92 protein-coding genes, 2 tRNA genes and 3 pseudogenes (2 of these 97 running past the window's edge) are annotated in these 115343 nt (G+C 67.0%); 45 read left to right on the top strand and 52 right to left on the bottom strand.

Annotation, left to right across the window (positions count from 1 at the left end):
- The 6 genes from G8760_RS08355 to G8760_RS08330 form a co-directional block, all read right to left on the bottom strand.
- Positions 1-343, bottom strand: the start of a protein-coding gene (locus G8760_RS08355; RefSeq protein WP_166349617.1) for a LacI family DNA-binding transcriptional regulator. 647 nt of this gene lie to the left of the window's left edge; the window shows 343 of its 990 coding nt (coding positions 1-343); its start codon is at positions 341-343; its stop codon lies beyond the left edge, outside the window.
- Positions 344-424: 81 nt separating this feature from the next.
- Entirely contained in the window at positions 425-1465 is a 1041-nt protein-coding gene (locus G8760_RS08350; protein WP_166349614.1) for a Gfo/Idh/MocA family protein, read from the bottom strand.
- Positions 1462-2679, bottom strand: coding sequence for an N-acetylglucosamine-6-phosphate deacetylase (locus G8760_RS08345; protein ID WP_207782146.1), 1218 nt, complete (start codon positions 2677-2679; stop codon positions 1462-1464). The genes G8760_RS08350 and G8760_RS08345 overlap by 4 nt, the downstream gene beginning before the upstream one ends.
- Positions 2680-2749: 70 nt before the next feature.
- Entirely contained in the window at positions 2750-3805 is a 1056-nt protein-coding gene (locus tag G8760_RS08340; RefSeq protein ID WP_207782145.1) for a dihydrodipicolinate synthase family protein, read from the bottom strand.
- The gene (locus G8760_RS08335; RefSeq protein WP_207782144.1) at positions 3805-4821 is read right to left on the bottom strand and encodes an NAD-dependent epimerase/dehydratase family protein; all 1017 of its coding nucleotides are present in this window, start codon (positions 4819-4821) and stop codon (positions 3805-3807) included. Before G8760_RS08335 ends, G8760_RS08340 begins: the two co-directional genes overlap by 1 nt.
- Positions 4822-4957: 136 nt before the next feature.
- Positions 4958-5734, bottom strand: a complete 777-nt coding sequence (locus tag G8760_RS08330) for a 6-phosphogluconolactonase (RefSeq protein ID WP_166349608.1) — start codon at positions 5732-5734, stop codon at positions 4958-4960.
- Positions 5735-5848: 114 nt separating this feature from the next.
- Here G8760_RS08330 and G8760_RS08325 point away from each other — a divergent pair, with 114 nt between their 5' ends.
- The gene (locus G8760_RS08325) at positions 5849-7078 is read left to right on the top strand and encodes an AGE family epimerase/isomerase (RefSeq protein WP_207782143.1); all 1230 of its coding nucleotides are present in this window, start codon (positions 5849-5851) and stop codon (positions 7076-7078) included.
- A 159-nt stretch (positions 7079-7237) separates the two neighbouring features.
- Here the strand turns inward: G8760_RS08325 and G8760_RS08320 are convergent, their stop codons facing one another.
- The 13 genes from G8760_RS08320 to G8760_RS08260 form a co-directional block, all read right to left on the bottom strand.
- On the bottom strand, positions 7238-9808 hold the full coding sequence (locus tag G8760_RS08320; RefSeq protein ID WP_166349602.1) for a hypothetical protein: 2571 nt from the start codon (positions 9806-9808) through the stop codon (positions 7238-7240).
- Between the two features lie 51 nt (positions 9809-9859).
- Entirely contained in the window at positions 9860-10837 is a 978-nt protein-coding gene (locus G8760_RS08315) for a glucuronyl esterase domain-containing protein (RefSeq protein WP_166349599.1), read from the bottom strand.
- Positions 10838-10936: 99 nt separating this feature from the next.
- The gene (locus tag G8760_RS08310) at positions 10937-11818 is read right to left on the bottom strand and encodes a carbohydrate ABC transporter permease (protein WP_207782142.1); all 882 of its coding nucleotides are present in this window, start codon (positions 11816-11818) and stop codon (positions 10937-10939) included.
- On the bottom strand, positions 11815-12735 hold the full coding sequence (locus G8760_RS08305) for a carbohydrate ABC transporter permease (RefSeq protein WP_207782141.1): 921 nt from the start codon (positions 12733-12735) through the stop codon (positions 11815-11817). The genes G8760_RS08310 and G8760_RS08305 overlap by 4 nt, the downstream gene beginning before the upstream one ends.
- A 298-nt stretch (positions 12736-13033) precedes the next feature.
- Positions 13034-14302, bottom strand: coding sequence for an ABC transporter substrate-binding protein (locus tag G8760_RS08300; protein WP_166349596.1), 1269 nt, complete (start codon positions 14300-14302; stop codon positions 13034-13036).
- A 419-nt stretch (positions 14303-14721) separates the two neighbouring features.
- A complete protein-coding gene (locus G8760_RS08295) occupies positions 14722-14973 on the bottom strand; it encodes a WhiB family transcriptional regulator (protein ID WP_162452723.1) in 252 nt (83 codons plus the stop codon).
- Between the two features lie 493 nt (positions 14974-15466).
- Positions 15467-16390 (bottom strand): diacylglycerol/lipid kinase family protein, encoded by a 924-nt coding sequence (locus G8760_RS08290; protein ID WP_166349593.1) that lies wholly within the window; start codon positions 16388-16390, stop codon positions 15467-15469.
- 62 nt (positions 16391-16452) lie between these two features.
- Positions 16453-17238, bottom strand: coding sequence for an RNA polymerase sigma factor SigF (locus tag G8760_RS08285; protein WP_166349590.1), 786 nt, complete (start codon positions 17236-17238; stop codon positions 16453-16455).
- 6 nt (positions 17239-17244) lie between these two features.
- Complete coding sequence (locus G8760_RS08280) at positions 17245-17631, bottom strand: ATP-binding protein (RefSeq protein WP_166349587.1); 387 nt, start codon at positions 17629-17631, stop codon at positions 17245-17247.
- 150 nt (positions 17632-17781) lie between these two features.
- Positions 17782-18540 carry an amino acid ABC transporter ATP-binding protein gene (locus G8760_RS08275; protein ID WP_166349584.1) on the bottom strand — a complete coding sequence of 253 codons (759 nt, stop codon included), beginning with the start codon at positions 18538-18540 and terminating at the stop codon, positions 17782-17784.
- Complete coding sequence (locus G8760_RS08270) at positions 18537-19283, bottom strand: amino acid ABC transporter permease (protein ID WP_166349581.1); 747 nt, start codon at positions 19281-19283, stop codon at positions 18537-18539. The genes G8760_RS08275 and G8760_RS08270 overlap by 4 nt, the downstream gene beginning before the upstream one ends.
- Positions 19284-19333: 50 nt before the next feature.
- A complete protein-coding gene (locus tag G8760_RS08265) occupies positions 19334-20158 on the bottom strand; it encodes a transporter substrate-binding domain-containing protein (protein WP_166349578.1) in 825 nt (274 codons plus the stop codon).
- A 198-nt stretch (positions 20159-20356) separates the two neighbouring features.
- Positions 20357-21151 (bottom strand): transporter substrate-binding domain-containing protein, encoded by a 795-nt coding sequence (locus G8760_RS08260; protein WP_166349575.1) that lies wholly within the window; start codon positions 21149-21151, stop codon positions 20357-20359.
- Positions 21152-21459: 308 nt separating this feature from the next.
- On the opposite strand from G8760_RS08260, the gene G8760_RS08255 reads away from it, so the two are divergent.
- The gene (locus G8760_RS08255; RefSeq protein WP_166349572.1) at positions 21460-22674 is read left to right on the top strand and encodes an NAD(P)-dependent malic enzyme; all 1215 of its coding nucleotides are present in this window, start codon (positions 21460-21462) and stop codon (positions 22672-22674) included.
- Between the two features lie 146 nt (positions 22675-22820).
- On the top strand, positions 22821-23786 hold the full coding sequence (locus tag G8760_RS08250) for a zinc-binding dehydrogenase (RefSeq protein WP_166349569.1): 966 nt from the start codon (positions 22821-22823) through the stop codon (positions 23784-23786).
- Between the two features lie 916 nt (positions 23787-24702).
- Here the strand turns inward: G8760_RS08250 and G8760_RS08245 are convergent.
- From G8760_RS08245 to G8760_RS08235, 3 genes are all read right to left on the bottom strand, one after another.
- Entirely contained in the window at positions 24703-25317 is a 615-nt protein-coding gene (locus G8760_RS08245; protein WP_166349566.1) for a GDSL-type esterase/lipase family protein, read from the bottom strand.
- A 42-nt stretch (positions 25318-25359) separates the two neighbouring features.
- Positions 25360-25542, bottom strand: a complete 183-nt coding sequence (locus G8760_RS08240) for a DUF6104 family protein (RefSeq protein ID WP_166349563.1) — start codon at positions 25540-25542, stop codon at positions 25360-25362.
- A 148-nt stretch (positions 25543-25690) separates the two neighbouring features.
- Positions 25691-29479 carry a multifunctional oxoglutarate decarboxylase/oxoglutarate dehydrogenase thiamine pyrophosphate-binding subunit/dihydrolipoyllysine-residue succinyltransferase subunit gene (locus G8760_RS08235; protein ID WP_166350038.1) on the bottom strand — a complete coding sequence of 1263 codons (3789 nt, stop codon included), beginning with the start codon at positions 29477-29479 and terminating at the stop codon, positions 25691-25693.
- Positions 29480-29888: 409 nt separating this feature from the next.
- Here G8760_RS08235 and cydD point away from each other — a divergent pair, with 409 nt between their 5' ends.
- The 6 genes from cydD (at position 29889) to G8760_RS08205 (ending at position 38293) form a co-directional block, all read left to right on the top strand.
- A complete protein-coding gene (cydD, locus tag G8760_RS08230) occupies positions 29889-31598 on the top strand; it encodes a thiol reductant ABC exporter subunit CydD (protein ID WP_166350034.1) in 1710 nt (569 codons plus the stop codon).
- A complete protein-coding gene (cydC, locus tag G8760_RS08225; RefSeq protein ID WP_246222477.1) occupies positions 31598-33349 on the top strand; it encodes a thiol reductant ABC exporter subunit CydC in 1752 nt (583 codons plus the stop codon). Before cydD ends, cydC begins: the two co-directional genes overlap by 1 nt.
- 30 nt (positions 33350-33379) lie before the next feature.
- Positions 33380-34333: an ABC transporter ATP-binding protein gene (locus G8760_RS08220; RefSeq protein WP_207782138.1), complete on the top strand. Its 954-nt coding sequence runs from the start codon at positions 33380-33382 to the stop codon at positions 34331-34333.
- Positions 34333-35484 (top strand): ABC transporter permease, encoded by a 1152-nt coding sequence (locus G8760_RS08215; protein ID WP_166349560.1) that lies wholly within the window; start codon positions 34333-34335, stop codon positions 35482-35484. The genes G8760_RS08220 and G8760_RS08215 overlap by 1 nt, the downstream gene beginning before the upstream one ends.
- Complete coding sequence (locus G8760_RS08210) at positions 35481-36644, top strand: ABC transporter permease (protein WP_166349557.1); 1164 nt, start codon at positions 35481-35483, stop codon at positions 36642-36644. Before G8760_RS08215 ends, G8760_RS08210 begins: the two co-directional genes overlap by 4 nt.
- A 284-nt stretch (positions 36645-36928) precedes the next feature.
- The gene (locus G8760_RS08205) at positions 36929-38293 is read left to right on the top strand and encodes a heparan-alpha-glucosaminide N-acetyltransferase domain-containing protein (RefSeq protein WP_166349554.1); all 1365 of its coding nucleotides are present in this window, start codon (positions 36929-36931) and stop codon (positions 38291-38293) included.
- 41 nt (positions 38294-38334) lie between these two features.
- On the opposite strand, the pseudogene G8760_RS30215 reads toward G8760_RS08205, so the two are convergent.
- Both G8760_RS30215 and G8760_RS08200 read right to left on the bottom strand, forming a co-directional pair.
- Positions 38335-38655, bottom strand: a pseudogene (locus tag G8760_RS30215) (GNAT family N-acetyltransferase); the annotation flags it as partial.
- Positions 38656-38966: 311 nt separating this feature from the next.
- Positions 38967-40052 (bottom strand): trans-sulfuration enzyme family protein, encoded by a 1086-nt coding sequence (locus G8760_RS08200; protein WP_166349551.1) that lies wholly within the window; start codon positions 40050-40052, stop codon positions 38967-38969.
- 141 nt (positions 40053-40193) lie between these two features.
- Here G8760_RS08200 and G8760_RS08195 point away from each other — a divergent pair, with 141 nt between their 5' ends.
- Positions 40194-43040, top strand: a complete 2847-nt coding sequence (locus G8760_RS08195; RefSeq protein WP_166349548.1) for an FAD-binding and (Fe-S)-binding domain-containing protein — start codon at positions 40194-40196, stop codon at positions 43038-43040.
- A 100-nt stretch (positions 43041-43140) separates the two neighbouring features.
- On the opposite strand, the gene G8760_RS08190 is transcribed toward G8760_RS08195, so the two are convergent.
- Complete coding sequence (locus tag G8760_RS08190; protein ID WP_166349545.1) at positions 43141-43572, bottom strand: MmcQ/YjbR family DNA-binding protein; 432 nt, start codon at positions 43570-43572, stop codon at positions 43141-43143.
- A 152-nt stretch (positions 43573-43724) separates the two neighbouring features.
- Here G8760_RS08190 and G8760_RS08185 point away from each other — a divergent pair, with 152 nt between their 5' ends.
- Positions 43725-43958, top strand: coding sequence for a type II toxin-antitoxin system Phd/YefM family antitoxin (locus tag G8760_RS08185; RefSeq protein WP_166349542.1), 234 nt, complete (start codon positions 43725-43727; stop codon positions 43956-43958).
- Positions 43958-44344: a type II toxin-antitoxin system VapC family toxin gene (locus G8760_RS08180; RefSeq protein ID WP_166349539.1), complete on the top strand. Its 387-nt coding sequence runs from the start codon at positions 43958-43960 to the stop codon at positions 44342-44344. Before G8760_RS08185 ends, G8760_RS08180 begins: the two co-directional genes overlap by 1 nt.
- 86 nt (positions 44345-44430) lie before the next feature.
- On the opposite strand, the gene G8760_RS08175 is transcribed toward G8760_RS08180, so the two are convergent.
- Entirely contained in the window at positions 44431-45474 is a 1044-nt protein-coding gene (locus tag G8760_RS08175) for an aminoglycoside phosphotransferase family protein (RefSeq protein WP_166349536.1), read from the bottom strand.
- Positions 45475-45820: 346 nt separating this feature from the next.
- Between G8760_RS08175 and G8760_RS08170 the strand changes: the two genes are divergently transcribed.
- Positions 45821-46738 carry a DinB family protein gene (locus G8760_RS08170; protein ID WP_166349533.1) on the top strand — a complete coding sequence of 306 codons (918 nt, stop codon included), beginning with the start codon at positions 45821-45823 and terminating at the stop codon, positions 46736-46738.
- Positions 46739-46748: 10 nt separating this feature from the next.
- Here G8760_RS08170 and G8760_RS08165 read toward each other — a convergent pair whose 3' ends face one another.
- On the bottom strand, positions 46749-47138 hold the full coding sequence (locus G8760_RS08165) for an ArsR/SmtB family transcription factor (protein ID WP_166350030.1): 390 nt from the start codon (positions 47136-47138) through the stop codon (positions 46749-46751).
- Positions 47139-47177: 39 nt separating this feature from the next.
- Between G8760_RS08165 and G8760_RS08160 the strand changes: the two genes are divergently transcribed.
- The 5 genes from G8760_RS08160 to G8760_RS08140 all read left to right on the top strand — a co-directional run bounded on the left by G8760_RS08160 (position 47178) and on the right by G8760_RS08140 (position 52660).
- Positions 47178-48800 (top strand): ABC transporter substrate-binding protein, encoded by a 1623-nt coding sequence (locus G8760_RS08160; RefSeq protein WP_166349530.1) that lies wholly within the window; start codon positions 47178-47180, stop codon positions 48798-48800.
- A gap of 312 nt (positions 48801-49112) precedes the next feature.
- Positions 49113-50066, top strand: coding sequence for an ABC transporter permease subunit (locus G8760_RS08155; RefSeq protein ID WP_166350028.1), 954 nt, complete (start codon positions 49113-49115; stop codon positions 50064-50066).
- Positions 50059-51000: an ABC transporter permease gene (locus G8760_RS08150; RefSeq protein ID WP_166349527.1), complete on the top strand. Its 942-nt coding sequence runs from the start codon at positions 50059-50061 to the stop codon at positions 50998-51000. Before G8760_RS08155 ends, G8760_RS08150 begins: the two co-directional genes overlap by 8 nt.
- On the top strand, positions 50997-52022 hold the full coding sequence (locus G8760_RS08145) for an ABC transporter ATP-binding protein (RefSeq protein WP_166349524.1): 1026 nt from the start codon (positions 50997-50999) through the stop codon (positions 52020-52022). The genes G8760_RS08150 and G8760_RS08145 overlap by 4 nt, the downstream gene beginning before the upstream one ends.
- Positions 52013-52660 carry an ABC transporter ATP-binding protein gene (locus G8760_RS08140; protein WP_166349521.1) on the top strand — a complete coding sequence of 216 codons (648 nt, stop codon included), beginning with the start codon at positions 52013-52015 and terminating at the stop codon, positions 52658-52660. The genes G8760_RS08145 and G8760_RS08140 overlap by 10 nt, the downstream gene beginning before the upstream one ends.
- 33 nt (positions 52661-52693) lie before the next feature.
- On the opposite strand, the gene G8760_RS08135 is transcribed toward G8760_RS08140, so the two are convergent.
- Both G8760_RS08135 and G8760_RS08130 read right to left on the bottom strand, forming a co-directional pair.
- The gene (locus G8760_RS08135; RefSeq protein WP_166349518.1) at positions 52694-52984 is read right to left on the bottom strand and encodes a hypothetical protein; all 291 of its coding nucleotides are present in this window, start codon (positions 52982-52984) and stop codon (positions 52694-52696) included.
- Complete coding sequence (locus G8760_RS08130; protein ID WP_166349515.1) at positions 52981-53880, bottom strand: LysR family transcriptional regulator; 900 nt, start codon at positions 53878-53880, stop codon at positions 52981-52983. Before G8760_RS08130 ends, G8760_RS08135 begins: the two co-directional genes overlap by 4 nt.
- Before the next feature lie 120 nt (positions 53881-54000).
- Here G8760_RS08130 and G8760_RS08125 point away from each other — a divergent pair, with 120 nt between their 5' ends.
- On the top strand, positions 54001-55017 hold the full coding sequence (locus tag G8760_RS08125) for a nitrilase family protein (RefSeq protein ID WP_166349512.1): 1017 nt from the start codon (positions 54001-54003) through the stop codon (positions 55015-55017).
- Here G8760_RS08125 and G8760_RS08120 read toward each other — a convergent pair.
- Entirely contained in the window at positions 54993-55580 is a 588-nt protein-coding gene (locus G8760_RS08120) for a dihydrofolate reductase family protein (RefSeq protein WP_166349509.1), read from the bottom strand. The genes G8760_RS08125 and G8760_RS08120 overlap by 25 nt on opposite strands.
- Positions 55581-55830: 250 nt before the next feature.
- On the opposite strand from G8760_RS08120, the gene G8760_RS08115 reads away from it, so the two are divergent.
- The 4 genes from G8760_RS08115 to G8760_RS08100 all read left to right on the top strand — a co-directional run bounded on the left by G8760_RS08115 (position 55831) and on the right by G8760_RS08100 (position 63067).
- The gene (locus G8760_RS08115) at positions 55831-56781 is read left to right on the top strand and encodes a LysR family transcriptional regulator (RefSeq protein WP_207782136.1); all 951 of its coding nucleotides are present in this window, start codon (positions 55831-55833) and stop codon (positions 56779-56781) included.
- A 221-nt stretch (positions 56782-57002) separates the two neighbouring features.
- Positions 57003-59384, top strand: a complete 2382-nt coding sequence (locus G8760_RS08110; RefSeq protein WP_166349506.1) for an Ig-like domain-containing protein — start codon at positions 57003-57005, stop codon at positions 59382-59384.
- A gap of 302 nt (positions 59385-59686) precedes the next feature.
- A complete protein-coding gene (locus G8760_RS08105; protein WP_166349503.1) occupies positions 59687-61945 on the top strand; it encodes an LPXTG cell wall anchor domain-containing protein in 2259 nt (752 codons plus the stop codon).
- Positions 61946-62176: 231 nt separating this feature from the next.
- Positions 62177-63067 carry a DMT family transporter gene (locus tag G8760_RS08100; protein ID WP_166349500.1) on the top strand — a complete coding sequence of 297 codons (891 nt, stop codon included), beginning with the start codon at positions 62177-62179 and terminating at the stop codon, positions 63065-63067.
- 69 nt (positions 63068-63136) lie between these two features.
- On the opposite strand, the gene G8760_RS08095 is transcribed toward G8760_RS08100, so the two are convergent.
- Positions 63137-64393 (bottom strand): MFS transporter, encoded by a 1257-nt coding sequence (locus tag G8760_RS08095; protein ID WP_207782135.1) that lies wholly within the window; start codon positions 64391-64393, stop codon positions 63137-63139.
- A 123-nt stretch (positions 64394-64516) separates the two neighbouring features.
- Between G8760_RS08095 and G8760_RS08090 the strand changes: the two genes are divergently transcribed.
- Both G8760_RS08090 and G8760_RS08085 read left to right on the top strand, forming a co-directional pair.
- On the top strand, positions 64517-65083 hold the full coding sequence (locus tag G8760_RS08090) for a TetR/AcrR family transcriptional regulator (RefSeq protein ID WP_166349497.1): 567 nt from the start codon (positions 64517-64519) through the stop codon (positions 65081-65083).
- A 134-nt stretch (positions 65084-65217) separates the two neighbouring features.
- Positions 65218-67419 carry an MMPL family transporter gene (locus G8760_RS08085; RefSeq protein ID WP_166349494.1) on the top strand — a complete coding sequence of 734 codons (2202 nt, stop codon included), beginning with the start codon at positions 65218-65220 and terminating at the stop codon, positions 67417-67419.
- A gap of 128 nt (positions 67420-67547) precedes the next feature.
- Here the strand turns inward: G8760_RS08085 and G8760_RS08080 are convergent.
- The 6 genes from G8760_RS08080 to G8760_RS08055 all read right to left on the bottom strand — a co-directional run bounded on the left by G8760_RS08080 (position 67548) and on the right by G8760_RS08055 (position 72151).
- Positions 67548-67620, bottom strand: a tRNA-Arg gene (locus tag G8760_RS08080).
- 126 nt (positions 67621-67746) lie between these two features.
- Complete coding sequence (locus tag G8760_RS08075; protein WP_166349491.1) at positions 67747-68769, bottom strand: ABC transporter permease subunit; 1023 nt, start codon at positions 68767-68769, stop codon at positions 67747-67749.
- The gene (locus G8760_RS08070) at positions 68766-69680 is read right to left on the bottom strand and encodes an ABC transporter ATP-binding protein (protein WP_166349488.1); all 915 of its coding nucleotides are present in this window, start codon (positions 69678-69680) and stop codon (positions 68766-68768) included. Before G8760_RS08070 ends, G8760_RS08075 begins: the two co-directional genes overlap by 4 nt.
- Positions 69681-69793: 113 nt before the next feature.
- Complete coding sequence (locus G8760_RS08065) at positions 69794-70453, bottom strand: response regulator (RefSeq protein ID WP_166349485.1); 660 nt, start codon at positions 70451-70453, stop codon at positions 69794-69796.
- A complete protein-coding gene (locus G8760_RS08060) occupies positions 70450-71592 on the bottom strand; it encodes a sensor histidine kinase (protein WP_207782134.1) in 1143 nt (380 codons plus the stop codon). Before G8760_RS08060 ends, G8760_RS08065 begins: the two co-directional genes overlap by 4 nt.
- Positions 71593-71602: 10 nt before the next feature.
- Positions 71603-72151 (bottom strand): hypothetical protein, encoded by a 549-nt coding sequence (locus G8760_RS08055; RefSeq protein ID WP_207782133.1) that lies wholly within the window; start codon positions 72149-72151, stop codon positions 71603-71605.
- Between the two features lie 188 nt (positions 72152-72339).
- Here G8760_RS08055 and G8760_RS08050 point away from each other — a divergent pair, with 188 nt between their 5' ends.
- Both G8760_RS08050 and G8760_RS08045 read left to right on the top strand, forming a co-directional pair.
- A complete protein-coding gene (locus G8760_RS08050; RefSeq protein WP_166349477.1) occupies positions 72340-72489 on the top strand; it encodes a hypothetical protein in 150 nt (49 codons plus the stop codon).
- 200 nt (positions 72490-72689) lie between these two features.
- Complete coding sequence (locus tag G8760_RS08045; protein ID WP_166349473.1) at positions 72690-73931, top strand: MFS transporter; 1242 nt, start codon at positions 72690-72692, stop codon at positions 73929-73931.
- Positions 73932-74194: 263 nt separating this feature from the next.
- On the opposite strand, the gene G8760_RS08040 is transcribed toward G8760_RS08045, so the two are convergent.
- Together G8760_RS08040 and map are read right to left on the bottom strand one after the other, a co-directional pair.
- Positions 74195-74267 (bottom strand) — tRNA-Arg (locus G8760_RS08040).
- A 74-nt stretch (positions 74268-74341) separates the two neighbouring features.
- The gene (gene map / locus G8760_RS08035; protein WP_166350022.1) at positions 74342-75109 is read right to left on the bottom strand and encodes a type I methionyl aminopeptidase; all 768 of its coding nucleotides are present in this window, start codon (positions 75107-75109) and stop codon (positions 74342-74344) included.
- Positions 75110-75168: 59 nt separating this feature from the next.
- On the opposite strand from map, the gene G8760_RS08030 reads away from it, so the two are divergent.
- The 9 genes from G8760_RS08030 (at position 75169) to G8760_RS07990 (ending at position 88635) form a co-directional block, all read left to right on the top strand.
- Positions 75169-75465 carry a helix-turn-helix domain-containing protein gene (locus G8760_RS08030; protein WP_166349470.1) on the top strand — a complete coding sequence of 99 codons (297 nt, stop codon included), beginning with the start codon at positions 75169-75171 and terminating at the stop codon, positions 75463-75465.
- Entirely contained in the window at positions 75462-77120 is a 1659-nt protein-coding gene (gene argS / locus G8760_RS08025; RefSeq protein WP_166349467.1) for an arginine--tRNA ligase, read from the top strand. Before G8760_RS08030 ends, argS begins: the two co-directional genes overlap by 4 nt.
- Positions 77120-78532 (top strand): diaminopimelate decarboxylase, encoded by a 1413-nt coding sequence (gene lysA / locus G8760_RS08020; protein ID WP_166349464.1) that lies wholly within the window; start codon positions 77120-77122, stop codon positions 78530-78532. Before argS ends, lysA begins: the two co-directional genes overlap by 1 nt.
- A gap of 301 nt (positions 78533-78833) precedes the next feature.
- Positions 78834-79289, top strand: coding sequence for a MarR family winged helix-turn-helix transcriptional regulator (locus G8760_RS08015; protein WP_166349459.1), 456 nt, complete (start codon positions 78834-78836; stop codon positions 79287-79289).
- Between the two features lie 134 nt (positions 79290-79423).
- A complete protein-coding gene (locus G8760_RS08010) occupies positions 79424-80866 on the top strand; it encodes a phosphomannomutase/phosphoglucomutase (RefSeq protein ID WP_166349456.1) in 1443 nt (480 codons plus the stop codon).
- 62 nt (positions 80867-80928) lie between these two features.
- Positions 80929-81126: a Trm112 family protein gene (locus G8760_RS08005; protein WP_166349453.1), complete on the top strand. Its 198-nt coding sequence runs from the start codon at positions 80929-80931 to the stop codon at positions 81124-81126.
- Positions 81127-81169: 43 nt separating this feature from the next.
- The gene (locus tag G8760_RS08000) at positions 81170-82183 is read left to right on the top strand and encodes an SIS domain-containing protein (RefSeq protein ID WP_166349448.1); all 1014 of its coding nucleotides are present in this window, start codon (positions 81170-81172) and stop codon (positions 82181-82183) included.
- A gap of 261 nt (positions 82184-82444) precedes the next feature.
- Positions 82445-85717: a TIM-barrel domain-containing protein gene (locus tag G8760_RS07995; RefSeq protein ID WP_166349445.1), complete on the top strand. Its 3273-nt coding sequence runs from the start codon at positions 82445-82447 to the stop codon at positions 85715-85717.
- A 14-nt stretch (positions 85718-85731) separates the two neighbouring features.
- Positions 85732-88635, top strand: a complete 2904-nt coding sequence (locus G8760_RS07990; RefSeq protein WP_207782132.1) for a TIM-barrel domain-containing protein — start codon at positions 85732-85734, stop codon at positions 88633-88635.
- A gap of 123 nt (positions 88636-88758) precedes the next feature.
- On the opposite strand, the gene manA is transcribed toward G8760_RS07990, so the two are convergent.
- Together manA and G8760_RS07980 are read right to left on the bottom strand one after the other, a co-directional pair.
- On the bottom strand, positions 88759-89931 hold the full coding sequence (gene manA, locus G8760_RS07985; protein ID WP_166349440.1) for a mannose-6-phosphate isomerase, class I: 1173 nt from the start codon (positions 89929-89931) through the stop codon (positions 88759-88761).
- A 112-nt stretch (positions 89932-90043) separates the two neighbouring features.
- Entirely contained in the window at positions 90044-91237 is a 1194-nt protein-coding gene (locus G8760_RS07980; RefSeq protein WP_166349437.1) for an acetate/propionate family kinase, read from the bottom strand.
- A gap of 66 nt (positions 91238-91303) precedes the next feature.
- Between G8760_RS07980 and G8760_RS07975 the strand changes: the two genes are divergently transcribed.
- Positions 91304-92260, top strand: a complete 957-nt coding sequence (locus tag G8760_RS07975; RefSeq protein WP_207782131.1) for an LLM class flavin-dependent oxidoreductase — start codon at positions 91304-91306, stop codon at positions 92258-92260.
- A gap of 44 nt (positions 92261-92304) precedes the next feature.
- On the opposite strand, the gene pta is transcribed toward G8760_RS07975, so the two are convergent.
- Positions 92305-94449 (bottom strand): phosphate acetyltransferase, encoded by a 2145-nt coding sequence (gene pta / locus G8760_RS07970; protein ID WP_166349434.1) that lies wholly within the window; start codon positions 94447-94449, stop codon positions 92305-92307.
- 75 nt (positions 94450-94524) lie between these two features.
- On the opposite strand from pta, the gene G8760_RS07965 reads away from it, so the two are divergent.
- On the top strand, positions 94525-95637 hold the full coding sequence (locus G8760_RS07965; RefSeq protein WP_166349430.1) for an adenosine deaminase: 1113 nt from the start codon (positions 94525-94527) through the stop codon (positions 95635-95637).
- A 46-nt stretch (positions 95638-95683) separates the two neighbouring features.
- Here the strand turns inward: G8760_RS07965 and G8760_RS07960 are convergent, their stop codons facing one another.
- The 5 genes from G8760_RS07960 to G8760_RS07940 all read right to left on the bottom strand — a co-directional run bounded on the left by G8760_RS07960 (position 95684) and on the right by G8760_RS07940 (position 100675).
- A complete protein-coding gene (locus tag G8760_RS07960; RefSeq protein ID WP_166349427.1) occupies positions 95684-95890 on the bottom strand; it encodes a PspC domain-containing protein in 207 nt (68 codons plus the stop codon).
- 85 nt (positions 95891-95975) lie between these two features.
- Positions 95976-97940: a TRAP transporter permease gene (locus G8760_RS07955; protein ID WP_207782130.1), complete on the bottom strand. Its 1965-nt coding sequence runs from the start codon at positions 97938-97940 to the stop codon at positions 95976-95978.
- A 93-nt stretch (positions 97941-98033) separates the two neighbouring features.
- On the bottom strand, positions 98034-98573 hold the full coding sequence (locus G8760_RS07950) for a DUF1850 domain-containing protein (RefSeq protein ID WP_166349419.1): 540 nt from the start codon (positions 98571-98573) through the stop codon (positions 98034-98036).
- Entirely contained in the window at positions 98570-99646 is a 1077-nt protein-coding gene (locus tag G8760_RS07945; RefSeq protein ID WP_166349414.1) for a TAXI family TRAP transporter solute-binding subunit, read from the bottom strand. The genes G8760_RS07950 and G8760_RS07945 overlap by 4 nt, the downstream gene beginning before the upstream one ends.
- A gap of 12 nt (positions 99647-99658) precedes the next feature.
- Positions 99659-100675, bottom strand: a complete 1017-nt coding sequence (locus tag G8760_RS07940; RefSeq protein WP_166349411.1) for a TAXI family TRAP transporter solute-binding subunit — start codon at positions 100673-100675, stop codon at positions 99659-99661.
- 173 nt (positions 100676-100848) lie between these two features.
- On the opposite strand from G8760_RS07940, the gene G8760_RS30210 reads away from it, so the two are divergent.
- On the top strand, positions 100849-101802 hold the full coding sequence (locus tag G8760_RS30210; protein ID WP_246222474.1) for a TAXI family TRAP transporter solute-binding subunit: 954 nt from the start codon (positions 100849-100851) through the stop codon (positions 101800-101802).
- Positions 101803-101815: 13 nt separating this feature from the next.
- Here the strand turns inward: G8760_RS30210 and G8760_RS30205 are convergent.
- A pseudogene (locus G8760_RS30205) lies at positions 101816-102742 on the bottom strand (sensor histidine kinase); the annotation flags it as partial.
- A 526-nt stretch (positions 102743-103268) separates the two neighbouring features.
- Positions 103269-104150: a response regulator transcription factor gene (locus G8760_RS07930; protein WP_246222473.1), complete on the bottom strand. Its 882-nt coding sequence runs from the start codon at positions 104148-104150 to the stop codon at positions 103269-103271.
- Positions 104151-104392: 242 nt separating this feature from the next.
- Between G8760_RS07930 and G8760_RS07925 the strand changes: the two genes are divergently transcribed.
- Both G8760_RS07925 and G8760_RS07920 read left to right on the top strand, forming a co-directional pair.
- The gene (locus G8760_RS07925) at positions 104393-104734 is read left to right on the top strand and encodes a PadR family transcriptional regulator (RefSeq protein WP_166349405.1); all 342 of its coding nucleotides are present in this window, start codon (positions 104393-104395) and stop codon (positions 104732-104734) included.
- Positions 104735-104738: 4 nt separating this feature from the next.
- Positions 104739-106016: a DUF1700 domain-containing protein gene (locus tag G8760_RS07920; protein WP_166349402.1), complete on the top strand. Its 1278-nt coding sequence runs from the start codon at positions 104739-104741 to the stop codon at positions 106014-106016.
- A 72-nt stretch (positions 106017-106088) separates the two neighbouring features.
- Here the strand turns inward: G8760_RS07920 and G8760_RS07915 are convergent, their stop codons facing one another.
- Complete coding sequence (locus tag G8760_RS07915) at positions 106089-106961, bottom strand: aldehyde dehydrogenase family protein (protein WP_166349399.1); 873 nt, start codon at positions 106959-106961, stop codon at positions 106089-106091.
- 49 nt (positions 106962-107010) lie between these two features.
- Entirely contained in the window at positions 107011-108471 is a 1461-nt protein-coding gene (locus G8760_RS07910; RefSeq protein ID WP_166349396.1) for an aldehyde dehydrogenase family protein, read from the bottom strand.
- 208 nt (positions 108472-108679) lie between these two features.
- Between G8760_RS07910 and G8760_RS07905 the strand changes: the two genes are divergently transcribed.
- From G8760_RS07905 to G8760_RS07895, 3 genes are all read left to right on the top strand, one after another.
- Positions 108680-111337, top strand: coding sequence for an ATP-binding protein (locus G8760_RS07905; protein ID WP_166349393.1), 2658 nt, complete (start codon positions 108680-108682; stop codon positions 111335-111337).
- Positions 111338-111415: 78 nt separating this feature from the next.
- A complete protein-coding gene (locus G8760_RS07900; RefSeq protein ID WP_166349390.1) occupies positions 111416-112687 on the top strand; it encodes an MFS transporter in 1272 nt (423 codons plus the stop codon).
- 812 nt (positions 112688-113499) lie between these two features.
- A complete protein-coding gene (locus G8760_RS07895; protein WP_166349387.1) occupies positions 113500-114501 on the top strand; it encodes a helix-turn-helix transcriptional regulator in 1002 nt (333 codons plus the stop codon).
- Positions 114502-114521: 20 nt separating this feature from the next.
- Here G8760_RS07895 and G8760_RS07890 read toward each other — a convergent pair.
- A pseudogene (locus G8760_RS07890) lies at positions 114522-114669 on the bottom strand (ISL3 family transposase); the annotation flags it as partial.
- Positions 114670-114828: 159 nt separating this feature from the next.
- Between G8760_RS07890 and G8760_RS07885 the strand changes: the two are divergent.
- Positions 114829-115343, top strand: partial view of a response regulator transcription factor gene (locus tag G8760_RS07885; RefSeq protein ID WP_246222472.1) — the 5' portion only. 22 nt of this gene lie beyond the right edge of the window; the window shows 515 of its 537 coding nt (coding positions 1-515); the start codon lies at positions 114829-114831; the stop codon falls past the right edge of the window.

The following is a 115343-nucleotide window of genomic DNA, read 5'->3' as shown; positions in this document are numbered from 1 at the left end:
CTTGAAGCTGGTTGATCAGCCGGGCTTCAGCGGCGGCGTTGCCTTCGGCGTCGACCAGCAGGACCGACCATTCGGCGAGGCCGGCGGCCCGCTGGACGGCCCGGACCAGCGGCGGCAGGAACGGGTTGGTGATGTCCGGTACCACCAGGCCGACCATGCCCGTGCGACCGGTGGCGGTGGCGCGGGCCGACCGGTTCGGGCGGTACCCCATCTGGGCGGCGGTGTCGAGGACCCGCTGGCGGACCTCGTCGTTGACGAGATCGGGCCGGGTGAAGGCGCGGGACACCGTCGACGAAGAAACACCGCATGCCTGGGCGACGGAGTAGATGGTGACCCGTTGCACCCTCGACCTCCCAGCCCCTGACCTACCTGCCATGGCATCACGCCTTGTCCGCATACCATACGGGTTCGGGGCCCGCCGTGATCAGTGGAACCCGGCCTGTGTCCGAGCGCGTTCCATCAGTTCGATCTGGCGACGCACACTGGCGGGGGTGACGTACAGGTCCGCACCGTCGCGCAAGGTGGCCGCGAGCCGCTCGTAGTAGCGCAGGGTCCGTTCGGGGCCAGGTGCCGCGAGTTCGATGGTCTCCTCCTGCCAGTCGATCTGCTCGCCGGTGCCGTACTTGCGGCCGGCGGCTATCCCATCGTCGGCCTCCAGCGCTGGCAGCGTGGCTGGGTCGAACCACCGCAGGGTCAGCTGGTTGGCCTGGCTGACCAGCGTTCCCGTGGTGCCGGCGATGAGCCAGTCGGGTTGGGCGATCGCCACCGCTGACGTCGACTCGACCTCGACGGTGGGACCCGTCGAGGGTTTCAGGACGAGGTGGACATGGTCCTCCGCGTCGCCGGCCGACACGGTGCGGCGCAGGTCGGCGAAGAGTTCGATCGGGTGGTCGTCCATCAAGGTGAGGACCTGGTCGAGCAGATGCGAGGCGGTGTTGGGGAGTTCGCCGCCGCCGAGTTTGCGCAGAGTCTGCCAGTCGGCCCGACGGGCGAACCGGTGCAGGGTCCGCCGGATGAGGAACAGCTCGCCGAGCCGGCCGGAGTCGATGGCCTCCCGGATCGCGATCAGTTCCGGATCGAACCGGCGGTTGTGAAAGCAGGTGAGTACTCGGCCAGCCTTGTCGGCGGCGGCGACCATGAGGTCAACCTCGGCGGCGCTCTGGGCGAGAGGTTTCTCGACGACGACGTGTTTGCCGGCCTCGAGGGCGGCGATCGCCAGCGGGACGTGGGTGTGGGATGGGGTGGCGACCACCACCAGCTCGACGTCGGCCGCGCCGATCAGCTCGTCCGGCTTGGTGTAGGTGGTGCAGCCGAACCGTTCCTCGGCTTCGGCTCGCCGCTCCGCGACCGGATCGGCCGCGGCGACCACCGCGAAACGGTCGAGTTCGGCGAGACCGGCGGCATGGATGTTCCAGCCGCTGCGGCCGAGCCCGATGATGCCGACGCGGATGCGATCGGTTGTCATGTGTGGTTCCCTCCGGTGGATGGTGGTGGGACGGGTGCCTGGGTGTTGGTCGCCGCCTCATATACCAGCTCGCCGCGCACGACGGTGGCGAGGACGTGCCGCAGGTCGGCGGAGAGCAGGACGAGGTCGGCGGTGCGGCCGGGTTCGAGGGTGCCGCGCTGGGGGAGCCCGATGAGCCGGGCCGGGTTGCCCGATACCAGTGTGGCGGCGGTGGCGACGTCCAGCCCGGCGGCGCCAACCGCCCAGGCTAGGCAGTCCGCCTGCGACGCAGTTGAGCCGGCCAGCAGGGGCGACCCGGTCAGAGTCAGACGTCCGTCCGGGTGCAGGGTCACGCTGCTCCCGACCGGGGTGGAGTACTCGCCGGCTGGATAGCCGGCGAGGGTAACCGAGTCGCTGACCAGAACCGACGACGCTGCTCCTTTGGCCCGGAGCATGGCGAGGAAGGTGTCGACCGGCAGATGGTGACCGTCGGCGACGAAGCTGGCGGCCAACCGGGTGTCCGCCAGCTGCGCCCAAATGTAGTTGGGGTGCCGTGGCAGTACCGGATGCGCCCCGTTGCCGAGGTGGGTGCTCAGCCGCGCACCGGCAGCGGCCGCCGCGTGTATCTGGTCGGGGCTGGCCGCGGTGTGCCCGATAGCGACCACCACACCCATCGTGGTAGCGGCACGGATGAAGTTGATGGCGCCGGGTGTCTCGGGGGCGAGGGTGACCAGCAGCAGGGCGTCGCCGGCGGCGTCGCGCCAGCGGCCGAGTTCGTCGATGTCGGGCGGGCGGATGTGGGCATGGTCGTGTGCCCCGCGCGGACCGTCGTCGGCGGACAGGTACGGCCCTTCGAGATGGATGCCGGGGACGCTGTGCCGAGTGTGGGGGTCGCCCGCGCGAGCCGCGGCGATGGCCCGGACGGCGGCGAGCATCCGTGCCGCGGGTGCGGTGATGACGGTCGGCAGCATTGTAGTGACACCCTGCTCCCACTGGGCTCTCACGAGTGCGTGGACGGTGTCGGGATCGGCGTCGACGGCATTGACGTCGATCCCGCGGTACCCGTTGACCTGGAGATCGATCAGGCCGGGTAGCAGCCACGGAGGTCCGTCCGGACCGGTGCCGGAAGCAGACCCGGTGCTGGTGCCCGGCGCCGGTGTCACGGCGGTGATCAGCTCACCGGCGAGGCGGACGCGGGCCATCGTGCCATCCGCGAGCCGACCCTCGATCTCCATGGTCGTTCTCCTCTCTGCCGGCCCGCCCCCGCTCGGCCCGGATAGCGGCCGATGGGGAGCGTAGGTCGGGTCAGCGCAGCCAGCGGTCGAGATGGCTGGCGACGAAGTGGTCGTCGCGCAGGTGTGGGTATGCGGCCCAGATCCGGTCGATCTCGGCAAGCTGGCCGGGTCCGAGCACCTCCTTCTCGTCGAGGCACCAGATGCCATCCAGCAGTCCTTGCCTGCGAAGCACCTCATGGATGCCGGGGATGCAACCGTGGAAATTATTCCGGACGTCGAAGATGGCGGCGTTCGCGTCGGTCAGTTCGATGTCTATAGCAGCGACTTCGCGTAGGGCCGCGTCGTCGCCCTCTTTGGCCCGGCGGGTCCGCTCGAGCAGCTGAACCGCGGTGTGTGCCCAGACCGCCCACTGGCCCAGGAGCCCACCGACGAATTCGGTGCCCGTCGGGTATCGCGCCAGTAGGTCCCCAACGATGTGGTCGTCGTTGCCGGTGTAGAAGGTGACGTCGGCGCCGCGGTCGGAGTCGGCCACGCCGAGCACGACGTCCAGGGTGGCGTAGCGATCGAACGGGGCTACCTTGATGCCCACCACGCTGGGGATGTCGGCCAGCTGTCGCCAGAACGGCCGGGGCAGGACTCTGCCTCCGACCGCCGGTTGGAGATAGAAGCCGATGACGGGCAGTACTTCACCGACCGCCCGGGCCCGCTCGAGCAGTTCTTCGTCGCTGAGCTCGGTAGCCCCATACGGCGCGAGCAGGATGAGGTGGTAGCCGAGGGACGCGGCGAGTTCGGCCTCGGCGACCGCTTGGGCTGTCGAGCCGCTGACGCCCGCGACCAGGATCGGTGCGTTCTCGGCGTACTCGGCCGCCGTCGTCGATGCCAGCTCCAACACCGGTTGGAGGAGGCCGCGGTCGGGTTCGTGGATGGCGAACTGGGTGGTGTGGACTGCTACGGCTACACCACCAGCGCCGGACTCCAGGTAGTAACGGGTGAGCGCACGCTGGCGGCGCTCGTCGAGGCGGCGGGAGGCATCTAGGGCCAGGGGATGGGCCGGGATCACCGTCCCGGAGCGGAATGCGTCCATGGAGTCCGGTCCGATCGTCGAGGTGAGTGTGGTGCCGGCCATCAGAACTTGCCATCCCTGACGTCGAATTTGGTGGGTTTGCCTAGTAGTGGGAGATCGTTCGTTAGCCACTCCGCGGTGAGCTCGACGAGCTCTTCGAGCGGCACGTCCGGGTAGCCGAAGAGGCCGTGGCAGCGGCTGGCGTTGGACAATAGAGCGGTGTCGGCTTCGGTGCCGGTGAACTCGGCGTCGGCGCCGAACTCGTGTGCGAACCGCCGGGCCACCTGACGAACCGAGATGGTCTCCGGACCCGTGAGGTTGAGGACGACGGGCGGGACGTCAGCCCGCAGTAGGCTGCGCAGGATGACCTCGTTCGCGTAGCCCTGCCACACGACGTTGACGTACCCGGTGGTCACATCGACCGGCTGGCCGGAGCGGACGGCTAGCCCGATGTCGACGAGCACGCCGTACCGCGGCTCGACCGCGTAGTTCAGCCGGATGAGTGCGGTCGGACTGTTGTTGGCCTGCGCGAAGTGGCTGAGGATACGTTCGCGGCCCAGACAGGACATCGCGTATTCACCCACCGGTCCGACGGGGTGTTCCTCGGTGGGCCCGCCGCTGCCGGTGGGGGTTAATGGGTAGACGTTGCCGGTGGAGAGCGCGACCATGCGGGCGCCGGCGTAGCGCTGAGCGACGCGGCCGGGCAGGAACGTGTTCGTGGCCCAGGTAGCCGCTTCGTTTCCGGCACTGCCGAATTTGGCACCCACGAGGAACACGACGTTGGCGGCGTCCGGTAGGGCGCTGATCGCGGCGTCGTCGGTGAGATCGGCCGGGTGCACCTCGGCGCCGGTGGCCCGCATCGCTTCAGCCGAACCAGGTTGAGAGAAGCGCGAGACGGCGATGACCCGGGCACCGGTACCTGCCTCGGCGATGGCCCGGGTGGCCAGCCGGACCAGTGTCGGCCCCATCTTGCCGGCTGCGCCGAGCACCACGATGTCGCCGTCGAGCTTACGCAGCTCGTCGACGAGGGCTGGTCGTGGTCGGGAGAGGCGTTCCTCGAGCTCTTCGACTGTTCGCACCGTGCACCTTCCGTCTGCCCAGGGGCGGTTGCCTGCTGCTGTGCCGGGTGGACGGGCCATCGAGGATCGATGACCCACTAGACCGGCATGACCGAATACTATTTTAAGACGTCCTGAATTCAAATTAAGGACGTGGCTAAATAGTTTCCGGTCGAGGTAGCTCGGCGGCGGCTTGAGTGTCTACGTGGATGGTGGCGTCGGTATGGGTTCGGATGGCGCTGGCCGGGCAGGCCGGATCGATGGGTCCGGTTAGGGCGGTGGCGACGGCCGGCGCCTTCGCCTTGCCAAGCACGGTCACCACGACGCAGGAGGCGGCGAGGAGGGCCGGCACCGTGAGGGTCACCGCGGTGGTAGGTACGTCGTCGAGCCGCTCGAACAGTCCGTCGTCGACCTGCTGCTGGCGGGAGACCGGATCGAGAGTGATGACCCGGACGTGATCTGGATCGTCGAATCGGGTGTCGCCGGGTTCGTTGAACGCGATGTGCCCGTTGACACCAATACCCATGCAGGTCAGGTCGATCGGGCCGGATTGAAGCAGTGCGGCGTAGCGACGTGCCTCGGCTGTGCCCGCGGCGTCGGGTCGGATCCGTTCCAGGCTGGCGAGTGTGGCCGCGGGTAGGCGGGTTTGGATCCACTGCCCGAATCCGCGCGGGTCGGCCGCTGATAGGCCGATGTACTCGTCCATATGAAAGGCATGCACTCGGGACCAGTCGATATCGGGATCGGCCACCAGCGCGGCGAGCATGCTCTCCTGCGACGGCGCCGAGGCGAAGATCACGCGCGCGTTGCCTCGGTGATCGATGGCCGCCCTGATGGCTTTGGACGCGTCGTATGCGGCGGCCTGGCCGGTATCCGTGGCGTCCTGGCCGATCCGCAGCGATACGCCCTCGACTGACTCGGGATGTGTGGTCATGCACGGACCTCTCTAGATTGCAAGCGGTTGCAATCACACTGTAACCGGTTGCATTGGCCCGGTCAACGATGGGACGATCGCTGTTCGCAACCGGTTGCATCCCTGGGAGGGAACGTGTACGCCACCGCTCGTGCTCAGCTGGAAGGCGTCGTCCTCCCGTTCTGGCTCCAGCACGGCGTCGACCACACCGCGGGCGGCTTCCTGACCTGCTTCGACAACCGCGGCCGTACGTTGGTTTCCACCGACAAGTTCACCTGGTCACAAGGCAGATTCGTCTGGCTTCTCGCCCGGGCGGCGCGGCTGGCCGCGGCCGGCCGGCTCGAGCTGGACGCGGCCGAGTTGACGCGGTACGCCGTTCGCGGTGCCGAGTTCCTCCTCGACCACGCCATCCGGCCGGACGGACGTTGCCATTTCGTCCTCGACCGGAAAGGTTCACCAACGGCCGGGCCGTCGGGCGAGGACCACAGCGTCTACGCCGACTGTTTCGTGGTCATGGGCCTGGCCGAGTTGGCCCGTCGGACCGGAACGCCCGACTGGTTGGATCCGGTCGAGCCCGTACTGTCGACCGCCGCCGAGAGCATCGCCGCAGGCACCGCGGCGACCCCGCCGTACGCTGTGCCAGCGGGTTTCACCGCCTTCGGGCCGCGGATGATCCTCCTCAACACACTCCTGGAATGGGTGCGCGCCAAGCAGGCCCTCGGCGTGGCCGATCCGGGTGAGATGGACCGGCTCCGACAGGCCCGCGACACCATGCTCGACCACCGACAGCCGGACGGCACCTTCCGCGAAATGATCCCCGACACCAACGACGACGGCTCACTCCTCGCTCGACACCGAGTACCCGGCCACGCCCTGGAAGGTGTCTGGGTGGCGCTCGAGACCTGTGAGCTCCTCGACGACCGGGCGCCGGTTCCCGCCTTGCTGGCCAGTGTGGGAGCCCTGGCCGCCGCGGCCTGGGACCCCGACTATGGTGGGCTGGTTCGGTACGCCGATCGATCCGGACCGGTCGAACCACGCGGGTGGGGCGGAGACACGCCGTACGAGACGTTGGTCCGCCGGACGTGGAGCACCAAGTTGTGGTGGGTACACACCGAGGCGGCCTACACCACCGCCCTGGCGGCCCGGCGCTACGGCGATGCCGAAGCCGCCTCGTGGGCGGACCGGATCTGGGCGTACACCTTGTCGACGTTCCCGGCTGGCGCCGACGGGGAGGAGTGGATCCAGATCCGGGACCGGGCCGGTCTACCACTCGACGAGGTAGTAGCCCTGCCGGTCAAAGACCCGTTTCACATCGCCCGGAACCTCATGCAGATCGTCGAGCTGGACGATTCGGTGCCCGGATGAGGTCGCGGCGCGGACGCGAGTGAAACGCCCGGAGCAGAGCGATCAGGTGTTGTTGGTGAGGAGTGGCGCCACCAACGACACCTGATCTCGGCGGACATCGGCTGGTGTGTCGCGCCGGAAATCCCTGAGATCTCCGGCGCGACACACCAGGGTCGAGCCCTACTCCTCGCCGCTCGGCACGTATCGGAACACGTTGGTCGCGTCGGTGAAGTAGATAGTGTCGTCACGGTCGACGGCGGCGCCACGGACCCCACTGGACACGAGGATCTCTAGCTCGAGGCTGTCCGGGTCGAGACGGAACAGCCGGCCACCGGTGTTTCCATAGAGGTAGCCATCGGACTCGCGGTAGAACAGCTCACTCAGCCGACCCCACACGTTGGAGTTGGTGATACCCGTCTCCACGGTGTTCACCACCTCGCGGGTATGCCGGTCGAACTGGAACAGCGTCCCGGTCTCGGTCAGGCCCCAGAGGTCACCGTTCGGAGTGAACGTCAGCTCATGCATGATGGTGGCCCCGGGGACGACAACGTCGCTCCAGACCACCTCGCCGGCCTTGACGTCCCAGATGAACAGCTCTGCCTCGTCCTGGGTGGAGTCGCTGGACAGCCCGCCGTGGATCGAGGTGCCGCCATAGACCAGACCGTTGCGATACGCCAGCGCCACCACACTCTGATCGTGGACGACGTTGCGGTGCACCTCGTATCCAGCGCCGCCACGTTTCGGATCGAACAGCACTAGGGCACCACCCAGCTCACCGTAGTTCGGCACGGTGCCCGCGGCGACCACTGGGCCCGCCGACACCATGGTGAGCGGCCGATCCTGACCGTGCGGTGCACCCCGGCCCACGGTGAACAGGTGGGACGGGTTCTCGCCCCATTCCCAGTCCTGAGCGGGTTGTCCGGCGTAGAACGAGGCGCTCGGATAGACACCCACCACCGTATGGTTCCGATGCGCGATCATGCTGTCGGCCTGCCCCGGCCCGGAGAGCTGCTCGAGCTCACCGGTGGAGCGGTCGACGCGGGCCATGACACCCGAGCTGAGATAGGCACCGACGTAGACGTTGCCATCGGCTCCGTGGCCAATCGAATGGACGGTGGCCGGCGCGCCGTGGATGTCGCCGCTCACCACGTCGCCGTCGCCGGTGGCTAGGTTGTAGCGCCAGAGTGCGCCGTCGCCACGTAGCCCGACCAGGCTGGTGCCGGGGAACTCCGGCAGGCCCAGGTCGACCAGCTCCAGGCTGATGGTTCCCTCGACCTCCGCGGCGAGCGCGCTGGATTCCCAGCCGATCGAGACGGTGGCCCGGGCATCGAGGTCGTAGCCGTACACGGTGTCGCCGGACACGTAGAAGAACTGGCCGTCGTATGACGCCTTCGACCAGGTACCGACGGTGGACCGCAGCGTCTGCGTACAGCACCACTCGCCCGCGGTGAGGTCGTAGACCGCGACGTTCTCCGGGCTGCCCGGTGAGTAGGCCACGAACACTAGGTCACCGTGGCGGATGATGCGGTTGACGAAGTCCGGCTCCACCCCATCCGGCAGGTCGATCTCGGTGATGTCGCCGCTGCCCGGATCGACGCTGTACAGCCGGCCGACCGCGCCGGTGCCGACCCAGAGCTCGCCGTCCACCTGATCGAAACCCCACGCGTAGGCGCCGTCGGTGAACACTGGGCCGTAGTCGTGGACGTCACCGCTGACCGTGTTGTAGGAGTACACCTTGGCGCCCGGGTATGTGGTGCCATAGAGGGTGTCGCCGTCGAGCAGCAGGCTGCGCAGCATCTGCTCCCCGACGAGGCGGCTGGCGAGAGTCTCGAGTTCCTGCTCCACGGGGTCGTAGCGCCACAGGGTGCCGTCGTTGGGAGCTCGGACGCTGAAGTAGACGCTGTGATCGTCGTCGACCACGATCGAGCTGGCCACCGTATAGGGCGGCATGTCGATGGTGTCCAGCAGCTGACCGTCGCGGATATCGACGACGTTGAAGCTGACCGGGTTGCCGTCGGAGAACATGTACGCGACCGGGGTGCCGTCCGGCAATGTGTCGGTGGCGCCGAGTCGGACGTTCGGTGTGTACATAGCCACGCCGAGATCCTCGACCACTGCTGCTTCGCCCCGATCGGTCACCTGGACGTCGTCGGCGTAGTAGGTGGCGACGTTGGCGATGTTCGAGTACAACAACACCGCCGCGCTCGTGGCCTCGGCCGGGGCGTCGGCGTAGAGAGTCACCGGCTGCCAGCTGTCCCGCGGGAGCCGCCCGATCGACACGGTGTGCTGTTCGAGCTGCTGGCCGGACTCGTCATAGAAGTAGAAGTAGAGGGAGGAGGCGCTCGGGCTGGTGTATTCCTCGATGTAGACCTGGGCGCTGACCCGGTAGGTATGCCCGCCGGTGATGTCGAATCGGTCGCTGCGGAGCCCGGCGCTGATCTCCGAGCTGGGGTTGTGCAGCAGCAGGCTGTAGTCGCCTTCGGCGGCCCGCGTATCGACGACGGAGAACGCGTCGGGGTTGGCGGTGCCATGGGTGTGGGTCCAGCCGGGGATGGCGCCGTCGTCGACGGGTTCTTCGAAGCCGCCGTTCACCGGACCGACGACGGTACCCGTGGTCGCCGCGGGGTCGACGGTTGACGAGTTGGCGCCGGCACCGGTGCCGACGAGGACGGCGGTGGCCAGCATGCTGGCGCCGAGGGTATAGCCAAGTCTGGTCCGGATGGATGGTCGTGGAAAAGTGGTGCTACTCATCTCGCTGCCTTTCTGGGTCGCAGGTCGCTGATGACGTAGGCGGCCGTGGCCTCACCTCCCCAGATTCCGCCGCAGCCAGCGGTAGCTAGCGTGCAGGACGTGGTCCGGCGGAGTGTGCCCGCGGTTGTGGTAGAGCGACTCGGGGCCATGAGTGTCGGGCCAATACCAACTGGCCTGTTCGACGACGTTCCGGTTGTGCCAGCCGTCGGCGTCGTTCCCACCGGCGACGAGGATCGGGCGCGGCGCCACCAGTCCGAGGAGCTCGTCGTGATCGTGGTCGCCCGGTGGGTCGCCGGCCAGGTACCACGGATCGGACCAGTTGGAGTTGGCCCAGCCCAGGCCGGCCTCGTGGACCACCCCGGCGGCGATCCGCGGATCCAGTGCGGCGAGGAAGAGTGCGAGTTTCCCACCGAGGGAGTGGCCAAAGACGCCGATCCGGTCCGGATCGATCCACGGCACCGAGGCCAGGGCATCGACGGCGACGAGGAGATCCCCGATGCTGCGCCCGAGTGGTGTTCCGCCGATGGTCCGGCGGTGCCGGCCGGCCGCTGGTTGGTACCTCGCGGCTAGCGGCGTCAGGGGAGCCGATTCGGGTAGGACGTACTCGAACCACCAGGGTACGGCCAGGACCGCGACGCCATGGCCGACCAGGTGGCGGGCATAGGCATGCGCCCGGATCCGCTCGTCCGACCGATCCAGGGTGCGCGCCGACCGCTCGCCGAGCAACGATGCGACGTCGTAGAACGGCAGCACGACCGTGGCCAGCCGGCCGGGGTGGCCTGGGTAGCCGGCCGGGCGGAGCAGAGCGGCCTCCATGGTGGTGCCGTGGGTGGTGATAGCGAGCTGGCCTCGGTCGAACTCGTCACGCCACGCGGCCATGGGGCCGAGCTGCCACGCCGCGTCCGGAGCCCGCTCGGCGCCCAGCCAATTGCTCCACCACTTCCGGCGGGTCTCGGCCCGGGCTGGACCGCCCGAAGCCAGCACGGGGACAGGCCGGCCGGGCCGGTGAGAGGGGCGTCGCGAGGGCATGATCATCGCGCTCCGTTTCTGCAAGCGGTTGCAGTCGACACTGTTGCGCCGCGCCTCCCCGGGGCTACCTGGCCATCCGGGCCAGGTAGCCCTAGGCGGCTATTTCAGCCCGCTCATCACCACACCGCGGACGAAGAAGCGTTGCAGGCAGATGAAGATCAGCAGCGTTGGAACGAAGATGATCACGGCCCCGGCCATGGTGGTGGCGAGAACGGTCTCCTGCTGCTGCATGCTGTTCAAACCCACGGTCAGCACGTACATGTCCGGTGTGCGCTGCGCGACCAACGGCCAGAGGAAGTCGTTCCAATGCCAGAGGAACACGAACGTACCCAGCGTCGCCATGATCGGTTTGGTTTGCGGCAAGATGATCGACCAGTAGATGCGGAACTCGCCGGCACCGTCGATCCGGGCCGCCTCGATCAGCTCGTCCGGGATATCGCGGATGAACTGCCGCATGAGGAACATCGCCTGCACGTTGGCGAGCGTCGGGACCGTCAAACCCCACAGGGTGTTGAGGCCGCCCATCTCCGAGACGATGATGAACTGCGGGATCAGAGTCAGGTGATAGGGCACCATCAGCATCGCCACGAACGACCAGAAGATCACTTCGCGACCGAAGAACGTCTTCTTGGCGAACGCATAACCAGCCATCGACGCGAACACCAGCACCAGGACCACCGATGCGATCGAGTAGACCGCCGAGTTGAAGGCCCACTGGAAGATCCGCGAGTTGCCGAGCACCTCTTGGTAACTGTCGTAGGAGATCACCGCGGGGAACAGGGAACCGGGCAGGTCGATCGGCTGGCCCGGCTGGAGCGAGATGACGATCATCGCGTAGAACGGGAACGCGGTGATCACCGCGGCCAGGATCAGCGGCAGGTGCATAAGTCCGGGGCGCCGGCGACGACCCCTGGCGAGCGGTTTGCTGCCGGTGGGTGTGGTCGGGGGCGACGTTGTCTGCGGCGCAGTCGAGACGGTCACTTCTTCTTCTCCTTGTCGAACAGCCACCGTTGGACGAGGGAGACCGCCAGGGTGATCACCAGCAGCACGACACCCACGGCGCTGGCGTAGCCGAAGTCGAAGTAGCCGAACCCCTGGTCGTAGATCATGTACGTCAACGTGTAACTCGACCGGAACGGACCGCCACCGGTCATGACGTAGATGGTGTCGAACACCTGGAACGACTTGATGATCTCCAGGATGAGGACGAAGAACAGTGCAGGTTTGAGCAGCGGGATGGTGACGTGCCGGAACCGCTTGAACCAGTTGGCACCGTCGAGCTCGGCTGCCTCGTAGTAATCGCGGGGGATAGCCAGCATGCCGGCGAGCAGGATCAGCATGTTGTAGCCGAAATTGCTCCACGCACTGACCATCGACAGCGCGGGCAAAACCAGGATCTCGCTCTGGAGCCAGCCGAGCGGACCAACACCCACCAGCCCGGTGAGCCAGTTGAGCGGCCCTTGCTGGCCGAAGATCCAGACCCAGATGATGCCGGCGATCACCGAACTGGTGACGACTGGCAGGAAGAAGATCGACCGGTAGATGCCCATGCCGCGCAACGTCCGGTCGCACAAGAGGGCCATGAACAGCGACACCGTGATCGACATCGGTATGGCGATGATCGCGTACACCAGCGTCACCCGAAGTGCGCCCCAGAAGATGGGGTCGCTGAAGAGTCGGGTGAAGTTGTCGAAGCCGATGAAGTCCGCGCCGCCGACCGGGCGCCAGTTGGTGAAGCTGAGGCCAACGCCGAAGATCGCGGGGGCGATCTTGAAGGTGAGGAAGAGAATGACGTACGGGAGGATGAAGACGTAGGCGATCACCGCCTTGTCGGACCTCCACCAGCGCCGACGCACCGGCGCGGGTGCTCCGGCACGGTTGCGGGCAGCGATTGCCACGAGCAGGCCTCCTGCCTGTCGTCCCGGCCAGCGGTGTTTCGAGCCCGCTGGCCGGAGCGTCGTCTAGGGTGTGGTGAACAGACGTCCCACGCGGGGCACTAGTGCCCTAGTCTTGTGGGCTTCCGGTCCGCGACACTCAGAGCTTCCGCCAATAGATGCTGGCGGGCTGAGCCAGCAGACGAGCGTCGCCTGGCTTCGTTGTCGTCGTCGATCGATGGCTCCGCATCGACCTCCTCCTCCGCCTTGCCATGCTCGCTCCTCTACTGGCTCAGCTCCACCGATCTATGGGCGGAAGCTCTTATCCGCGGCTGAGCATGCCATCGACTTCTGCGGCAGCGGCGTCCAGCGCATCTTGCGGACTGGTGCGGCCCAGAAGAGCGGCCTGCAGGTGTGGCTTCAGCAGGTCGATGATCTCGCGGGCCTGCGGGTGGACAACACCGGACCAGACGGTGTCGAGGTACTTCTCCTGCTCGATCATCAAGGGGTCGTCGAAGATCCCGGTGATCGACGCCCGGGCGGCGGAGAAGTGAGCATCCCGGTTGAACGACTCCATCTCCTCGGGTGAGGTCAGGAACTTCACCCAGAGTTTGGCGGCATCGATGTTGTCGCTCGTGTTGAAGATCGACAGGCCACCCACCGTGCCGAAGTTGGCCGGCTGCGCGCCGCTGAGCGGTGGGCTGACGACGATGTTCTCCGGGTCGACGAACCGGCTGACGGTGGCGACGAAGCCGTCGACGAGGAACGCTACCTCGCTGCGTCCGGCCGGGGTCTGCTCGAAGTCTTCCTGGGTGGTGAGGCTCTGCTGGGGCAGGTAGTCGTTCTCAGCCATTTCCTTCAGGAAGCTCAGTGCGGCCACACCTTCCGGCCCGTTGAACGCCGCCTGCCCCTCGCTGTTGAGCACCTCGCCGCCGGCCTGGAGCAGGAACGGATAGAAGGAGTGGTTCAGGCTGGTCGTGCCCGAGTACTGGGTGGCGTAGTAGCCGGCGTCCTTCACGATCGGGGCGATCTCAAGAGCCTCGTCCCAGGTGGTCGGGCAGTCCACGCCGGCTTCGTCCAGAACGTTCTGGAAGCAGATCACGGAGCTAACGCTCATCAGGAGCGGGACGCCGTAGAGCTCGTCGTTGTAGCTCATCGCGGCCACTGCTGGCTCGCGGAAGTCGTCCACGTCATCGGCGATGACGTCGCTGACTGATTCGAGGACACCCTGTTCGACGAACTTGGGTATGAAGTCCGGGTTGAAGTACGCGACGTCGGGTGCGAGCCCGCCGGCCAGCGAGGTGTTCAGCTGTTCCTCGCGGCCGTCCCAAGGCTGGACGATAACTTCTACGTCGATATCTGGGTACTGCTCGTTGAAACGAGCCACCACAGGCGTCCAGTACTGGTCGGTATTGGCATCGCCGATCGGGTAGGACCAGAACGTCACCTTGCCCGATGGCTGTTCCTGGTCACCGGAGGAGCTGGTATCGGTGCCTACCTGGTTGGCGTCATCGCCGCCGCCACATGCGGTGACGGCGACGGCGGTGGCGACGATCACTGCCGCCGCGCGGAAAGCCTGCGTGATTCCCATCGTGTCCCTCTCTCGGCCGACACCCACGGTTTGTGTATTTACGGCACGTCATCATCTGGTATCAAATGACGGCCGAAATTATGCAAGCGGTTGCACCAACATAGTGGCGACACAACCGAGCGTCAAGGCTTGCAAGCACTATTTCGAGGGTGCTCACACGGGCCGGCCGGACGCTTCACGGCATGTGTGGTGAATGCTGAGGGAACTCGATCTTTGTCAGTGGTCCAGATGATCGGAGCTGACCGCCGCCGAGTTACGTGCTTGGCGCTTATTGCGCTAGCGAAGCCTCGCGGGTGAGGTGGGGCTCATGGTGACAAGCTCGGGCGTGGAAGGTGCTACGCACAAACTGCGCCGGCCACCCGCGGTGCGGATGGCCGGATGGTGAACGTCTGGGGCCGAGATGTCGGCGAAGGTGGGGATCAGTAGGCGCGGGCGCGGGCGCGGGCGTTGCGACGTTTGAGTGCGCGCCGCTCGTCCTCGGACAGTCCGCCCCAGACGCCGGCATCCTGCCCGCTTTCGAGGGCCCAGCGTAGGCATTCCTCGCGGACGTCGCACCGTCGGCAGACCGCCTTGGCTTCTTCGATCTGGAGCAACGCAGGTCCGGTGTTCCCGATGGGGAAGAACAGCTCGGGATCTTCGTCGCGACAGGCGGCACGGTGGCGCCAGTCCATGGGTCTCACAGCTCCTCGGTATTATGGCGCCATTCAGGGTTTCCGTCCGGCGCACGACATTACGTGAATTCGTTCACGAACTGCCGACAACCTCTTACCGGTGCTGCTGCCCGACAAGGGGATGCCACCAGTCCTTCCGTGGTGGCCGCCGGGGCGCGCAGGTTGCGCCTCCGTTAACCACGTGGCAGTACAAGGGTGACAAGTTCGTGACCCGTGTACAAGGGCTTTGTGCGTTCCATCTCATCAAACTTCGTGTAGCCTCCATCACAATAAGGGTAGAAAACGTCATAAAAAGGACATTTAGCTCCGGTTGGCTCGACTGTGCCGCCAGTGCTGACCGAGGTGCTGCGTCGGGTCGCCGGGTGGCTGGCAGCAAGATCGATAACTCTGTTGCGTCGGTATTCGAGGTAAATGTCCCGTTCACGAGACGTCAGTGGGTCATGCCCTGTTTGGGTGGGCGGGCACCCTGCGGTGACTCGACTCGCGCGGCCGCTCAATAGGCGATGCGGATGGCCTCGGGTACGGAAGTGAGCATGATCCGGTCCCGCTCACCGATGTAGTCGCCGTCGACCTGGACAGGCATAGGCTGCGCCGAGTGCAAGAGCAGTTCAGGTTGATCATGCAGGGTGACGACGCGGCGGCCACGAGGTCCACGTCTGGTGGTCATCCGGGTGAGCGACGTCAGGGTGGATACCAGGCCTAGGCTCGTCAGGCCGAACAGATCGAGCCCGCCGGTGAACGACGCCTTCGGTGTCGGCCGCAGCGGTCGGCTGCCGAGATACGTCCATGGCGAGCAGTTGCTGATCACGGCGACCGCGACGGACGGTATTGGTTCGGCGCCAGTGGCCGACTCGACGCTGATATGGGCATGCCGTCGGTCCGGCTGGGCGAGAAACCGCCGGATCGCGGTGCGCACATACAGCGGATGGGTGGACCGGCGGCCGGCGGCGCGAGCCTCCTCGACGGCACGGACGACGTCGGCGTCCAGCCCCATACCGGCGGCGAAGGTGAAGTATCGCTCGTCGACGCGGCCCAAGCCGATGGGCTGGTGGCGGCCCGACCTGATCGCATCGAGCAGCAGGCCGGTGGCTTCCACGGGGTCTTCGGGAATGCCGAGGTTGCGCGCGAGCACATTGGTACTGCCGCCGGGCACCAGGCCGACGGCCGGCACTTTCGGTCCGGCTCCGCGATGCAATACGCCGTTGATCAGTTCATTGATGGTGCCGTCGCCGCCCACCGCGACGACGAGGTCGAGTTCTTCGTCTCGGGCCTGCCGGCCGAGTTCCGCGGCGTGGTCCCGGTGTGTCGTCTCGGCCACCTGTAGTTCGAGGTCGTGGCGCAGAGCGGAGAGCAGGACGTCACGGGTGCGCTCCGAGGTGGTCGTCGCGTGCGGATTGACGACGACGAGAGCGCGCATAAAGGACACCCTAGTGGGCGCGGCCCGTAGCCGCGTGGACCGGGGCACACGAGCGCGGTTGTTCAGAAACCGGCATCGGCTGCGTCCGCCAGGAGCGACGTCCGCATGTGTGCGAGAGTGCGAGACAACAGACGAGAGACGTGCATCTGGGAGATGCCCACCTCTTGGGCGATCTGCGACTGCGTCATGCCGCGGAAGAAGCGCAGCACGATGATCTGTCGTTCCCGTTCCGGCAGCGTAGCGAGGATGCGCGAGATCGCCTCGCGGTTCTCCACCCCATCCAGCGCTTCGTCGTGATGCCCGATCAGGTCCAGCGGCGCGGCGCCGGTGTCGGGGTTGGCTTCCGGGGCATCCAGCGAGATGGCGTTGTAGGCCGTCGCCGATTCCAACGCCTCCAGCACCGCGTCCTCGCCAACCTGCAAGGTCTTGGCCAGCTCGGCGACCGTCGGCGACCGGCCGAGCTGATGGGTGAGCTCCGTGGTGGCCGTACCAATGGACAGCCGCAGTTCCTGTAGGCGTCGTGGTACCCGCACCGCCCAACCCTTGTCGCGGAACCACCGCTTGATCTCGCCGAGGATGGTAGGTGTGGCGTACGTCGAGAATTCCACCCCCCGAGCGGGGTCATAACGGTCCAACGACTTGATCAGACCGATGGTGGCCACCTGCACCAAATCCTCGTACGGCTCGCCACGCCCCGCGAAACGGCGAGCCAGATGTTCGGCCAACGGCAGATGGATAGTGGCCAGCCGATTGCGGGTGGCGAGCCGCCGCGGATCGTCAGGCTTCAGCGAGGCCAGCTCGCGGAGGAGCTCACGGCTCTCGTTTCGATCGAGGGCGGTCTGCTCCACCTGCGTTCACCCCCGCTTCTTGCGCAGCGTGATAGCCACCCGTCCATCCTTGACCGACGAGTAGACCTCGCCAGCGAGGGCGGACAAGACCGTCCACGCGAAACTCTCCGGAGCTGGCAAGGTGGTGTGGGCGGCCGCGACCGAGACGACCACCTCTAGGGAGTCATCGTGCAGCTCGAAACGGCACTGCAGATTGGCGCCGCTCTGGGCCACCGGCAACAGCATCGCGCAGGCTTCGTCGACGGCGATCCGCAGATCTTCGATGTCGTCGAGCGTGAGGCCGAGCCGGGCGCCCAACCCCGCCGACGTAGTACGCAGCACAGCGAGGTACGCACTGGACGCGGGCACGCTCAGTTCGACGAGATCAGCGTTCGTCGCCTGGGGGTCGCTCACCGGGCCTCCTGATTGGAGAGATCACTCAGCCGTTAGCCTGTCACATTCCCCGGGTCTCGCAAGCCGAGTGGTCGGGACAACACCTTCGAGGACCACGCGAGGTCACCGTCGCGGCAGCGACCTTTGGCCGCTCAGAGCACCTTTGACAGGTCAGAGCACCTTTGACAGGAAAGCCTGGGTCCGAGAATGCTGGGGCGCCGCGAGAACCTCCCGGGGATGACCCGACTCGACGATGACGCCTTGGTCCATGAAGACCAACTCGTCACCGACCTCCCGGGCAAAGCCCATTTCGTGGGTGACCACCATCATGGTCATTCCACTAGCGGCAAGGCTGCGCATGACGTCGAGAACATCACCGACCAGTTCGGGATCGAGCGCGGAGGTGGGTTCGTCGAAGAGCATCATGTCCGGCTCCATCGACAGCGCTCGCGCGATGGCGACACGCTGCTGCTGGCCTCCAGAAAGGTGGGCCGGGTATGCGTCGACTTTCTCGCCCAGCCCGACGCGTTGCAGGTTGGCCAGGGCGACCTGCCGGGCATCCTCCTTCTTCCGGCCCAGCACCCGCTGTTGCGCAATGGTCAAGTTACGCAAAACAGTGAGGTGCTGGAACAGGTTGAATTGTTGGAACACCATGCCGATCCGCGCCCGTACGCGGTCAATGTCGACGTCTGGATCGAGAACGTCGATACCCTCTACTCGAATCTCGCCCGACGTTGGTTCTTCGAGGAGGTTCACACAGCGCAGCAGCGTTGATTTCCCTGAGCCGCTGGGCCCGATGACACACACCACCTGGCCGGGGTTCACGGTGAGGTCCACGCCCTTGAGAACCTCCAGGGCGCCAAAGCTTTTCCTGAGGTCGACGATCTCAATGGCCGGAACGTCGTTGGGTAGCTGGTCCGGTAGTGTCATCGCGATCTCGCTTGCCTCTTCTCCAGCACGGCGACGAGCCGCGTCAATGGGATCGTGATCATGAGGTAGAGCAGGCCCCCCATGACGAGTGGAGTGGCGTTTCCGGCCGTGTTCATGGCGTCTCGCGAATATGTGGTGAGTTCTTTCATCGCCGGTGTGGTGCCCACGATGAACAGCAACGACGTGTCTTTGATCAGTAGGACGAACTCGTTTGTGATGGGTGGGATCACGATCCGGAACGCCTGCGGCAGAATGATCGAGAACATCGTTCGGTTCGGCGACATGCCAAGTGACCGCGCGGCCTCGGCCTGCCCCTTGGGCACCCCTTGGATCCCAGCGCGGACTATTTCGGCGACGTATGCGGCGGCCACCATGATGAGGGCGATCAAACCTGCGCCGACGGCGCCGCCGGGAGGGCGGAAGCTGAAGGCGACCGGAACCGCGTAGGCCATGGCGAAGATGGTCAGCAGCGCTGGCAGGCCGCGGAAGATCTCGACATACGCCGTGGCTACCCAGCGATAGGGCGCAACCGTGGACAGCTTCATCAAGGCCAGCAACACGCCGAAAGCGAGCCCGCCACCGAACGCGATCAGCGTGAACAGCACCGTGTTCCTGGCGGCGATCGTGATGATCTCGGGAAGTTGGTCGCGAGCGATGTCCCATTGAAAGAAGACTCGCTGCAGCCGGCCCCAGTCGGCGGCCAGCACGACCATCACGATCACCGCCACGAAGACGGCGTACATGGTGCCTCGGTTGAGGCGCTTGCGGGTAGTCCTCCGCACGTTTGACCCGATCAGTCGACGCTGAAGTATTCGGCGTAGACCTCGTCGTACGTGCCGTCGTCTCGCAGTTCGGCCAGTTGTTCGTTGATGGCCGCCAGCAGGGCTGGGCGTTCATCCTTGCCCAGCGCGAAACCGTACTGCTCGTCGGTTTCGTAGGTCTCGACGATCACATAGCCGTCGTCGGCCTCTTGATGCTCGTAGTTGACCGGGAAGTCCTGCAGGATCGCATCGATGTTGCCGGCCTGGAGAGCGGCCCATAGTTCCGGGTCGCCGGGGAAAGACTGGATGCTGGCGCCTTCGGGGGCATTACCCTCGGCATAGGACTGTCCGGTGGTCGCCTGCTGGACGCCGACGGCCCGGCCGTCGAGGTCATCAATCGAGTTGATATCACCGTCGGCCGCAGCGAGCAGCGACTGCAGCGAGTCATAGTACGGATCGGAGAAGTCGAGATTCTCCTTGCGTTCATCGGTGATGGTCATCGCCGAGGCGCCGACGTCGCATTGGTTCGCGGCGAACACCGTGCCGCTTTGGAGCGGGTCGAAGCCAACCGCCTGAACCCGCATTTCGAGGCCGATTCCGTCGGCGATGGCTTGCATGAGGTCCATGTCGAAGCCGCTGTATCCGCTGGGTGCGTCGGAGTCTTCAAACTCGAACGGCGGGTAAGGAACTTCGGAACAAACAGTGAGTACACCGTCTTCGACGAGGTTGTAGTCCGCGGTGTCAGCACCGTTCTGTGGGGTGGTGTCGGCGTCGTCACCGTCGTCGCCACAAGCTGACAGGAGTAGGACGCCAGCGGCGGCTACGGCGATCGATCGCGAAATATGGAGCAAGGTCATGGCGATGTTTCTCTCCCGATCGGGGTCAGTGCCATTAATTGTGTGCGGCAAATCCTGCCATCGATTTGATGCGATCGGGTCATGTTCCGGCCACGATCGAGTAAAGAAGCACGATTCGGACGTCGGATGTGTGCGCGGCTGGGCTCAACTACGGTGCCGCTGGGGCCCGACGTGCGTCTGCCGCATCTTGCGGGCCGGTCAGTCGACCCCGAAGTAGCGCTGGTAGATCTCGTCGTATGTGCCGTCCTCCCGCAGCTGTGCGAGCTGCTCGTTGACCGCTTGGATGAGTTCGCGCCGTTCTCCCCGGCCGTAGGCGAAGCCGTACTGTTCGTCGGTCTCGAAGGTCTCGACGATCGTGTAGTTCGAGTCGTCCTGCTCGTGTTCGTAGTTGACCGGGTAGTCCTGCAAGATCGCGTCGATTCGGCCGGATTGCAGCGCCGGCCACATCTCGGCGTCACCCGGGTACGGCTGCAACTCGGCACCACTCGGCAAGTGTTCACCGGCGAACTTCTGCCCGGTGCTACTGGCTTGGATGCCGACGGTGTGGCCGTCGAGGTCGTCGATGGAGGAGATACCCGAGTCCGCCGCGACGAGCAACGACTGTAGGGAGTCGTAGTAAGGGTCGGAGAAGTCGATGTCGGCCCGTCGCTCCTCCGTGATCGTGATGGCTGAGGCGCCGACGTCGCATTGGCGATAGCCGAAGGCCGTTCCATCGATGAGCGGATCGAATCCCACTACTCTGACCTGCATCTCGAGGCCGAGTCCATCGGCGATCGCCTGCATGAGGTCCATGTCGAACCCGCTGTAGCCGCTGGGCGCGTCGGGATCCTCGAACTCGAACGGTGGGTAGGGGACCTCAGAACAGACGGTCAGCATGCCCTCCTCGACGAGCAAGAAGGCTTGGTGTTGACCGTCGTCACTACTACACGAGGCGAGCAGAAGCAGACCGGCGGATACGAGACCGATTGGTCGTGCCCAGCGTGCTAATGTCATCGCGGCTCTCCCGGGTCTGGGTGATAGGCCAGCACTTCGTCGGGGTCGCGGTGAGGGTGTGCGCGACCGCTTGGTCGGTGGGGCGAATCCTGCCAGCATCCACGTGCGCTGTGGTCATCATCTGGCCACGATCGAGTAAAGAACTACACGTAAACCGGTTTCGTCCCCGGTTTGGGCATGGCAGAATGGCCCCGCACGGGTGACCCCCGTCGCCGGTACCTGCTTGCCGCGGCATCACGCGGCGCAGACGTCGCCGGCATTCTCTGCTCATCTGTCCGACCTACCAGCACGCCGTCAGGGGTCACCACATGGTTGCCGAGATCGTCCCGTCCCAACCCGTCGTCCCGGCTCAACCCGATGCCGATTCGCTCACCGACCGCGCCGTGCACCTGCACCGTGGCGGCAAGCTCGAGGTCCGCTCCACCGTGCCCGTGCGTGACGCCAGCGACCTCTCGCTCGCCTACACTCCCGGCGTGGCACGCGTGTGCACCACCATCGCCGACTCGCCGGCACGTGTACACGACCTCACCTGGAAGGGCAACACCGTCGCCGTCGTCACCGATGGTTCGGCGGTGCTAGGTCTCGGCGACATCGGCCCGGAGGCCGCGCTGCCGGTCATGGAAGGCAAAGCGCTGCTGTTCAAGGAGTTCGCCGGGGTCGACGCGGTGCCGGTCTGCCTGGACTGCCGCGACGTCGACGAACTGGTCGAGACGGTGGCCCGGATGGCGCCCACGTTCGGCGGTATCAACCTGGAAGACATCTCCGCACCCCGATGCTTCGAGGTGGAGCGCCGATTGCAGCAGCGTCTGGACATCCCCGTGTTCCACGACGACCAACACGGTACGGCCGTCGTCGTGGCCGCCGCACTGGTCAACGCATTGCGCTTGACGAGTCGGACCATGGGCGACGTTCGAGTCGTCGTCTCCGGTGCTGGCGCGGCCGGGGTGGCCGTGACCAAGATTTTGCAGTCCATGGGGGTGCGCGACATCGTCGTCATGGACCGCGCCGGCGCGATCCACGCTGGCCGGCCCGGGCTCAGCACCGTCAAGGACGAACTGGCCCGCACCACCAACCCCGGGAGCTTGCGCGGTGGCGCCCACGACGTGTTGCCCGGTGCCGACGTACTGATCGGCGTGTCCGGCGGGGTGATCCCGGAAGACGCCGTTGCCCAGATGGCGCCGGACGCGGTGATCTTCGCGTTGGCCAATCCAGATCCCGAGGTGCATCCGACGGTCGCACACCGGCACGCCGCCGTCGTCGCCACCGGACGCAGCGATTTTCCCAACCAGATCAACAACGTGCTGGCCTTCCCCGGTATCTTCCGCGGTGCGTTGGACGTGCGGGCCAGCCAGGTCTCCGAAGGTATGAAGCGTGCCGCCGCCGAGGCGCTGGCCGAGATCGTCGGCGACCAGCTAGCCGTGGACTACGTCGTTCCGGGGCCATTCGACCCCCGGGTGGCGCCGGCCGTCGCGGCCGCGGTGGCGCGCGCGGCTCGTGACGAAGGCGTAGCCCGTCTGCCGTAACCCGGCTCCTCCGTCCCAGGGATGGCGCCGTGATGACGGCCGCCGACCGTGGAGGCCGGCGACCGTGGAGGCCGGCGACCGTGGAGGCCGGCGACCGTGGAGGCCGGCGACCGTGGAGGCCGGCGACCAACCGGTAGGGTCGGAAGATGTTCGCTGCCTACGCCGAAAGCTTCGATGCCGACGAACCCCTGAACGGGCTGGTCCTGGGAGCACGTCCAGAGCCCGACGTGCCTGATGGGTGGACCGTCGTCGACGTCAAGGCCGCCTCACTCAACCACCACGACGTATGGTCGCTGCGCGGGGTAGGGCTGACGGCCGAGCAGCTGCCGATGATCTTGGGTGGTGACGCCGCAGGGGTCGATCAAGACGGCAACGAGGTGGTTGTCCACGCCGTGATCTCCGACCCAGGATGGCTGGGCGACGAGACACTGGACCCGCGCCGGTCCTTGCTGTCCGAACGTCATCCAGGCACCTTCGCTGAGCGGGTGGCCGTGCCCCGGCGCAACCTGCTGCCAAAACCGCCGGAGCTGTCGTTTGCCGAGGCTGCCTGTCTGCCCACCGCGTGGCTCACCGCCTATCGGATGCTCTTCACCCAGGCGCAGCTCAAGCCCGGGCAGACCGTCCTCGTGCAAGGCGCCGGCGGTGGTGTGTCAACCGCGCTGATCAGCCTCGCCGCCGCGGCCGGCGCCCGGGTGTGGGTCACGTCGCGCGACGTCGAGAAAGCCGAACGCACGCGGGAACTGGGGGCCGATGCGGTCTTCGAGTCCGGAGCCCGCCTGCCAGACCGGGTTGACGCGGTGATGGAGACCGTGGGAGAAGCGACGTGGAAACACTCGATCCGCTCGTTGCGCCAAGGCGGCGTAGTTGTGGTGTCGGGAGCCACGTCCGGCTGGTCCGGGCCAACCGAACTCAACCGGGTATTCTTCCTGCAACTGCGGATACTCGGCTCCACCATGGGTACCCGTGAGGAGCTGGGGCAGCTGCTCGCCTTCTGCGCCCGGTCTGGGCTGCGCCCCGCTGTCGACCGGGTAATACCGCTGCGGGAGGCTCGGGACGGCTTTGCCGCGATGGCGCACGGCGACGTCTTCGGCAAGGTCGTCTTCACCCCGTAGTGCACCTGATCTCCGTTTTGTCACCTGATCGTTTTTGTGGCGACGATCAGATGCAGACGTGATGGCAACGCTGCTGGTCAACGTGCCGCAGCGTCGTCCGGAGGTATCTCGGGATGCGAACGGTAAACGATCAGATGCGCCATCTGACCGTAGATGTCGACGCGTGCATCTGATCGGCTTCGCCGTGCGGGCGGAGTCAGGTGGCTGCAGTCGAGGCCAGGGAGGCCTGCTGGCGTGGCGCAACCGAGGCTTCGCAAAGTCGGGCCCATCGGATCCCAGTACGACATCGCGCACTGCGCTACCGCCAGATGGTGCTAGGAGCCGGATTCGGGCTTTAACGCCATCTGGCAGTAGCGGAGTGCGGGGCATGCCGCGGCGGCCTCACGGCAAAGGGAAATATGTTGCCGTCCGGGCAGCAGCAAGGAGGCTTACTGCGGCATCCGCCCTGGGCACAAGGACGCTTACTGTCACCAGGGCAACAACAAGGAGGCCTACTGCACACGGCGGCGCGCCGTAAGGAACCTTGTTGCAGCCAAGTGGCGAGGATGCGCGTCGCCACCACGTACGCCGAGGCCGACGAGCGCGATCAGCGCGGTTGAATGCGGGCCAACCGGATCCCGGAAACAGGCGCCGGGTCTGGGACGGGCTGCCGCACGCACCGGGATGACCGGCCGCCGCCCGTGCTGATGATGATGCACGTCAACAGATGGTGAACAGCCACGGCGCGGTGGGCGCTCCGACGATCAGATGCACGCGTCGACATCTACGGTCAGATGGCGCATCTGATCGTTTACCGTTCGCATCCCGAGATACCTCCGGACGACGCTGCGGCACGTTGACCAGCAGCGTTGCCATCACGTCCGCATCTGATCGTCGCCACAAAAACGATCAGGTGACAAAACGGAGATCAGGTGCACTACGGGGTGGGGCGGGGGTGGACTGGAGTGTCGGGTGGGGTGACGCCGAGCCAGCGATACCACGCATCATGCAAGATTACGTACGCGAGCAGCCCATACCCGGTCTGGTTGGGATGAATGCCGTCGTCGGCGCGGGCCTCGCGCCACGCATCACGGTTGGCCAAGGCGCCGTACGTCGACACATAGGGCAGTTCGCGACGTTGGCACAACTCGGCCAGTGCGGCGTCGAGGGTGGCAAGGCGCGTGAGCATGGCGTCGTCGCCCACCGGCGGCGGCCCGATGACCAGTGTGGACACGTCCATCGACGCTAGGCCGAACTCCAGCGCGGCCGCGGTGCGCTCCGGTTCGACACCCTGGTGGGCGTCGTTGACGCCGGCGGCGATGACGATGCGGCCCTCGTCGCCCTGGGCGAAGCGCGGCGCACACTCCATAGGAAGCCGCAACACGACGTCCTCCATGGTCTGCCGGCGCACACCCAGTGGATACACGGTGAGGTCGACACCGGTGGACGGTGGTGTCCGCGCGGCGACCCTACCCACCCAGCCGAGCGCTTTGGGGTCACCCACGCCGGCCACGAAGGAGTCTCCGAACACGCAGATCCGGATATCCCGCACCGGCTGTCCTCCCATCACCTCCGCTGTCCGGCCGCGGGCCGGTCAGCTGTCGTCGGTCTCGTCGTCGAGGCGAGCCAGATATGTGGCCAGGCGTTCGACGGCGGTCTCGAACTCGGGGTTCTCGTCCACGAAGTCGCGTAGTTGTTCGGCCAACCAGCCGAGACTGATCTGCTCGTCTCCTCGGCGGTGTTCGAGTTCCTCGATTCCTCGGTCGGTGAAGTACACACCCAACTCCCGATCGAATGTGTTGTCCAGGACAGTAGGGCCCCTCGGACGAAGGGCCCCATGTAGCCTATCTGCCGCAATGGTGCCATGGCCCGCGAACTCGGCCGCGGCTGAGGGCCAGGTTCAGCCGCGGCTGGGCGACCCGCACTCAGCCGAAGGCGGCGTCATGCAGTTCGTTCTGCTCCTCGATGTGTCGTGCCGGCGACCCCACGGCCGGCGACGTGCTGGCCGGGCGGGTGACCTGGCGGAAGCTGACGCCCTCGGGGAGCTGAGCCGGCAGGTGGAGCGCAAGGAACGGCCATGGTCCCATGTTCTCCGGTTCGTCCTGCACCCAACGCACGTCACGCAACGACGGGAACGCTGCTAGTTGGGCCCGGATTTGCTCAGTGGCCAGCGGATAGAGCTGCTCGAGCCGGACGATGGCGGTGCGCTCGTCGGAGCGCTTCTCCCGAGCGGCCAACAGCTCCCAGGTGATCTTTCCGCTGCACAGCAGGACCCGCTCGACCTTGGCCGGGTCGATGCCGCCGGGATCACCGAGTATTGGCTGGAACGACGTGCTTCCGGTGAAGTCGTCCGGCTCCGACACGGCCCGCTTGCTCCGTAGCATCGACTTCGGGGTGAAGACGATCATCGGCCGGTGGTGCGGGCTGAGCGCATGCTGGCGGAGCATGTGGAAGTACGACGCCGGCGTCGACGGCTGGGCAACCCGGAACGCTTCTTCGGCCCCCATCAGCAGGAACCGTTCGATCCTGGCCGACGAGTGGTCCGGGCCCTGGCCCTCATAGCCGTGCGGTAACAGCAGGACCAGGCCGGAGCGTTGTCCCCACTTGGTCTCGCCGGAGGTCAAGAACTCGTCGATGATGGTCTGCGCACCGTTGACGAAGTCGCCGAACTGCGCCTCCCAGAGCACCAGCGCCTCGGGCCGGGCGACGGAGTAGCCGTACTCGAAACCCATGGCGGCGAACTCGGACAGCAGGGAGTCGTGGACGTAGAACTTGGCCTGCCCCTCGTCCAGATGCTGGAGCGGCACCCAGTCCGCGCCGGTGTTCCGGTCGACGACGGCGGCGAAGCGTTGCACGAACGTGCCACGGCGGCTGTCTTGGCCGGCCAGTCGTACTGGACGCTGGTCGAGCAGCAACGAGCCGAACGCGGTGATCTCGGCGGTCGCCCAGTCGATTCCGCCGTCGGTGAGCGACGTCGCGCGCCGCTGCAACTGGGGCAGAACCTTGGGGTGGACGGTGAAGCCGTCCGGAACGTTGAGGTAGGCGTCGGCGATCCGCTTCAGGACCTCCGGTGTCACCGCGGTGACGATGGCACCCTCGGGTTCCGGCTTGTCCGGGTAGCTGGGCACACTGGACGCGGCCGCGATCTCGGCCTGGCGGGTTTCGGCGAACACCCGCTCCAGTTGCTGCTGGTAGTCGGCCATCACCTGTTCGGCTTCTTCGATGGTGATGTCGCCGCGACCGATCAGCGCCTCGGTGTAGAGCTTGCGGACTGGCCGCTTGGCCCGGATGAGGTCGTACATCAGCGGCTGCGTGTAGCTGGGGTCGTCGCCTTCGTTGTGTCCGCGTAGCCGGTAGCACAACATGTCGATGACGACGTCTTTGTTGAACGCCTGCCGGAACTCGAACGCCATCCGGGCCACTCGGGCGCACGCCTCGGGGTCGTCGCCGTTGACGTGGAAGATCGGCGCCTGCACCATTCGGGCGACGTCGGTGCAGTACATCGACGAGCGCGATTCCTCCGGCGACGTGGTGTAGCCGACCTGGTTGTTGACGACGACGTGGACGGTGCCACCAGTGCGGTAACCACGTAGCTGCGACAGGTTCAGCGTCTCGGCGACCACACCCTGACCGGCGAACGCGGCGTCGCCGTGCACCAGGATCGGGAGCACCGGGAAGTCTTGCCCGCGGTCGAGGATGTCCTGTTTGGCCCGTGCGATGCCTTCCAGGACCGGGTTGACCGCCTCGAGGTGGCTGGGGTTGGCGCTGAGCGACACCTTGATCTTCGAGCCATCGAGCGCGGTGTATTCGCCCTCCGCGCCGAGGTGGTACTTGACGTCGCCGGAGCCTTGCACCGTGCGCGGGTCGATGTTGCCTTGGAACTCACCGAAGATCTGTGAGTAGCTCTTTCCGGCGATGTTGGCGAGGACGTTGAGCCGTCCTCGGTGCGCCATGCCGACGGTGACCTCGACGAGTTGCTCTTCGGCGGCCGCTGCCACAACTTCGTCGAGCAGCGGGATGAGCGACTCTCCACCCTCGAGGGAGAAGCGTTTCTGGCCGACGTACTTGGTCTGCAGGAACGACTCGAACGCTTCCGCCTGGTTGAGTTTGAGAAGGATCCGCAGCTGGTCTTCGCGCGGGGTGAGGTCGATCGGCTTCTCGACCCGCTCCTGGATCCAGCGTCGCTGCTCCGGCTCCTGAATGTGCATGTATTCGATGCCGACGGTGCGACAGTACGCATTACGCAGCACCCCGAGGATGTCGCGCAGCTTCATGAACCGTTTGCTGCCACCGAACGACCCCGTGGCGAACTCGCGGTCGAGATCCCACAGTGTGAGTCCGTGGGTGGTGACGTCGAGGTCCGGGTGGGTGCGCTGCTTGTATTCCAGCGGGTCGGTGTCGGCCATGAGGTGACCGCGGACCCGGTAGGCGTGGATCAGCTCCAGCACTCGGGCCTGTTTGCTGACTTCGTCGGCGTGGTCGGTGGTGACGTCGGTAGCCCACCGGATGGGCTCGTACGGAATCCGCAGCGATTGGAAGATTTCGTCGTAGAACCCATGCTCGCCGAGCAGGAGCTGATGCACTATGCGGAGGAATTCACCACTCTGCGCACCTTGGATGACCCGGTGGTCATAGGTGCTGGTGAGCGTCATGGTTTTGGAGACGCCGATCCGGGCCAGCGTCTCGATGGCCGCGCCCTGGTACTCGGCTGGGTACTCCATGGCGCCGACGCCGATGATGGTGCCCTGGCCCTTCATCAGACGGGGCACCGAGTGCACCGTGCCGATGGTGCCCGGGTTGGTGAGGCTGATGGTGGTACCAGCGAAGTCTTCGATGGCCAGCTTGCCGTCGCGGGCCCGCCGCACCAGGTCTTCGTAGGCCGACCAGAACTCGGCGAAGTTGAGCGTCTCCGCGTTTTTGATGCTGGGCACCAACAGTTGCCGCGTGCCGTCGGACTTCTTCATGTCGATGGCCAGTCCGAGGTTCACGTGCGCCGGCTTGACCAGTGCCGGCTTGCCGTTGTCGGTCTGGCCGAACGCGTAGTTCATCTCCGGCATCTGCCGCAGCGCCCGCACCAGAGCGAAGCCGATGACGTGGGTGAACGACACCTTGCCGCCCCGGGACCGAGCGAGGTGGTTGTTGATGACGATCCGGTTGTCGACCAGCAGCTTCGCCGGCACCGCGCGGACGCTGGTGGCCGTCGGTACCTCGAGACTGGACTCCATGTTGACCGCGGTGCGCGCCGGGGCGCCGCGCAACTGGACCTTCTCGTCAGCGGCCGGCGAGCCGTCCTGATCGGATGGGGCCGGCTTGGCCGTGGCGGAGGTGCGCGTCGGCGCCTCCGGCTCGCGCCCGCCGGATGCCCCCGCGGGCACCGGCCTGCTGGGCGTGGTCGCCGAGGTGTTAGGGGTGGCCGTAGCCCCGGAATCTTTGCTGGATCCGGAGTTGGAAGTGCCACGAGGAGATGTGGACGTGGAGGAGGAAGCGGACGCGGCCTGGGAAGTCACGGTGGTCCTCGAGCTGGACGTGGTCGTCTTTTGGGGGGTGGAGGAGGTGCTGGAGGAAGTGGGCTGCTGCGCGCTGGCGGCGAAATAGTCAGCCCACTGCGGATCGACGCTGGATGGGTCTTCGAGCCAGCTTGCGTACATTTCCTCGACAAGCCAGTCATTCGGTCCGAAACCCGCTGGCGGGCCGGTGGAGGCCACGGTAGCGATCGCCTTCTTTCGCGTGAGAGTCCGCCGCTGCTCTAGTACAGGTTAGTCGTCCGCCTGACGTGGTCGCATGGCAGCCATTGTGGTCTAGGTCACGCGTCGTCTCAACCCGAGGTCAGCCGGCATGGCGACGGCCTTCTGGTCGCGTCGGTTCGGCCAGTCGGGTGTGTCGCGCACTTCCTGGTCTTCTATGCCGGATCGCGGCCCCGATCTGGCGGTCATCCGGCATACCAGACCAGCAAGACGCTGTCCGGTCTGGTAGGGGGTGACGGATAGCTACCGATCCACGCTTGCCACACTTGCTGACAAGACTTAACGGCTGTACCCATAACTGTCGGGAGTACTTCTGAACCAGCTGGCCCGTCGCCTGATCGGTAGTTTGCCCGCCGGCAGGCTCTTCACCACCGCGTTCATGTTGATGGCGGTGGCCGGTGCCATACTCATCATCCTGCAGGCCGAGCTACTGGCCCGGCTGTTGGCCGACGGAGTCTTGGGGCAGCCCGCAGTCGGTGAGATCGCCGGCGTGGTGGGGTTGCTCGGCGGCGTCTTGGCAGTTCGTGCCGGGCTGTCCTGGCTGCAGCAGGCCACCGCGCATCGGGCGGCTGCCTCGGTTAAGGCTTCGCTTCGCGGGCAGGTGCATGGCCGGATCCAGAAACTGGGGCCGGGGTGGGTGGGCGGGCAACACGCCGGCCGGCTGACCACCACCATCGGTCGTGGCCTCGACGCACTCGACCCTTACTTCACCGGGTACTTTCCGCAGCTCTTCATCGCCGCCGTGGTGCCCGCCGCGGTCGTGATCCGGCTGGCCGCCGCCGACCTCGCCTCCGCATTGATCATCTGCGTCACGCTGCCGCTGATTCCGATTTTCGGTGTGCTCGTCGGATTGCAGACGAAGAAGGCGACCGCGCGGCAATGGCAGGCATTGGAACGCCTCGGCGGCCGGTTCCTCGACCTCGTGGCCGGGCTGCCGACGCTGCGGGTGTTCGGCCGGGCCAAGGCGCAGGCACAGGCGGTTCGGGACAGCGCCGACCAGCATCGGTTGGCCACCATGCGGACGTTGCGGGTGGCCTTCTTGTCCGCGTTGGTTCTGGAGCTGGTGGCTACCCTCTCCGTGGCGCTGGTGGCCGTGCCGGTGGGCCTGCGCCTCCTCGACGGCGGTATCGATCTGCACACCGCACTGCTGATCCTGCTTCTCGCACCGGAGGCGTACCTGCCGCTGCGGACTCTCGGGTCGCAGTTCCACGCCAGCACCGAAGGACTCGAAGTGGCGTCTCGGGCATTCGCCATCCTCGACGAAGCGGGCGCGGAGGTTGCGCCGTTGGATGCCGGCCTCACCCGCGACTCACTCGCACCTCGCTCGCCGATGCCCGGCCGCGCCCTGGCCGGTACCCAACCGCCCAACCTCCGCTTGACGGGTCGCCTAGCGTTCGACGACGTCACCGTCCAGTACGACGGCAGGGTGGAGCCCGCACTCGACCACGTGTCGCTGACCGTCGAGGCGGGCCAGCGGGTAGCGCTCGTCGGACCGAGCGGGGCGGGCAAAAGCACGTTGTTGAACCTGCTGCTCGGACTGGTGCGGCCAACGTCGGGCCGGGTGCTGATCGGCGGCGACGACGGAAAGACCGTCGACCTCGCCGACGTCGACATCGACGGGTGGCGGGAGCGATTGGCGTGGGTCCCCCAGCGGCCGCATCTGTTCGCGCGGTCCGTCGCGGACAACATCCGGCTCGGCCGCCCCGACGCCAGCGACGACGACGTCCGACGAGCGGCGACGCTGGCCTACGCGGACGGGTTCATCAGCCAACTACCACGCGGATACCTCACCGAGCTCGGTGAGCGCGGTGTCGGGCTTTCCGCCGGGCAACGGCAACGTATCGCCCTGGCCCGCGCCTTCCTACGGGACGCCCCGTTGCTGCTTCTCGACGAGCCCACCGCAGGGCTGGACGCCGGCAGCGAGGCCGCCGTCATCGAGGCCACGTCCCAGTTGATGGCCGGCCGGACGGTGCTCGTCGTGGCCCACCGCCCGGCTATGGTGGCCGACGCGGACCGGGTCGTCAGAGTCGACCGAGGACAACTCGTCGACCTGCCGGCCATGGTGGCCGGTCCGGAGGTGGCGCGCTGATGGTGATGCGTCGGCTCTTTGCGCTGATCCGGCCGCACTCGGGTCGGCTGGCGTTGGCGGTCAGCGCCTCCGCGATCGCGGAGCTGGCCACGCTGGCACTGATGGGCACCGCGGCCTGGATGATCGCACGGGCGGCCGAGCAGCCGCCGCTGGCCGCACTCAGCTTGGCCATCGTGGGGGTGCGTGCGTTCGCGGTCTCTCGCGGTCTGTTCCGGTATGGCGAGCGGTTGGCCAGCCATGACGCCGCGCTGCGCGCCCTGGCGACACTACGTGGCCGGGTCTACGACGCGTTGGTTCCGCTGGCGCCGGCCGGGTTGCCGTCGTTCCGCAGCGCCGATCTGCTGAGCAGGATGGTCGCCGACGTCGAGGCGGTTCAGGATGCCGTCGTGCGGGTGTTCGTGCCGGCCACGACGGCAGCCGTGGTGGCCGCTCTGGCGGTGGGCTTCGGCTTCGTCACGCTGCCGATGGCGGGGGTCACCCTCGCGATAGGTCTGCTCGTCGCCGGTGTCGTGGTGCCCATGGTGACCGCTGCCGCCAGCCGTCGTAATGCCCGCCGGCTGGCCCCCGCCCGCGCGGAGTTGGCCGCTCGCACCGTCGACCTGCTCCACGGCAGTGCCGATCTCGCCGTCTTCGGCGCCGCCGAACAGGCACTCATGGAAGCCGAACAGGCGGGCACCGAGCTGGCCCGGGTAGAGCGCCGGGCCTCGCTCACCACCGCGACGGCAACAACGGCCAGCATGCTCGTGCAGGGCGCCACCACCGTGGCCGTCACGCTCCTGGCGTTGTCCGCTGCCGCCGCCGGCACCCTGGCTCCGGTGATGGTGCCGGTGCTCGCTCTGGTGGCGCTGATCTCGTTCGAGCCGATCCTGCCTCTGGTGCCAGTGGCCCGGCACCTCCTGGAGGCTCGTGCGGCGGCCGCCCGCGTGCTCGCCGTGCTGGACGCCGAACCACCGGTAGCCGATCCTGACCATCCCCGGCCGGCGCCAGGACACCACCCTGTGATCGAGGTCGACGAGCTGACCGTCCGTTATGCCGGCGACCGCGAGCCGGCGCTGAACGGTGTCGATCTGCGGCTGGAACCCGGCCGCCGGGTAGCCGTCGTTGGCGCCAGCGGCTCCGGAAAGAGCACTCTGCTGGCCGCCCTGATGCGTTTCGTCGAACCTGAGTCCGGCACGGTGCGGGTGGATGGACACGACATCAGGGAGTACGCCGGTGACGACATCCGGGCCCGGATTGCTGGCGTGACCCAGGACTCTCACCTGTTCCATACAACCGTCCGGGAGAACCTGCGCCTGGCCGACCCCACCGCTGACGACGAGCGGCTGCGGGCGGCGCTGGCCGATGCGCGCCTGTTGAGCTGGGTCGATTCGCTCCCTGACGGTCTGGACACGATGGTCGGCGAAGCCGGCGGACAGTTGTCGGGTGGGCAACGCCAGCGGCTCGGGCTAGCCCGTGCTCTCTTGGCCGACCCGCCGTTGATGGTGCTCGACGAGCCGACCGAAGGCCTCGACCCCGACACCGCCGATGATCTAGTGGCCGATTTGCTCGCCTCCACGCGGGGCCGGGCCACATTGCTGGTCACCCATCGGCTGACTGGACTGGACGAGGTGGACGAGGTGGTCGTGTTGGACGCCGGGCGGGTCGTCCAGCGGGGCCGACATGCCGACCTGGTGGGTGTGTCGGGCCCCTACCAGGATCTCTGGTGGGCAGCGGCGGGGCACCAACCCGTTCCGCTACGGGGTGCCGAGTAGGCGACGGCGCACCGGATAGGGTGGCTCGTCGTGACCGTTATACCCGGCACTCGCCTCGCCGAGGCGAGCGGCCTGCACAAGACATTCGGGGACATCCACGCCGTCAACGACGTCTCCCTCCACATCGACGCTGGTGAGACGTACGGGCTGCTTGGTCCAAATGGCGCCGGCAAAACCACCACCATCTCCATCTTGGCTGGTCTGCTGGAGGCGGACGAAGGTACGGTCATGGTGGCTGGTGAACGGATCCGCCCACGTTCCACCCGTGGCCGAGCCGCGATCGGCCTGGTGCCGCAGGATCTCGCCATCTACCCGGACCTGACCGCGGAGGAGAACCTCAAGTTCTTCGCCGCCCTGTATGGGATGTCCCGGCGGGACAGCGCCCCGCGGATCGCCGAGGTCCTTGACGTCATCGGCCTCACCGACCGACGCAAGGACCGCACCAGCAAATACTCCGGCGGGATGAAACGCCGGTTGAACATCGGCATCGGATTGCTGCATTCACCCCGGCTGCTGATTCTCGACGAGCCCACCGTCGGTGTCGACCCGCAGTCGCGCAACGCCATCCTCGAGTCGGTCGAGACACTGTCCGGTGAGGGTATGGCAGTGCTGTATACGACGCACTACATGGAAGAGGCCGAACGGCTGTGCGACCGGATCGGCATCATCGACTCCGGCCGGGTGATCGCCGAGGGAACCCGGGCCGAGCTGACCGCGAGCATCGGTGAACAGGAGCGGATCCGGATCGAGGTGACCGGTCAGGTCGCCGACGCGGCCAGCCGGCTGCGCGGGCTCGACGGCGTCACTGATGTGGCTGCCGAGGACGACGCCGTCGTCGTACTCGCCGATGACGGGTCGGCTCGGTTGTCGGCGATCATCGAGCGGCTGGCCGGCGCCGGGGCGCAGATCGGCTCGATCGATCTGGCCCGGCCGGATCTCGAGGCGGTCTTCCTGCATTTGACCGGGAAGGCGCTGCGCGAGTGATGTCCGCCGTCGTCACCATCACCGCCAAAGACCTCAAGGAGCGGTTGCGAGACAAGTCGTTCTTTCTGCTCGGCATCCTGACCCCGCTGGTCCTCGCCTTCGTGCTGGATCTCGTCATGGGCGACCTCGGCGAAGGACAGCTGGAGGTCGACATCGCCGTCGTCGACGCGGACGGCTCGGTCGTCTCTAGCCAGCTCCGTGCCGGCATCGCCGGTCTCGACGGCGAAGGTGGCCTCGAGGTAACCGTGCTGGACGCGGACGCCGATCCCGACGCCGTGATCGACGCCGATGGTTATGACGCCGTCATCGTGATCCCGGACGACTTCGGCGACCGTGTCACGGCCGACGGCGGGAGTGCACCTGAGCTGGGTCTCGTGGAGAACCCGGACCGGCCGGTCCAGGCCGGGGTGGCCGAGTCGATCGTGGTCGGTTTCACCACGAATATCGAGCGCGCCCGGCTGCTGGCACGTGCCGCCGACGAGCTCGGACTGGACGTCGCTCCGGTGCCGCCGGCGACGGGGATAGAACTAGACCGAGTGTGGCCGGGCGGCGAAGGGCTCGATACCGGAGCCCGGATGATGGCCGGCATGGCGGTGATGTTCGTCTTCTTCACCGTGCAATTCGGCGTCACCACACTGCTGGACGAGAAGAAGTCGGGGACGCTCACTCGACTGCTGGCCGCACCGATCCGACGTGATTCCATTACCGCGGCCAAAGGAGCGGTGAGTTTCCTGCTCGGGGTGCTGGCCACGATGATCCTCATGGTCACGGGCACCCTCCTGATGGGCGCCGACTGGGGGCCATGGCTCGGTGTGTCGGCGCTCGTGGTGAGCGCCGTGCTGACCGCGGTGGCGTTGATGGCCATCGTTGCGGGTATCGCCAAGACGTCCGAAGGAGCCAGCGCCGCACAGGCGATCATCGCGGTTGGTCTAGCCATGCTGGGTGGATCCTGGTTCCCGGTCAGCGGTGAGGGGCTGATGGGCCTTCTGGCCAAGATGACTCCGCACTACTGGTTCCTCAACGGACTGGAGGACCTGACCGACGCGACGACCTGGACGGTGGTCGGCCGCCCGGTGCTCGCGATGGCCGTTATCGCGGTGGTGGCCGGCGTGCCCGCGGCCGTGTTGTTGCGGAGGAGGTTGCGGCCATGACCAAGGTGTTGTCGATCGCATCGTTCAACCTGCTCCGGATGTTCCGGGAGCGGGCCAACCTCTTCTTCGTGCTGGTGTTTCCGCTGCTGATCGTGTTCGTCATTGGTTCGCAGTTCGCCGACGACGACGATGCCCCAGACGTCGCCGTCGCCGGCACCGGGGCCTTCGTCGACCGGAGTGTCGAACGGCTGGAGGACACCGGTGCGGCTTCGGTTCAGCGGGTCGACAGTTCCGCGGAGCTCCGCGACCTGGTCGAAGACCGCGACGTCGTGCTGGGGGTGGCCGTTCCCGACGACGCCGAAGATGCCCTGCGCGGCGGGGCAGGTGTTGAGCTGACGGTGATGCTGGGGCCCGGCGACGGCTCAACCCAGGTCGAGGGGGTGGTGATGAGAGCGTTCGAGGCCGAGGCGGTGGCCGCGGACGTCACTGGTTACCTGCTCACGCTGACCGACGCGGCCGCTGATGACATCGGCGAAGTGGTCGAGCGCACCGTCGCTGCCGGGGCGCCGGTGGAGATCAACCGGGTTCTGGCCGGGGGCGCGGACCCCGACGACGAACCCCTCGGCATCGATCAGGTCGCGATTGGCATCCTGCTGCTGATGACGTTCCTCAACGCGCTAACCGGAGCGTCGGCGTTGATCCAGAGCCGTCAGTACGGTGTCAGCCGACGGATGGTCGCGACCCCCACCAGTCTGCGGCTCATCGTGGTTGGTGAAGGCGCCGGCCGGTGGGGTGTCGGCATGTTCCAGGCGGTCTACATCATGGCCACTACAGCCGTGTTGTTCGGTGTGTCCTGGGGCAACATTCCCGCCGCCGTCGTGTTGCTCGCCGTGTTCGCCGCGGTGGCCGCTGGGGCGGCGATGCTGGTCGGTGCGGTGATGCACAACGACGAGCAGGCCGCTGGTATCACCGTGATGGTGGGCCTGGGCCTCGGCGCACTCGGCGGGAGTATGTTGCCGCTCGACCTGTTCAGCGGCACCATGCGCACCGTCGCCAACATCACGCCGCATGCCTGGGCGAACGAGGCGTTCGTCGAACTCAGCCGCCGAGGTGGCACGCTGGTCGACATCCTGCCCCAGCTGGGCGTGCTGGCGGCGTTCGCAGTGGTGCTGATGAGCCTGGCGGCGTGGCGGCTGCGGCTTACTCTGACCCGGCCGTGATCGGGCGAGGGCCCGGTCGGCCGGGCTGACGTCGTCAGGTGATCATGTGCGACTTCGCCCCCTGATTGGGGGTGTAGCTCGCACATGATCAAGGCACGCGCGGTCGGCGCCTGGATGCCAAGGTCCTGGTCTGAACCGTTTCTTCACAGTTCACTCATCGGCTGAGTACACCGGTTATGATCTGCTGTTCGCGGATGACACCCCGACTGAAGAACTGACCGGATAACCGGGTGCACACTCATGTGCGACGGGCGCGGGTCGGGGCCGCTTGAAAGGAACCCTCGTTGCAGTCTGCTGTTCAAACCGACCCCGCACGTAGCCCAGCGGTGTCGCCGGCATCCAGATCCACCGCTCGTATCACCGGGCTCGACGTGGCTCGGGGCCTTGCCGTGCTCGGCATGTTCGCCGCGCATCTAGCGTTCACCTCGGAGTCGCTGAACCTGTTCAACCCGTCGAGTTGGCTCGAGGTGGCGCACGGCCGATCGTCGATTCTGTTCGCGGTGCTCGCCGGGGTGTCCATGGCGATCCTGTCCGGCCGGACCCGGGTCTACGAGGGGGCCGAGCTGGTACGTTGCCGAATCCGGATCTTCGTCCGGGCCGCCTGGCTGTTCGCGCTCGGTAGCATCCTGGACACGTTCGGCTCCAGCGTCGCGGTGATCCTCGAGTACTACGCGGTGCTCTTCGTGCTGGCTTTGCCGTTCCTGTCCTGGCGGCCGCGTCGGCTCTTCATCGTGGCTGGCGTGCTGGCCGTCGTGATGCCGGTGCTCCACCTGGTGGCCTCGGCATGGCTGCAATACCAGTCGGGCTCGACGCTCGGTGACATCCTCGTTGCCGGCACCTACCCCGCCCTGATCTGGATCGTCTTTCCCCTGGTGGGAATCGGGGTGGGGCGGCTCGACCTAACAGCCGCCAGAGTGCGGGCGTTGCTGCTGGCCGCGGGGGTCATGTTGGCCGTCGTCGGATACGGGTTGGGTGCGGCGACCACCGAGTCCTTCGACGGTGACGACATGCCCGACGGTGTGGAAGTCACGGATGGCGCGGATGGGGCCGGCGAGTTCGACGACATCGACGGCGGGTTCGACGACGATCGGGTGCCGGGCGATCAGATCGACGTCTCCGGCATGGAGTGTTTCGACTACGGCGATGGCACCTATTACTGCGAGCCCCCGGGCGGCCCATCCGGCGACTGGGATGACGATGGACCGGACTACGACGACGACGGCTTCAGCTGGAGCGACGTCGATCTACGGGCGCTAGGTGGCGCCGCACCACACTCGGGCACCCCGTTCGAGGTAGTGGGCTCGGCCGGCGTGGCCCTGGGGGTGATCGCACTGTGCCTGATGGTCGCCGACCGGGTGCGGTGGCTCGTGTTCCCGCTCGCCGCCACCGGGGCGATGGCGCTGACCGCCTACTGCGGGCACGTCGTCGCCATCGCACTGCTCGAGGAGTCCCTCTGGGACATGTCCGGGAACCAGGTCTACCTGTGGTTCGTCCTGGTGACCCTGGCCGTGGCGTCGCTCTGGAGACTGACTCTCGGCCGTGGACCGCTGGAGCGGCTGCTCACGTGGAGTTCGCGCCGGGTGGCCGGCGACGTGTCGGATAGGGCAGCCGCGGCGACGGACTCACCGACGAATCCCAGTCGTTCGTAGAGGCGGATCGCCGCGTGGTTGGTGTCGTCGACCATCAGCGCCACCCGGCCGTAACGTTCGAGCAGGTCATGGGCGACGAACGAGGCTACCGCCCGGGCATGGCCGCGCCCCCGGAGCTGTGGTTCGCTGACCACAGCGGAGACGAAGCCGACCCCACCGCCGGTGCCCGAGTCCGACCCCACCGCCACCAGCTGGCCGGCGTCATCGCGCACCCCGGCCCAACGGTGGTCCGGGTACTCTCCGGGTAACGCGTAGGAGCCGGGGTACACCCGGGAGATGAGCGCGGTCACTTCTTCATAGGTGTCCTCACGTAACCAGTCGGCCGCCCCGGCTGGAACCGGCTCGAGCGAGGTCGCCTCCATCCAGCCGAACTCCGATACGACCTGCAGCGAGGGGAGCCGGCCGGCGAGTTCGTGGATCAACGGTGACCCTGAGAGCAGGCCGTAGCTGTCCGGTAGCGACGGCAGCAGATGCTCGAGGAGGGTCGTCGCGTCGTCGACCGGGCCGCGGATCACCAGCCGGTCGCGCCGGAACAGGGCGGGCGCGGCGACGGCGACCGCGGCCCCGTACCGGAAGGCGGCGCCATCGGCGGGCAGCCGCTGCGCCGCCCAACACACCATGGCGTCGTGGCCGCTGGCCGCCGCCACGTCGTTCACGGTGGTGAGGCGGCGCATCATGGGGCCGCAGCGGTGTCGAGCGCTTGAGCGAGGTCGGCCCATAGGTCGTCGACGTCTTCGATGCCGACGGATAGCCGGATCAGCGATACGTCGACCGTCTCGCTCTCGCTGGGCCAGCGGCGCCGTCGTTCTAGGGTCGACTCCACCCCGCCGAGGCTGGTCGTGTTCACCCACAGCCGCACCGACCCCACCACCCGGTCAGCGCCTTCAGCCCCGCCGGCCACCTCGATCGAGCAGATGGTCCCGGAGCCGGGGTAGCGGACGGTGGTCACGGCGGGGTGTGCGCCGAGCCGTTCGACGAGGGTAGCCGCGTTGGCCTGGGCTCGGTCCAGCCGGACACCGAGCGTACGTAGGCCGCGCAGGGCCAGGAAGGTGTCCATGGGGCTGGGAATCGCGCCGTGCAGCCGGCGATACCGCTCGAGCCGCCCACGAGTGTCATCGTTGGTGGTCACCGTGGCCCCGAGGACGACATCGGAGTGACCGGAGATCAGTTTGGTCGCGCTGTGGACCACGATGTCGGCGCCGAGTGCGAGCGGTCGCTGGAGAAGCGGGGTGGCGAACGTGTTGTCCACCACGGTGATCGCACCGGCATCGCGGGCGGCGGCGCTGGCCGACGCCACGTCGGCGACCTCCAGCTTCGGGTTGGCCGGTGACTCCAGCCACAGCATGGCGGCTTCTTGGACGGCGTCTTTGATCTCGGTCGGGTCCGTGATGTCGACGTGTCGTAGCTGGATCCGCCCGGCGTCTCGTCGTTCCCGGAGCTGATCCAGAACACCCAGGTAGGCGGTTTCGGGGGCGACGACGACAGCCCCTTCCGGAAGCAGCGACAACACCGCACTGGTGGCGGCCATCCCGGACGAGAACGTCAGCGCCGTGCCACCTTCGAGGTCGCCGAGCACCTGCTCGAACGCCTCCCACGTGGGGTTGCCGTAACGGCCGTAACCACGTTCGCCGCCGGCATGGTAGGTCGATGCGAACATCACCGGTTCGTTGAGCGGGGCGTCGGGTTCGGCTGCCGGCCGCCCGGCGGTGACGAGGCGAGTATGCGGGCTCAGCGGGTGTGCAAGGTCGGAATCTGCCACCCCGCCAGTATCCAGGGGGCCGCTTCACGGGCGAAATCGTCGTCGGAACGCCCAGAGAAAGGTCCTGATAACGGATTCGCCCGTGGAGCCAAGCAGTGGTGGCCGTCGGGTCGGAAAATCACCAGGCGGTACGGTTGCTTCATGACCGCTGCCCTCGCCCCGGACGATGCTGTCGTCGCCGAGCTTCGCCACCTCGCCGGGCCCGAGGCGGTGCGGACGTCCGTCACCGACCTGGCCGCGATGGCGCATGACGCGTCGCACTACCTGCTACACCCACGTGCTGTGCTGGAGGCGAGCGGTGCACGCGACGTCGCCGACGCGATGCGCATCGCCCGGCGGCACGAGTTGCCCGTCACGTTCCGGTCGGCCGGGACGAGCCTGTCGGGGCAGGCGTCGTCGGACGGGTTGCTGGTGGATACCCGTCGCCAGTTCACCGGTCTGGAGATCCTCGACGACGGCGCCCGGGTCAAAGTTCAACCCGGTCTGACGTTACGCCAGGTCAACGCGCGGCTGGCCCGCTACGGCCGGCGGCTCGGGCCGGATCCGGCGAGTGAGTCCGCGTGCACCATCGGCGGGGTCGTCGCGAACAACTCGAGCGGTATGTCATGTGGCACGGTCGACACCGCGTACCGGACCATCGAATCTATGGTGGTGGTGCTGCCCAGCGGGACCATCGTCGACACCGGTGCGGTGGGCGCCGACGCTCGGCTACGGGCGCAGGAGCCAGACCTTTACGCTGGCCTGTTGCGGCTGCGTGATCAGGTGCGCGGCAGCGCGGCGATGCGCGCGGTCATCGAGCACCAGTTCTCCATGAAGAACACCATGGGCTACGGGGTCAACGCCCTGCTCGACCACGACGAGCCGGTCGACATCCTCACCCATCTGATGGTCGGCAGCGAGGGCACCCTCGGTTTTGTCGCCGAGGCCACGCTGCGCACCGTACCGCTGCTGCCGCACGCGGCCACCACCCTGCTGGTGTTCGACTCGTTGCCGCGGGCCACCGACGCGCTGGAAGCACTCATCGCTTCCGGCGCCCGGGCCATCGAGCTGCTGGACGCGGCGTCGTTGCGGGTGGCTCAGGCCGACCCAGCGGTCCCGGACGCGATCGCCGGAGTGAATGTCGCTGGGCACACGGCACTGCTGGTGGAGTACCAGGCGGGGACGGCGGTGGAGCTGACCGAGATGGTCGGCGCCGCGCAGGTGTCGTTGGGCCGGCTCACCCTCGACGCACCAGCTGCCCTCACCACCGACGCCGCTACCCGCAGCCAACTGTGGCGGGTACGTAAAGGCCTCTACGCTGCCGTCGCCGGAGCGCGGCCCGTCGGGTCGACGGCGCTGCTGGAGGACGTCGTTGTTCCCGTTCCCGTCCTGACCGCCACCGTGAGTGAGCTGATCGGGTTGTTCGCCACCCATGGCTACGACGACGCGGTGATCTTCGGCCACGCCAAAGACGGCAACCTACACTTCATGATCAATCCGAACCTTGCCGAACCAGCCGAGCTCGCCCGCTACGAGGAGTTCACCGACGACCTCGTCGACCTGGTGCTCGGCCGCGACGGCTCGCTCAAAGCCGAACACGGCACTGGGCGGATCATGGCGCCGTTCGTCCGCCGCCAGTTCGGTGATCAGATCTACGACGTGATGCGGGAGATCAAGCGGCTGTTCGATCCCGCCGGCCTGCTCAACCCAGGCGTGCTGATCGACGACGATCCACAGGCACACGTCAAGAACCTCAAGGTGGTTCCGGCGGTCCACGAAGCGGTGGACAGCTGCGTCGAGTGTGGTTACTGCGAGCCGGTCTGCCCGTCGCGGAACACCACCACCACACCTCGGCAGCGCATCGTGCTCATGCGCGAGATCGCCGCGGCCACCGGGGAGCGCCGTCGGCAACTGGAAGCGGAGTACAGCTACGCCGCCGTCGATACCTGCGCGGCGGACTCGTTGTGTGTCACCGCATGCCCGGTGAACATCGACACCGGCGCGGTGATGAAGGAGATGCGGGCGGATCGGAATGGTGCGATCGCGCAGCGTGCCGGGCTGACCGCGGCCCGGCACTGGGCCGGTGCGGTGCGCGGGGTGCGGGCCGGCCTGAAGGTTGCGCAGGCGGTACCCGGTCCGGTGCTGTCCGGCGCTAGCCGGGCCGGCCGCACGATGCTGGGTGCAGGGCTGGTCCCTCAGCTGAGCCACGGGCTGCCGCCGGCCGGGCCGCCGCGGCCGGCTCCGCAGGCGCCGCCGGACGCGTCGGTGGTGTTCTTCCCGGCGTGTGTGGGGGCGATGTTCGGCCCAGCCGGTGGCGAGTTGGCCGGCCCGGGAGCGACGACGGCTTTCCTGCGGTTGTGTGAGCGGGCCGGGGTGGCCGTGGCCGTCCCCGACGGGATCGACGGGCTCTGCTGCGGAACGCCCTGGGCATCCAAGGGTTTCACCAGTGGAAACGCAGAGATGGCCCGGCGGGTGTTCCGCGCGGTCTGGGATGCCTCGCGTGGCGGGGAGTTGCCCGTCGCCTGCGACGCGTCCTCGTGTGCTCACGGACTGGACCACCTCGGGGCCGCTCTCGACGCTCCCGACCGCGCGCGGTTCGAGCGGCTGCGGGTGCTCGACGCGGTGACGTTCGTCCGCGAGTCGGTGCTGCCGGAGCTGCGAGTGCACCGGCGGCTGCGGTCCTTGGCGATCCACCCGACCTGTTCCAACGTGCACATGGGCACCGTCGACGACGTACGTGCCGTAGCGGAGGCGGCGGCTGAACGGGTGGTTGTTCCGGCGGCGTGGGGTTGTTGTGGCTTCGCGGGTGATCGTGGCCTGTTCTACCCCGAGCTGACGAGTGGGGCGACGCGGGCCGAAGCGGCCGAACTCGCCGAACACGACGTGTGGGCCTACGCCTCGTCCAACCGCACGTGCGAGATGGGGATGACCCAGGCCACCGGCCGGGAGTACCACCACGTGCTCGAACTACTCGACGCGGCGACCAACGACGACCTTCCTGAACGCTGACTCACCCCGCTGCTCGGCGGGCTGCCGCTCGGGCGCGGTGTTCGGCAACGGCACGTGCCTATGAGGCCGCGCGGAATGGGAGTGGCCGGCCGCGCGGCCTTTAGGTCGACGGCGGATGTGTGCTCAGCCATTCCTTGGCCCGGCGGGTCGAAGCACGTGACAGCCAGGCATCCTGCACGACCTCTCGCAGCTCGGCCACGGTGAGTTCGCCAAGGCGGCCGGCCCGCACCAGTACGGACTTGTGGCCGTTGAAGTGCGGTGTGGTGAAGAACGGTGTGGACTCGTCCTGGATGAGTGCCTGTTTGTCGGCGTCGGACCCTACCCAGAAGACGATCACGTCCTGGTAGCGCTCTCCGGTGACCGGGTCGAACGCATCGGGCCGCGGGTTGCGGAAGAAGACGAACATCTTTCCGCCCACCTGGTAGACGGGATTGTCCTCGCCGGTGGAGTAGTCGATGGTGACGTGTGGCATCTCCAGCGCGAGTTCGTGGACGTCCTCGATCCGGGCCGGTCGCGTCGCGCCTTCCGTCATGGCGCCATGGTAGGTGCCTTGGCTTCAGGCGGATTGGAGAAAATTCCACGGTGGCGGGCGGCTCGGGGCGTAGCGGGACGCCGAAGTTCGCAGCTCGAACAGATTGATGGAATGTTAGACTTAGTCTAACGACTTAGTCCACAGGAGCCGCCATGAGCGTCGTTGTCAACGTGCATCAGGCCAAGACACACTTCTCCAAGCTGCTCGCACAGGCCCACGCCGGGCAGGAGATCATCGTGGCCAAGGCCGGCGTTCCGTATGCTCGGTTGATGCCGTTGGCCGCTGACACTGGTGGTCGGCAGCCGGGTCGGCTATCTGGCCGCCTAGGTGACGAGTTCTTCGAGTCGCTGCCCGACGACGAGTTGGATGCATGGGACTTTGCCTGATGCGAATCTTGCTGGATACGCATGTGCTGCTGTGGTGGTTCACCGACGACGACCGGCTCTCCGGCACTGCACGGCGGGTGATCGCCGACCCGGCCAATGACGTCTTCGTCAGCGCGGCGTCGGCGTGGGAGATCGCCACGAAGCAACGGATTGGCAAACTCGGCGCCATTCCACAGGCAGCGGAGCGATTCACCGAGCTGGTGGCTGCCGACCAATTTGAACATCTGCCGATCAGCCACCTGCACAGCCTCCGGGCCGGCAGCTTCGACGTCGTGCATCGGGATCCGTTCGATCGGATGCTCGCCGCGCAGAGCGAGCATGAGCAGTTGGACCTCGTCACCAAAGATCCGGCCTTCGCCCAGTTCGGGACCGTGACGCTCTGGTGAACGCCCACGGCGGCCCGGCTTCGCAGCATCGATGACCACGCCACGTTAGGTATTCACCTCGAGCCCAGCCCGGTTCGGGCCAACCGCTAGGTCGCGAGGATCTCCCGGACTCGCGACGCCGCGCCGACCTCGCCGGGGAGGGCGGCGATCAGCTGGGGTACCAGCCGGCGGGCCAGATCGACGTCGTCGGGTTCTGCCGTCCGTAGACCGATGGAGCGCTCGACGTTGAAAGCCAACCAGTCCAGGCTCGATGTCAGGGATGGGCCCAGATCCGGTGGCTCGATCACCGTGTCCCCTCCGCCGGCCACCCGGTAGGCCCGAATGACATCGCGGGCGAGTTCGACGTCACGCCAACCAGCCAGTGAGAGCGACACGTCGGCTAGCTCACGCCGTGGGACCATCGGCATCGCCACGTCCCAATCGCACAGCATCGGTCCGTCCGGCGTGAGCAGGAGGTTCTTCTGGTCGATGTCGCCGTGGGAGAAGGTCTCGTCGGCCGGCTGATCACGTGCCTGACGGCTGAGTGCGGCAATCTGTTCCACATGTGGTGTTACCGCTGCGAGGTCCGCTGCCCACGGAGCCCCCATTCGCCGTGCCGCCGCGGCCAGCTCGGCCCAGCCGTCAGCGGTATCGGTGTTGGGCGCCGGGTAGAGCTCGCGGTCAGCGCTACGAATGTCGAGTCGATGCAGCATCGCGAGGGTTCGGCCGGCCCAGATCGCGACGTCCCGATCCACTGGTTGCGGCGACGGCGCCTGACCTTCGACCCAGTGGTGTACCCGCACCGGGACGGGGGCCGATCCGGGTGACGGTGGAACCCAGGCTAGGCAGCCGCCATCCAGCGGGTTCGGGACGGGGGCCGGCATGGCGATCCCGGCGTCGAACGCCCGCTGCTCGAACCGCCACGCGGCGTCGAGCCAGTCCTGCCAGCGGGGGAGTCTCCACGGGTTGCGCATCTGCTTGACCGCGTAGACGCCGCGGCTGGTGGTGAGCCGGTAGACGCGATTCGACCAGGCGCCGGAGACCGGGGTCAGGTCGACGACGCGGCCGGCCAAGCCGAACGCGGCCAGCACCGACACGGCATCCGGGATGCCGCCGGGTCTGTCGAACGAGCCGGCACCTGTCGATGTCATCCCGACGAGTTTAGGAACCCGCGCGAATAGGGGAGCCCGGTGACTCCCTGTTCGCGCGGGTTCTAGGAGGCTGCGCGACCTGGAATCGGCTGGCTCGCCGGGTGGTATCGCAGAGGCGGGTGGCATCGCACAGGCGGGTGGCAGCTGCGCTGGGCTCGTCTTGATCATGAGCGACTTGCACCCCCTGGGCGGGGAAAAACTCGCTCATGATCAATGCGGGTGCACCCCACTACAGCCGAACACAATCACCCGGCATGGCACTGCGAGCTATCGGAGCCAACATCGCAACCCCCACCGGTGCGATAAGAGGACGTGAACTGTCCGCTTTGGTTCTTAGCGTTGTGTCATGACGAACACATGGCGGCCTGAGCTGCTCGAACAGCTCGAGTTCTACTGGAACGTGCACCTGCGGCCCCGGCTGGACGGCTTGACCGACGACGAATACCTCTGGGAGCCAGTACCCGGCAGTTGGAGCTTACGAACCGGCGATAATGGGCGGCCCCAGCTCGAACGCCAATCACCGGAGCCTCCGGTTCCTCCCCTGACAACCATCGCATGGCGTGCCGTACACATCGGCTACGAAGTCTTCGGCACCCGGGCGCGGGCTTTCTTCGGGCCCACCAGTGCTCCCGACGACGCGGACATGTACGACGGGCGGCACTGGCCCGAGCCGCTGCCGGCCACGGCGGACGAGGCGCTGGCCTTTCTCGACGAGGCGTACTCCCTCTGGCACGGCGGTATCGCCGCCTTAAGCGACGCCGACCTGCGCAAACCACTTGGCCCCAAGGGCGCCGACTTCGCGGACTATTCGATGGCGCAGCTTGTGCTGCACGTCAACCGCGAGGTGATGGCGCACGGTGCGGAGATCTGCCTGCTGCGTGACTTGTACCGAGCCTTTCGGGACCATGAGGATCCGCTGATCGGTGTCTGCCTGGTGGGCGACGCCGCAGCCGCCGCCGGGGCTGAGCCGACGCGAGTCGACCAGGTGCGGCGAACCCGGCCGGAGCTCGTCGCGCAGGTCGCAGGGCTCCATCACTGGTCGACGGTGCGGTTCCTGGTGGAACGTGGGTTCGACGTCAACGCGGGGTCGCCGTCGGCGTTGCATTTCGCCGCCGCCGCGGGTCGGCTGGAGGAGGTCCGGTTCCTGATTGATCACGGCGCGGACCCGGAGGCGGTGGATTCGCGTTACGGTCTGCCACCGGCGGGCTGGGCGGACTATTTCAAGCGCGGTGACGTGGCGGACTATCTGCGTTCGGGGTTGTAGGCGCAGGACACTAGTGGTCGCCGGCGTGAGTTGCCCCGAGCTGATGCAGCATGTCATGGATGGTGTCGTCGTCGAGCGAGTACAGCACGGTTCGGCCGACTCGGCGTGAGGTGACCCAACCGTTGCTGCGGAGCAGCCGCAGCGCGTGTGACACCGAGGTGTCGCTCATCCCGACGGCGGCGGCCAGGTCGGTGACAGCGATCTTGGGGGCGCGATGGAGGCAGAACAGAAGTCGCAGCCGGTTGGGGTCGGAGAGCAGTGCGAATCGTCTCGCCCAGGCGTCGATGGTGTGGTCGTCCCGCAGCGCGGCGCTGGCCTCGGCGCGTTTGTAGGGGTCGATGGCGGGGCTGTTGTTCACGTGGCCATCTTGCCATCGGCTCGGCCTGGCGGACCTGCCCATCTTCATGCTTGAACAATCGTTCAGCTATTGTTGCGCTCCGTGAATCGTGTACTCGCTGGTACCGCTGCCGCCTCGTTGTTCTTCCTCGCCGCTTGCGGCGAGTCCACCGACGACGGTGGCACCGACACCTCTGGATACGAGCTCGTGCTGGCCGACTCCTACGAGCCGGACAACCTCAACCCGATCGCGGGGCACGGTGAGGACGGGTCGTCCAAGATCTACGACGGCTTGCTGCGGCTCGCTCAGCACGACGACTTGCCCGTCCTGGAGCCCGCGTTGGCCACCGAGCTTCCCGAGGTGAACGGCGACGCGACGGAATGGACGGTGCGGCTACGCGACGATGTCACGTTCCATAACGGCGCGACGTTCGGCGCCGACGACGTCGTGGCCACCTTCGAGGCAATCCTCGACCCTGCGTACGCGTCGCCGCTGACGTCGTCGTACGACATGGTGGATCGGGTCGAGAAGGTGGATGATCACACCGTCCGGTTCCACCTCGACTACCCGCACGTTCCGTTCGACACCCGGCTGCTGCTGGGGATCGTCCCGGCCACTGCACTCGGGGAGCCGGCGCCCGTGGAGGAGTCGTCGCTGAATACCGAGCCGATGGGCGCCGGGCCCTACCGGTTGGTGGAGTGGCGGCGCGGTGAGCGGATGGTCCTCGAGGCCTACGAGGACTACTGGGGTGGCCAGCCTGAGGTCACCCGGTTGACGATCGTGTCCGCCTCGGACGACAACGTGCGGGCCCAGCGGATGCGGTCCGGTGAGTTCGACGGCGCCTGGCTGCCGCCCAAACTGGCTGCGCCGTTCAGCGCCGCCGCCGACGGTACGACGGTGGTGGCGAACCCCAGTGCGGACTGGCGCGGTGTCACCATGCCGGCCGGCAACCCCGTCACCGGCGATCCGGACATCCGGCAGGCGCTGAATCTGGCGGTCGACCGGGAGGCGATGATCAGCACGGTGCTGGCCGGTCACGGCGTGCCGGCGTACACGCTGATTCCCGAGGTATTCGGTGACTACCACGATCCGGATGCGGTGTTCGGATACGACCCGGAGAGGGCCCAGCGGTTGCTGGACGATGCCGGCTGGGTGCAGGGAGACGACGGGACCCGGGTGAAGGACGGGCAGCGAGCGGAGTTCACCGTTATGTACTTCCCGGAGGACACGTTGCGCCGCGACCTTGGCCAGGCGTTCGTGTCCGATGCACGCTCCATCGGGATCGAGGTCACGTTGGAGGCGGTGGACCGGCCGGAGTTCCGGCCGCGGATTCCGGCCGACGCCGGGGTGCTCGGCGGTGGCGACTTTCCGTTCGATCCGGATCCGCAGGTGTACACCGCTCTGCATTCGAGGTTCGCCGACCACGACGAAGCCAACCCGTTCCTCAACCCGACGGGGTTTCGCGACGATGCCGTCGATGCCGCACTGGATCTCGGCCGGCGCAGTCTGGACGACGACGAGCGGGTCGGCGCCTACCGAGAGATCCAGCGGCGCCTGGTGGAGGATCCGCCGTACGTGATGCTCGTGTTCCTCGACCACACGTACGTCATCCGGGACGCCGACGCCTGGGCCAACATCCAGCCGATCATCGAACCGCACGCTCATGGGGTGTCGTGGGGGCCGTGGTGGAACCTCCGGGACTGGGAACGGCGAGACGGCGAGTGAGCGGAGTTGTCAACCGAGGGACGAGGTTGGCGGCGTAGTGAGTGAGGTGTCGAGCGTGACGTTGGGACTGGGAACGGCGAGCCGTCGGACGAGGGACGAGGGAGACGGCGAGCGTGACGTTGGGAGTGGAACGGCGAGGCGCCGAGTGAGCGGAGTTGGTCCGGTCGGAGCGTGGCACGCCGGAGGGCTCCACAAGTCGGGCATTTCGGGCGCGATTGCGACACTTCAGCGTGCCAGGCACGACACCCCAGCGTGCCAGGCGCCTCAATGATCACGCGGTTGGGACGGGACAGGCGCCGGGCGGTTGGCCGGATGGCGGTGCGCCGGCTCCTCCTCGCGGTGCCGGTCCTGGTCCTCACCTCGGTGGTGGTGTTCGGGCTGGCCGCCGCGTCGCCGTTCGACCCGCTCGTCGGCTACCTAGGTGACCGCTACCTCACCGCGGGGGCGGCCGAACAGCAGCAACTGCGGGACACACTCGGCCTCGACGACCCGTGGTACGAGCAGTACCTGCGCTGGGCCGGATCCCTGCTGAGCGGCGACCTCGGCACGTCGCGTTCGTACGGGCAGCCGGTCGCCGATGTCCTCGCGGAGCGGCTGCCGTGGACCGTTCTGCTGGCCGGAACGGCTTTGGTGCTGGCGGTCGCTACGGCGCTGATGCTCGGTGTGTGGACCGCGTGGCGGCAGGGCGGGGTCGCCGATCGGGTGGTCACCGCGGTGGCACATGCGCTGGAGGGGGTTCCGCCGTTTGTCGTCGCGCTGGCCGCGATCGGTATCTTCGCCTTGGGTCTGTCCTGGCTGCCGGTGGCTGGTTTGACCGACGCGGGTGCGGCGGTCAGCGTTGGGCAGGTGTCGCGGCATTTGATCCTGCCGGCGGGTGTGCTGGCGGTGTCGCAGCTGCCGTGGCTGTTGTTGCACGTGCGGCAGTCGCTGATCGCGGCTTTCGGAGAGGATCATGTGGTCGGCGCCAGGGCGCGTGGGTTGCCGGCTCGGACGGTGGTGTTGCGCCACGCGCTTCCGACGGCACTGTTGCCGTTCGTGACGTTGGTCGGCACCCGTCTGCCGGAACTGGTCACGGGCGCCATTCTGGTGGAGTCGGTGTTCTCCTGGCCTGGAGTGGCCGCGGCCGTGGTCCGGTCGGCGATGCAGGTGGACTTCCCGCTGCTGGCGGCGTTGACCTTACTTGCTGCGGTGGTCGTCTTGCTGGGGTCGCTGCTGGCCGACGTCGTCTATACCGTGTTGGATCCGCGGGTGGCCGCCGATGGCTGAGGTGCGGACGAAGGAACGCACCGGCGATCCGGGCGGTGTGGGGTTCGGCGGGTGGTTCGATGCGGGCCGGGTCTGGACTCGGGCCCGGGGATCGCGCCGGCGAGCCCGGCTGACCGCCCGTCAGCGGCTGTTCGTCGGGATCGCCGTGCTGGCCGGCCTGGTGGTGTATGCCGTCCTAGTGCCGATCATCGCGGGTCTGGACGAGCGGCTGGTCGACCTGGCCGCCGCTGGCTCCGCACCGTCGTTGGAGCATCCGTTCGGTACCGATCAGGCTGGCCGGGACCTGTTCGTGCGGACGGCCGCCGGTCTGCGGGTCTCGTTGCTGATCGCCGGATTGTGTGCGGTGATCTCCACCGTATTAGGCGTGGCCGTGGGGGCCGTTGCGGGTGCGGTCGGCGGCTGGGTGGACCGGATCGTGATGCGGCTCGTCGACACGGTGAACGCGGTTCCGCATCTGCTGTTGGGTATCGTCATCGTCGCGCTTTACCGGGGCAGCGTCGTGGCCATCGTCGCGTCGATCGCGTTGACACACTGGGCGCCGGTGGCCCGGCTGATTCGGTCCGAGGTCCTGTCGTTGCGGCAGCGGGAGTTCGTCGACGCCGCGATTTCCGGGGGTGCGTCCCGACGGTGGGTGATCCGGCGACATTTCTTACCGGCGGTGATCCCGCAGGCGGTGCTGGCGGCGGTCCTGCTGCTCCCACACGCCGTGTGGCACGAGTCGGCGTTGAGTTTCCTCGGACTCGGTCTGCCGCCGCACCGGGCGAGTCTCGGCACGCTGCTTGACGAGGCTCGGGAATCGTTGCTGCTCGGTTCGTGGTGGACGTTGGTGTTTCCGTCCCTGATGCTTGTGGTGGCGACGCTGGCGGTGGCCGCCTGTGGTGCGGCGTGGCGGGACCATGTGCTGCCACGGCGGCGGGCGGAGGAGTGGGCATGAACCCAGGCCCCAACGTCGATCACGGACAGGCTGTCCTCGCCGCGGCGGGGAGGACCGCGTCGGGTCGGGGTCATCGTGACGCGGAGGTGGTGTTGGCCGCCGACGCGGTGTCGGTGCGGCTGCGGCTGTCCGGTGGCCGGACGGTCCGCGCGGTTAATGACGTCTCCTTTCGGTTGCGCCGGGGACGGGTGCTGGCCCTGGTGGGTGAGAGCGGGTCGGGGAAGTCGGTGCTGGCGTCGACGATCCTCGGCTTGCTGCCGGGCAACGCTCAGGTGCGGGGGTCGGTGACACTGGGTGGCGCAGGTGGTGAGCCGATGGAGCTCCTGCGGGCCAGCGAGCGGGTGTTGGCCGGTCGGGTGCGGGGGCGCCGGGTCGGCCTGGTGCCGCAGTCCGCTGCCACCCACCTGACCCCGGTCCGGACCGCCCGGGCGCAGCTCGCCGAGGTGGTGCGGGAGTTGGCGATGGGACGGCGGCGGGACCGTTCCCGGGAGGCACTCCGGGTCGAGGAACTCGCTGCCGAGGTTGGATTGGCGCCGTCGGAGTTGGACCGTTACCCCCACGAGTTGTCCGGCGGGATGGCGCAGCGGGTGGTGACGGCGCTGGCGCTGGCCGGTGATCCGCCCGTGGTCATCGCCGACGAGCCGACGGCGGGGTTGGACCGCGTGTTGGTCGACCGGACCGTGGACCTGCTCCGGGCGCTTGCCACCGGCGGCCGGTCGGTGTTGTTGATCACCCACGACTTGGCGGCGGCCGAGTCCGCCGCGGACGATCTGGCCGTGATGTACGCCGGCCGGCTTCTGGAGGTCGGTCCGGTAGGTGCGGTGTTGGCCGATCCCTGGCATGACTACACGCGGGGTCTGCTGGGTGCGTTGCCGGCGGGCGGGCTGGTGCCTATTCCCGGCCAGCCGCCGGAGCTGACGAACTTGCCGGAGGGTTGTGTGTTTCACCATCGGTGCCCTGGGGTGTGTTCGGGTGACGTGACACTGAGGTGGTCGGGGGAGAGGGCCGTGGCATGTCGCTGATGGCGCGGGACGTAGCGGTCGGGTATCGACGTGGAACCCCGGTGCTCACCGGGGTGAGCCTGGCGGTGGAGCCCGGAGAGGTGGTCGGGTTGGCCGGACCGAGCGGTTGCGGGAAATCCACCCTGGCCCGGGTGCTCGCGCTGTTGCTGCCGCCGTGGTCGGGTGGGGTGGTTATCGACGACGAACCGGTGCGACGGGCCCGGCACCGGGTGCCGAGGGAGCTCCGAGTGGCCGTCGGCGTCGTGTTCCAGTCACCCCGGCGGTCCGTTGATCCGAGGTTCACCCTGGCCGACGTCATCGCTGAGCCGCTGCGGGCCGGTGGACGATCGACCGCGGCCGCCCGCCCCGACGTGGAGCGGCTGGCGACCCGGGTGGACCTGACGGCTGATCTGCTCGATCGTCGGCCACACGAGGTGAGCGACGGACAGCTACAGCGGGCATGTCTGGCTCGCGCGCTGGCGGCGGAGCCCAGGTATCTGGTGTGCGACGAGATGACGTCCATGCTCGACGCTTCGACGTCGGCGGCGCTCGTGGGCGTCGTGAACGAGGAGGTGGCCGAGCGGCGGATGGGTGTGCTGGCGGTGAGCCACGATCCCGACCTGCTGGACGTCTGGGCGCGGCGGGTGATCACCCTGTAGCCGGGAGATCTGGGGCCGCGGACGAAGCCGCCGTCATTCCTGCGCTGGTTGTCGATGGCCGAGCAGGGTTTCCAACTCGTCGATCTCGCGGGTGATGTCCCGTTGGCGATCCGGGGTGAGGACCTGGATCGCGGTGATGAGGATCTGTTCGGCTTGTCGTTGATTGCAGTCGAGGACCTCGCGGATGGTCGCCGCGGGTGAGTGATCGGCGCCCATGAGAGTGTCGATCAAGGTGTGCGCGTGGTGCGGCAGGCGGGCTAGCACCCGCATCAATGCCAGACGCTCCTCCATGCGGGAGCGGACCTCGTCGTCCAGGACGTTCATGATCGTACGTTACCGACCGCCGACGGTTGCCCGGCTCGGACCGAGCCGGGGACGACGACGTTCAGGAAGTTGGACACCACCGGTGGGCAGTGTTCCGGGTTCCAGACCACACCCACATCCCAGCTGGCGCCGGGGTCGTCGATGGGGGTGACGCTCACCGTGGATGGTGCGATGCGGGTGGCGCTGGCCGGCACTAGGGCCGGCCCGACGCCGGCGGCGACGAGGGCGAGCACGGTCTGGAGATCATGGGCGACCTGCACGGTGCCGGGCGTCGCGGCCTGTGCCGCGCAGAAGCGGTCGATGTGGCCGGCCAGGCCCGGCCCCTTGTCGCGGTGCAGGCGAACCAGATCGTGCTCGCGTAGCCATGCGCCGAGCTCACCTGCTGGGGCCGACGGGGCCGCGACGGCGAGTCGATCCTGGCGCAGGGTGTACTGCTGGAGGCCGGCGCCAGCGGGAAGGCGGACGAAACCGACGTCGAGATCGGCGGCGGCGATCCGTTCGATCTGTGCCCGAGACGACATATCGTCGAGAGTGACGCTGACATCGGGCCAGCGGCGTCGGAACTCAGCAACCGACCACGGGGCCAGCTCGATGCTGGACAGGCCGAATCCGACGGACAGCCGCCCAACCGTGCCCTGCGCAAATCGCACAGCGCGACTGGCCAGCAGGTCGGACCGGACAACCAGATCACGTGCGTCCGTGAGTAGCGACTGGCCGAGGTCGGTCAGTGCCGCGCCGTGCCGGCCACGGGTAAACAGGTGTCCGCCGAGCTGCCGCTCCAGGGTCTGGATCTGTTTGGTGAGCGCCGGCTGCGTCAATGACAACTGGTGGGCTGCGGCCCCATAGTGCCGATGATCAGCGACCGCGAGGAAGGCTCGGAGCAAGCGCAGGTCCATTCCTTGACGTTATAAGAACTCCGATAAAGATTCATTGGACACATGGATCCCGTCGGGGTGACGCTAAGAGGCGGCCGCTAAGGCCGGTGCCACATCGGCTGGACGAACGGAGGATCAGGCATGTGTGAGGGCCGGGGACTGGAAACCACGACGACGATCCGGGCCGCGTCGGTTCAGTTCGAGCCCCGCCCGGACGACACGACGTACAACCTCGGCCGGATCGAGGCTTTCGTCCGCGACGCCGCCGCCGGTGGCGTCGACCTGGTGGCGTTCCCGGAGATGTGCCTCATCGGCTACTGGCATCTACGACGGCAGCCGGCCGAGCGGTTGCGGACCCTATCCGAGCCGCTGACCGGCCCGTCGGTGCGTGTGGTCGGTGATCTCGCCACGGAGCACGGGATAGGTGTTGGTGCCGGCTTTCTCGAGGCCGACGACACCGGCCGCCTGTTCAATTCCTACGTGGTGTGTCTGCCGGACGGGACTATGCACCGGCATCGCAAGCTGCATGCCTTCGAGCACGAGGCGATTGGCAGCGGGGATCGTTACACCGTTTTCGACACCCCATGGGGGGTTCGTCTCGGTGTGTTGATCTGCTGGGACAACAACCTGGTCGAGAACGTCCGTGCCACCGCCCTTCATGGCGCATCGATACTCCTCGCGCCGCACCAGACCGGTGGCACGGCGTCCCGAAGCCCGCACGCCACCAAACCCATCCCGTTGGAGACGTGGCAGGCCCGGCATCGTGACCCGCAGCGGATCGAGGCGGAGTTCCGTGGACCGAACGGACGAGAATGGCTCTTGCGGTGGCTACCGGCCCGCGCCCACGACAACGGCCTCTTCCTGGTCTTCAGCAATGGCGTTGGACCAGACGACGACGAAGTGCGCACCGGCAACGCGATGATCCTCGACCCGTACGGGAGGATCCTGGCCGAAACCTGGGCCGCCGACGACGCCATGGTGGTCGCCGACCTCGATCTCGGTCTCCTGCCGCTGGCCACCGGCCGGCGCTGGATCCAGGGGCGGCGCCCCGAACTCTACGACATCCTCACCCGCCGGTTCGGCACCGAACGCGACCCGCGCACCGCCCGTTTCTCAACCGACCCCGTCCCGGTTCATGGGGCCGAGCCGGGTACGTAGCGCAGGATCACCACACCTGACCGGACGAACGTGGTGGTGTCGACCAGGCGAAGGTCCCGGCGGTCCCGAGGAGACGGAAAGAGCCGGCGGCCCTCTCCGAGGAGGACGGGATAGGTCATGAGGCGGTACTCGTCCACCAGGCCGAGGTCGAGGAACGACGCCGCGGTGCGCGCCCCGGCGAACAACGCCAGGTCGTGCCGCGACTCCTGCTTCAGCCGGGTCACCTCCGCGGCGACATCGTCACCGATCCTGGTAGCCGGCCCCCATGTCAGGTCGGGTGCCCCATGTGACACCACGATTTTGGGCACGGTGTTCATCAACCGGGCCATTTCTCGTTGGGTGTCCGTGGCGGCCGAATCCCGCCCGGCCGCCGGCCAGTAGTCGGTCAGCATGTCGTAGGTCCTCCGCCCGAAGATCATGGCGTCGATGCCGCTCAAGACCTTCACCATGTGGGCGTTGAACTCCTCGTCGTCCTGGGCGACGTCGATCCATTCGAGGTTGCTGTCGAGTCCTTCGGTGAACCCATCGAGAGTCACCATCATCGAGAGGAAGAGTTTTCCCATGCCTGAACCTGTCCCTTGTGCCTGCCCGGCGGGTGGACCCGGCGGCCGTGGTGAACGAGGCTCGCCGAGTTGTGTAGATACAGATCCAGCACGGCGGCGAAATTCAACGGGTAGCGGTCGCCCGTGACGAAATCGCCGGGGTCGGCGGCCAGGCGGTGGTGACCCAATCAGTCTGGGTCCGGCCCGGCCAGGCAGTTCAGGCGGTCCGTGACACTAGCGGTCATCTGCTCCACGCCGTACATTCCTTCTTATGGAGCTCGAGCTGCGTCACCTGCGGATCGTTTGCACCATCGCCGAGACCGGAAGCCTGACGAAGGCCGCTGCGGCGCTCGGCCTGGCTCAGCCTGCCGTGACCTCCCAACTGAAGAGGATCGAGCGGCTGTTCGGTGGGCCGATCTTCGTGCGAGACCGGCTGGGGGCGCGCCCGACGGCGCTGGGCGAGATCGTTCTGTCCCGGGCGAGGATGCTGCTTCCCGCGGCGCAAGAACTTCAGAACGACGTCACACGGCTGGCCAATTCGTCGGCGCGGAGCCGGCATTGTCGCATCGGCTCCACGAACACCCCCATCTTCGGGCCGCTGGTGCATCGGCTGGCCACCGAACAGCCCGCGATGTCCGTCACCACTCACGCGACATGGTCGGCCGACGAGCTGGCCAGCATGCTCGGCGATGGCCGGCTCGACTACGCGTTGACCGGTGTCTGCGGTGACGCGTCTCCGCCCGGGGAAGACGTCGTGTGGAAGACCATCGCCACCGACGCCGTCTTCGTGATGGTCGACGACGGCCACCCGCTGGCTGGGCAGCCATCGGTTGAGCTGGCCGACTTGGCCGAGGCGTTGTGGGTGGCCATGCCGGGCGACGGCTGCTTCAGTGAGTGCTTCGCCGCGGCGTGCGCCCGGGCGGGTTTTACCCCGAAGGCGCTGCACGAGATGGACCCACCGTCGTGTGTGTACATGGTGCGCACCGGCCGCGCGGTGGCGTTGTGCCAACCCAGCTTTCGGCCTCCGCCGGGCTTGACGATGGTGCCGATCGCCGGGGTCCCGCTGCGCTGGCGGCAGATGGTGGGCCACCGTTCCTTCGCCGCGGTTGACTCCGCTGACGTGGTGGGGCATGCGCGTAGCGCCTACCTTGCGGCTGTGGACGACAACAAGCGGTACCACGACTGGCTGCAGAGGCACCGGCAGTTCGGGTTGGCGGCCTGACCGGCGCTGCGCCGCGGTTTCGTGGAAGCGGCTCTCTGGCCTGCGCCTTTGCTGCCACGTGGAGGCTGTCCTGATGGTTCTTGATGCATGCGGGCCGGAAGCCGGGTAATCTGTCACGGGTTTGCAAGCGGCCCGATGCGCACTGGTGGTCGATGCGCCGGTAGTGTCACGGTTCGTATGCATATGACGGGGGTCTAATTACGGGGACACGGGAGTTGTTCATGGGTGCTCGAGCGGTCGGGCAGCGTCTCACGCTCGCGACACTGACGTCTTCCTTGGTCTTTGCCGCGGCCACCGGTGTCGGTGCAGCCGCCATCACCGACGAAGAATTCGACGAGGCGCCGGTTCCTGACGTCGTCATGCGAGACTTCGACCCGGCGGAGTTCTCCGCTCCGGCCGCCGAACTACCCGCCGATCTGGTCGCTGCCATCGAGCGCGATCTCGGCATCTCCCCGCAGCGTTACCTAGCTCGAGCCGCCGCCGCCAAAGTCGCCGTGGACGTCGTCGACTCGCTGGGCGAGCTGGTGAGTTCGGCATGGTTGGACGGGGAGACGTTGCACGTCAGCGTGAACAACCGGGGCGACACCGCCGTGGTCGCCGCCACCGGCGCCTCCGTACACGTGGGCGACGCGTTGGCCGATGCCGTGCGGGCTGCCCGGTCACAGGGACAGATCGCCTTCGCTGACCGCCGCGCCGACAACCTCGTCCCCGTCGAGGCCGCCATCTCCGCCGAGCCGGCTCTGTCCTCCGACGCGCCGGACATCGGGCCCTGGGCCGAACGACTCTCCGGTGGTTTCGCGATCGTGACCGAACACGACGACGGCTTCGCGACGTGTTCGGCCGGGTTCAACGGAACCACCGCCGAGGCCGGCCCGGCCGCCATCACCGCTGCGCACTGCGCCGGCGGTGGGCCGACTGGTGTCGACGGTCCGATCAGTGTGGCGGGATCGGACCGGTTGGTGGCCGATGACACCGACGAGGCCGGCACCGACGAGGCCGACACTGACGACAACACCTTGCTCGACGATCTCACCGACGGGCTGCTGAAGCCCGACGAGTCGGCAGAAGAGCCCAACACCGATGGCGACCTCGTCGCCCGAGATATCTCTTTCGGCGGTGGACACGATATGGCCGTCCTCGACGTGCTACGCGACGACGTCGGGCTACGACCCCGGGTGGCGGCCCCCGACGGCGCGGCCGGGCAAGGCCGCAGCCTGCCGGTGTTCGACGCTATCGCGCCGCTGGCCGGCGCCCCGGCGTGTAAGGCCGGGGTCTCCTCCGGATGGACCTGTGGCACCGTCGTCGCGACGGAGGCGACGGTACCGGTCAACGGCGAGGACGTGACCGGCTTCCTGCTCGACGCCTGCGCTGTGCCCGGCGATGGTGGCGGGCCGATCGTCGTGGGTTACTACGCGGTGGGTGTGGTATCCGGATCGACCCGCACGGATGCCGACTGTGCCGGCCCCGCCCAGGACGTACAGGTGAGTGTCGGATATCCGTTGACCAGTGGTGAGCCGAAGGTTGGCGCGCTGCATGGAAGCGGCTGGCGGCTGGCCGTCCACGTCGGCGCCCCTGAGGTGAAGGCTCCGGTCGACGGCGACGTCACCGGCCAGAGGCCGACGTTCCGGGGTCGTATCGACGCAGCGGCTGGGGCCAACGTCACCGTGCGGATTGATGGCGAAACGGTCGAGGCGGCGGTCAAGGCGGACGGCAGCTGGCGGATTCCGGTCGAGGAACCATTAACGCCGGGCCGGCACACCTACACCATTACCGCCGCACACACCCCGGTGGGTGGCGAGCGGGTGGTCACTTCTGCGCCGGTCGAAGGTTCCTTTGAGGTTGCTGAGGTCGCCACCCTTGTCGTCCAGTCGCCGACCAGCGGCGAGACCACCACTGCCGCTCAGCCCCGGTTCTCGGGCACGGGAGACCCAGGCGCACGGATCACTCTTGCGTTCGACGGGTCTTCCACGGCCGCGATCGTCGCCGACGACGGCACCTGGTCGCTATCTCCCAGCCCGGCCGAGCGAGCGGGTCGGTTCGACGCCACGATCACGCAGGAAACCACCGCGAGTACCGACGACGTCGCCGTCGAGCGGATCGGGATCGTCCCCGGCGCGCCTATGGTCGTTGCTTCCGAGGAAGAGCCCGACGGCGGCTACAGCTTCCGCGGAACGGCGGCACCTGGCAGCACGGTGGCTGTGCGGGTCCAGCCGGGCGACTCCACCAACAGCTCGGACAGCGGGGAGGCCGCAGATCCGGGTATGGGTGACTCTGCTGCCGACGCTGGCACACGGGTAGGCGAACACGTGACAGTGGCGGACACGGACGGCCAATGGAAGGTCGAGTCGGTTGATCTGCCGCCGGGTCGGTACGCGGTCAGCGCCGTGCAAGCGGTAGACGACCTCACATCGGAGCGGTCGGCTGCCGTGGCGCTGGAGATCGGGGCTCAGCCGACGGAATCGGCCCGGGCCGACGCGGCGGCAAGCGAGGACGACCTTGCTCAGACCGGCTCGGTGGTGGGTGGGCCGGTGATGGCTGCGGTGGTGCTGCTTATGGCTGGTGGCGTGATCTTCGTCACTGCGCACCGCCGCGCGACCGTGTGACGCACCCTCGAACCGGAGCCCTCAAGAACTAGGGCGAATCAGACATAACGGCAAATATCATCACTTTAATGCACTTTCATCACTCCATTACCATTTCGCAGGCTATGGTGTGTGGGTTCCCCAACAAGGGTCTTCGTTACCAAATGTTTACCGAAAACGGTCCGAGGGGGCAGGTGCTATCCACAGGCCTAGTCCGGTACCGTGACTGCGGTTCCGGTTCATCGGCACGTGCCGGTGGAGCGCCGCCGTGGTGGCGAGGGCATCCGGAAACGATGTTTCATGACTAAGAACTGGAGACATGCGTGAGTAACTCCATGGGCCGCTATCGCGGCGCCCGGAGGTTGGCCAGCGTTGTGGCCGCTTCGGCGCTCGTCGGTACGGGCGCATTCGCCGTCACCGGCGTCGCGTACGCAGACGAATCCACACCAGAAGCAGCATTAGAGACCTTTGAGGCCGCGGACTTCGCTGCGCAGGCGGCGGCTTTGCCGTCCGGCCTCAAAGATGCAATCCAGCGCGACCTAGGCATCTCGGCCGAGCAGTACCTGGCCAACGCCGAGGCCGCCAAGTCCGCGTCCGAGGTCGCCGCCAGCCTCAGTGCTGCCGGCGTGGGCATCGAGGGCGTGGCCATCGACGGCCAGGACGTCACCATCTACGTGTCCGCCGACGCGGACGTCGACGCGGCCGTAGCGGTCGGCGCCAACGTCAAGGTCGGAGAGCCCGAGTCTGGTGACTACTCCGGTTACGACTGGGAGCTGAAGCGCGACCACAAGGGTGGTTACGGCTACTACTTCCCGCTTGACGACGACGACCACTTCGGTGGCTTCCTGCGTTGTTCGGTCGGGTTCAGTGGCTACACCTCCGGTGGCGCCGACCAGTTCTTCACCGCGGGCCACTGTGGTGTCGACGACGACTACGACGAGTTCGACATCCCGGCGTACCACCTGGAGCTCGACGCTCCGATCATGGTCGATGACGACATCTGGGGCGAGATCCCGGGTGAGCACGTCGGTGAGGTCGCCGGCGGTTCGTTCAACTTCGGCCCGGGCTTCGACGGCCACGACGGTGGTCTGATCAACGTGACCGGCAGCGCCTGGGAGGGTGCTCCGCTGGTGGCGGGTTGGGGCGGCAGCACTGGCCACCCTGACGACGAGACCGTCACCGTCTATGACTCCATCGGTGCCGTCGTTGGCGCCGAGGCCTGCAAGTCCGGCGCCACCTCCGGCTGGACCTGCGGCACGATCTCGGAGGCCGAGCGGTCGGTCGAATTCGGTAGCGGCGAGACCGTCACCGGCTTCATCTTCGACGCCTGCATGCTGGGCGGCGACAGCGGTGGCTCCATCGTTGTTGGTAACTACGCCCTGGGTGTCAACTCCGGCTCCACCTTCTCCAGCTGCGACCAGTCCGGCTGGGGTATCGGTTACGCGGTCGAGGGCCCGGACGGCGGCTCCGAGTTCAGCGCCTTCGGGCTTTACGGCGCCGAGTGGGAGCTGAACGTCGACGTCAACGACCCGTCCATCGACGAGGCGCTGACGAGCGAGGCCGGCACCACCATCGAGGGTTCGGTCGACAACGCTGGTGCCAACCACCGGGTTGAGGTCAGCATCGACGAGCTGGGTGACTTCGAGGCGGACCTGACCGCCAACGGCACCTTCGCCATCTCGTTGGACGACGAGCTCGAGGTCGGCGCGGAATACGCCTACGAGGCGCAGGCCTTCTACGGCAACTTCTCGCAGTCCGGTGTCGCCAGCGGCTCCTTCACGGTGACCGAGGGCGAGCCTGAGCCCGACGTCGAGCCGCTTGTTGTGGACTCGCCGAACGACGGCCAGACCACCAGCAACCCGCGTCCGCCGTTCGAGGGCACCGGTGAGCCCGGCGCCGATGTCTCGCTGACGGTGGGCGACAACGAGTTCGGTGACACCACTGTCGCCGACGACGGCACCTGGGAGCTCTCGCCCGAGTCCAACCTGCCGCGCGGTCAGCGTTTCGACGCCACCGTGACGCAGGTAGCCGGCGACGACGTGCAGAGCGTGGTTGTGTCCGACCTCGGCATCACCTTGCCGTCGGTCAGCATCACGGTCCCGGCTGAGGGCGACGAGGTTGCTGGTGACGTCGTCTTCGAGGGCACCTCGTTCCCCGGCGCTCTGATCGGGCTGCAGATCGAGGGCACCCTGAGCCAGGCCGACGAGGAGGCCACCCTCAGCGCCGCGTCCGACGAAGCCGTTCCGGCTGACGAGGACGAGGACATGGTCACCTGGGAAGGTGAGTTCGAGATCGACGAGGACGGCAACTGGTCCTTCACCCCCGACGAGGCGCTGGCGGACGGCGAGTACACGTTCACCGCCTTCGCCACCGTCGAGGATGGCGACCCGGAGCTGACCGACTCGGAGGCCTCGGTCGACTTCACGGTCGTCACCCGGGACGACGATGACGACGACGATGACACCGAGCTGCCCGACACCGGTTCGAGCACGCTGCCGATCATCCTGGTCGGCGTCGGCCTGCTGGCTGCCGGTGGCGCCGCGATCGCGCTCCGCGCTCGTCGTAACACCGCCGCCGTCTGAAGACCAGTGCCTTAGGCGCTGATCCACAGCGGTTACACCGTTCGGCCCGCCCCGAGTTCACTGGGGCGGGCCGAACTGCGTCCATCCGAATTCCGGGACGCTGAACAAATCTCCCGATCATCACGGGTGAACACTTATGTCAGGCGTCATTGCCACTTTTGCTGCCGTCGTGCATGCTTGATCCCGGCCGCCCGACGGGTGGCGCCAGCGCCTGAAAGCGAGGAGTCTGTTATGTCGCGTCGCGGGTGGCTGCTGTTCATCTCGATGAGCTTGATCTGGGGTGTTCCCTATCTGTTCATCGCGGTCGCCGTCGAAGAGTTGTCGCCCGCCTCGTTGGTCTTCGCCCGAACCGCGGTAGCCGCTGTCCTGCTGCTGCCGGTGGCGTTAGCCCGGGGTCTGCTGCGGCCGGTCCTGAAGCACTGGCGGCCGCTGCTTGCCTTCACCATCATCGAGATCTGCATCCCATGGTTCTTATTGGGGCATGCCCAGCAAGAGCTGTCGAGTTCGTTGACGGGCCTTCTCATCGCCGCCGTGCCATTGGTCGGGGCCATTCTTGTCACTGTCACCGGCCATGAACGGGTAGATCGCCGCAGAGTGGCGGGGCTGCTCGTGGGGTTCGCAGGGGTTGCGGCCCTCGTCGGTTTCGACATCGGTGCGTCGAACCTGTGGTCGGTGGCGGCGGTGGGTGGTGTGGTCATCAGCTACGCCGTAGGACCGCTGATCCTGGCCCGGTACCTGGCGGGACTCCCGGGGCTCGGGGTGATGGCGGCGTCGCTGACCATCGCGGCACTTCTCTACACCCCGGTAGGGCTGGCCCAGTGGCCGTCCGAGCCGTTGAGCACGTCTGTGTGGCTCTCCGCGGGGGGTCTGGCGGTCATCTGCACGGCCACGGCCTTCCTAGTCTTCTACCGGCTGATCGCGGAGGTGGGACCGGCGCGGGCCACCGTCATCACGTACGTGAACCCGGCGGTGGCGGTGACGCTCGGTGTTCTCGTTCTCGATGAGCCGTTCACCGTGACCATCGCACTCGGCTTCGGTCTCATCCTTGCCGGGTCGGTGATCGCTACTGCCCGCAACCGCGGGCCACAGCCGCAGGATGAACCTGGGCGGGTAACGACCTGAGCCCCGGGCCGCGGAGCTTCCGACATCGGGGTGGCCATCGCCACCGTGATGTCGGAAGATCCTCCGGACCTACCGAGCCATCGACGTTGATGTCAGGGACCCGTCGACGGTCGCGGTTCCTTTCGGGTCCGGTGACCCGCCAGCCAGTCGATGGGCGATGTGGGACAGCCCCAGAGCCAGCAGCGCCAGTAGAGCGGCGAGCAGACTGACGTATCGGGCGCCGACCAGTCCGATCCCGGCCGCCCCAAGAAGACCGGACATCGCGATCGCCAGGTACAACACGCTCTGGTTCAACGACAACACAACCGGCGTGGCTTCGGGGCGGACCGCGATCAGCCGGTGCTGTTGGGGAGTGGTGATGGCGAATGCGGCCATCACGTACAACGCGATCATCGCGAGTGCGGCGCCGAAGTGCGAGGTCGCTAGCGGCACCAGGACGAGGCCCGTGGCCAGCCAGATCAGCGCGACGGTCACCACACGGGCCCCGCCGATCCGGTCGGTGAAGAACCCGGCTGCAAGGTTGCCTATGGCGCCGGCAACGCCGCCGGTGAACATCAGCACCGCTAGCGCCACCGCGCTGTCACCGGTGGCCGGCGCGTAGATGACGCCGATGTAGGTGTAGGGAATGAACACGGCGGTGAAGGCGACTAGCGTCGTCGCCAACAGTGCCAGTACGCGGCGATCGCTCAAAGGTTGCAGGCGTGCGCGCAAGCCACCGGCCGAGGTTACCCGCACGTCGCCGGGGACGAAGGCCAAGACGCCAGCCAGGCCGACGAGCGCGAGGGCGGCCGTGAACCACATGGTGGCCCGCCAGTCCAGCAGTCCGCCCAGGGCGGTACCCAGTGGGGCGCCGAAGGCAACGGCGGCGGTGAAGCCGGTCACTACCAGCGCGATCGCTCGGCCGTATAGCCGTGGAGCAACCAAGGTGGCCGCGGTGACCGAGGCGTTCGGGATGTACAACCCGACGCCGGCCGCGGCGACGATCTGAGCGGCGATGATCTGTCCGTACGAACCGGCCAGCGCAGTGCCGGCGGCCCCGAGGAGGTAGATCATGATCGCTGTCACCAGTACCGTACGACGACGCCACGTTGCGGTCAGTGTGGTCAGTACCGGCGCACTCACCGCACAGGTCAGCGCGAACACCGTAATGATCTGCCCGGCCCGGGCCACCGACACGTCGAAGGCATCGACCAGCATCGGTAGCAGGCCGGCCAGCACGAACTCTCCGGTGCCAACGGCGAATACTCCCAGCGCCAGTACGGCGACGCGCCCCATACCCGCTGCTGATGCCTGCGGGTCCGGCTCGGTTTTCGGCGAATGGACCATGCGCTCTGCCTCTCTGCGCCACGAGGGTGTGCGCCGGCAAGCCCACACGCACTAGGATGGTATCGATCGGTTCCGTTCCTGACGGTACCGATCGGTCCCATTTATGTCAAAGGAGGCCGACCGATGCCCACCCACGCACGTGACCGACTCCTTCGCGCCGCGGAGAAACTGTTCTATGCGGAGGGCATCCGCGCCGTCGGCCTGGAGCGGCTGCTCTCCGTCTCGGGAGTCGGGCGCGCGTCGTTCTACCGGCACTTCGCTAGTAAGGACGACCTCGTGGTGACCATGCTGCGTGGATACGACGAGCGCTACCGCAGCTGGCTCACCGAACGAACCTCCGCCCTCGGCGGCACCCCGCTGGCGGTCTTCGACGCACTCATCGAACACGCCGAGACCTCTGACTTCCGCGGCTGCGCCTTCATCAACGCCATCGCCGAGGTCGCCGAACCCGACAGCACCATCCGGGCCATGGCTACCGCCCACAAAGATGCGGTCGCCGATTACCTGCGTACGTTGCTCGTCGACGCTGGCTACCCCGACGACATGGAGCTGGCCCGACAACTCCTTCTCCTGATGGACGGCGCCACCGTCACCGAACTCTACGAGCGATCGAGCCGGCCCGCGCGGCAAGCCAAAGCAATGGCCCAAGCACTCCTGCACGGCCACCACGTTCACGACGACACTCCATAGCGGGCGGGGAACGCGTGCTGCGTTCCCGCCGTGCTGACACGTCAATCGAAGGATGTACGCGGCCCGGAGAAACCTGAGCACGATCACTCGATCGGCCGACGCCGGCCACCGGCGAGAACGACGACGGTTGGCCCATGGCAACCTTTCTCTACCGGCTGGGCAGGTTCGCGTTCCGGCGTCGCTGGGCGGTCGCCGCCGGCTGGCTGATACTTCTTGTACTGGCGCTGATCGGCGCGGGAGCGACCGACGAGGAGCCCGTCGAATCGTTCGACATCCCGGGTACGGAGTCGAGTGAAGCGATGGACCTGCTCGACGAACGTTTCCCCGAGATGGCCGCGAGCGGCGCGAGCGGCCGGGTGGTGTTCGCGGCGCCCGACGGCGAGACGTTGACCGACGCCGGCCACGAGCAGGCGATCGAGTCGGTGATCGGTGAGATCAAGCAGTTGCCTGGCCTGGCGCATGTGACCGATCCGTTCGAGGCGGCGGCCATCTCGCCGGCCGGTGACGTGGCGTACGCCGAGGTCACGTTCGAGTCCTCGGTCATCACCTCGGAGGAACAGGCCGCGCTGCTGGAGGTGGTCGACAGCGGTCGCGACGCCGGCCTGATCGTCGAGGTCGGCGGCGGCGTGGCCGAACCCGAGATGGACGAAGGAGAAATAGGTGAGCTCATCGGCTTCGCCATCGCGGCCGTGGTGCTGGTCATCACCTTCGGGTCCTTCGTCGCGGCTGGGCTGCCGCTGCTGAACGCCGTCGTCGGAGTGGGAATCACCCTCTCGCTGATCACGATCGCTACCCGGTTCATCGACCTGTCGGAGGACGCCACGATCCTCGCGCTCATGCTGGGACTGGCATTGGCCATCGACTACTCGTTGTTCATCGCCTCCCGGTACCGGCATGAACTCACCTCCGGCCGGGATCGAGAGGACGCCGCCGGCCGGGCGGTCGGCACGGCGGGCAACGCGGTTGTGTTCGCGGGGATGACCGTCGTGATCGCCCTGGTGGGCCTGACCGTCGTCGGGATCCCGGTGCTGACCGAGATGGGCCTCGCGGCCGCCTTCGCCGTCGCCCTCGCGGTGCTGACGGCGCTGACGATGCTGCCGGCGATGTTCGGGTTCGCCGGCCGTCGGATCCTGGGTGGCCGGATCCCGGGTCTGCGGGCCCGCGATCCGGAGGGTAACGGCAAGACCCTCGGCCTGTCGTGGGCGCGAATGGTGACGACACATCCGCTACGCGTACTGCTGGTCGCGTTCCTAGCCCTCGGCACGCTGACGATCCCGGCGATGAGTATGGAGCTGGGCCTGCCCGATGACGGCAGCTACGCCGAGGACGACACCCGACGGCAGGCGTACGACTTGCTGGCCGATGGGTTCGGTCCCGGTTTCAACGGCCCGCTGGTGATCGTCGTACATGCCGCCGGAGACGGGTCCGTCGACGCGGTGCTGCCGCACGTCGCTGATTCGATCAGCGGGCTGGACAACGTCGTGGTGGCCGAGCCCGCTGCCGTCGACGAGACTGGCGATACGGGAATCATCTCGGTCGTCGCGCAGACCGGGCCAGGCGCCGAGGAGACGAAGGACCTCGTCGGTGACATCCGCGCACTGTCCGCCGAGGTCGAAGCTCAATCCGGGGCGACGGTGTCAGTGACCGGTTCGACGGCCGTCACCATCGACTTCAGCCAGAAGATGAGCGACGCGCTGACGCCGTACCTGGCGGTGGTGGTCGGGCTGTCGTTCGTGCTGATGATTCTGGTCTTCCGCTCCATCCTGGTGCCGCTGAAGGCGGCGCTCGGCTTCCTCGTGACGATGGGCGCCACGTTCGGTGCGACGGTAGCGGTGTTCCAGTGGGGCTGGCTCACCGACGTCCTGGGGGTCGAGCAGACCGGCCCGATCATCAGCCTGCTGCCCGTTGTCTTGATCGGCGTGGTGTTCGGGCTGGCCATGGACTATCAGGTGTTCCTGGTCACCCGGATGCGCGAGGAACACGTCCACGGCGCGGCCGCTACCCGGGCCGTCGTCACTGGATTCCGGCACGGGGCCCGGGTGGTCACCGCGGCGGCGATCATCATGATCAGCGTCTTCGGTGCGTTCATCTTCGGAGACGGCTTCATCAAGCAGATCAGTTTCGCCCTGGCCTTCGCGATCTTCATCGACGCGTTCGTCGTGCGGATGACCATCGTGCCCGCCGTGCTGACGTTGCTGGGCGAAGGAGCCTGGTGGCTGCCGCGCTGGCTGGATCGCGTCGTGCCGAACGTCGACGTCGAGGGCGAGAAGCTACGCGACCAACTCTCGACCACCCCCGAACTGACCGGCGGTGGGAGGAATGTCAACGTCGCCTGAGGTGGTGTTGGGAAGCAACCGGCTTGGTGCGGTGAGTCCTCGCTCGATCGGCCCAGTTGCCGGTTTCCAGCGAGCGTTCAGCGCACCAACGCCCCCTGCTGAGATCCGAAGAGCCATATCACAGTGGGTGCCCTCGGCAGGATTCGAACCTGCGACTTTCTGCTCCGGAGGCAGACGCTCTATCCCCTGAGCTACGAGGGCCAGGGACCGCCCACAGATTACCAGCAGTCGGCGCGGAACCCCGAATGGCGGCCGAGTTTCCAGGTGCCGCGCCGACTGGTTGCCCGGTAGCCGGCCGCACTGCGCGCCGGGTGCGGGTGTCCTGCGTCAGCTCACACGTCGGATGTACCAGACACCGAACGAGGCGAGCAGCGCGCTGAGGGCGAGGAACAACCCGGTCTCCAACCCTTGGAGCGGCCAGTAACGTTCGCCCGGCTGATACTCGATGGCGACGTGGAGATCGAGATCTCCGAGACACACCGCGGCATCGCCGAACCTTCCCCCAGCACCGGTGTCCGGCGGGGTGTCGAGACAGTCGTTGAACGTTGCCTTGTCGAGGGGCTGGCCGTCGGCGGTCCGTAAGGGGCTGGTGGAGCTGACCCACGCGTCGGGAGCGCCGGGCACCTGCACGCCGCCGATGCTGGCCCCGCCGGTGATGTTGCCCAGATTCGTGGCCTGGTTGATCGTCTCGGCTGTCATGGGCACCGCCGCGGCCTCCGGCGAGAGGAGTTCCGGGCGGACGAAGTTGGGCGCCGCGAATTGTATGGCGATGACGACGACGCTGGTGACCGCCATGGCCGGGAGCGTTCTGCGGATCAGCAGCCCAATGATCGCGCCCAGGGTGAAGGCCAAAACCGCGTAGCCGATGGGAGCGATATGACGCGCGCCGAACACCAGGGTGCTGAACCGATCCTGGGCGACCTCGTCGTACGGTGCCGCCGCCCAGGTCAACATAGCGCTGGTCAGACCCGCCACAAGCACGCAGGCAACGGCGATGATCGCCAGCTTGGTCAGCAGCCAACGCCGGCGGGTGACGGTCTGGTTCCACACCAGCCGGTGAGTGCCGGTCTCCAACTCCCGAGCGATCAGGGGTGCCCCCCAGAACGTCCCGATGGCTACGGGGATCAGGTTGAGACCAGCCGCGAGAAACAACAGTGTGTTCTTGTAGGACTCCCGGAACTCGTTCTCGGCGCGGGCACAGTCGCCAGGATCGTCGCAATGGCTCTGGTAGGTGTCGTAGGCCTCTCGGATATCGCTGCCCAACGACAGCAGGTACCCGCCGGCCAGGATCAGGAGAACGGCGGCCGCCAGGGCCGGTATCCGGAACTGGCGCCAGGTCAACCACCTCATATCGCGTCGCCCCCCGTTCCGTCGACACCATGCGATTCGGATGTCGTCGCGCGACCCAGGTAGCTGAGCGCCAACTCCTCGAGGGTGACCGGCTCGACCGGATACCGACCCAGCGAAGCGTCGGCGTCGGCGCGGACGAGTGCCGTTGCGCGCCCATGGACGTGCTCGAGCCGGATGAGTTCGATGCCGTGCGGTAGCCGGTCGATCTCGCCGGGTGGCAGCACTAGGCGATGATGGTTGCTCAGCAACTCGTCGACCGCACCGGCTAGCTGGATCCGGCCGGCGCACAGTACGACGAGATAGTCACAGATCCGTTCGACATCGCTGAGGAGATGTGACGACAAGATGCCGCTGGCGCCCAGCTCCGCGACGAACGCTGTGAGGCTGGCCAAGAACTCGTCACGGGCCAGCGGGTCCAAGGCGGCCGCCGGTTCGTCGAAGATCAGCAACTCGGGGCGTTTGGCCGCGGCGATGGTGAGGGCCAGTTGCGCGCGTTGACCGCCGGAGAGCCGACCGGCTTTCTGCCGTGGCCGCAGTCCTACCTGCGTGATGCGCCGCTGGGCGAGATGGTGGTCCCACGAGGGGTTCAGTTTCGCCCCCAAACGCAGGTGCTCGGCCACAGTCAACGTCGCATAGGTTGGTGTGTCTTGTGCGACGAACCCGACCCGAGCCAGGTGTACCGCGTCCGCGGCCGGGCGGGCGCCGAGTATCCGCAACGTGCCGGACGTTGGTGTGCTCAGGCCACATGCCAGATGTAGCAGCGTCGACTTGCCGGCGCCGTTCGGGCCGACCAGGCCGACGATCCGTCCGGGCGGGATGGCGAGATGGATGTCGTTCAACGCTCGGTGGCGGCCGTATCTCTTCGTCAAACCCGCGGCGTGCAGCAGTAAGGAGCGATCTTCAGTTGGCATGATGCCATCGTCGAATGGCCGCGGTGACCCAGACATCGATCCAGAGCATGGTAGGCCGGCGCTGCGGTGGTACTTTCGGCCGGTCTTCGGTGCACCCGAGCCCGATGGCCGAGCTACGTGCTCGTCACGATCCGGTTCGCCCAGGCCCAAGCGGCGATCTCTACCCGGTTGCGGACCCCGAGCTTGTTCTGGATACCTGACACGTGGCTCTTCACCGTGCTCAGGGAGATGAACAGTTCGGTAGCGATCTCGTGGTTGGTGCGGCCACGGGCGATAGCCCGCACCACCTCGATCTCGCGCGGTGATAAGGGTGCGGCGGGCGACATATCGGAGCTTAGCGCTCCGGCCTCCGTCAGGTGCCGCAGCAGCCGCAAGGTGATCGACGGTGAGATGAGAGCTTCGCCATGGTGAGCGGCGCGAACAGCCTCGACGAGCAGGGCAGGGCCGGCGTCTTTGAGAAGGAAGCCGGCGGCGCCGCCACGTAACGCACCGTAGACGTATTCGTCGATATCGAACGTCGTGATCACCACGACACGCAGCGGATCCGGCAGGTCCGGAGCGGCCAACGCCCGGGTGACCTCGATGCCATCGAGTTTGGGCATCCGGATGTCCACGAGGCACACATCCGGACGCAACCGACGGGCCAAGGCAATCGCCTCCGCGCCGTCGGCGGCCTCGGCCACGACGCTGATGTCGGGCTGGTCCTCGAGGATGAGCCGCAGGCCGCGGCGGATCATTGCTTGGTCGTCAGCGAGCAGCACCTGGATGGTCATCGGGGTTTCCTCGCGGAGAGGGGCACGGTGGCGTGAACAGCCCACCCGGCGCCGGATCGTGGGCCGGCGTGCAGGGTGCCGCCAAGTGTCTCGACACGTTCCCGCATACCGATCAAACCGTATCCGCCCCGGTGGTGTGTCCGCGCCTGGACCGGTGGGCCGTCGTCGACCACCTCGACCGTGACCGCCTGCTGTTCCTGGCCCACGGTGACCGTCACCGAACGTGCTTGCGACGCATGACGCAGGGTATTGGTCAGAGCTTCGCGGACGGTCCGGTAGACGGTGCTTCTCACCTCCGGCGGCCAGTCCGAATCGTCGTCGATCAGGTCAAGCTGTACCGCGAGGCCCTGCGACCTGAAGTGGTCGACCAACGTGTCCAACCGCTCGGCGCCGGTCGGCTCGATCGGGGCGCCGTCAGCGTCCCGCAGCAGTCCGACGACGCGGCGCATGGCGGCCAACGCGTCGGAACTGGCCGTCTCGATCCCGGTGAGGACATCCATCGCCTGTTCGGGGTCGCGTCGTGCGATCGTCCGGGCAGCCTGGGCTTGGATCAGCACCCCGGTGATGTGATGGGCGACGACGTCGTGCAGTTCCCGCGCCACGTCCAGCCGTTCGGCTCGGCGGACGTCGTCGGCCACAGCCTCTGCCCGTCGGTCCAGCATCCGCAGCCACGAACCCACCGCGACTCCGGCGAGCCAGGTGGTCGCGTTGATGACCGTCACGGTAGCGATGTCGGCAGCCGTTGGCCGCGCCGCGAGTTCGCTGCCGACGACGACCGCGAGACCCGCCACGGCAACCGCGATGGCTGGTCGGTGGCGAAAGTTCCTGATCGCCGCGCCGACCAGCACCGACAGCCCAAGCGCCAGTGCGGGGCTCGGCTCGGCTGGAAGCTCGCCCAACCGCGCGATGAGTATCGACAGCGCCGCGACCAGGAGGGCCACGACAACCGGCCACCCCGGCCAGCGCCGGCGCAGGAGCGCGAGTACACACACAACCAGCGCGGCCGCCGTGGTCCACAGCCAGTAGTTGCCGCCCCAACTCTGCGCGATCGCGACGGCCTGGATCACGATCACGCCGGCGAACACGGAGGCGAGCCCGGTGGTCGACGTGATGGTGACCCATCGGTTCGGCGCCGTCACCGTGCTCACGCTACCGGCTCGACGTGGATCCTTGGCGACGTCCGGCGGTGCGGCCATCAGGAGCGGTGCGATGCTGACTCCGGTCGACGTAGCGGAGGGCGGGTCCGATGACGACCGCGCCTATCCATCCCATGGCGGCCAGCACCACTACCGGGTTCCCGGGGTCGGCCGCCCACGCGCCCGCGACCACGGCCAGTCCACCTAGCGTCAAAGCCGCGGCGGGCTGGGCCGGAAGCCGTCTGATCGCGGAGGCGACCAACACGGAGAGCGCCAGCGCAGTGATGGGACCGGGTTCTCGCGGCAGCTCGGCGGCCCATGACACCACGACCGCGGTGGCCGCCACGGCGAGTCCGGCGGCCGCCGTCGTCATGGGGTATCGCGTGCGCATGAGCGCCAGCGAGCACACGACCACTCCGACGGCGAGGTTGAACCTCCAGTATGTCCCGCCCCAGCTATCGATGATCATAAACGTGGTGAACGCGTTGCCGAGGAGGAAGATGACGCCGAGCCAGACGGTTGCTACCACACCGCTCGTGGTTGGCCGAGCCGCAGTATTCATACGGATCACGCTAGGAAGATCCAGCTCCGGCAGGACCGGTCGAAAGTACGGTGTCCGCCGGAGAAGGCCGTTCTTCTGGCCAATCTGCGTCCTCGGTAGGATTCGCGAACCTTGCCCAGGCGAGCCATGCTGGACCAGCCGGCTCAGGTGGCCGCCGAGATGACGGAGATACGAGCAGAGGAGGATCGATGATGGATGCCGCGTCGAAGTCCGGTGGGAATAGCCGGGAGGCGTCCTCGGAGGCGGGGTTCTCGGCGCAGGAGCGTGCCGCGATGAAGGAGCGGGCCACGGAGCTGAAGGCGCGGGTCGGGGCCTATGGCCGACGTCGTATGCGCTGACCGAGCCGAGCGAGCAGGCCTGGGAAAAGCTCGCCGAACTCGTCAAGCAGGCGGTGGGTTAGTGAGCCATCGGGCTTGCGTCGAGTTGTTTCGGGCCGCCGCTCCCTCCTCGTCGCTGTCCGCGGTGACCCATTTCGTAGCTGAGGTGCGACAGGTGGCCGCAGTCAGGCACGATGCAAGAACCTAGGATCACTTACCGTTTGCTGCTCCGAGGCCGTTCCCGGTGGATCGACCTGCTGGCGGGCGGCGCGGCGAGGATGCCGTTGGCCGGTGCTGGTGTGGTGATCGTCATCGCGACGAGTGCTGCGGGGCACTCGTACTCGGCTGCCGGCTTCTGTGCTGCCCTCTATGTGCTCTGTGCTGCGGTCGTCTCGCCGCAGTTGGGCCGAGCGATGGATGCGTTCGGGCAGCGCGTAGTTCTGCTCATCGCCGCTGCCGGCCAAGCCTCCGCATTGCTCCTGCTGTGCCTGTTGGCGCTGCGAAACGCGCCGTTGTGGGCGATCGCCGGTGCGTCGATGATGATTGGCCTGTCCAGTGTGGATATCGGCGCCACGGTGAGGGCGCGTTGGGCGCTGCGGGAGCGTGACCCTGCTCAGCGCAGAGTCGCATCCATGCTCGAGTCAGTGGTCGATGAGGCAGTCTTCATTGTCACGGCGCCGATCGTGACACTCGTGGCTGCCTTCGGTGCGGCCTGGGCGCCCGCGGCTATCACGATGGGTCCGCTGTTCGGTTCCACCACGTTGGCCGCGTCCGCGCCGGTCTCGCGGCCTGTTCGCAGGCGGCGGCACGGTCCTACGCAACGGCGCCGCCGGCGCGCGTCTGTTCTGAAGCCGCTGTGGCGTTTCTTGCTGTGGTTTATCGCCGCCGGCATGTTCCTCGGCTCGATCGAAGTGTTGCTCGTCGCGTTGTCGGTAGAGCACGGACACCCGACTGATGCGGGCCTGGCGCTCTCTGCGTGGGCAGTCGGGAGCGCCGGGGTGGCGTTGTTGGCTGGGGCCCGACTGGCCGCACTTCGCCCCGCTCAAGTGGTCATCGTCAGCTCGATCGTCATGGCGGCATCGGTTGCGTTCCTTCCGCTCAGCAACGAGCGATGGTGGCCGATCGCGGTGTGTCTGGTGGCGGGTATGGGGGCATCTCCTGCCCTGGGAGCCGGGTTCGCCCGCATCGCCTACCGGGCCGGGGATCGGTCTCAGACCGAAGCGATGGCGTGGGCGTCGGCGGCAATGGGCTTGGGCACCAGCGTTGGGGCGACCGCCGCGGGAGCCGTGGCGGACCGCGTCACGACGAGTGACGCCTACGTTCTACCAGCGTTGTTGGGGATCCTTCTCGTCGCGTTGGCGCTTGTTGGCCGAACAGAACGAGGAAAGGACCGAACGGCCGAAGCGCGACGTCCGGACCGAACCGACAACGAGGGGCACCCCGACCGTCCCATCGTCCAATAAACCGACATCATGCCTATCCACGCAGAAGGTGCGGGCCAACCACTCCTGCTCGACGGGACCACCGTCACCGTCGCCCCTTGATCATGTGCGGGTTGCACCCTCTGCAGTGGGTGCAACCCGCACATGATCAAGGACGTTCTCGACCCCACCAAGATCTACCCGCGCACCGGCGGCCCACCAGGCCCCACCCGGAAACAACAAACGGCCGGACCTACACCTGCGTAGGTCCGGCCGTCTTCGATGTCCTGTGACGTCACAGTGGGTGCCCTCGGCAGGATTCGAACCTGCGACTTTCTGCTCCGGAGGCAGACGCTCTATCCCCTGAGCTACGAGGGCTAGGGGCCGACGCCACAGGTTACCAGCTCCTCGGTGTAGAACCCGAACCGTCGTCGCCGGCTTCTGGTCAGGCCTCAGCTGGCGGTCAATATCCGCGGACCCTCTTCGGTGATGGCGACGGTGTGTTCCACGTGGGCGCCTCGGCTGTCGTCCGCGCTGCGAATCGACCAGCCGTCGTCGTCGAAGCGGTATTCGTCCTGTCCGCCGGCCATCAGGCTCGGCTCGATGGCGATGACCAGACCTGGTACCAGGCGCAGCCCGCGGCCGGGCCGCCCTTCGTTGGGCACGAATGGCTCTTCATGCATGGCCCGCCCGATGCCGTGGCCACCGAAGTCGGTCTGGATGCCGTATCCGCCGGCCCGCCCGACCCGCGACATCGCATGCCCGATGTCGCCCATGCGGGCACCAGGCTGGGCGGCGTCGATGCCGGCGGCGAGCATCCGCTCGGTAGCGTCGATGAGATCCAGATCTTGTGGGTGCGGATGTCCGACGACGAAGCTCACGGCGGCGTCGGCGTGCCAGCCGTCGACATGTGCACCGCAATCGACACTGAGGAGGTCGCCGTCACGTAGCCGATAGGACGTGGGGAGCCCGTGGAGCATCACGCCATTCACCGACGTGCAGATGACTCCAGGATACGGTGTGGCGCCGAACGAGGGGTGGTAGCCGAGGAACGATGAGCTGGCGCCGGCGTCGCCGATGACGGTGCGGGCGAGGTGGTCGAGTTCGAGAAGGGAGGTCCCGACGGCGGCTTGGCTACGTACGGCGTGATGGACTGCGGAGACGACGCGGCCGGCGGCGGCCATGGCGTCGATCTCACCAATGGTCTTCAGCTCGATCATGGGCATCTTTCGGGATTGTGATGGTGACCAATAACTATACCGGCATTACTATAACGCTTATGGTTCGTGTGCCACTGACAGGTTCGGAGCGGGAGCGTGGGCAGCATCTAGGTGAGACGCTGCGCCGTGCCCGGGGAGATCGCAGCATGAGCGACGTCGCGGCTGCGGCGGGCATCTCGGCGGAGACACTGCGCAAGATCGAACGCGGTCGGATCCCTACCCCGGCGTTCTTCACCGTCGCGGCCGTCGCCGATGTCCTCGACCTGTCGCTCGATCGGTTGTTGTCTCACGTCATGGACCAGGAAGCGGACGCCGCAGGCGGCGAGGCAAGTGAACTGGCTACCCTTGCCAGGTGACCCCAGAGCAACTCTCCAATGCGGTACGTGATGCCCTAGGTGCCGCTGTCGAGGCCGGTGAAATCACCCTGCCCGGCGGTGTGCCTGACCACGTCCTGATCGAACGTCCACGTAACCCTGAGCACGGCGACTACGCCACCAACGTCGCGATGCGCCTGGCCAAGCAGGCCGGCACGGCGCCGCGCGAGCTGGCCGAGCGGCTCGCGCACCGGTTGCGAGAGGTCTCCGGGGTCGAGCGGGTCGACGTGGCGGGGCCAGGATTCCTCAACATCACCGTCGCCGCCGGGGCGCAGGGTGAGCTGGCCCGGTCGATCGTTGTTGCCGCAGAGTCGTATGGCCGCACCAACACACTCGCCGGAACCCGGGTGAACGTGGAGTTCATCTCGGCGAATCCCACCGGCCCGCTGCACCTCGGACACGTCCGGTGGGCCGCTGTTGGTGACGCCATGGCCCGGGTCGTCGAGGCCGCGGGGGCGGACGTCGCCCGCGAGTTCTACATCAACGACCGCGGGTCGCAGATGGACAAGTTCGGTACGTCGATCATGGCGCGGGCGCAGGGCAAAGACGTACCCGAGGATGGCTACCACGGCGCCTACATCGCCGAGTTGGCGCGGGCGATCGTCGCTGACCGGCCAGAGATCCTCGACCTACCCGAGGATGAGCAGCTCGCCGCCTTCCGCGAAGAGGGTTATCGGCTACAGCTAGCCGAACAGCAGAGTCAGCTCGACGAGTTCCGCACCCATTTCGACGTCTGGTTCTCCGAGCGCACGCTGCACGAGTCCGGCCAGGTCGAACATGGGCTCGACGTCCTGCGTAAACAAGGTCACGTCTTCGATGCCGACGGCGCCTTGTGGATGCGCACCACCGACTTCGGCGACGACAAAGACCGGGTGCTCATCAAGCAGGACGGCACGTACACCTACTTCGCCTCCGACACCGCCTATTACGTCAACAAACGTGAGCGCGGCTTCGACGTCTGCGTCTACCTCCTCGGGGCCGACCACCATGGCTACGTCGGCCGGTTGAAGGCGATGGCGGCGTGTGCTGGTGACGATCCCGACCGCAACATCGAGATCCCCATCGGCCAGCTGGTGAAGATCGTGCGGGACGGGCAGGAAATGCGGCTGTCCAAGCGGGCCGGCACCATGCTGACCCTGGGTGAGGTGGTGGAAGCGGCGGGTGTCGACGCGTTGCGGTACACACTGTGCCGATACCCGGCCGACTCGCCGCTGACCCTGGACGTCAACCAGATCACCCGGCAGACGTCGGACAATCCGGTGTTCTACGTCCAGTACGCGCATGCACGGCTGTCGTCCATCCTGCGCAACGCGGCCGAACTCGGCATCGAGCTGGGGGAGCTACAACCAGAGCTGTTGAATCACGAGCGCGAGTCGTTGCTGCTGGCGGCGCTCGGGGAGTTCCCGCGGATCGTCGCCACCGCCGCCGAATACCGGCAGCCACACCGCGTCGCCCGGTACCTGGAAGACACCGCCTCGACGTTCCACCGGTTCTATGACGTCTGCCGAGTGTTGCCGATGGGTGACGAGCCGGCAGCCGACATCCACCGGGCCCGGCTGTGGCTGGTGGAAGCTACCCGGACGGTCATCGCCAACGGCCTGCGCCTGCTGGGTGTTGCCGCCCCGGAGCGGATGTGATGTACACCCACGAGGCCGGCGCGCTGCACGCCGGGGCCGGACATCGTCGCCGGCCGCCGTGGCTGCACGTACCCGAGGACGTCAACGCCCTCGTACCGATCCTGTGGCCGGCCACGGTCACCCGTGGTGATGACGGCGTCCTTCGGGTGGCAGGTGTGGATGTCGCCGCGCTCGCCCAGCAGTTCGGCACCCCGGTGTACGTCGTCGACGAGATCGACTTCCGGTCTCGGGCCCGGGCGTTTCGCGACGCCTTCGACGGCGCGTTCGGTGGCGCCGACGTGTACTACGCCGGTAAAGCGTTCCTCTGCACGGAGGTGGCCCGCTGGGTGGCCGACGAAGGGCTGGGCCTAGACGTGTGCTCGGGCGGTGAGCTGGCCACCGCGCTGCGGGCCGGCTTCCCCGCCGAACGTATCGGGCTACACGGCAACAACAAGTCCGCCGCCGAACTCTCCCGGGCCCTGGACGCCGGCGTCGGCCGGATCGTCGTCGACTCGTTCGACGAGATCAGCCGGCTGGCAGCGCTGGCCGCCGAGCGCGGCGTGCGGGCCCGGATCATGATCCGCACGACGGTGGGGGTCGAGGCCCACACCCACGAGTACATCGCCACCGCCCACGAGGATCAGAAGTTCGGTTTCTCCATCGCGGGTGGAGCAGCCGCCCAGGCCGTTCGGCGGATCCTCGCGGAGCCGTCGCTGGAGTTGATCGGGCTGCACTCGCATATCGGGTCGCAGATCTACGACACCTCCGGATTCGAGGTAGCTGCCCGCCGGGTGTTGGCGTTGCAGGCCGAGATCCGCGACGAACACGGCGTCGAACTGCCCGAACTGGACCTCGGCGGTGGTTTCGGTATCGCGTACACCAGCCAGGACGACCCCCAGCCGCCGGAGGAACTGGCGGCCGGGATGGCGGCGATCGTCAGCCATGAGTGCGCCGCGCACGGCCTGTCTGCGCCGCGGCTCAGCATCGAGCCAGGCCGGGCGATCGCGGGACCTAGCACGTTCACGCTGTACGAGGTCGGCACGGTTAAGGCTGTGGAACTCGACGGTGGGGCCGTGCGCCGGTACGTCTCGGTGGACGGCGGGATGAGCGACAACATCCGGACCGCTCTGTACGACGCCGACTACTCCTGCACGCTGGCGTCTCGTCGCTCAGACGCCGAGCCGGTGCTGGCGCGCGTCGTCGGCAAACACTGCGAGAGTGGCGACGTCGTCGTCAAGGACGAGTTCCTTCCCGCCGACGTCGAACCCGGTGACCTGATCGCGGTGCCCGGTACGGGCGCGTATTGCCGAAGTATGGCGAGTACCTACAATCACGTGCCGCGCCCGCCGGTGGTAGCGGTCCGGGACGGTGCCGCCCGGGTGATCGTGCGGCGCGAGACGGAAGACGATCTGCTCGCCCTCGATATCACCTGAGCTGGTCTTTCGGCCCCCGGCCATGGCGCGGTGATCGTCGCCGGATTTCTGCCGGGGCCAGGGGCGGACCCGTGGATCGATGATCGTGACGGCGGCGACGAGTTCGCCGACATGGTCGGGCCGCCTCTGGGTACCCGTGATCATGCGCCTGCGATTCCATCGTTCGTCGCATCTGGACGCCGGTGTCGGCCGGGTCCCGGGCGCGGCCAATGGGATCGCAGGGTACCTGATGCGGTCAGCCGTTCTCGCAGTAGGAGTGCCGTATTGATCTTGAAATCATCAGTCATATGATCATGGAGCGATGAACATCACGTCCGGTTCCGACGAGCGCCTCACCGCCGAACAGCGGGCGGTCTGGCGCGCGTTCGACCGCGCCCATGCCAGCGTGGCTCGGCACCTCGAGGCAGACCTGATGGAACTGCATCGGCTGCCCCTGGCCTGGTATGAAGTCTTGGCCCGGCTGGCCGAGGCCGATGGGTGCCGGTTGCGGATGTCGCAGCTCGCCGACATGGTCATGCTGTCACCGAGTGGGCTCACCCGTCTGGTCGACCGGATGATCGAGGCAGGGCTGGTGTGCCGGATCCCGGCGGAAAAGGATGGGCGTGGCACTTACGCCGCGCTGGCCGACGCCGGTCAGGAGCGCCTGGACGAGGCTGTGGACACCCATGAGCGGGGTGTCCGCGAGTACCTGATCGACAGTTTGGGAACGGCGGAGTTGGCGCGGTTCGCCGAGTTCCTGCGGCGCATTGCCGATTGACCCGCCCCTGCGCCCCATGATCATGAACACTTTACCGTGTCATAACACGGCAAAGTGTTCATGATCATGAGGACACGGGGGAGGAGAGGGGCGGCTGGCGGTCGGGCCGACACGGAGCGCGATAGGGTCGTCGCGTGCGTGACCTCGGAGCGATCGTCAAGGCGTATGACGTGCGTGGAGTGGTGCCTGACCAGTGGGACGTCGACGTGGCGCGGTGCTTCGGCACAGCCGCCGCCGACGTGCTCGCCGGTGAAGCGCCGGCCATCGTCGTCGGTCACGATATGCGGCCGACGTCGCCCGCCCTCGTGGCCGCGTTCGCCGGCGGCGTCACGGCGCGTGGTGTCGACGTCGTCAACATCGGTCTGGCCTCTACCGATCAGCTCTACTACGCCAGCGGTTCGTTGGACCTGCCCGGCGCCATGTTCACCGCAAGCCACAATCCCGCCGAGTACAACGGCATCAAATTCTGCCGGTCCGGTGCGGTCCCAGTGGGCCGCGACACCGGTCTGGCCGAGATCAGGGCGCACGCCGAACGGGAGCTGTCCGACACCGCGAACCGGCGCGACAGCTGGGTGTCGCAGCTGCCCAGCATGGCCGATCGCAGTCTGCACAGCGACGCCGTGGTGCCAGGACGGGTGGAGCGCCGTGACGTGCTGGCCGGCTACGCCGAGTACCTCCACCAGCTCGTCGACCTCAGCGACATCCGTCCGCTGACGGTGGTGGTGGACGCCGGCAACGGCATGGCCGGACACACCGTGCCTGCCGTGCTCGACCTGCCCGGCCTCACGGTGATTCCGATGTACTTCGAGCTCGACGGCACCTTCCCGCATCACGAGGCCAATCCGATCGAGCCGGCCAACATGGTCGACCTGCAGCGGGAAGTGGTGGCCCGGGGCGCCGACCTGGGGTTGGCCTTCGATGGCGATGCCGACCGGTGCTTCGTGGTCGACGAGCAAGGCGAAACAGTCTCCCCGTCGGCGCTGACCGGTCTGATCGCGGTGCGGGAACTGCGGCGAGCGCCTGGCTCGGTGGTGGTACACAACCTCATCACCTCCCGCGCGGTCCCGGAGATCGTCGTCGAACACGGTGGCGTGCCGGTGCGCACCCCGGTCGGGCACTCGCTGATCAAACAGCAGATGGCCGAGACGGGTGCGGTGTTCGGCGGTGAGCACTCGGCGCACTTCTACTTCCGTGACTTCTGGCGGGCCGATTCCGGGATGCTCGCCGCTCTGCACACGCTGGCGGCGCTGGGGACGGTCGGCGAACCACTATCAGCCATGCTCGTCCCTTACACTCGCTACGCCGCGTCCGGGGAGATCAACAGCCGGGTTGATGACACGTCGGCCACGCTCGCCGCGGTGCAGGCTATGTTCGAGGGTCGCTCCGATGTGGGAATCGACCACCTCGACGGGCTAACGGTGGAGCACACTGGGAGCCCTATGTGGTGGTTCAACGTCCGGCCGTCCAACACCGAGCCGCTGCTGCGGTTGAACGTGGAGGGTGCCGACGAAGCCACCATGGAGCGGGTGCGCGACGATGTCCTCGACGTGATCCGAAACCCCGAGACCACCCCATGATCATGAACACTTTGCCGGGCTATAGCCCGGCAAAGTGTTCATGATCAGCGGAAGGAGAGGTGATGAAGCTCGATCCATTGCTGGCTGACGTGATCGTCTGCCCGGCGTGTCACGGCCGACTCGATGTCGGACCCGCTGACGACGGCGCACCCGCCACCTCCGTCGAGCTGGCCTGTACTGGCTGCGCCCGGGTGTACCCGGTGCGCGACGGCGTCCCCGTGCTGCTGGTGGACGAGGCCCGGACGCCGACCGATCCGTAACATCGCGGCTGTCCCCACCGCGCGAACCTCTGAAGGTGTGAGCATGTTCTTCGACTCCTCGCTCGACGATCCGGCAGCCCTGGCCAGCATCGACGACGTTCTCCGGGAGCTGGCCGGTTGGGGTGCGCAGGTTCGCCGCGCGAACACCGCCGCGGCCGATGCGCTGGCTGGGCTGGAGCCGAGCGACCGGCCACGGGCCGTCGTCGCCGGGGGTCCAGACGGCCGGCTGTTCCGAGCCGTCCTCGAGCCGGTCTGTCCGGTGCCGTTCGTCGCCTGGCCACATCCAGGGCTACCGGGATGGGCCGGCCCGCTCGACCTCGTCGTGGTCGTCTGTGCGGACGACGCGGGATCCGACGAGCTGTCAGCGGTGCACGAGGCGCGACGCCGTGGTTGCGCCTTGTTGGTCGCTGCCCCGGCGGGGTCCAACCTGCACGAGATCTCGGCTGGCCGCGGAACCGTCTTCCTGCCGGCCGGCAGTTCCGAGCCGACAGCACTCGCGGTGCCGGTGTTGGCGGCGCTGCACCGACTGGGGCTGGGCCCGGAGGTCGACGCCGAGCCAGTTGCCGAACTGCTCGACGAGGTCGCGGAGAACTGCGCACCATCGGTGAGCGCGGACGAGAACCCCGCTAAGGAATTGGCCCTGGTCCTCGCCGACAGCACGCCGCTGGTTTGGGGTGGTTCGGTGCTCGCCGCCCGGGCGGCGCGGCGGCTGGCCGAGAACCTGCGCCGGGCCAGCGGACGCCCCGCGGTGGCCGGAGATGACGCCCAACTGGTGCCCTTGTTGGCGGATGCCCCCGAGGTGGATGTTTTCGCCGATCCGTTCGAGGACGGCCCGGCACCGCTGGGTCCCGCGCTGCTTATCCTCGACGACGGCGCGACATCGCCGATGATCGACGCGGCGCGACGGCGGCTGCAAGAGACGGCTGAGGCGTCGTCGGTGCGGATCCATCCGGTCCGGGTCGCCGATGGACCCGAAATCGGCCGGTTCGTCACCCTGCTGGCCATCGGTCGGTATGCCGCCGCCTACCTTGCCCTCGGCCTGGGCCGCCCCGCCTGAGCGGTCGGGGTCGCACCCCATTCCTTTGTCCCCATGATCATGAACACTTTGCCGTGCGATCGCACGGCAAAGTGTTCATGATCATGGGAAGGAGGGCATAAGTCGGCTCCGGGGTTATGTCGAGGGATCGCCGCGGACCATTGACGGCACATCTCTCCTCCGTTAATTTATCTCTAAATTTAGTCCCAAATAGGGGGTCGGATGTCCGCATCGCCACGACGATCTGCCCGAACCCACCGCCGCCCGATCCGGACGATCCTGATGTCAGCCTTGCTCTTACCGCTGGCGATGATCGTCCCGACGACGACGGCCCAAGCGCTGGACGGGATCCACCACGATCCCCACGGCATCGACGAGCTGTACTCCACCGAATCCACCGAGCGGGCGCCGCGTGATCCGATGGCTGGCGACAACGTCGTCGTCAACGCCACCACCTGGCCGGTCGAATCGGGTCAGTCAGTGTGGGTGACGTGGACGAAGAATGGCATCGACCAGACTCCCGTCGGCGCGAGCTGGGAGTACAACAGCGGCAACAACAGCTACTGGCAGGTCGACCTGGGCAGCTTCGACCGTGGCGACCAGATCTCCTACACCGTGCACGCCGACGTGAACGGCGGCAATCAGAAGAACACCGGCCCGTTCTCGTTCACCGTCACGTCGTGGAGCAACGTCACCGACGTCGTCGCCGTGACCGATAACGGCACCTCGGTGGACGTCATTACCGGCGACAGCGCAGGAGACTTCACCCCGAAGATCCGCTTCGCCTTCCCCAGCTCAGACAGCTTCCGGGCCCAGGTGGCCCCAACGGGGCAAGGGCTGGGCATCTCCGGAAGCAGCGCCTACACCGTGATCGACACCAGCGACGAGCTGCGCCTGGCCACCAGCGACCTCGTGCTGGCCATCCAGAAGCAGCCGTTCCGGCTCTCCGTGTACGAGGGTGACGGGTCCACCCTTATCACCCGCCACTACGACCCCAACGTCTTCCACAACATCGGCTGGGCCAGCGATGGCGCCACCACCGTGACCCGGATCGAGGATCACTACCTCACCCCGGCCGGTGAGCGGTTCGAGGGCTTCGGCGAACGTTATGACCGGCTGGATCAGCGTGGCCACGACGTGCACAACTACGTCTACAACCAGTATCTGGACCAAGGCAGCACCAGCCGCACCTACCTGTCGAAGCCGTTCTTCCTGAACTCGGCCGGATACGGCGTGTACATCCCGAGCACCCGCTACTCGATCTTCAACATCGGCACCCACCTCAGCGACATGGCCGGGTTCACCCTGGACACCGGCGGCGGCCTGGACGCGACCCTCGACTACTACGTCTTCACCGGAACGCCCGAGGAGATCGTCGACGCCTACACCGACGTGTCCGGCCGGCCGTTGCTGCCGCCCAAGTGGGGCTTTGGCCTGTGGGCCTCGGCCAACGAGTGGAACACGCAGGACGAGATCGAAGCCGAGCTGGCCGCCATGGAGCAGCACGACATCCCGCATTCGGTGATGGTGCTGGAACAGTGGAGCGACGAGGCCACCTTCTACGTCTGGCACGGCGCCACGTACAACCCGGTCGGCGGTGGCGACAATCTCAGCTACAGCGACCTCACCTTCCCTTCCGGCACTGCGTGGCGGGATCCGAAGGCCATGGTCGAGCAGGCACATGACCAGGGCATCCGGGTGCTGCTGTGGCAGATCCCCGTGTTGAAGGAGAACTTCGACGTCAACCCGCCCACCGCTCCCCAGCAGCACCTGAACGACAAGAGTCACGCACAGAGCCAGGGGTATGTCGTCGGCAGCGGCCACGGCGGCGACTACCGAGTGCCGAGTGGACAGTGGTTCGGCGACAGCCTGGTGCCGGACTTCACCGACCCCGACGCCACCCAGTGGTGGATGAGCAAGCGCTCCTACCTGTTCGACGACATCGGCATCGACGGGTTCAAGACCGACGGCGGCGAACTCGTCTTCGGCCGTGACGTCTCCTTCGCCGACGGCCGGGACGGCACCGAGATGCACAACGCGTACCCGAACTCCTACCTGGAGGCGTACAACGACGAGGTGCAGGCCAAGACCGGCAACGACGGCACCATCTTCAGCCGGGCCGGTACGTCGGGAGCACAGTCGACCTCGATCTTCTGGGCGGGCGACCAGACGTCGACGTTCGGTGCCTTCCAGGAGGCGATCCGGGCCGGGCTGAGCGCTGGGCAGTCCGGAGTGCCGTTCTGGGCGTGGGACCTCGCCGGATTCACCGGACCGTTCCCCAGCGCTGAACTGTATTTGCGGTCCACGGCGCAGGCCACGTTCTCGCCGGTGATGCAGTACCACTCGGAGAAGGCTGACCCGAGCCCGTCGGAGGCGCGCACACCCTGGAACGTGCAGGCCCGCACCGGCAACTCGTCGGTGATTCCGACCTTCCGGCACTTCGCGAACGTCCGGATGAATCTGCTGCCGTACCTCTACACCGAGGGGGTGCGTAGCGCGGAGACCGGTGCGCCGATGATGCGGGCGATGAGCTTCGCCTTCCCCCATGACGCCGACGCTGCCGACTGGGAGGAGCAGTACATGTTCGGCGAGCAACTGTTGGTCGCACCCATCACGGATGGCGGCACGAACACCAAAGAGTTCTACGTGCCCGAGGGTGAGTGGTACGACGTCTGGAACGGCGGCCGGTTCACCGGGCCAGGTGTCAAGACGTACTGGGCGGGTCTTGACACCATCCCGGTGTACGCCCGGCCCGGCGCGATCATCCCACTCGACCTCGCCGACGACTATCAGCTGGGCAGTGGTGTCGGCAACGACGTCGACACGCATACGAACCTGGTGTTCCGGATCTACCCGTCCGGGTCGTCGTCGTACGACTATTACGACGACGCCGCGGGTTCCCACCGGACCGTCGACGTCACCGAGAACTGGGCCGGGCAGCAGGTCGACGTCTCGGTCCCAGCTCTCGGTGAGCCGGTAACGTTGCAGGTGGCGAGCACGGCGCCGGCGTCGGTCACGGTCGGCGGCAGCACCGTGACCCAGCGGTCCAGCCTGGCGGACCTGGCGAATTCACCCGATGGCTGGTTCTGGGACCCGGAGCAGGGGCTGACCCACGTCAAGCTCGGCGTGAGCGGCAGCACCCGCACCGTCGTTGTGTCCGGCGTGCACAAAGCACCGTACGAAGCCGAATTCGCCGAACACATCAACACCGGCACCAACAACAACCACGGCGGCTATACCGGCACCGGCTTTGTCGACCAGTTCGAGTCGGCGGGTGATGCCGTGGAATTCGCCGTCCACGCCGAGACCTCGGGCACCCATCGGCTGCGGTTCCGCTACACCAATGCCACCGGTTCCACCGCCACCCGTACCGTCTCTATCGACGGGCAACCGGCCGGGACGGTCTCCCTGCCTCATACGGGCAGTTGGAGTCAGTGGGGCGACGCGGAGTTCGACGTCGGTCTCAGCGCTGGGGCGCACACGGTCCGACTCGGCTACGACGCCGGCGATAGCGGTGCGATCAACCTCGACCACCTGGTTGTGGGCCGGCCGTGACGAAGGGAGCCGGAATGCGCGCATCGCGACCGATGTCGCTGCTCGCCCTGCCCGTTGCGGGTGTGCTGCTGGCTGCCACGTTGTTGCCGTCGACGGTGACGGACGCGGCTGCCCAGCCGGCTGCTCAAGCGGCGGGCGTGGAACGGGTGGAGTTCAGTTCGGGCAGCAGCTACCTGATCGTCGAGGTGCTCGACGATGATCTCGTGCACTTCGAGGTGTCTGGTGTCAGCCCGAGTCCGGGAACGTCGTCGCCGCTGTTCACCACCGAACAGGTGGCCGCGACCGGCTATCCCGGCCCGAGCAGTTTCAGCCAGGACGGGTCCACGCTGGCGACGGCCGATCTGCGGGTGGAGGTTGATTCGAGCACGCTGTGTTCCACGGTCACCGACACCACGCGGACTCCCGAGGTGGTGCTGCACACTGTCTGCCCGGTGGATCTCACCCATGGCTGGAAGGGTCTGGACATCACCAAGGAGGGGATGGAGAACGCCTACGGGCTTGGCCAGCAGTTCTTCACCGGCGGCAGCGCGGACGGCGACTGGGTGGGCCGGATCCGTACCCCCGGCGGACAGTATGGCAACGCCATGGTCTACGACCCCGACAACGGCCCGGTGGGGAACACGCAGATCCCGGTGCTGTTCGCTATCGGGCCGGACCGCACCGGCTACGGGTTCTTCCTGGATCACGTGTACAAAACCGAGTGGGATCTCGCCGGCGATCCCTGGACCGTGCGGACCTGGGGTGACGAGATCCGCTGGTACACCATGGCCGGCCCCGACCTGCCGGATCTGCGGCAGGACTACATGGAACTCACCGGGCATCCGCCGGTGCCGCCGAAGAAGGCGCTGGGCTTGTGGGTGTCCGAGTTCGGTTACGAGAGCTGGGACGAGGTGGACGACCGGCTGGACACGCTGCGTACCGAGGAGTTCCCGGTAGACGGATTCGTGCTGGACCTGGACTGGTTCGGCGGAGTTCAGCCCGGCTCGGACCACACCGCCATGGGGTCGATGAGCTGGGACACGTCGGCCTTTCCCGACCCGGCGGGTCGGATCGCGTCGTACGAGGACGACGACGGTGTCGGCATCATGACGATCGAAGAGTCCTACATCGGGCGAGCCCTGGCGGAACACGCGGACCTGGCGTCGCGCGGTTACCTGGTCCGAGACGGCTGCTCCACCTGTGATCCCGTCTATCTCACCCACAACGACTGGTGGGGACGGGGCGGAATGATCGACTGGACCCAGGACGACGCCGGTGACTATTGGCACCAGAGCAAGCGGGCGCCGCTGATCGACGACGGTGTGCTCGGCCATTGGCTGGACCTCGGCGAGCCGGAGATGTACAGCCCGTCGGATTGGACCGCTGGGGTGCTGCCAGGTAAACATGCTCACGCCGACTACCACAACATGTACAACCTCAAGTGGGCGGAGAGTATCGCCCGGGGCTATGCGGAAGCGCAGGAAACCCGGCGGCCGTTTCTGCTCAGCCGTTCCGGTGCCGCCGGTCTGCAGCGGTTCGGTACAGCCATGTGGTCCGCCGACATCGGTTCCAAGCTGACCGCGCTGGCGGCGCAGCAGAACACCCAGATGCACATGTCGATGTCGGGCATCGACTACTACGGATCGGACATCGGCGGGTTCCGCCGCGAGATGCTCGACTCCGACCTCGATGAGATGTATACGCAGTGGTTCGCCAACGGCTCGTGGTTCGAGGTGCCGGTGCGGCCGCACGCGGAGAACCTGTGCAACTGCGAAGCGACCTCACCGGCCGAGATCGGCGACGTCGCCAGCAATCTAGCCAACATCCGCCAGCGGTACGAACTCACGCCCTACTACTACTCGCTGGCGCACCGGGCACATCGCTACGGCGAGCCGGTGGTGCCGCCGCTGGTGTACTACCACCAGGACGATCCGGTGGTGCGAGAGATGGGGCATCAGAAGATGGTCGGCCAGGATCTACTGGTGGGAGTCGTCGCGGGCGCGGGTGAACGGCAGCGCGACGTCTACCTCCCGGAGGGATCGTGGGTCAACTACCACACCAACGAGTGGTTCCACAGCGACGGCGAGTGGATCGAGGACGTCCCGCTGTCGGTGAACGGGGACTTCCGGCTGCCCGCGTTCGCCCGCGCCGGAGCATTGATTCCCCGGATGTACGTCGACGAGCAGACGATGAACGTCGACGGGCGACGGCGCGACGACAGCACACGTGATGAGCTGATCGTGCGGGTCTACGCCGACGAGGCGGCCAGCAGCTTCACCCTGTACGAGGACGACGGGGCCACCGTCGCCTATCACGACGGTGCGGTCCGTACGACGCAGTTGGCCCAGCAACTGGCTGGTTCGACGGCGACTGTCACCGTCGCCGGTGCGAGCGGCACGTTCGACGGCGCGGCGGGCAGCCGGGACTCCGTCGTCGAGTTGGTGGTGGAGGACACCCAGGCATCGGCGGTGACGATGAACGGCACTCCGCTGACCAGGTACGCCACCAAGGCCGATTTCGACGCCGCGCCGAGCGGCTGGTATAACGCCGGCGGCAACCTGGTGGTGGCGAAGTCCGGGTCGCTGAGTGTGGCCACAGCGAAGTCGTTCCAGTTCACGCTGGGCGAGCAGCCGGTGTCGTTGGACTTCGTCTGCGAGGGCGGGCAGACAACACCCGGGCAGTCGGTGTACGTCGTCGGGAATATCCCTCAGCTGGGTGAGTGGTCCGCGGCCAGCGCGGTGAAGCTAGAACCGACCAGTTACCCGACGTGGACCGGTACCGTTGGCCAACTCCCGCCGACGACGACGGTGGAATGGAAGTGCATCAAGCGGCAGGAGGCGAACTACCCGGACACCGTCGACGAGTGGCAACCCGGCGCCAACAACGTCGCCATTACCCCGGCGGCGGGCGGCGGCGGGACCACCACCGGCCAGTTCTAAGAGCTCCGTGATCGTTGCCGGATCCGCGTCCTCGCGCGCGGTGATCGAAGTCAAGATCGTGTCGCTATAGCGACACGATCTTGACTTCGATCACCAAGGGAAGAGGCGCGGATCCGGCAACGATCACTCGATGTCTGGGGTGACCGTGAACGCCGTCGCTGGTCCGGTGAGGGCGATGTCGGGTTCGGATGCCGGAACGAATGCGGCGTGCCCACTGGGCAACTCCACTTCTTGGTCGGCGGACCGCAGGGTAGCGGTGCCGTCGACCACGAGGACCACCCGTGGACCGGCGCCGCTGGGGCGCAGCGGAGCGCCGGTGAGATCTAGCTTGCTCAGCCGGAATTCGTCTAACCCGGGGACCGGGTAGAGCTGCTCGCCGGGCTGTAGTGCACGCGGTTCGACGAGTAATCCACCATCCGGCTCGTATTTCAGGATGCGCTGGAGCTCAGCGGCGTCGACGTGTTTGGGGGTGAGCCCGGCCCGCAGCGTGTTGTCCGAGCTGGCCTGCGGCTCAACGGCCACCCCGGACAGGTAGGCGTGCGGCACACCGGCCGCGACGAACGCCGCCTGCCCCGGGGTTAGGCGTACCGGACGCAGCAGGAACGCCAGCAGCAGCCCCCGATCACCCGGGTACACCTCGGCTAGTTCGTTGACGACGCTGAACGGATCGTCATCACGGTGCCGGACCGCGGCCTCGGTGAGTGTGGCCACGAGGGCGTCAGCTTCCGCTTCTGGTAGCGCAAGCCAGTGACTGACCAGTACACGTAGCCCGTCGTCCGCCCGGAGCATGGTGGTGGCCTCGGTGAACTCGGGCCGGCCGATGCGGTCCAACGCCGCCGCGACCTCTGCCGGCTCCCGGAACCCCAGCAGCGCCTCGAATTCGGTGAGTGCCACCACCATCTCCGGTTTGTGGTTGCGGTCTCGGTAGGACCGCTTTGGTGAACTCAACGGCACGCCGGCCTGTTCCTCGGCGTGGTACCCCTCGATGGCCTGCTCGATGGTGGGATGTGCCTGGATCGACAGCGGCCGTTCGATGGCCAGGATCTTCAGCAGGTAGGGGAGTGTGCCGCCGAAGCGCTCCGCAACAGCCGGGCCGAGGGTCCCGGCAGGGGCCGCGGCGACGTATTCGCCCAGCGTGCGGCCGTCACCGGCAACGATCGACGGCGAGCCCGGATGGGCCCCCACCCACAGCTCCGCCTGCGGTTGTCCGTCCGGCTCCTGGCCGAGCAGTTCGGGAATGACGGTGGGGGAGCCCCAGGCGTACGAGCGCACCGGGTTCTGGAGAAGTACGGCCACGTCGGTCCACTTTACTCGGCACGTCGAGGGGGAACTCGTCGCCGGCAGCGGCACGGAGGCCCTTGATCATGTGCGAGTTACACCCGCCCCGAGGGGTGTAACTCGCACATGATCAAGGAGAGACGACGGCGACCGCCTGGCGGGCGATCTCCAACTCCTCATCCGTCGGGACAACGAGCACGGCCGTTCGGGCGCCGTCGGGTGAGATCAGCCGCGGTCGGCGCATCTGAGAACTGTTGCGCACATGGTCGACCTCGATGCCCAGACCGCGCAGACCCGACAACGACCGGGAGCGGACCCACGCATCGTTCTCGCCGACACCACCGGTGAAGACCACCGCGTGTGTCTCGCCAAGGACCGCGAGGTAGGCGCCGACGTAGTGGCGGATTCGATGACAGTACACGTCCCGCGCTAGCCGGGCCGCCGCGTCGCCGTCGGCCGCCAACCGGTGGACCGTACGCAGATCCCGCTCTCCACACAGGCCGATCATCCCGCTCCGCCGGTTGAGCAGTTCGTCGAGATCGTCGACCGACAGCTGTCCGCTGCGTAGTAGGTGCAGCAGCACACCAGGGTCGACGTCGCCGCTGCGGGACCCCATGACCAGGCCCTCGAGCGGAGTCAGACCCATCGAGGTGTCGACGGACCGGCCGGCTCGGATCGCCGTGGCCGACGCGCCGTTGCCGAGGTGTAACACGATGAGGTTGGTGCGCTGCGGGTCGCGTTCCAGGTATTCGGCGGCGGTACGGGCGACGTACGCCACGGACGTGCCGTGGAAACCGTAGCGCCGCACACCATGGTGGTGGGCGATACCGGTGTCGAGCGCGTACGTGTAGGCCGCCGGCGGCAGGGTCTGGTGGAAGGCGGTGTCGAAGACGGCGACGTGTGGGAGGTCGCCGAGCACCTGGCGGGCTACCCGGATGCCGACGAGATTGGGTGGGTTGTGCAGCGGTGCCAGGGCGGACAGTTGGTCGATGGTGTCCTCGACGGCGTCGTCGATGACGACCGGGCCGGAGTAGGCCTCGCCGCCATGCACCACGCGATGGCCCACGGCGGTGACGTCGGCGTCGGCCAGCGACGGACCCGCTGCGTCGAATACCTCCAGCATCGCCTTCAACCCTGCCTCGTGGTCAGGGATCTCGAGCTGGTGGTTGGTGGACGTGCCGCGTGATTCGTGGTGGACCTCGCCGTGCTCCTCGCCGATCCGTTCGACCAGCCCGCGAGCCAACACGGCTGCGTCTTCAGTGTCGATCAGCTGGTACTTGATCGACGACGAGCCGCAGTTGAGCACGAGCACTCTGGCGCTCATCACAACACCCCGAACATTCCTGTGTGCTATCCCGGTTCTGTCAGTGTCCACCGATACGGTCTCGTTATGGTGACAACACGAGCCCGGCTCGGCATGTGCTTCGATCGGACGTTCCCTGCTGCAGCTGTGGTCGACGTCGCTCGCCGCCTCGACCATCGGGTCGACCAGCTCTGGGTGATCGAAGATTGCTTCTACACCGCCGGTGTCAGTCTGGCGGCATCCGCGCTCTCGGTGAGTGAGCGACTCACCGTCGGCATCGGCATTCTGCCAGCCGTGGCCCGCAACCCCGCCATCACCGCCATGGAGATCGCCACTCTCTGCGGGCTGGGTCCAGGCCGCGTGTTGCCGGGTATTGGTCATGGTGTGCAGTCGTGGATGGCACAGATGGGCACTCGGCCGCGCTCCCCGGTGCGCGCCCTCGACGAGGTGATGACGGCCGTCGGCCGGTTGCTGGCCGGCGAGAAGGTCACCACACACGGCGAATACGTCCACCTCGACGACGTCCAGTTGTATCATCCACCGGCCGACGTCCCACCGCTGCTGGCCGGGGTGCGGGGGCCTAAGTCGATGGCCATGGCTGGTCGGGTGGCTGGCGGTGTGTTGCTCGCGGAGCCGGCCAGCCCCTCCTACGTGCGGCTCGCCCTCGAGCAGGCCGGGCACCCTTCTCCTTTCCATGTTGGAGTGTTCTCCGTCGTCTGTATCGAGCCTGAGCGCAAGGACGCCTACCGCGCTATGGCGCCGTGGCTGGCCGGGCTGCTCGACGAGCCGTCGGCAGGTGTGCGTGCGTGGCCGTTCGTCGACGAGTTGCTGGCCCGGTACACCCGGCACGGGGTCGACAGCCTGGTCACCATGCCACGGGAGTGGTGGACACACATCGCTCCCATCGGCACTGCGGAGGACGCCCTCGAACACGTCGAGGCGCTGGAGGCGGAAGGGGTGGAGAGCATCGGCATGTACCCTGCCCGGGATCTTGACATCGCGCTCGGCCAGATCGACCACATCGCGGCACTCGCCCAGCGCTGAATCCGGGCACGTTGGAGCTTCCACCAATAGATCGGTCGAAGCTCTTAGTGGTCGGGTGTCTGTGCCTGGATGGCGGTGATCGCGATGGTGTTGACGATGTCGCGTACCAGGGCTCCGCGAGATAGGTCGTTCACCGGTTTGCGCAGACCCTGCAGGACCGGCCCGATCGCCACCGCGCCAGCGCTGCGCTGTACCGCCTTGTAGGTGTTGTTGCCGGTGTTCAGATCCGGAAAAACGAACACCGTGGCCCGGCCGGCTACGTCGCTGTCGGGGAGTTTGGTCCGCGCGACGCCGGCGTCCACCGCGGCGTCATACTGAATCGGACCTTCGATCGACAGATCGGGACGGCGTTGGCGGGCCAGGACGGTCGCTGACCGCACCTTGTCCACGTCGGCGCCGGATCCTGACTCTCCGGTCGAGTACGAGAGCATGGCCACCCGCGGCGATACACCGAACTCCTCGGCCGTGTGGGCCGACGAGATCGCGATGTCCGCCAGCTGCTCGGCGTCGGGGTCCGGGTTGACCGCGCAGTCTCCGTACACGAGCACGCGGTCGTCCAGGCACATGAAGAACACGCTGGACACCGTCGACACCCCGGAGCCGGTCTTGATCACCTCGAAGGCCGGTCGGATCGTGTGTGCCGTGGTGTGCACCGCCCCCGACACCATTCCGTCGGCATAACCGAGCAGCACCATCATGGTGCCGAAGTAGGAGACGTCCACCACGTGGTCGCGGGCGGTCTCAAGGGTCACTCCGCGGTGGGCGCGGCGACGGGCGTATTCAGTCGCGAACTCTTCCCGCCAGGCGCTGTGGTGTGGATCGATCACACGCGCGTCGTCGATATCGGCTCCGGCCCGGGTGGCGACCGCCGCCACCTGCTCCGGGCGGCCGAGCAGGGTCAGGTCGGCGATGCCCTGGCGTAGCACCGAGTCGGCCGCGCGAACGATCCGTTCCTCCTCACCCTCGGGCAGGACGATGTGCCGTCTCTGTGTTCGGGCCCGTTCCACCAGCTGATGCTCGAACATCAGCGGCGTCACCACTTGGCTGCGAGTGACGTCCAGCCGGTCGAGGAGTTCGTGGTCGTCGACGTGGTCGTCGAACAGCCGGCGCGCGGTCTCGACCTTGCGGACGGCGTCTTTGGTGAGTCGGCCGCGGACACCGGCCAGCGCAGTGGCGGTGGCGAACGTGTCGCCATCCATGGTGATGATCGGCAGGTTGATGTCGAGGCCGTCGATGAGTTGGATCACCTGCGGTGGCAGCGGGAACCCGCCGTTGAGCACGATCCCGGCGAGGTTGGGGAACGTCGTCGAGGCATGGGCCATGAGCAGGCCGAGCAGCACGTCGGATCGGTCCGACGGGGCGATGGCTACCGCGTCGTCTACCAACCGGTCGAGGACGTTGGGCAGGGTCATGCCGGCCACGACGAATCCATGGATCTCCCGGCCGAGCCGCTCCGGGTCACCCCGGTAGAGCTGCCCACCCAGACCAAGCAGATCGGTGAGAGTGGGCGCGGATAGCAGTGGTTCCTCGGGCAGCGCGTACACCGGCGACGGTGAGTCGAGTGCCGTGCGCACCTCGTCCAGCAGCGGCGGAGCCACCCGGTTGACCACCATGCCCAGGAGATGGCCGGAGTTGGCCTTGAGCTCGGTGACGGCGGCGTCGGCGACGGCCCGCAGCTCGTCGGGGCGGCGGTCGCGGCCGTTGAGGACCAGAAGCACGGGGGCGCCGAGGTTGGCGGCGATCCGAGCGTTGAACGAGAACTCGGTGGGGTTGTCGACGTCGGTGTAGTCGCTGCCGACGATCACCACGGCCGCGCAGCGCTCGGCCATGTGGTGATAACGCCGCAGGATGGTTTCCAAGGCGGCGTCGCGGTCGGCGTGAACATCGTCGTAGGTGACTCCGGCACAGACCTCGTACGGTAGGTCGACGCCGGCGTGCTCCAGGAGCAGCTCCAGAACGTGGTCGCGACGACGGGGGGCGGTGGGGGCCGCGGACGTGTTGTGGTCGTCGGCCTGGTTGTGACCGCCGCCGGGGAGATCACTGGTGAGTGCTCGACGGTCGGTGCGCACGATCGGCCGGAAGACGCCGACGCGGCCGATCCGTCTGGACAGGCTGGTCAGCACCCCGAGTGCGACGGTCGACTTGCCGGTCTCGCCGGTGACCGAGGCGATGTAAACATTTTGCGCCACACCACGAGGTTATCGGGCAGACCTGAGACCAACACGGGCCGTTGGTCACCGGGTGCGGGGTGTACGGTCGCACACATGACACCTACGCCGGAGGAGATCCTGGCCGCGCCCAAGGTGGTGCTCCATGACCACCTGGACGGCGGCCTGCGGCCGGCGACGGTCGTAGAACTGGCCGCGGAGATCGGTCACGAGCTTCCGGCGAGCGGACCGGACGAGTTGCGCGAATGGTTCGTGGCGGCGGCGGATTCGGGGTCGCTGGAGCGCTACCTGGAGACGTTCCAGCACACGGTGGCCGTGATGCAGACACGTGAGGCGCTGGTCCGGGTGGCGGCCGAATGCGCCGAGGATCTGGCCGCCGATGGCGTCGTGTACGCCGAGGTGCGTTACGCCCCTGAACAGCACCTGGACGGTGACCTCACGCTGGACGAGGTTGTTCAGGCGGTCGAAGACGGTTTCCGATTGGGTGAGCAACGATCGGCCGCCTCCGGACGGCCGATCCGGGTGGCCACCTTGTTGACCGCGATGCGGCATGCGGCGCGGTCGCGGGAGATCGCGGAGCTGGTGGTCAGGTACCGCGAGGCCGGTGTGGTCGGGTTCGACATCGCCGGCGCCGAGGCCGGTTTCCCGCCCACCCGCCACTTGGACGCGTTCGAGTATTTGCGCCGTGAGAACGCACACTTCACGATTCACGCGGGTGAGGCGTTCGGACTGCCGTCGATCTGGGAAGCCCTGCAATGGTGTGGTGCCGACCGGTTGGGGCACGGGGTGCGGATCGTGGACGATATCGAGACGAGTGCGGACACCCGGCCGCGGCTGGGGCGGCTGGCTGCCTACGTCCGCGACAAGCGGATACCGCTGGAGTTGTGTCCGTCGTCGAACGTGCAGACGGGTGCGGCGGCGTCGATTGCCGAGCATCCGTTCGGCCTGCTCACCCGGCTTCGCTTCCGGGTCACGGTGAACACCGACAACCGGCTGATGAGCGGGACGTCGATGTCTCACGAGTTCGCGGTGCTGTCCGAAGCGTTCGGCTACGACCTGGACGATTTCCGGTGGTTCACGGTCAATGCCTTGAAGAGTGCGTTCATCCCGTTCGACGAGCGGCTCGCGTTGATCAACGACGTCGTCAAACCCGGATACGCGGCGCTGGTGGCGCAGCGCACCCTGGCTGACCTCCGGCCACCGGCGTGATTCTTGTTCGCGCCCGCGGACGTGGGCGCGGGCGCGGGGCAAGCGGTCAGGTCTCGCTGGGTATAACCACCCAGAGGACGAGATAGATCACGACGCTGGGGCCAGGCAGTAGGCAGGAGAGTACGGCGATGATGCGCATCGCGGTGGCGCTGATGCCGAAGCGCCGGGCCAGACCCGCGCAGACACCGCCGATCATGCGGCCCTCGCGAGGCCGGCTCAGCCCGCCTCGCCTGGGTGAGTAGTAGCTGCTCATGGTTCCACGCTACGCTCGCCGGCCGAGCCACGTCCCCATGATCATGAACACTTTGCCGGGCTATAGCCCGGCAAAGTGTTCATGATCATGGGGACGTGTGAGCGTGGCGGTGCCGGCGGACCTGCGAGACGATCATGGCGGCGGCCAGGACCGCACCTGCGACGTCGGTGATGGCGGTCGGCACCAGCAGCAGCGCGGTCGCGCCGGCCGCGGCCAGCCGCTCCAGGAGCAGCGTCTTCTGCAGCCAATACCCTTCGATGGCCACGGCGAACGTCAAGAGTCCGACCAGCCCGCTCAGCACCGCCACCACCACCTCCGGCACGGTGCCGTTCAGCAGCAGCGGTGAGTAGGCCATCAGGAGGGGGATCAGGTACAGCCCCTTGGCGAACTTCCACGCCGCGACCCCGGTGCGCATCGGGCTGGAGCCGGCCACGCCGGAGGCGGCGAATCCGGCCAGTGCGATGGGCGGTGTCACGTTGGAGTCCTGGCTGTACCAGTAGACGATCATGTGCGCGACGAGCAGCGGCAGCCCGAGGTCGTCGAGTGCGGGCACCGCCAGTACGGCCACGACGATGTACGACGCGGTCACCGGTAGGCCCATGCCGAGAATCAGGGAGGCCAGGGCCACCATGATGAGGGTGGGGAACAGGTGCCCGCCGCCGACGCTGACCACCATGCTGGAGAACTTCAGTCCGAGCCCGGTCAGCCCCACGACACCGACGACGATCCCGGCCGCCGCCGTAGCGACGGTGACCCCCATGGTGTTCCGTGCGGCCAGCATGAACACCTCGGCGAGGTCTTTCACGCTCAACCGGCTGCTGGCCCGGAGCATGGCGACGAGGAACAGCACGGCGGTCGCGTAGAGCCCGGCCAGCAACGGTGTCACGTATTGCGTCAGCAGGTAGACGAGCAGCACGAACGGCACGAGGAAGTGAAAACCGCCGGTTAACACGGCACGCATCCGGGGCAGGCTCTCCTTGGGGAGGCCCTCGATGCCGTGCCGGCGGGCGAGAATGTCCACGAACAGGAAGATCACCGCGAAGTACATAAGCGCCGGGATGATGGCCACCTTGACCACCTCGGTGTACGGGATACCCAGCAGTTCCGCCATCACGAACGCACCCGCGCCCATGATCGGTGGCAGCAGCTGACCGCCGGTGGACGCCGCCGCTTCCACGCCACCAGCTTCATGTGGCCGGTAGCCCACCTTCTTCATCATGGGAATGGTGAACGCGCCGGTGGTGACGGTGTTGGCGATAGCACTGCCGGACACCGACCCCATCATGGCGCTGCCCACCACCGCACCCTTGGCCGGGCCACCCCGGTAGCGGCCGGTCAACGCGTAGGCGACGTCGATGAAGAACGCACCACCACCGGTCTTCTGAAGCATGGCGCCGAAGAAGATGAACATGAAGACGAACGTGGCCGCGACGCCGAGGGCAAGACCGTAGATGCCCTCCTGGAAGAGGTAAGTGTGGGAGACGATCCGCTGGAAGGTGTACCCCCGGTGCGACAGCAGACCGGGCAGGAACGGACCGATCCACGCGTAGAACAGGAAACACGCCACGAGGACGGCCATGAACATGCCGATCACCCGCCGGCACGCCTCGAGGAGCAAGATGATCGCCACCGTACCCATGATGAGGTCGGTGGTGATGGGGGCACCCTGGCGGCCGACGATCTCATCGAAGAGTAGGGCGGGATACAGGCTGACGGCGATGGCGGCTGCCACCAGACAGAGATCCACCACGGCCATGGGGGTGCGCCGAGCCCAGGCACCTTTGCCGGCCGGGCGCAGCACGAACACCAGCACCAGGACGAACATCAAGTGCAGAACGCGTTGCAGGAACGCGTCGAGCTGGAGGCTGAGCGCCGTGTAGATCTGGAAGCCGCCCAACCCGAGCGCCAACAGCAGCACCACGTAGCCGACGATGGCGCCGGCCCGGCCGTCGCCCCAGCGGGCGGTGGCGAGTTGACGCCACAGCGGGGCCCCTTTGACCTCCCCGGACAGGTCGGGTTCGTGGTCGGTGGTGATCGGTGGTGCGGTCATCGTGGTCTCCGGGCGGGTGTGGGACGAGGCCATGACGTAGCGGGTGTGGGACGAGGCCGTGACGTAGCGGGTGCGGGTGTGGTCGCCAGCCGGCTACGGCTCGCAGGCGGACGGCTGGAGATGGCTGGTCAGGACGCGCAGCGTGGAGATGCGGGTGGCGCTGACCGTGACCCGCTGCCCGGCCCAGCAACGGGTCAGCGGGATGCGCCGATCACCGAGATGCAGCTGGTGGTCGACACCCGCGCTACCAACTCGGACGACGAGTTCGCCGATGTGCCGCTCCATTCCGGTGATCTCCCACCAGTCGCCCGCATCATGGCCGCGGCCCACCCCGGCGATGTGGCCCATGCCGGCGCCGAACTGCCGGAGCCGAGTGGACTCCTGCACGATGTCGGCGCCGTCGACGCGGTACCAGTCCTCGACGGGCAGGTGGTCGACGGAGTGGACGAAGCTGAGCCCGAACTGCTCCCCGGCGGTGATCCGTTCGTGGCCGGCTGAGGCACCGTCGGGGTGGATCGACAGCGCGGGCCACACCGGCACGAACATGGCAGCGACCAGAGCGCCGGCGGTGATCATGGTGACCACCGCCGCCGCCCGTGGCCGCCGGCGAGCCGCTCGCCATCTCGCGATCATCCGTCCGCTGCCGGACCGGGGTCTCGGAGTTCGTCCGGGACGGTGAAACCTTGCTCCTCGGCGTACCGGGTGAGCCCGGGGTGCAGGGGGACCGGACTGTTCTGCAAGGAGCCCAGCGTCAAGTACCGGGCGCCGCCGTCGTAGACCTGGCCGATCGCGTCGGTGTTCTCGTAGAACGCCCGGGCCAGCTCGTAGCCGCGTTCCTCGGACATACTCGGGTTCACCGCGACCACGTTCCACAGTGCGATCGTCAAGACGTTGTGGTCCACGGTCGTGTAGGTGTCGGCCAGGATCGTGTGGGTGCGGTAGAACGGGTATCGCCTGGTGATCTGGTCGCGTTCGTCGTCGCAGAGTGGTATCAGGTGGATCGGGTCGGAGGCCTCCAGCTCACGTAGTGAGCCATGGCCCTCGCCGACCACCCACGACCCAGCGTCCAACTCGCCGTCGGACAGCGCCCGTGCGGTGTCGGCATAGGCGAGGTGTTGCCGGGAGATGTCCGAGTCCGGCGCTAGGTCCAGGGCGTCGAAGACGAGGTTGGTCGCCAGTTCGTTGCCGCTGCCGGGAGCGCCGACGGAGAACCGGCGCCCGGCGATGTCGCTGAAGCAGTCCAGGCCGAGCCGGTTGTGGACGGAGGCCAGCGACACCGCGTGGTACACGTTCGGGTACAGCACCATCAGGGTCTGTGCCTCGATCGGTTCGCCGGCGAACTCGCCCTCTCCGTGGACGGCCTGGTAGACGACGTCGCCCTGGGCGATGGCGAGGTCGGCGTCGCCGCTGTCGAGCAGCCGCAGGTTCTCTACCGACGCGCCGGTCGCCTCAACGCTGGCGCTGGTGTCGGCGATCTCACGGTTGATGATCTCCGACATCACCCCGCCGACGGGGTAGTAGATGCCCGACGTGGTCCCGGTGGCGACGGACAGCCGCGACGCGGAGGCGTCGCTGGCCGCATCTCCGGCGCCCGCACCAGCCGACCCCGATGCGGCGCATGCGGTGGCGGCCAGCGCGGTGCAGGTGGCGGTGGAGAGAACGGCGGTGCGGGTTCGGCGACGTCGTGGTCGCCGCCTGGAGCGCATGCTCGATCCCGCTTACGGACGCAGCTCGTCGGGGATCTCGACGCCCTGCTCCTCGGCGTAGCGGATGACCCCGGGGTGCAGAGGTACCGGGCTGTGCTCCAGCGTCTCGAGCACGAGATAGTCGGCGCCGCCGGCGTACACCTGGTTGATGGACTCGACGTTGTCGTACAGGACCGTCGCGAGTTCGTAGCCACGTTCTTCGGACATGTCCGGCGGGACGGCGACGACGTTCCAGAGTGCGATGGTCGATACGTCGTCGTCGACGGTCGCATAGGTGCCGCCGGCGATCGTGTGCGGTGTGTAGAACGGGTGCCGGTCGGTGACCTGGCTCAGTTCGTCGTCGCAGATCGGGATCAGGTGGATCGGGTCGGTGGCCTCCAGCTCACCGAGGGAGCCGTGGCCTTCACCGACGACCCATGAGCCCGCGTCGACCTGGCCCTCCCGCAGGGCCCGCGCGGTCTCCGCGTACGCGTACCGTTGCCGCGAGATATCCGAGTCCGGTGACATGCCGAGGGCGTCGAACACGAGGTTCGTGGCCAGTTCGTTGCCGCTACCCGGCGCACCCACCGAGAAGCGATGCCCGGCGACGTCGCTGAAGCATGCCAAGTCAAGCCGGTCGTGGATGGAGGCGAGCGACACCGCGTGGTAGACGTTCGGATAGAGCACCATCAGCGTCTGAGTCTCGATGGACTCGTCCTCGAACTCGCCCTCGCCGTGGAACGCCTGGTAGACCACGTCCCCCTGGGAGATCGCCAGGTCGCTTTCGCCGCTGCCGAGCAGCCGCAGGTTTTCGACCGATGCCCCCGTCGCCTCGGCGCTGGCGCTCAACCCGTCGGCGTTGCGGTCGATGATCTCCGCCATCGCGCCACCCACCGGGTAGTAGATGCCGGACGTGGTGCCCGTGGCGATGGACAGGCTGCTCGGTTCGTCGTCACCACCCCGGTCCGCCGGCTGTGAACAGCCGGCGGCGGCAGCCATGGCGGCGCAGGTCACAGCGGTCAACGCGGTGGTGCGGGTCCGGCGGTGCATGAAAGGCTCCTTCTCGTCGTCGAGTGGATGGCACGGTGACCCGGATCACGGGACGCCACGGACGGTATCGATGGGTACGGGCATTTGTAGCCAGTTCGACCCCGGGAGTTGAGCAAGCTCTGAGCTTCCCTCGGCTGGCGGTGTGCTCAGCGCGGTCACTATGGTCGGGTGCCATGAGACGGCTGCTCACCGCCGTGGGTCTGGGGCTGGCCATACTGGCCGGCTCGGCCACTGCCTGCTCCGAGGACGGCCCTACCGGAGATCTGCGCATCGCTACCGGTGGTGCGGGCGGCGTGTATTTCGACTACGGGCACGGCCTGGCCGACGCGGTTGGCACCCAGTTGCCGGGGTTACGTCCGCGGGTGCTGGAGACCGCGGCATCGTTGGACAACATCCGGATGGTGGTCGCGGGTGACGCCGAGGTCGCGTTCAGCCTGGCCGACTCCGTGCAGCTGGCCGCCGAAGGGGCTGACCCGTTCGACGAGCAACAGCCGATCCGGGCGCTGGCCAGGCTCTACGACAACTACGTTCACCTGGCCGTGGCGATCGAATCCGACATCCGCACACTCGATGACCTGCGTGGGCATGAAGTGTCCACGGGAGCGGCCGGATCCGGCACCGAGGTGATCGTCGACCGACTCTTGGAGGTGGCCCAGATGGACGCCGAAGCCGATATCCACCGGCACCGGCTGAACATCGACGAGTCGGCGGTGGCCATCGCGGAAGGGGAGATCTCGGCGTTCTTCTTCTCCGCCGGGCTGCCGACGGCGGCGATCAAAGAGCTGGCCGAGGCCGGCCGGATCCGGCTGGTCGACCTCGGCGACCAGGTTCCACTGATGCGGGAACGGTTCGGCGAGCTGTACACCGAGCGCAGCATCCCGCGATCGATGTACGGCATGCCGGCGACGACGGCCACCATCGGTGTTCCCAACTACCTCGTCGTCCACGAGGACATGGACGAATCTCTGGCTTTCCAACTGACGGAGCTACTGTTCACCGCCCGCGACGAGTTGGCCCGGGCACATCCTGAGGCGCGTCGGCTGAACCTTCGGGCGGCGTTCTCGACCTACCCGCTCGACCTCCACGATGGGGCGGCTCGGTACTACCGGGAGGAGCGCTCGCGCTGATCCGCAGCCGGATCCGGGCGTCGAGCCCATGCGGCTCGGCGTCGAGCAGGGTGAACTCCCCACCACATGCGGTGATCAACTCGTCGACGATGGCTAGGCCCAGCCCGGACCCGGGGATGTTCTGGTGGGCGGGGGCACGCCAGAAGCGTTCACGTGCGTGTCCGCGCTCGTCGGCGCTGAGCCCGGGGCCGTCGTCGACGACGTGGATCTCGGCCATGGGCACCGTCGGGGTTGGGCTCACCGGGGTATCCGTCGTATCGACCACCGCTCCAGCCGGGATGGCTGTTGTTCTGTCGGTCGGTGGGGTTGAGACGACAGGGCAGAGCCCAGTGCGGAGGGTGACGACGCCGCCGGCGGAGCCGAACTTCAACGCATTGTCGATGAGCGCGTCCATGGCCTGCTCGAGTGCTTCCGGCACCGCGAGGACGGGCTGCTGGATGCCCCCGAGGTGACGCAGTTGTGCCCCCTGGGCGGCGGCGACCGATTCCCAGGCCAAGAGCCGGCCCTCGACCACCTCGTCGAGGTCGACCTCGACGAGATCCAGCTCACTTCCTTCCGCCCTCGCCAACGCCAGCAGGCCGGTGAGGATCCCGGCGAGGCGTGAGGTCTCCGCGACGGTCAACTGGTGTTCCCGCTCGCCTTGGGGACGGACGTGCTCGGCCAGGTTCTCCAGGCGCAGCCGGAGGGCACCGAGCGGGGTGCGCATCTGATGGCTGGCGTGTGAGACGAACGCTTTCTGCCGGGTGAGTGCGCCGGTGACCGTGTCGGCCATGGTGTTGAACGACGCCGCCAGCCGGCGTAGTTCCACCGGCCCTTCGTCCTCCGGCACTCGAGCGTCGAACGATCCGGCGCTGATGTCGTGGGCAACCGCGTCCAGATCCTGGACCGGCCGGAGTGTCCACCGGGCCAATGCGACCGCGGCCAGCGTGAATAATGCCATCGCTACCGCGGCGATGGCGGCGAGCAGGCTCCATTGTCGAAGGATCTGCGTGCGCAGCTGGCCGGTTTCGGCGACGGTCACCGCCACTCCGATGACCTCGCCGCCGCGGCCCACCGGTTCGACCAACGCCAGCGGCTCGTGGTCCCATGGCCAGACCACCTGGTCGATGCCGGAGCGCTCGCCGGACAGGCCGGCGTCGATCTGAGCGTGGATCGTGTTGTCGTCCAGCTGTAGCCCGGTCCGGGAGGCGGCGATCAGCTCCCGGTTCATGTCGAGCACGGCCGCACCGACGCCGTAGAGCTCGTCGTAGCGGATCAGTTCGGCCTCGAGCATGACGGTTTCGCCGGAACGCAGCGCCGGCTCGGCCAGCGAGGCGAACCGAGCGGTGTCGTTGAGTTGGTCGATGAAGACGGCCTGGGTATCGCGGGTCGCGGTGGAGGTGGCATACGGCACTGCCACTGCCACCAGCACGGCGAAGAGCATCAGCAGGTACGCGGTGAGCAACCGGCGGCGCACGTGGGCCTCGTCAGCGGGGGCCCGGACCGTCCGCTTCAGGAGCGGCGGTGATGGTGACGACGGTGTCGTCGATGGGAGGGTCGGTCGGCCGGGCCGGGATCGCCAGCCGGTAACCGACGCCGCGTACCGTCTGGATCAGGCCCGGTACGCCGAGTTTGGAACGGAGGCTGGCGACGTGGACCTCCAGGCTCCGGGCGACGCCACGCCAGGTGGTCTGCCACACCTCCGCCAGGATGTGGTCGCGGCTGAGCACCGCACCGCCGGCGCGGATCAGGGCTGCCAGCAGGTCGAACTCCTTGCGGGTCAGCGCGACCGGGCCGGCGTCGGAGAAGACGGCCCGTTCGGCGAGGTCAACCTCTACCAGACCGATGCGCAGCCGTTGCCCCGGTGGTGGACTGGAGCGGCGGGACCGGCGGAGTACGGCGTCCATCCGGGCGGACAGCTCCGCCATACCAAACGGCTTGACCAGGTAGTCGTCGGCGCCGTTGCGCAGCCCGAGCACTCGTTGTGACTCTTCGCCACGGGCGGTGATGGCGATGACGCCGACCTCGCTGCGGGCGCGGATCCGGCGCAGCACTTCGATGCCGTCGATGTCGGGTAGGCCGAGGTCGAGGAGGACGAGGTCGGCCGGGGGAGCCTCGATGGCTTGGGCACCGGAGGAGGCGCGCAGTACGTCGTGGCCATGCCGGCGTAGGGCTGTGCCGAGCGCGTCGGCAAAGCTGTCGTCGTCTTCGACCACTAGAACTCGCATAAGAGCGTCCGCCAATAGATGCTGGCGGGCTGAGCCAGCGGACGAGCGTCGCCTGGCTTCGTTGTCGTCGTCGATCGGTGGCGCCGCATCGACCTCCTCCTCCGCCTTGCCATGCTCGCTCCTCCACTGGCTCAGCTCCACCGAGCTATTGGCGGAAGCTCTGAGTGACGCCGATGTTACTGGACGGCTGGGGCGGATGGTGCCGGAGCGACCCGGCACGAGTACCTGGAGGCAGTGGGGCCGGATGCCGTGGCGCTATGGCGCCGATGCTGTGCCGATCGTGCCGGCTCGGCGTGTCGACCCTCGGGGTCGTGGTGGATCTGTGTCATAGACAGTACTGTGTTTAACGTAATACTGGATCGGCCGGTGATGGGAAGGTGACCATGGACACCAGTCAGCTCCTCAAAGGAGCACTCGACCTCGCCGTGTTAGCCGTGCTCCGTGAGTCGGACGGATACGGATACGACGTCGTGCGCCGGCTACGGGCCGCCGGGCTCGACGAGGTCGGAGACGCTTCGGTCTACGGAACCCTGCGCCGGCTGTACCAATCGGGGGCGTTGACCACCTACATGGTCCCGTCGCTGGAAGGACCGCACCGCAAGTACTACAGCCTGAACGGAGCCGGCCACGACCAGCTGGCCCGATCCGGCAAGACCTGGCAGGAGTTCGTTGGCACCGTCGATGGGCTGCTGGGTGAGACCACCGGACGTACATCTGAAAGGTAAAGGCGTGAACGCCGAACACGAGAACGTTGACCCTGAAGGCGTGGTGCGGGACAACACGGAACGTCGCGACACTCACCCCGCCGTGGTCTGGTACCTCGGTGAGATCCGGGACGCGACCGCGGATCTCGACGCCGACGAGCAGGCGGACATCCTGTCCGACGTGCGTGAGCACCTCGACGCCGTGGCGGCCGAGTTAGGTGAGGGCCTGTCCGGTGCGATCCTGATCGCCCGCTTGGGGTCACCGGCCCAGTACGCGGCGGATCTGCGGGCCGCGGCCGGGCTCCGCGCGCGACCACCCAGCACCCGAGTCGGCGTCTTTCGCCGGGCGGTGCGGTTTCTGGCCGCGGTAATGGCGGGAGCGGCCCTCGCCTGCGCCGGCATCGGCGTCGCCGGTGTCTTGTTCGTCGGTCCCGAGGCCATGGCATGGCTGGCGGCCTCGCTCGTCGCCTCCGTGACCGCCGTGGCCTGCATCCTGGCGTTGGCGACCCGAGCTGACGACCGCAGTGCCGAACTGCACAGCATCCCGGGTGCGGCATACGTGCTGAAGGCGGACCGGTGGCTGCGGCGACAACCGTGGGGTGAACCGGCCCTGGGGTATACACGTTCGCTGCGGCCAGCGTGGTGGCTGGTCCGGGCCGCGATAGTGGGATTGGCCGTGGGCTACGTCAGCTCAGCCGGCCTTGGCCTGGCCGTGTTCTTCGCCGCGGCGGTTGCGTCGGTGTGGCTCGGACTGCGCGCGGTGGACGGCAGGCTTGCTGGGGACTGGCGGACAGCGATGGTGGGTGTCAACGCCGCGGCCCTGGTGGCGGGGGTAGCGGTTGCGTCGTCGATGGTCAGTAGCGCCGGCCAGGTGTTCTACGCCGATACGTGGCCTGACCACGACGAATACTACGCGGACGAGTATCAGCCGCAGGGCGACTACATCGGCGACACGTACGGCGAGCAGTGGCTGGCCGACGGGGAGAACGTGTCCAACATCTTCCCCTACGGCCCCGATGGTGAACTGCTCATCGGGGTACGCCTGTACAACCAGGATGGAACACCGCTGGTGCTGCCGGCGCCGAACTGCGTCGACGCGCCGTGGGGTGAGAGCTTCTCAGTGGCCGACCCGTGGGGTAGCAACGTTTACCCGCGGTTGTCGTCCATGCGAGACGACGAGCATGGCTATGACGGCGATGTCTATCTGGACGGCGACGTAGACGACGCCTGCACCGAACCGTCGCTCGACGCGCCCTACGGAGTGCACCTGCCCACCGTGGACCTCGAAACCAAGTCCCCGTGATCATTGGCTTTTGACTACCGAATCCGGTAGTCAAAAGCCAATGATCACGGGGACTTGGGGGACGTGGGAGGGTCAGGTGCCGACCGGGTGCCAGACCGTCTTCGTTTCCAAGAAGGACGTGATCCGGTTCAAGCCGGGTTGTGCGGCCCAGTCCGGCTCGGCCTCCGGGGCACGGATCACCCGTTTGAGGTTCTCGGCGGCAGCGAGCTCCAGTTGTGTCGCATTCCCGTGATCGTGGGCGGCACCGGCAAGATCGATGGCATTGACATCCATGTGTGCAGCCAGCGACGGCGCGGTATCGCCCACCCGTCCAGTGAGGATATTGACGACGCCGCCCGGGACGTCAGAGGTGGCGAGTACCTCACTGAGCGTGATGGCCGGCAGCGGCCGTTCATATGAGGACGTCACCACGGCCGTATTTCCGCCGACGAGTACCGGCGCCACCACCGAGACCAGCCCCAGCAACGACGAGCTCTGCGGGGCTAACACAGCCACCACCCCGGTCGGTTCGGGCACCGAGAAGTCGAAGTACGGCCCCGCCACCGGGTTACTCGAACCCACCACCTGGGCGATCTTGTCCGACCATCCCGCGTACCACACCCAACGGTCGATCGACTCGTCGACCGCGCGCTCGGCCTTGCTGCGACTCAGACCCTCACCAGCGGCGACCTCGTCGACGAACTGCGCGCGTCGGCCCTCCATCACCTCGGCCACCCGGTAGAGCACCTGCCCGCGGTTGTATGCCGTGGCGCCGGACCAGCCCGGAAATGCCTTGCGGGCCGCCGCCACCGCGTCTCGAGCGTCCTTGCGCGAAGCCCACGCCGCATTGGCCAGAAACTCGCCTTGGGCGTCGGCGACGGGATAGGAGCGGCCCGACTCCGAGCGGGGGAACTTGCCGCCGATGTACAACTTGTATGTTTTCTTCACGGCCAGCCGTTCGGTCATGTCGTCACACTCAACTTCATGCTCGTCGCTCGACCGGTATCCGAGGTGTTCACGCCGGGTCCTCCGTCCGCAGGTACGCCGCCAGCCCATGCCGTCCACCCTCGCGGCCGTATCCGGACTCCTTGTAGCCACCGAACGGTGACGTGGGGTCGAACCGGTTGAAGGTGTTGGCCCACACCACCCCGGCCCGAAGCTGCTGCGACATCCACAGGATTCGGGAGCCTTTGTCGGTCCACACCCCGGCGGACAGCCCATACGGGGTGTTGTTCGCCTTCTCCACCGCCTCAGCCGGCGTGCGGAAGGTCAGTACGGACAGCACCGGGCCGAAGATCTCCTCCCTGGCGATCCGGTGCGCCTGGGTCACGCTCGTAAAGACGGTGGGCGCAAACCAGAAACCACGGTCTGGGAGGTCACACGGCGATGACCACCGCTCGGCGCCCTCGGCCTCGCCGACGTCGGACAACTCGCGGATCCGGGCCAGTTGCTCAGCGGAGTTGATCGCTCCGACGTCGGTGTTCTTGTCCAGCGGGTCGCCCACCCGTAGTGTTCCCAGCCTCCGTTTGAGGCTGGTCAACACGTCGTCGTACACGGACTCCTGCACCAGCAGGCGAGAGCCCGCGCAACACACGTGCCCCTGGTTGAAGAAGATGCCGTTGACGATGCCCTCGATGGCTTGGTCGACGGGGGCGTCATCGAAGATGATGTTGGCAGCCTTGCCGCCCAGCTCCAGCGTGGCCTTCTTCGTGGTTCCGGCGACACTGCGAGCGATCGCCTTGCCTACCTCGGTGGAGCCGGTGAAGGCTACTTTGTCCACGTCCGGGTGCTCCACCAACAAGCGCCCGGTCTCGCCGGCACCGGTGATGATGTTCACGACGCCGGGGGGCAGCTCGGCCTGCTGGCAGATCTCCGCGAACAGCAGCGCGGTCAACGAAGTGGTCTCGGCGGGTTTGAGCACCACGGTGTTGCCAGTGGCCAGCGCCGGTGCGATCTTCCAGGCGAGCATCAACAGCGGGAAGTTCCACGGGATCACCTGGGCGGCCACCCCGAAGGGCCGCGGAGACCCGGACGAGGCACCCGAAAGCCCGGCGTATTCGAGTTTGTCCGCCCAGCCGGCGTAGTAGAAGAAATGTGCCGCGACGAGTGGGATGTCGACGTCGCGGGACTCGCGGATCGGCTTGCCGTTGTCGATGGACTCGAGCACGGCGAGTTCTCGAGAACGTTCCTGGACCAGCCGCGCGATGCGGAACAGGTACTTGCCGCGGTCTCGGCCGGACAGGCGCGACCAGGTTTGTGTGTAGGCCTTCCGAGCAGCGGCGACGGCACGGTCCACGTCGGCTTCAGCAGCCTCGGCGATGTCGGCGAGGACCTCTTCGGTGGCTGGATTCACCGACTTGAACGCTCCGCCACCGGCCGGATCAGCGAACTCGCCGTCGATGAACAGCCCGTACGAGCTCTTGATGTCGACGATGGCACGGGACTCCGGTGCCGGTGCGTACTCGAACTTGGCCATAACACCCCAGGTTACCGTCGCGCCGATGAGCCATCGAAGCCTGTCGAATGTCTCCCGCCATCGAGCCGGCTCACTCCCGGCCGGCACACCGAGGCTCTGTAGCAAACTCCACTGCGAGCTCCAGTGCTGGCACTTGTGCCGAGGTAGCGTGCATGAACATTACACGTGGCGATGTGGACGGGTTGGATGAAGTTGCCATGATAGTGCTGTGACCAATGCAGGGTTCGTCGGGCGTGACACCGAGTTGTCCTGCTTGATGGAGCTCTTCGAAAAGGCCCGGGACGGCCGTGCGGCGGAGGCCGTGTTAATAGGTGGCGAGGGCGGCATCGGCAAATCCCGGCTGATCGCAGAATGGCTCGGCCGGGTTGGGGATGAGCTTCGGGTCCTTTCCGGTGGCTGTGTCGAGCTAGGAACGGCAGGACTGCCGTTCGCCCCGTTCACCGCGGCACTACGCGCCCTCGTCCGGGAGCTGGGTTCGGAGGGGCTGTACGGTCTTCTGCCCGGCGCGAGTGATCTGGCGTGGCTGGTGCCGGATCTCGGTCCCACCCGCAGCACCATCGATCGTGACCTCGACCGGGCTCGGCTGTTCGAGCGAATCCTCGCTCTCCTGGAGGTGCTGGATCACCCGGTGGCTCTGATCATCGAAGATGTGCACTGGGCGGACCGATCGACGCTTGACCTGCTGAACTTCCTGATATGCAACCAGCGATCCGTCGGTGGAGTGATCACCGTCGTGACCTACCGGTTGGAGGACCTGGATCATGAGCGGCGGGGCCGGTTAGCCGAGCTGGCCCGTGTGGCCACACGTATGGTGCTTCCGCGGCTGTCCCGCCGCGAGGTGACGGCCCAGTTGCGAGGGCTGGTCGGCGCCGAGCCCTCTGCGGAATTGGTGCGCGAGATCTGTCGGCGCAGCGAGGGGAACCCGCTGTTCGTCGAGGCGCTGCACGCGGGCGACCCGGAGCGGGTCGGGGACCTCTTTGTAGCGCGTGTCGGCGGGCTGCCTGAACGGACACGGCGAGCGGTGCGTGAGTTGAGCGTTGCGATGAGCGCTGTACCGTTCTGGATGATTGACGAAGCCTCGATCCGTCCCGCGCTTGACGCGGGTCTGCTCATCGTCGACGGCGATACGTATTGCTTCCGCCACGAACTGATCCGCGAGTCTGTCTACCGGAGCCTGCTCCCTGGGGAGCGAGCCGCGCTACACCGGCGCTACGCTGAAACGATCGAAGGGCCGCCCGCGGAGCGGGCCCATCATTGGGACCGGGCGGGCGAGCCGGCCCGGGCGCTGGAGGACTTCCGGCGTGCGGCATTCGAGGCTGGCGCGAGCCTCGCGTATACCGAACAGCTGGATCTGCTGGAGCGAGTGCTCGCGCTGGAAGGCCCTGGCCGTGGGAAGACCCGTGAACTCGCCGTTGAGGTCGCCAACCTTGCCGGGGAGCACGAACGCGGCGAACGTCTTGCGACCGAGCTTCTTATCCACGAACGTTCCGCACGAATCCTGCAGCTGCGCGCTCGAATGCGCCGCCACCTCGGCCGCAGCGGAGACATCGACGATCTGCGCGAGGCTGTACGGCTGGCACCGGAGGGGCAGAAGGCTCCCGCTCTGGCGGGACTGGCCTCCCGGCTCATGGAGGGTTTCGGCGCAGAAGAGGCCGAGGCGGTCGCCGAAAGCGCCATGGAGGCAGCCCAGGTGGCCGGCGACGACGCGAGCCTGGCGATTGCGATGATCTGTTTGTCGACCTTGAAGATCCGAGCGGGGGATCTCACCGGCGGTTTCCCCCGGTTGTGGGAAGCCCAGAAGATCGCACGCGCAGGCGGGCACCAAGGTGCCTTGATGCGGGCGATCCACTACGAGTCGCATCTGCTGGAGGCGTTCGGCGAACACGAAGGCGCGATTGCCGCAGCACGCAAAGGCATTGCCGCCGCCGAGGAAACCGGGCTCGCGCGTACCTCTGGTGCCGTTCACTGCATCGATCTCGTGGAGGCGCTGGCGGTTTGGGGGCACTGGGATGAGGCACTCGAAGCAATTGAGCGTGGCCTCGAGCTTGCGCCGACGCCGGCGCTCCGTGCCCACCTGCTCCGCCATCGCGCCTTCATCGCCCTGGCCCGTGGCGACACCCTCCTGCCTGCCATGGTGATCGAGGAGAACCGGCCGCTCGCTTCGGACCCGCACGAACTCCTGCCGCTGATCGTGCTGGAGATCGAGCTCGCGCTCGCCCAGGGACGGCACGACGATGCGCGATCGATCGCCAACGACGCTGTGATGGAGCACGATCTGCGGCAGGCATCCCGCTTCGCGTGGCCGCTGCTCGTCGCGGCCGCCGAAGCCGGCGCGGGTGAGTCACTGCGAGACGTACGTGCGGACCTCGGCGTCACCGGCCCGATCCAGCGGGCTCACGCGGTCCACTTCGATGCGGTGACCGGTTCGGCCAGGTGGGACGACGCGGCGTCGGCGTGGGAGACCGCCGGGAACCCCTACCGTACGGCCGTGGCGTTGACGAGAGCCGCCCATGCGCTGGTCACCTCAGATCGGGCCACGAGCATCGCTCGTTGGGTGCGTGCCTTCGAACTCGCCTCGGATCTGCGCGCCGAACCTCTGCTCGGCCAGATCGCCGGCCTGGCCCGGCGCACCGGCGCTTCCCTCGGTAAGCCAGACACGCGGTCTGGTGGCGCCTTCGGGTTGACTCCCCGGGAGATGGACGTGTTGCGTCTCGTGGTCGAGGGTTTCGATAACCGGCGGATCGCTGCGGAGCTGTTCATCACCGCCAAGACAGCGAGCGTCCATGTCTCTAGCATCAAAGCCAAGCTTGGGGCGGGATCTCGCACGGAGGCTGCGGCGATCGCTCGGCGTCATGGCCTGGCTTAGGTCGTACGTCTGAGGGTGCCGCGAATATTGGGATCCATCCCAATGCACAAGCCGATGTCTTAGCTCGATCCTGGCGCCATGAAGCAGACGAACTGGGCTGCCATCGTCGCGCTGGCCTTCGCCATAGTGCTCATGGCGCTGGACATGTCGATCGTCGCGCTCGCTCTGCCCGCCATAGGGGAGGACCTCGGCGCCGCACCGTCAGGGACACAATGGGTGGTTCTCTCCTACTTGATTCCGGTGGCGCTGCTCAGTATCCCGGCCGGGCGCTGGACTGACCGATCCGGCACAAAACCCGCGTTTCTGGTCGCCGTCGCCGCCTTTGGGGCAACCAGCGCACTCATCGCGGCCTCCCCGACCCTGGCGATGCTGATGGTTGGTCGCGTCCTTCAGGGTGTTGCCGGAGCGGTGCTCAACGGTATGGCCTACCGGGTCGTCGCGGATGTCACTCTACCGGAGCACCGAGGACGGGCGATGGGGATTGTCACGAGTCTGATCCCGCTCAGTATGGTCGCCGGGCCCGGGGTAGGCGGGCTCATGGTGGAGACCTTTGGCTGGCGCTCGATCTTTCTGGTCAACGTTCCGATCGCATTGATCACACTGGCGCTGGGTCTTCGGGCGCTGCCAGGGGGCGGAGGACGGCTCCTATCGCCGAACCTGTCCATGTTCAACATGCGGCCCGTTGTGGCGCTGGTTCGGCGTCCAGCAGTCGGCGGACCGCTGCTGGCGCTGATGCTGGTGGTTACCGGCGTCGGCATGCCATTCTTCCTCATGCCGTACTACCTCGACGAGGTACTAGGCGTCTCGGCCCACGTCTCGGGTACTGTCATCCTCACCCTCCCAGCGGGAACGGCGTTGGTTTCCCCGATCGCCGGCTGGCTCGCGGACCGATTCGGCGCTTCGCGGCTCGCCTTGATCGGGGCGCTGGTGAGCGTCGGCGGGATGGTGCTGCTCATTCCACCCGTGGGTCCGGGCGCGAGCCTGGCCGACATTGCCTGGCGGCTGTTCATTCTGGGCGTCGGACAAGGGCTGTTCAGCGGACCCCTGCAGGCGGCGGTGATGGCGGCTGTGCCGGGGAACATGATGGCTACCGCCGGAGGTGTGGCGGCGCTGTTCCGTACTGCCGGCTTCGCCATCGGCCCGGCGGCCGCAGCCACCTCGTGGACGTGGGCCGCGGGCGGTGTCTCCGGCCTCCAGGCTGGTGCTACATCTCTAGCTGTGCTTACGGCGCTCGGTGTGCTGGCTCTCTTAGTTGTTCGGCTGCGCACGGCCGCTTCCAAAGCGGACGAGATGGCGGTCGCCGCGGACTCGGATGATGTCGACCGTACAAGCCAGGCTAAGGGCAAATGATGCCGCCACAAGATTAACTTCTGGTACAAGGAACTCAGGAAATCACCTATCGCACCATGCTCGATGCACTCAAGAAACCGGTTCGTGGTCCAGATGCTCCATAGGCCGGAATCGCTGCCAGTCCCGTCAAGATCGGTGAGATCAGATAGTTGCGCTCACCTTGACCATTTGAGCCCTGCGCCCCAGAATGATCTTGTTGAGATGACTCGGTGGCGTCGATTGATCACTTCGAGAGTCATGGAATGAGGTATAGCGGTGAATGTGCACGAGTCCGCGATTTCACTATCTGGATACTTGAATTCATGTGAGCTAACGATGTGGGAGTTATGAGTGTCCAGCCGGGACAATTTATCCCGCGGTGGGCGCTGTGGGTATTTGCGACGCAAATTGCCTTTTGCATGGAGTAGTTCGACGGCCCACTATCCCATAGTCAAGGAGGGAACATGAAAGCAGGCCGTGACCAGCGTCAAGCCCGCGCGGCTGCTCTGCGGGGAGCTCTTGGCTGTGTGGCACCCGTAGGCGGAGCAGGTCAGGAGTGCTGGAGCTCGGCGTGTGCGCCCGTGCAAGTTGGGATGGAAGTAGTGGCCAGCGATCAGCAAGCCGGCGTCCAGGCACTTGCACAGTTGCTGCCGCGGCTCAGGGCCCCAGTTGCCCGTGTCGATGGCTGATTCAGCCCGAGAGCGCGGCACGCGAGCAGGTGGCGCATCTCTGTCCGCCACGAACAAGAATATTCCCGTTCACTTGCCAATCACCCGGATCGGCACGTCAAATCAAAGATCAGCTTAGCTAAGTGGCATTGTTATGGGGGCAGCATGTTTGAATCGCTAGGACTCAGTAGGGAATCGGAGAGCGTCTATCTTGCGATGTTGCAGTTGTCAGACGTGGGAATTCACGACCTGGCAGGTCAGCTCCACCTGGATGTCTCCCGAGTCCGCGCGGCTATGGATGAGCTGGCCCGACTCTCCCTGCTCCGCCCGTCCGTGTTTGATCCCGCCACGTTCCGGCCGGTGCCTCCCGAGGCCGGTCTTCGGTCTCTGCTCGCACGGCAAGAGGCCGAGATCGCTAGCCGTCACGAGCAGCTCAATGAGTGCAAGGCCGCGATCGCGACCCTCCTGGCCGAGCACGCAGATTTGTGCACGGACGGCCGTGATACCGATATCGAATACGTCCAGGGTAATGACGCCGTCCGGGATAGGGTGAAACTTCTGGCATCAGAGTGTGAGTGGGAGTCGAGTTCGTTGATGTCGGGCGGTGCGCAGTCTGTTGCGAGCCTTAGGGCAGGAAGAGAGCTTGGCGCCGATGCGATTGGCCGTGGAGTTCGTCTCCGAACGATCTATCTCGACAGTGCATGCAATGATCAGGCCACGCTTGAATACGTGCGGTGGCTGAATGAACTCGGGAGTGAGGTGCGCACCGCGCCCTCTTTGCCGTTGCGAATGCTAATAGTGGATCGCGACCGGGCGTTGATTCCTGCGGATCCGGAGGGCGGCGAAGCCACAGCGATGTTCATATCGAGCAAGGGAATCCTCCGTGCGCTCGTAGCGCTGTTCAGTTCTGTTTGGAAGAGTGCCCGACCGCTGGGAGCTCCCCGACGCCCTTGCGAAGAGGGGCTGAGCGTGCAGCAGCGTGAAGTGATCAAATTGCTCGCGCAGGGGTTGACGGACGAGGCCGTAGCGCGGCGCCTGGGGGTCTCGGTGCGGACATCCCGGAGAGCCGCTTCCGAGTTACTCGCCGGCCTCGACGCCGGCAGTCGCTTTCAGGCGGGAGCGCGTGCCGTTGCGAGAGGCTGGCTCGACGCTGACGACCTAGATTAGTCGGTTGTTTCTGAAGACGGCTATAGGGGGTCTTCAAGATGAGGGTGTAGTTGGGGTCTGAATCCGCCGGTCTCAAGTGGTGATCGGGTGATGTCGATTGGTGAGGTTGCGGAAACCGGGTGCTGATCGCTGAAGGTGTGCGAGTCGTCCGTCGATGGCCTGGGGTGGCAGGAAGGTGCGGGCGTACAGCTCTCTTCATGAACCGTCCAGCCGTTGGTCATGGCATGAAATGACCGGTTGTCGAGGTTGGCGAGCTACTGGAGACTCGAATTGTCTAGATGTCCATCATCGGTGATGGAAGTCGGCAACGGTCAAAAGGGGAAGCGCATGAAACGTGAGCGCTTAGACTTTGATGAACTCCAAGCGGTGGCCTTCGTAGGAAATGAGGTGAGCCGCGAGCAGCAGGGAAAGCTGTTGAACTCCACAGGTGAGGTTGCTCTGATCGAGGCGGATAAAATCTTCCTTCTTCAACTTCGGGAGGTCCTCGAGCACCGAGGGGTCGCGGTTCTCGTGGTCGGACTCAATGAGAGTTGGTCCGATGGGGCCTCTGTCGCGGATCGAATGGCGAACCGAGAGTCTCCGGAAATCCCAGCGACGGCGATACGGAATGCCGAGCTAATGGGCGGGGACGTGCCGCCGGGAATGAGCGCGGGCGCGGCCGCGGAAGGCTGGGACGGCTTGACCGAGGCCGAGTGGCCAGTGGCGGTTCTCGTGGCCGAAGGGCTGACCAACCGTCAAGTAGCAGAGAAGCTGTTCCTGTCGTCCCATACGGTCGATAGTCATCTGCGTCACGTTTTCACAAAGCTCGGGATCAATAGCCGCACGGAATTGGCCCGGAAGTT

The sequence above is a fragment of the Phytoactinopolyspora limicola genome, from assembly GCF_011320225.1.
Classification (GTDB): domain Bacteria; phylum Actinomycetota; class Actinomycetes; order Jiangellales; family Jiangellaceae; genus Phytoactinopolyspora; species Phytoactinopolyspora limicola.
Note: the sequence above shows the minus strand (reverse complement) of the source record. Positions and strands in the feature narration are given on the sequence as shown.

Excerpts from the sequence above, each read along its gene's own strand:
- G8760_RS08135 (WP_166349518.1), bottom strand. The coding sequence starts at position 52,984 with ATGAACGTCCTGGACGACGAGGTCCGCTCCCGCATGGAGGAGCGTCTG.
- G8760_RS08195 (WP_166349548.1), top strand. The coding sequence starts at position 40,194 with ATGACCGCTGCCCTCGCCCCGGACGATGCTGTCGTCGCCGAGCTTCGC.
- G8760_RS08215 (WP_166349560.1), top strand. The coding sequence starts at position 34,333 with ATGTCCGCCGTCGTCACCATCACCGCCAAAGACCTCAAGGAGCGGTTG.
- G8760_RS07925 (WP_166349405.1), top strand. The coding sequence starts at position 104,393 with ATGGACACCAGTCAGCTCCTCAAAGGAGCACTCGACCTCGCCGTGTTA.
- G8760_RS08340 (WP_207782145.1), bottom strand. The coding sequence starts at position 3,805 with ATGGCCGGCACCACACTCACCTCGACGATCGGACCGGACTCCATGGAC.
- G8760_RS07950 (WP_166349419.1), bottom strand. The coding sequence starts at position 98,573 with ATGATCGCGAGATGGCGAGCGGCTCGCCGGCGGCCACGGGCGGCGGCG.
- G8760_RS08145 (WP_166349524.1), top strand. The coding sequence starts at position 50,997 with ATGAACCCAGGCCCCAACGTCGATCACGGACAGGCTGTCCTCGCCGCG.
- G8760_RS08185 (WP_166349542.1), top strand. The coding sequence starts at position 43,725 with ATGAGCGTCGTTGTCAACGTGCATCAGGCCAAGACACACTTCTCCAAG.
- G8760_RS07960 (WP_166349427.1), bottom strand. The coding sequence starts at position 95,890 with ATGAGCAGCTACTACTCACCCAGGCGAGGCGGGCTGAGCCGGCCTCGC.
- G8760_RS08180 (WP_166349539.1), top strand. The coding sequence starts at position 43,958 with ATGCGAATCTTGCTGGATACGCATGTGCTGCTGTGGTGGTTCACCGAC.
- G8760_RS08295 (WP_162452723.1), bottom strand. The coding sequence starts at position 14,973 with ATGGACTGGCGCCACCGTGCCGCCTGTCGCGACGAAGATCCCGAGCTG.
- G8760_RS08075 (WP_166349491.1), bottom strand. The coding sequence starts at position 68,769 with ATGAGGTGGTTGACCTGGCGCCAGTTCCGGATACCGGCCCTGGCGGCC.
- G8760_RS08055 (WP_207782133.1), bottom strand. The coding sequence starts at position 72,151 with ATGAATACTGCGGCTCGGCCAACCACGAGCGGTGTGGTAGCAACCGTC.
- G8760_RS08070 (WP_166349488.1), bottom strand. The coding sequence starts at position 69,680 with ATGCCAACTGAAGATCGCTCCTTACTGCTGCACGCCGCGGGTTTGACG.
- G8760_RS08250 (WP_166349569.1), top strand. The coding sequence starts at position 22,821 with ATGTTCGCTGCCTACGCCGAAAGCTTCGATGCCGACGAACCCCTGAAC.
- G8760_RS08255 (WP_166349572.1), top strand. The coding sequence starts at position 21,460 with ATGGTTGCCGAGATCGTCCCGTCCCAACCCGTCGTCCCGGCTCAACCC.
- G8760_RS08265 (WP_166349578.1), bottom strand. The coding sequence starts at position 20,158 with ATGACCTTGCTCCATATTTCGCGATCGATCGCCGTAGCCGCCGCTGGC.
- G8760_RS08175 (WP_166349536.1), bottom strand. The coding sequence starts at position 45,474 with ATGACATCGACAGGTGCCGGCTCGTTCGACAGACCCGGCGGCATCCCG.
- G8760_RS08190 (WP_166349545.1), bottom strand. The coding sequence starts at position 43,572 with ATGACGGAAGGCGCGACGCGACCGGCCCGGATCGAGGACGTCCACGAA.
- G8760_RS08150 (WP_166349527.1), top strand. The coding sequence starts at position 50,059 with ATGGCTGAGGTGCGGACGAAGGAACGCACCGGCGATCCGGGCGGTGTG.
- G8760_RS08155 (WP_166350028.1), top strand. The coding sequence starts at position 49,113 with ATGGCGGTGCGCCGGCTCCTCCTCGCGGTGCCGGTCCTGGTCCTCACC.
- G8760_RS07940 (WP_166349411.1), bottom strand. The coding sequence starts at position 100,675 with ATGCACCGCCGGACCCGCACCACCGCGTTGACCGCTGTGACCTGCGCC.
- G8760_RS07995 (WP_166349445.1), top strand. The coding sequence starts at position 82,445 with ATGTCAGCCTTGCTCTTACCGCTGGCGATGATCGTCCCGACGACGACG.
- G8760_RS08065 (WP_166349485.1), bottom strand. The coding sequence starts at position 70,453 with ATGACCATCCAGGTGCTGCTCGCTGACGACCAAGCAATGATCCGCCGC.
- G8760_RS08290 (WP_166349593.1), bottom strand. The coding sequence starts at position 16,390 with ATGCGCGCTCTCGTCGTCGTCAATCCGCACGCGACGACCACCTCGGAG.
- G8760_RS08300 (WP_166349596.1), bottom strand. The coding sequence starts at position 14,302 with ATGGGAATCACGCAGGCTTTCCGCGCGGCGGCAGTGATCGTCGCCACC.
- G8760_RS08015 (WP_166349459.1), top strand. The coding sequence starts at position 78,834 with ATGAACATCACGTCCGGTTCCGACGAGCGCCTCACCGCCGAACAGCGG.
- G8760_RS30210 (WP_246222474.1), top strand. The coding sequence starts at position 100,849 with ATGAGACGGCTGCTCACCGCCGTGGGTCTGGGGCTGGCCATACTGGCC.
- lysA (WP_166349464.1), top strand. The coding sequence starts at position 77,120 with ATGTACACCCACGAGGCCGGCGCGCTGCACGCCGGGGCCGGACATCGT.
- G8760_RS08000 (WP_166349448.1), top strand. The coding sequence starts at position 81,170 with ATGTTCTTCGACTCCTCGCTCGACGATCCGGCAGCCCTGGCCAGCATC.
- G8760_RS08270 (WP_166349581.1), bottom strand. The coding sequence starts at position 19,283 with ATGTACGCCGTCTTCGTGGCGGTGATCGTGATGGTCGTGCTGGCCGCC.
- cydC (WP_246222477.1), top strand. The coding sequence starts at position 31,598 with ATGGTGATGCGTCGGCTCTTTGCGCTGATCCGGCCGCACTCGGGTCGG.
- G8760_RS08115 (WP_207782136.1), top strand. The coding sequence starts at position 55,831 with ATGGAGCTCGAGCTGCGTCACCTGCGGATCGTTTGCACCATCGCCGAG.
- G8760_RS08275 (WP_166349584.1), bottom strand. The coding sequence starts at position 18,540 with ATGACACTACCGGACCAGCTACCCAACGACGTTCCGGCCATTGAGATC.
- G8760_RS07965 (WP_166349430.1), top strand. The coding sequence starts at position 94,525 with ATGACACCTACGCCGGAGGAGATCCTGGCCGCGCCCAAGGTGGTGCTC.
- G8760_RS08130 (WP_166349515.1), bottom strand. The coding sequence starts at position 53,880 with ATGGACCTGCGCTTGCTCCGAGCCTTCCTCGCGGTCGCTGATCATCGG.
- G8760_RS07900 (WP_166349390.1), top strand. The coding sequence starts at position 111,416 with ATGAAGCAGACGAACTGGGCTGCCATCGTCGCGCTGGCCTTCGCCATA.
- G8760_RS08085 (WP_166349494.1), top strand. The coding sequence starts at position 65,218 with ATGGCAACCTTTCTCTACCGGCTGGGCAGGTTCGCGTTCCGGCGTCGC.
- G8760_RS08120 (WP_166349509.1), bottom strand. The coding sequence starts at position 55,580 with ATGGGAAAACTCTTCCTCTCGATGATGGTGACTCTCGATGGGTTCACC.
- G8760_RS08350 (WP_166349614.1), bottom strand. The coding sequence starts at position 1,465 with ATGACAACCGATCGCATCCGCGTCGGCATCATCGGGCTCGGCCGCAGC.
- G8760_RS07910 (WP_166349396.1), bottom strand. The coding sequence starts at position 108,471 with ATGGCCAAGTTCGAGTACGCACCGGCACCGGAGTCCCGTGCCATCGTC.
- G8760_RS08165 (WP_166350030.1), bottom strand. The coding sequence starts at position 47,138 with ATGGGCAGGTCCGCCAGGCCGAGCCGATGGCAAGATGGCCACGTGAAC.
- G8760_RS08095 (WP_207782135.1), bottom strand. The coding sequence starts at position 64,393 with ATGGTCCATTCGCCGAAAACCGAGCCGGACCCGCAGGCATCAGCAGCG.
- G8760_RS08315 (WP_166349599.1), bottom strand. The coding sequence starts at position 10,837 with ATGCCCTCGCGACGCCCCTCTCACCGGCCCGGCCGGCCTGTCCCCGTG.
- G8760_RS07975 (WP_207782131.1), top strand. The coding sequence starts at position 91,304 with ATGGTGACAACACGAGCCCGGCTCGGCATGTGCTTCGATCGGACGTTC.
- G8760_RS08330 (WP_166349608.1), bottom strand. The coding sequence starts at position 5,734 with ATGACCACACATCCCGAGTCAGTCGAGGGCGTATCGCTGCGGATCGGC.
- cydD (WP_166350034.1), top strand. The coding sequence starts at position 29,889 with ATGTTGATGGCGGTGGCCGGTGCCATACTCATCATCCTGCAGGCCGAG.
- G8760_RS08050 (WP_166349477.1), top strand. The coding sequence starts at position 72,340 with ATGATGGATGCCGCGTCGAAGTCCGGTGGGAATAGCCGGGAGGCGTCC.
- G8760_RS07980 (WP_166349437.1), bottom strand. The coding sequence starts at position 91,237 with ATGAGCGCCAGAGTGCTCGTGCTCAACTGCGGCTCGTCGTCGATCAAG.
- G8760_RS08260 (WP_166349575.1), bottom strand. The coding sequence starts at position 21,151 with ATGACATTAGCACGCTGGGCACGACCAATCGGTCTCGTATCCGCCGGT.
- G8760_RS07895 (WP_166349387.1), top strand. The coding sequence starts at position 113,500 with ATGTTTGAATCGCTAGGACTCAGTAGGGAATCGGAGAGCGTCTATCTT.
- G8760_RS08170 (WP_166349533.1), top strand. The coding sequence starts at position 45,821 with ATGACGAACACATGGCGGCCTGAGCTGCTCGAACAGCTCGAGTTCTAC.
- G8760_RS08320 (WP_166349602.1), bottom strand. The coding sequence starts at position 9,808 with ATGAGTAGCACCACTTTTCCACGACCATCCATCCGGACCAGACTTGGC.
- G8760_RS08090 (WP_166349497.1), top strand. The coding sequence starts at position 64,517 with ATGCCCACCCACGCACGTGACCGACTCCTTCGCGCCGCGGAGAAACTG.
- G8760_RS08110 (WP_166349506.1), top strand. The coding sequence starts at position 57,003 with ATGGGTGCTCGAGCGGTCGGGCAGCGTCTCACGCTCGCGACACTGACG.
- G8760_RS07945 (WP_166349414.1), bottom strand. The coding sequence starts at position 99,646 with ATGCGCTCCAGGCGGCGACCACGACGTCGCCGAACCCGCACCGCCGTT.
- G8760_RS08005 (WP_166349453.1), top strand. The coding sequence starts at position 80,929 with ATGAAGCTCGATCCATTGCTGGCTGACGTGATCGTCTGCCCGGCGTGT.
- G8760_RS07955 (WP_207782130.1), bottom strand. The coding sequence starts at position 97,940 with ATGACCGCACCACCGATCACCACCGACCACGAACCCGACCTGTCCGGG.
- G8760_RS08210 (WP_166349557.1), top strand. The coding sequence starts at position 35,481 with ATGACCAAGGTGTTGTCGATCGCATCGTTCAACCTGCTCCGGATGTTC.
- G8760_RS08140 (WP_166349521.1), top strand. The coding sequence starts at position 52,013 with ATGTCGCTGATGGCGCGGGACGTAGCGGTCGGGTATCGACGTGGAACC.
- G8760_RS08030 (WP_166349470.1), top strand. The coding sequence starts at position 75,169 with ATGGTTCGTGTGCCACTGACAGGTTCGGAGCGGGAGCGTGGGCAGCAT.
- G8760_RS07990 (WP_207782132.1), top strand. The coding sequence starts at position 85,732 with ATGCGCGCATCGCGACCGATGTCGCTGCTCGCCCTGCCCGTTGCGGGT.
- G8760_RS07915 (WP_166349399.1), bottom strand. The coding sequence starts at position 106,961 with ATGACCGAACGGCTGGCCGTGAAGAAAACATACAAGTTGTACATCGGC.
- G8760_RS08100 (WP_166349500.1), top strand. The coding sequence starts at position 62,177 with ATGTCGCGTCGCGGGTGGCTGCTGTTCATCTCGATGAGCTTGATCTGG.
- map (WP_166350022.1), bottom strand. The coding sequence starts at position 75,109 with ATGATCGAGCTGAAGACCATTGGTGAGATCGACGCCATGGCCGCCGCC.
- G8760_RS08125 (WP_166349512.1), top strand. The coding sequence starts at position 54,001 with ATGTGTGAGGGCCGGGGACTGGAAACCACGACGACGATCCGGGCCGCG.
- G8760_RS08345 (WP_207782146.1), bottom strand. The coding sequence starts at position 2,679 with ATGGAGATCGAGGGTCGGCTCGCGGATGGCACGATGGCCCGCGTCCGC.